Below are 89152 nucleotides of genomic sequence, written 5' to 3' on the forward strand. Positions count from 1 at the left end.
ACGACATCCCGCAGCGAGTCCGCTTTTGGCCCGGCACCCTGCCTACGCCGCGCTGAAAGCCCTTCCACTCACCCAACTGGCACCGCGCTTTGCGGCGGGTCCGCTTCCGGTCCGGCGCCCGCCGATGCCCGCTCACCCAGCCGGCACGACACCCGCAGCGGATCCGCTTGCGGTTCGGTGCCCTGCAGTCGCCGCACTGAGAGCCCACCCACCCAGCCGGCACGACGCCCCGCAGCGAGTCCGCTTCCGGTCCGGCGCCCTGCCGACCGCGGGTAGCGACCGCTCAACGCTGGTCGTCTTTCGATGGAAGCTCCGGTTTCCGCCTGGAGCCGCCACAAGTCACACAACCTAAAGCATCCTAGGAACCTAGTTTGTCGGTGAGCGGCCGATAGTTGCACGGATATGAGCGGTCACTGAGCGAACGCGCATGAACGTGCACTTTCGAGCAGTCGGCGTTCAACGCTTGCCCTTGCCCCTGGGGTTAGGGTCCGACGATCGACGGCATGTACGACATCGAGCACATCAGCGAGCGGGCCGTCGAGTTCTGCGCGGAAGGCACAGGTTCCGTGGTTCGTGGCCGGCGTCTACTGCGCCGGGGAGAAGGCGGTGGCCGCCGACGGGCTGGCCAATGCGGGGACCGGTGCGCCCACCGGTTTCCTGTTCGGGTCCATCGCGAAGATCATGACCACCACGCTCGTTATGCGGCAGGTGAAGCGCGAGGTGCTCCACCTCGACGCGACGGTTGCCGACCATCTTGGCGACGCACCTTCGTGACCCCACCGATCCGGATCCACTTGCTAGCGTCGATCGGTGGTCACCTTCCGCACGCTCGTCCGAGGCTTCGGTCACAAGGTGTCCGGGGACGAACCGCAGCTTCTGGTCGTCCGCGGCCAGGCCGACTGGGAGCTGCTCTGGGCGCGGTTGAACAGCAACTCCAGCTCTTTCCCGGCCGCACCCGAGGTGCAGTGGAACTCTGAGCTGGTCCTGGCCCTGATTCTCGGGATGCGCTCCTCGACCGGCTACCAAGTGACCATCGTCCGGCTCGCGGTAAACGATGGCGGGCTGGTGGTCGAGGCCCGCGAGGACAAACCGACCGACTTCGCCCTGCAGATGATCACGGAACCTGTGCACGTGGTCGCGGCGCCGGCCGCCGACCTTCCCGACCACCTGACAGCAGGAGCATCGATCCTGATCTCTTGACGGCCGTAAACGGCTCGGGTAGACAGATCGTCAAATCGCCGAAACATGGACGTCATGCTTTGCCCGCCCGTGTCGAAGCGCTTCGACCAGGGCGGGATCGTGGGCACCGCCGGAGCGTTCCGACTGCGAACCGCCACGGATGTGAACCCCCATGAGCGACACACCCCTGTTCCGACGAGCCGGCGCGCCCCTCACCGAACGCGTCGAGGATCTGCTGGGCCGGCTCACCCTGCCCGAGAAGATCGCCATGCTGCACCAGCACCAGCCGGCGATCGACCGGCTGGGCATCGCCGCCTTCACCACCGGCACCGAGGCCCTGCACGGCGTCGCCTGGCTGGGCGAGGCCACCGTCTTCCCGCAGGCGATCGGGCTGGCCACCAGCTGGGATCTCGGCCTGGTGCGGCGGGTCGGCGCGGCCGTCGGGGACGAGGTGCGCGGCCTGCACAGCGAGGGCAAGTGCGGCCTCAACGTGTGGGCGCCCGTCGTCAACCCGTTGCGCGACCCGCGGTGGGGCCGCAACGAGGAGGGCTACGCCGAGGATCCCCTGCTGACCGGGCTCATGGGTGACGCGTACGCGCGGGGCCTGGCCGGCGACGACCCGCGCGTTCTGCGTACGGCGCCGACCCTCAAGCACTTTCTGGGCTACAACAACGAGACCGACCGGTGCCTCACCTCGAGCAACCTCGGCCCGCGCGTCCTGCGCGAATACGAGCTGCCGGCCTTCCGCACGGCGATCGAGCGTGGCTCGGCGGTGGCCGTGATGGCCGCGTACAACCTGGTCAACGGCCGCCCGGCGCACGTCTCGCCGTACCTCGAGGACGAGCTGCGCGGCTGGGCCGGCGACGAGATCTTCGTGGTGTCGGACGCGTACGCGCCCACGAACCTGGCCGACCCGATGCAGCAGGCCTTCTTCACCGACCACGCGGAGAGTCACGCGGCGGCGCTGCGGGCGGGCATCGACAGCTTCACCGACGCCGACAAGCGCAGCGAGGTCACCGTCGAGCGGATCACCGAGGCGATGCGGCGTGAGCTGATCAAGGAGGAGGACGTCGACCGGGCGGTGCGCCGTGCCCTGACGGTTCGGGTTCGGCTCGGGGAGTTCGATGCGGCCGGCGAGAACCCGTACGGGAAGATCGGCGCCGACGTCGTGAACTCGCCGGCCCACCGCGAGCTCGCGCGGGAGGCCGCGCGCGAGTCGATCACGCTGCTCAAGTCGGAGTGCTGCCTGCTCCCCCTCGACCCGGCCCGGCACCGAACCGTGGCCGTCGTCGGCACGCACGCCGACCGTGTGTTCACCGATTGGTACAGCGGTTCCCTCGCGTACGCCGTGACCGCCCGCGACGCTTTCCGTGAGACCTTCGAGAATGTCCTGTACGCCGAGGGAGCCGACCGGATCGCGCTGCGGCTCGGTGGGTTGTATCTGGCCGCCGACGCCGACGGGGTCCGGCTGACCGTCGAGCCCGCCTCGTTCGACGTGTTCGACTGGGGCAACGGCGTCGTCACGCTCCGGTCGACGCTCAACGGCCAGTTCCTGCGCGCGGCCGAGGGCCGGATAGCCGCCGACTCTCCCGGCCCGTCCGAGTGGGTCGTCACCGAGATGTTCACTTTGGGACAGCGCCCGGACGGCTCGACGACCGTCCACACGCACCCCGGCAAGGAGGCGATCACCGCGCAGCTCGGCCTGGGCCCCCGAGCCGCCCGTTTCGCGCTTGAGACTTTGGTCGACGGGGCCGCCGACGCCGCCGATCTGGCCGCCACGGCCGACGCGGTCGTCGTCGTGATCGGCAACCACCCGCTGGTCAACGGCCGAGAGACCGAGGACCGCACCGACCTGCAGCTGCCGCCGGCCCAGGAACGATTGCTGCGGGAGGTGCACGCGGCCAACCGGGAGACCGCGCTGGTGCTGGTTTCCAGTTACCCGTACGCCATTGGTTGGGCCGACGCCCACCTGCCGGCCGTCCTCTGGATGTCCCACGCCGGGCAAGAATTGGGACACGCGCTGACCGATGTGCTGACCGGGAAGGCCGACCCGGGCGGGCGGCTCACGCAGACCTGGTACCGCAGCGCGTGCGAACTGCCCGACATCCTCGACTACGACATCATCACGAACGACGCGACGTACCAGTACTACCGCGGCACTCCGCTCTACCCCTTCGGCCACGGGCTGTCGTACACGTCGTTCGACTACTCGAACCTCGACATCTCGCAGCCCACCGCGGCCACCGGCGACGAGGTGACGATCACCGTGTGGGTGACCAACATCGGGCGGCGGCCCGGCACCGAGGTCGTGCAGCTCTACACCCATCAGCAGGTGTCGCGGGTGAAGCAGCCGCTGCGGCGGTTGCGCGCCTTCGACAAGCTGCATCTCAATCCCGGCGAATCGAAGCTGGTCAGCTTCACGCTGAAGGTCGACGAGCTGAGCTTCTGGGACGTCACCTCGAGCCGGTTCGTGGTCGAGACGGCCCGCCACAAGATTCTGGTCGGGCGGTCGGCCAGCGACATCCGGCTCACCGGCACGCTGGCCGTGCGCGGCAGCCGGATCGGGGCGCAGCGGGTGCTCGACCGGACGGTCCGGGCCGCCGACCACGACGAGTACAGCGGGATCACGCTGGTCGCCACGGCAGACCCGGTGCGGGGCGAGGCGGTGCGCGCGACCGAGGACGGCGCCTGGTGCTGCTTCAACGGCGCGGACCTGACCGGCGTACGCGAAATAGTCGTCGACGGCGACGGCCCGGCAGTGCGACTGCGCCTGGACGACCCGTACGCGGGACCGCAGTTCGACGAAACGGCGCCGGTGGACGGCGTTCACGACCTGTATCTGGCCATGGACGCCGGCAGCCGGGTCAGCGCGATCACGTTCCGATCGTGAGAATGGGCGGATGTCGGATCACCGGGTGACCATGGCGGAGATCGCGCAGGCGGCCGGGGTGTCCGTCCCGACCGTGTCGCGCGTGCTCAACGGGCAGGGGCACGTCTCGCCGCGAAAACGGGAGCTCATCGAAGACCTGTTGCGGGAACACGCGTACCAGCCGCGAATCTCGCGGAAGCGCCCCTCGGCCCGGCTGATCCACGTGGTCTTTCCCGAAATCGACTGCGCGTGGGAACTCGAGCACATCCGCGGGATGGAGCCGGTGGCCCGGGACGCCGGCGTCGGGCTCGTGGTCACGGCCGCGGCGCGGATCGTCCCGGGTCCGACCGACGGAGTCGTGCTCGCCGCCACCAGCGGCAGCCGGCGCCTGACCGACGAACTCGACCGGCGAGGAATCCCCGTGGTGGCACTCGATCCGGCCGCTCGCGAACTGACCTCTCCCACCGTGGGCGCGGCCAACTGGTCGGGTGCTCGGATCGCGACCACCCACCTGCTCGGGCTGGGTCACCGGCGCATCGCGATGATCGCCGGATCGATGGAGTTGCTGAGCAGCCGCCTGCGATGTGACGGCTTCCAGTCGCTGATGGGCGACTCCGCGTGGGTGGAGCACGGCGAATTCACGTACGAGTCGGGCCTGACCCTGGGGTTGAAGGTGCTCGGCGGCGCCGGCCGGCCGACCGCGATCTTCGCCGCCAGTGACAACGTCGCCCTGGGCGTCTACGAGGCGGCCCGCCGCCTGGGACTGCGGATCCCGGACGACGTCAGCGTGGTCGGCTTCGACGACGTGCCCGGCACCCAATGGGTCTCTCCCCCGCTCACCACCGTCCGCCAGCCGCTGCGGGACATGGGCCGGCTGGCCGCCGACACGGTGCTGCGCCTGGCCAACGGGGATTCTCTGGCCGACCATGTGGAACTGGGCACCCGTCTGGTCGTCCGGGCCAGCACCGCCGAGCCGAACGGCTGATTCGGGCCTCTTTCCCGCGGATCGAGCCGGCCGCGGCCGATAGGCACCCCCATGCCCGCTGTTGACTTTGAAGACCTTGCCCCTTCGATTCTGCGCCAGCGCCTCGTCGTCGAGGGCTACCCGAGCTTCGTGATCACCGCCGACCACATCAAGGAGTACCTGAGCAAGCTCTCCGTGGTCACCGACATGGTCACGCTGATCGAGCCGGTCACCCACTGCAGCGACCTCTACGGCTGGGCCGGCTGGATCCACTGGGAGACCTCGGGCGCCCACTTCTATTCGTGGGAACGCCCGGTCCAGTTCTTCAGCGTCGACGTCTACACCTGCAAGGCCTTCGACCCCGAGCAGGTCGTCGCGTTCACCGAGGAGTTCTTCCGCACCACGAAAATCGTGGCCAAGGAATGCTGACTTCTTTCCCGTACGACCTGAGCCCCGCGCAGACGAAAGCGGTCATCGCTGAATTTCTGAGCACCGTGCGCCGTCGCGGCCGCTTCCTCACCGTCGTGGCCGGCTCCGACCACCCCCTCGCGGCAGTGGCCCGTACGGTGGAATGCCAGGTTTTCAACGACGCCTTCGGCAACACCCCCGAGGTGATGGCCGCGGAATACGGCCCGTACGAGTCGAGCAGCATCTTCTATCTGGTCATCGACACGAGGACCGCACAACCGGCCGGCGCCGCCCGGGTCATCATCGGCGACCGCCTGAAAACACTGGACGACGCCCCCGCCCACATCGGCCGCACCGCCGACGAAATTCTGGACGCCCACAACCTGCGCGGCGAGCCCGTCTGGGACTTCGCCACCGCCGCCGTCCTTCCCGCCTACCGTGGCCGGCTGACGGTCAGCTCGATGCTCTACCGAACCTTCGCCGTGGCGTGCCTGCGGGCCGGCGTCAACCACGCCGTCACCCTGCTCGACAAGCGCGCCTACCGCAACATGACCCTGGTCGGCGCCCGCCAGGAGCCGCTGGCCGGCTCGGCCCCGTTCGCATACCTGGGCTCCCCCGAGACGTACGCGCTCTACAGCCGCCCGTTCAGCTACCTGCCCGACATCCGCCGCCAGTCCCGCAACCTGCTGCGCCCCGGCCACCGCTACACAGGCCACATCCGCGCCCGCGGCCTGAAGGCCCTCCTGGTCCGCCTGGCCGCCGCCCGCGTGTCTCATCAAGTCGGCACCGGCCGCGGCCTCGACAGGAACATCGTCTTCACCGTGTAACGCTCAAGTTGCCCGACGGCCGGCCGATCTGACTCCGCGCTCGAACGGAGGCACCAAGTGACTGTGCATCGCATCGTCTCGGAGGACGAGGCCCGCGCTTTGGCCGTACGGCTGCAGAAGCCCGGCCGGGAACGGCCGACAGTGGTCCTGACCATCGCGGGTGGCCAGACCGAGCCGTTCGGCGACCCGGAAGAGATCAAGAAGGCGGTCGGCGACCTCGCCGACGTGGTCGTCATGCCGACCAGCGACGTGTCGTGGGCGTTCTCGCGCGCGATGCCGCCCGACACCCAGGTCTACGGCGGGGCGAGCCGCGTCTATCCCCTCGACATCGAGTGGGCCATCCGGCCCTACCGCAGCAAGCTGCGCTTCGCCTACTCGACGGCCGATCGGGCGCGGATCACCGAGCATCTCACCAACGACGCCCTCGCCGCGGCGATGTCCGGAGACCTGCTCACGCGGCGCGGCACCACGTCCTACCGGGAGCGTTCGGGCGTCGTTGCCCTGGTGGTCGAATCGCGCGCTGTCGTCAAGCTGGACGACGGCGCCCTCGCGTCCGTATGGGAAGAGCTCACCGAGCCGGGTGTTCCGCTCGACCGGCTGCTGACCCGGGGACAGCAGGTCACGGGCGTGTACGACCCGGGTTCGGGCCGGCTCGACCTGCGCGGTGGGCTGCGCCGGACCGGTCGGCTCGACTACCGCGCCGGTGACGTCGTACTGGCCGATGTCGCCGCCGTCGAAGCGGACTCGGTGAGCCTGCGGCTGCTGCCGGGAGCGAGCATCTGTGTCGGCCGGGCCGCGGTCACCTCCAACGAGGACGACCTGTTGACCGGGCTGTTCACCCCCGGCGAGGTGGTCGCCTGCCGGATCGCCTCGGTCTCACCCCTCGCCCTGCGGCTGGACGACATCGACGACGACGAGGCGCCCCTCGACGCGCCGAGTCTGCTGTCCGGCGGTCCGCCCTGGCTGCGCCTGCCGGACCTGGTCACGCCGATCGAGCCGCCAACGGTCGTGGACGAGGTGCCCGAAACTCCGGTGCCGTCGCCGGCGCCGGTCACTCCCGCCCGGCCGCCGACCCCGCTGGAGGCCATGAGCCGGGTAGTGCCCGCCGCCGCTCAGGTCGGAGAGTTGCTGGCCGAGCGGGACCGGGTCACCGCACTGGCCACCGAGCTGGACGCGCTTCGCCGGCATGCCGCCGGCCTGGAACGGGAACGGGACCAGGCCAGGCGCAAGGTCGAGCAGTTGCAGAGCCGCTACCGCAACGCCGAACGGGCCCGGCAGAAGTCGGCCCGAGACCTCGAAGCGGCGCCGGCCTTCACGGATCCGGCGGAGCAGTTCCGGTGGGATGTCCACTGCGAGTGGGTCCGGCGGATCCCGGCCGCCGAGAAGCCCTTCCGGCAACTCAAGGAATTCGACATCGGGCCGGAGTTCCTGGCCTCGATCGAGCGTATCGAGGGCGTTCTCCGCGGCAAGATCGCGTCTGTCGTCGTCGAGGTGCTGACCGGACACGCCGAGCACTCGGCCGGCCGCGTCCCGCACCAGTTGCGGGCCGGCTCGGCCGGGTCGCCCTACGTGACGCGGCCCGGCGGCGGCACCTGCTGGCGGGTTGCCCTGCACACCAACACTCCCGCGGCGAGACGGCTGCACTATTGGCGCACCGGAGACCGCTTCGAACTGTCCCGCGTGGTGCTGCACGACGACTTCCGGCCCTGACCGCTCCTGTCCGCCCTCATCCTGGTCGCCGCACCCGGATCGCAACCAGGCGAGGCTCACCCGGCGCGGCCGCGGTGCCGATGCTGGCGGCGACATCCTCGTGAATCCTGGAGCCGCGCCGTGACCTACCCCGACCACAACCCGGGCCCTTCGATGTGGGCCGGTCCGGCCGCCCCCGGTCCCGCCGCTTATCCGTACGTCACCGTGGCCGAGCCGGTTCCGGCTCCCGCGGCGTCGCCGAGCCGCTGGACCAAGCCGCAGCTGTGGGTCCCGGCGGTTCTGGCCGGCGCGGCGCTGGTCTTCTCGAGCGGTTGGTTCGGCGGTGTCTCGTACGCCAACAACACGCCGGCCACGGTCGGCAACACCGGCGTGGTCAACGCCGTCACCAACGTGGTGAACGGCAAGTCGGGCGACATCGCGCTGCTCCAACAGGCGCAGGACACGTGTGACAGCACCCGCTCGGGCACCGAGATCGCCGACGGCGGATACACGTTGACGGTCGACAGCCGCGGCGAAGACGACTACACCGGCCTCGGCTACTACGACCTGGACTGCGTGTGGACCGCTCTGCAGATGCCGGAGGCGGTCAAGGCACACATCGGTCAGACCCGAGCCCTCGACGGCCGCCAGGAGGACTCGTGGGGCTCGTTCACCGCGTCCTGGACCTACCACCCGGACGCCGGCGTCAGCATGGTCGTGCGAGTCGTCTGACGATCGATCGAACCTAGCCCGCCGCCAACCGGTACAGCGTGAGCGCGGCCAGCGACGGCGCGTCGACAATCTGCCCCGACCGGATCATCGCTGCGATCTCCTGGTCACCGAAGGCGCGATGCACCATGTCCTGCTCGCTCGCCTCCCGGTCGGGTGCGCCCTCCTGCAGGTCTGTCGCCAAGTAGACGTCGAAGCCCTGCGTCGAGTAGCCGTACGCCTCGAAGAGGTGCCCGAGATGCGTGAGCGACCCGGCGCGCAGACCCGTCTCTTCGGCCAGCTCCTGCCGGGCGAGGGCGGCCTGGTCACCGGAGGCGCCGGCGCCCCAGCTGCCCTGCGGGAACTCCCATGCCCGCCGGCCCACGGGATACCGGAACTGCTCGACCATCCAGAAGCCGCCCGGGCAGCGCGGCAGGACCAGGGCGAAGTCCGGCTTCTCGACCACGCCGAAGATGCCGGGGCTGCCGTCGGGCCGCCTGACCTCGTCCTCCCGCACGGTCATCCACGGATTCCGGTAAACGACACGACTACTGACCTGTTCCACGGCTCGATGATCGCAGGCGTAATTGCGGCGACGCCGGGCGCGGGGTCGGCCAGGATGGGCGGCGTGGACAAGGTCCAAGTTGTCATCGCGCACGAGGAACGGGCGACCCTGCGCGTCGGGGACACGTTCCTCAAGGTCGACGGCGACCAGGGGCGCCTCGACGTCGAAGTCGAGGTCATGCGCCTGGCGCCGGTGCCGACGCCGGAAGTGTTGTGGCGCAGGCCCCGGGTGCTGGCCCTGGCCGCGGTCAAGGGCAAGGCGCTCGGGCGCACCGGTCAGCCGTCGGAGGCGTCGCCGACGGCTTGGGCGGCGGCGGGGGCGGCCGTCCGGCGGTTGCACGACGCGCCGATGCCGCCTTGGACCGGGCCGGGGCCCGAACAGTACGCCGCCGAACTCGATCACGAGTGCGGATGGCTGGTGACGAACGGCATCCTGCCCGCGGATCTCGTCGACCAGAACCGGCGGGCGGCCGAGAAGGCGCTGCGGCCCTGGACGCCCGTCTTCGTGCACGGCGACCTGCACGCCAGCCACGTCTTCGTTGCCGGGGACGAGGTCACCGGTGTGATCGACTGGTCCGAGGGCGCCCAGGGGGACGCGCTGCGCGACCTGGCCAGTCTGACCCTCGCCCATCCCGAACATCTCGGGAACGTGCTGGCGGGGTACGGCGGCGACGTGGATGTCGAGGTGATCTGGGCCTGGTGGTCGTTGCGCAGCCTGCTGGCGGCGCGCTGGCTCGTCGAGCACGGCTTCGACCCGGACTCGCCCGGATGTGAGCTCGACGTGCTCCGGGCCGTGGGGACCCGGAGCACGCCGGACCTCACTCGCCGGAGGGGGCGGTGAGGGTTACGCCCAGGCCGACCGGGGCGCCGAAGTTGGGGGTGCCGTCGGCGTTCCAGGTGAATTTCTGGGCTCGGGTGGAGCGGTTCAGGTCGCAGTTTCCGTTGGGGTTCGTGGTGGCGTGATAGACGATCCAGTCCTCCGTGCCGTCGGGGGACTTGAAGAAGCCGTTGTGGCCCGGGCCGTAGACGCCGGCGGCGTTGTTGCGTTGGAAGACCGGGGTGGACGACTTCACCCACGAGGACGAGTTGAGTGGGTCGCCGCCGTTGTAGGTGAGCATTCCCAGCTTGTAGTCGGGGGTCGAGCAGTGTGAGGCGGAGAAGATGATGAACGTCTTCCCGTTGCGCTGCAGCACTTCGGCGCCCTCGTTCACGGCTCCGCCGACCGTTTCCCAGTTGTACGAGGGAGTGGACAGCACACGCCGGCTGCCGGCCGCCGTCCACGGGTTGGACAGCTCCCGGATGAAGTTGGGCTGTGAGCCGTTGTAGTACGTCCCCAGCAGGTACAGCTTGCCGTTGAGCTGCAGGATGCTGGGGTCGAGTTCCCACGTGTTGTCGGCCGTGGGATCGAGCAGATCGGCCTTGAACGCGTACGGGCCCATCGGGTCGGCGCCGGACGACTCGAGCACGTGGATGCGTTGCGTGCCCAGGTTGTACGGCTCCTGGCCGGCTGTGTAGTAGAAGTACCAGCGGCCGTTGATCAGGTGGAACTCCGGCGCCCACATGGTGCCGGCGCCGTTGGGCCGGGTCAGGTTGAAGATGACCTGGTCGGTGGCGGTGGCCAGGCCGGCCAGGGTGGTCGCCTTCCGCATGGTGATGGTGCGGTTCCACGTGGTCGTGGCCAGGTAGTAGTTGCCGTTGTGGTAGGTCAGCCAGGGGTCGGGGCCCTGCGCCTTCAGCGGGTTCGTGAAGGTCTTGCCGCCGGGCGTGCCGGGGTAGCCGGCCAGCCGCCACACCCGGGCCGCCGCCGTGGCGCACGGCAGCTGGATCAGCCCGGCCGCCGTGCCGTTGGCCGCGATGCACTTGCCCGAATGGACGGCGGCCAGCTGGAACGTGTTGGTGCCCACCGCACGCAGCTGGAACCGCTGGTTGTTCTGGTTGTTGCACGGCCACTGGATGATCTGCGCGTTGTCGGCCGTGCTCGCGCCGTACACATCGACGCAGTTGCCGGTCGGCGTGTTGACGGCATACAAATCGCCGACGGCGCTGAAAGAGAAGGACTGCCCGCAGGCGGCCTGGGTGAGCTGAAGCCCGGCCGTCGAGGCGCCCCCGGGAACGGAAACACAGTTGTTCGTGCCGGTGTTGGCGATGGTGCTGGTGAACGAGACGGCGGCCGCCGCGGCCGAGCCCGGTACGACGCCCGCAGCCAGCAACACCATCACCACGACAATGCGAAAGAAGCGCATGAGATCTCCCTATGAGCCGCTGGTGTAGAGCGAACTGACCTCGGCCGCCGACAACGCCCGGCTGTAGAGCCGCACATTGTCGAGCGCCCCGTCGAGGTACGGATCGGCGTACTGCGACCGCCCGAGCCAGTTGCGCGTCGTGTTGCCGAGCGCGGCCGGCCCGAGCGTCAGCGCCGCATTGCTGCCGGCCGCAACACCGTTCACGCAAAGCGTTCCGGTGTTCCCATTGCGGGTGACCGCCACATGCGTCCAGACGCCCGCGGCGACGGCCGGCCCCTCGATCCGTTGCTCCGAGCCGGATCCGCCCGTCGTGATGGCGAACCGCAGCGTGCCCGCACTGGATCGGGGCGTCAGGAACATGTACGCCGAGGTGCCCGTGCCGAAGTCGAGCATGCGGCTCCACGTGGTCACGGCGTCGAGCCGCACCCACAGCGCCACCGTGAAGTTGCTCGCCCCGGCCAGAATGCCCGGCGGCAAGGCGGCGTACCCGGCCGTCCCGTCGAGATTCAAAGCGTTCCCGGTACGCCCGGCGACGTACCCGGCGATGTAGACCGTCGCCGTCCGCCCGTTCCCGCTCGCGTCCGCGGGCGACCCGTCGAACGGATAGTGCGCCACGAACGGCGATCCGGTGACCGACCAGTAGACGCTGTAGCGCTGCCCGTGCACCTTGTAGAACGGTTGCAGCGCAACACTTCCGGCCGACGTGGAGGTCAGCGTCGCCGCATCCAGCGCCGGCAACGCGCTCAGATTCTGGTTGCCGAACAGCCCGGCCAGCACGATCGGCCCCAGCTTCACCGCCTGGACGGTGCTGTTGTCGTTCGTCGCCTCCCGGCTCAACGCCATGGGCAGCGTCACGTCGACGACGTCACCCGAGGCCCACGTGCGGTTCACCGACGCGTACGCCCCGGCCGCCGGCGACGATAGAACAGTGCCGTTGACGCGGATCTGCGCGCCCGAGGCCCACGCCGGAATGCGGATCCGCATCGTGAAGGCGCCCGAGCCGGTGACGGTCAGCCTCGTCGACCCCGCCTCCGGGAACGAGGTCTCCTGGCGTACGGAAAACGCACCCCACGACAGGACGGACGGGATGAACAGGTTGACGAACAGCGTGCTTCCGCCGTCGTGGAAATAGATCGTGTCGCCGTACTTCGTATTGCTCTCCATGCCTGTGCCGTGGCAGCACACAAAGCTGTTGTAGTCGTTGCTGTACGTCTTGATGCCGCCCGCCCGCAACGGCACGTAATAGCACTGGAAGCCGTGCGCCGAGTTCGGGTCCTGCGAGGCCAGGATGTGGTTGTAGAGCGCCTTCTCGTAGTAGTCGATGTAGTCGGCCCGCGCCGGGTTGGTGAAGAAAAATTGCCGGGTCAGCTTGAGCATGTTGTAGCTGTTGCAGCACTCGGCCGTCGTGTCGGAAAGCTCGCTCGCGATCCGGTCCGGCGCCTTGAAGTACTCGCCGTTCGAATTACCCCCGATCGCGTACGTGTGATGCCGCGTCACGATGTCCCAGAAGTTCACGGCGATGTCGCGATAGCGGGTGGTTCCCGTCGCGTGGTACTCGCGGATCGCGCCCAGCGCCTTCGGGATCTGCGTGTTGGCGTGATAGTTGTTCAGGTTGTCCTGGCCGGCCGCCAGCGGGTCGAACACCTCGGCGTGGTCGAAGTGCTGGGCCGCCGCCAGGTGCGCGGGGTCGCCTGTCACCTGGTAGAGGTTGGTCAGCACCTCGTTCATGCCGCCGAACTCGGTGTCGAGCATGTTCTGCCGCTGCGCCTGGGTCAGCCGGTCGTTGCGGAACTTCACCCACGACGCCATGCCGAGCAGCACAGTCAGCGCCTGCGCGTTGCCCGCCACCAGATGCATGTCGAGCAGCCCGGCCATGATCTTGTGCAGCGTGTAGTACGGCGCCCACACGCTCTGCCGGGCCTCGACCCGGTCGATGAAGCTCTCCGGGAAGGCGCTGAGGTAACCGGTGTTGTAGCCGGCCGCCGCGGTGCGCGCCTGACACTGGGCCAGGACGGCGACGATCTGATCGCCCTTCGTCTTGTACGCGCTGTCACCCGTACTGGCATAGGCCTGGGCCAGCGCCGTGAGCAGGTGACCGGTGGAGTGCCCCCGCAGTTCGGTGGTCGGCGACTCCCAGCCACCGCAGGCGGTGGCCGAGGACGACAGGCCCACATTGAGACGGAACGTGTGCAGCAAGCGGTCGTTGTTGAGGAACAACAGGTACGACTGGGTGCGGGCCGCGTTGGCGGTGAACGGGCTGGGCAACAGCCGTACGGCGGAAAGCGGGAACGCGTAGGCCGATACACCGGCGTCCGGGCGCGCCGCAGCGGATGCCTTGGCGCCGACGGAAAGAACGGTGGCCGCGGCGGCCGAGCCCGCCAGCAGGGTACGTCGGGTCAGGTTCATGCGAACGCCTTGATCTCGAGGAGGCCGACCGAACCGGCGCCGCTGGTGAGCGCGACCCGCAGCCGGGTCGTGCGCGCCGGCGTGAACGTCACGTGGTTGTACTGGTTGGTGGCAACGGGATAGCCCGAGGCGCCGCCCACGTCCACGTACGCGGATCCGTTCCAGGCCTGCAGCTTCCACGAGGCCGGGACGCGTACGCCGCCGTTGTCGTCGAAGAAGTAGACGTCCGCGCCGGACAGCGTCTGAGCGCTCGGCCACGTCAGTTCGGCCCACTGCTGCCCGGTCTGCGGCCACGTGCCCCAGCGCCGGTTCACGGTGTCGTTGGAGGAAGGCGGATCGACGCCGTCGTTCAGCGCGGCGACGCTCTCCCACGACGACGTGTAGCTCGCCGTGGGAGTGGCCGACAGGGCCAGGTTGCCGGTGGGCGGCTGCACGACCCCGCCCCGGTTGTAGACCTTCACCTCGGTCAGGCCGGTCTTGAACCCGGAGGCGTGGATGACCTGGACCCGCAGCCGGGTGGCGTTCACCGCCGGGAAGCGGACCGCGTTGTAGTTGGCCTGTGGCGAGGTGGCCGTGGCGACCGTCGTCCAGGTGCTGCCGTTCAGATACTGGACCTGGTAGGACGCGGGCTGGCGGTAGCGGTTGGTGGCCCGGTCGTTGCGGAACCACACCCGCACCTCGTCGACCGTCCGGGCTTGGCCCAGGTTGAGCTCCAGCCAGTCGGTGGCGTTGGGTGACCCGTACGTGCCCCACAGGGGTTCGTTGATCGGGAAGCCGTCGACCGCGTTGGCGCCGGCCGTGCCGCTCGCCGTGTACGACGCCGTCGTGCTCGCGCCCTGCGCGTAGTTGGTCAGGTTGGCCGTCAGGTCGACGCCGGCCTTGTTGAACATGTCGACCATCTGCGCGCTGTTCTGCGTAACCGCCGAGGGCGTCTGCATTCCGGCGTACGCCTGGTTGTAGAGCACGGTCGCCCCGCCACCGGCCGGGAAGGTGACCGCACCGGTGTCCGGGTTCCACACGAAGCGCACCAGCCTGTCCACAGTGGCCACGCGGGTGCCGTTAACGAAGATGGAGTAGCCCTGCGGAATGCCGCTGTAGCGGGTCACTCCGTCGGCCGGGTCGTCCCACACGATGCTCAGGTCGGCGTTGCGGTAGCGCAGATTGTTGGCCGCGAAATGGGTCCAGCCGATGCCGATCGGGCTCAGCTCGACCTGCTTGTCGGTGCGCGGCCGCAGGCCCATCACGTCCTCGATGACGGTCCAGTTGCTGCTGCCCAGAATGTTGTGGTGGATCCAGGACCGGTAGTCGATGGTCGACGTGCCGGCGTTCCAGTCGGCCCAGAACTCGTTGGCGTCCGGCCATTGCGTGTTGCCGCCGACGTACTGCGCCCAGGTGTTCCAGTACAGCAGCTTCTTGTAGTCCTCGGCGCTCATCCACTGGTTCGGATAGTTGCGCAGCACCGAGGAGTAGAGCCGGAACTGCACGGTCGAGTTGATGGTCGAGAAGTTGTTGCTGCCCGGCTGGCCCGCCGCGGCGGCGGCCGCCTTGTCCTTCTGGTTCGCGGTGAAGAACGGGAAGACCGGGTATTCGGCGGGGTCGGCGAACAACCGCAGCGCCTGACGGTATTCGTCCGTGTTCGGCATCGCCCCGACGGCGTACGGGTAATAGTTGTTGATTTCCTTCCAGGGCACCAGGGCGTTGGTCGCCACATGCCGGTGCTTGATCAGCTTGTTCGTCGAATCCCACAGGTACGTCGTGATGGCGCCCCTGATGCGGTCGGCGATCTGCTGCATCTCGGTGGCCTTGGCCGTGTTGCCGATCGACGCGTAGGCCTGCGACGCCGCCAAGGCACCGCTGTAGACGTACGCCGATTCGGCCCGGTCGAGGTTGCCGGCCCGCCAGTGGAACGACACGGCGTCGGCGTCGTTGCCGGTGAGCGCGCCCCAGTCGTACTCGATCAGGCCGTTGTTGTCGTGGTCGTAGTACGACAACTGACCCTTCACATCACCCTCGGCGTACTTGGCCAGGTTGCCCGCGATGCTCGGCTGGCCGCCGTGAATCTGGTAGCTGCGCCAGGCCGCCTCGGCGATGTACTGGGTGTAGCTGTTCGACCAGTTCTCCGGGTCACCCGGGTTGTCCATGAACCGGCCACCCTTGGACGACTGCCCCACGGACAGCCACGGCCCGTACGACCAGGCCGGGTTGCGCAGGTACTTCAGGTCGTCGATGTGCATCGGCTGGGTCAGCGCGATCGCGTTGTTGTAGCCGAGCGCGCCCTCGACGCTGACCGGGAACTGGAAGTCCTGCCCCGGGATGTTGGCGTCGAGGTAGTTGAACCGCATGAGCCACCAGCGGTAGTAGATCTCTTTCTTGATGGCCGGCTCGGGCACGTCGAGATAGGGCACATTGACGGCCCACCAGCGGTTGTACTCGCGAACGTGACTGGCGAAAGCCGCAGCCGCGGTGGCCGCTCGAACAGTGTTGTACTCGGTCACCGACTCGGGGATCTCGGTGGCCGTGAACCCCATCTGCACCTTCACGGTGGTCGTGGCCCCGGCCGCAACCGTGACGCTGCGGGTCAGGGCGCCACTGGCTGCCGCGAAGCTGTCGCCGGAGAGCCGCAACCCGAGCGTGGTCAGGTTGTTCTTGACCGCCCGCGAGCCGGTCAGCTCGCTACCGCTGACCGTTGTGGCGTAGGGCGAAGTGACCCGCAGGGCGACCGTCTGCGACGCCGTGCCCGTGTTCGTGATGGCCAGGTTGTCGACGGCCACGTTGTTCTGGGTGATGAACTTCGTCTGGTTGATGCGCAGCGAGCCGTTGGTGTGCACGCTCTTCCAGTGGCTGGGCGCCTGCCAGCGTTGCGAGACCTGTTCGGACCAGGTGCCCGAGCCGGCCGTGACGGTGAACGCGGCCTGGTCGCTGATGCTCTCCCAGTAGGCGACGGAGCCGCCGAAGCCCAGCGTGGCCGGGATGTGCGTCTTCATGAAGACGGCCCGGCCGCGGCTCATCAGCCAGGTGCCGGCCGGATCGTTGCCGGGGCGGGCCAGCAGCCGGTCCATCCAGAAGTCGGTGCCGCCGGCCTCGGCGTCGTAGATGGCCTGCATGGTGTTGCCGGTGGTCATCGCGACCGGCGGCGCGGGGATCGAGGGCCCCGAGAAACTCGGGTAGCCGATGGTCTGCGCGGCCTGCGCGGGCGAGGCCGCCACGACTAGTAGGGAGCCGGTCAGGACTGCGACTGTCGCGATGGCCAGTGGGGGACGTGGCACCGCGGCACCTCCTTAGGTCATTCGGGCGGAGGAGGCGCAACACCGCACGGCCAGGCACGGCCGGCGGCGCAGGGGGAGAAACGCCGAAAACCTTTTCGGGAATGCTTCCATCGGGTTACTTCGATGTCAACGACTGGTTGTCCGAGGCCGGAAGGGCCGCCTGGCCGAAACAATTTTCGGCACTCGGACGCGTGGTTCGGGCGGGGTCACGAACGACCCGTTGATCAACTACGATGCGGCGATGTTTTACGCACGCCTCCTCATCAGGCGGATCTTCGGGGGCCCGCTGCCCCCTGTTCCCGAGTTCGACGCGGACCGGGCGAACCCCGATCAAGGGCTGCAGGCGGCCAAGCCGCAGATTCGCGGCGGTGACTGGCAGGCCGCCAAGAAAGTGATGGCGGACGCCGGTGACGACCACGAGCTGCGCGGGCGCCGGCTGCAGGCGCTCAGCGGGCTGGCCATCAAGGACGACGGCTGGCTGCGGGTCTGGCTCCACACCGACCCGTCCGACGCGACGGCGTTGATGATCCAGGCGGCCGTGCTCCAGTCGGAGGCAAGCGAAGCCCGCGGCGCCGCCTCGGCCAAGAACACCACGCCGGAGCAGTTCGCCGCCTTCCACGAGCTCTCCCAGGCCGCCGGGCAGGTCGGGCGGCGCGCGATGCAGCTGGCCGCCCCGGGCGACCCGTTGCCGTGGGTGGACCTGCTGAACTCCATGTTCGGCGACCGCCAGGCGCGGGCCCACTTCGACGAGGTGTTCGCCGAGGGCCGGCGGCGCGACCCGTACAACTTCGACCTGCACCTGGCCGCGGTGAGCCTGCGCTGCCAGAAGTGGTTCGGCTCGCACGAGCAGATGTTCGGCATCGCCCGCCAGGTGGCCGCGGCCGCCCCGCCCGGCGCCAACGTGCTGCTGATGCCGTTGTTCGCGCACATCGAGTACGCGATGCGCGAGTTCGGCTGGGACGAACGCTCCGACGACCAGCTGAACCGCTGCCGGGCGTACTTCCAGCGCCCCGACGTCCAGCAGGAGGTCGACCAGGCGATCGCCCGCTGGCGGGCCGGCACCCCCAACCCGGCGCGCGGAATCACGTGCCGCAACTGGGTGGCTTTGTACTACAGCCTCGCCCGCCGACGGCCAGAGGCCAAGGCCGTCTTCGACGAACTAGGCCAGTACGTCGTAGCGGCCGCAGCCTGGGCCTACTTCTACTCCGACGAGGAGTACGGCTACCTGACCAACTGGTGGTGGGCGAACGGCGTCCACTAGACGCCGTCCCGTCAGAGCCGGGCGATCGCCGAGGCCGGGTTCTCGATGGCATCGGCGACGGCTCGCATGAAGCCGGCGGCGGTGGCGCCGTCGGCCACGCGGTGGTCGAAGACGAAGCTCATCTGGCAGATCTTGCGGACGCAGATCTGCCCGTCGACGACCCACGGGCGGTCGAGGATGCGGCCGAAGCCGAGGATGGCCGCCTGCGGGTGGTTGATGATGGCGGCGCTGCCGTCGACGTTGAAGCTGCCGTAGTTGTTCAGCGTGAAGGTGCCGTTGCCGGTTACCGTGCCGGTGCGGGCGGCCTCGGTGATGCGGCGGATCTGCTCGTCCAGGCCGGTGGTGGTGAGCGAGCCGGCGTCGGTGACGGCGGGGACGACGAGGCCGCGGGAGCCCTGGACGGCTACGCCCAGGTCGATCCGATCGAGCTCGACGATCTCCTGGCGCTCGGTGTCCACGCGGGAGTTGAAGACGGGGTACTCGCGCAGCGCGGCCACGGTGAAGCGGGCAATGTAGGCCAGCAGGCCCGGGCCGGGGCGGGTGGCCTCGCGCAGCTCCCACAGGCGGGTGGCATCCAGGTCGACCCATACCGTGGCCTCGGGGATCTCGGCGCGGCTGCGGGACAGGGCGGCCGACGTCGCCTTCCGGAAGCCACTGAGCGGCACGCGCCGCTCCCCCGGCGCGGAAGCCGACGCGGAAGCCGACGCGGGAGCCGACGCGGAAGCCGACGCGGGAGCCGACGCGGAGGCCGGCGCGGAAGCCGACACGTGAGATGGCGCGGAAGCCGGCGACGGCGCCGGAGTCGAGGCCGGCGGCGGGGTGGACGGAATGGCCAGCGCCCGAGTCACGTCGGAGCGCACGATCAGACCGCCGGGCCCGGAGCCGTCGAGCGAGCGCAGATCAAGCCCACCCTCGCGAGCCAGCTTGCGCACCAGCGGCGAGACGACAAGGGGCACGCGACGCGACGGCGCCGCAGTCACGTGGGCGACCGCCGTGCGCGGCCGGCGGCGGCGTCCCGACGCGGCCGCCGCGCCCGTGGTGCCGTACCCGATGAGGACGTTGCCCGAACCGGCGCGCTCCTCCTCGCGGTAGGTGTCGGCCGGGGCCGGGGCGACGGCCGCGACCGTCAGCAGCGGCTTGCCCACCTCGAGCACACCACCCTCGGGCGCGTGCCGGGTGGCGACCTGTCCCGCGTACGGCGAAGGGACCTCGACCAGCGACTTGGCCGTCTCGACCTCGACCACCGGCTGGTCCACCTCGACGATGTCGCCCTCGGCGACGAGCCAGCGGACCACCTCGGCCTCGGTCAGGCCCTCACCGAGGTCGGGCAGGCGGAAGACCTGCTCGCTCACGAGTCCTCCCACTGCAGGTCGTCCACCGCGTCCAGCACCCGGTCGACCCCGGGCAGGTGCAGGTGCTCGTACTTCGGCGGCGGGTACGGGATGTCGAAGCCGGTGACGCGGCGGATCGGCGCGGCCAGCGAGTGGAAGCAGCGCTCGGTCACCCGGGCCACGATCTCGGACGACACGCTCGCGAAGCCGGCGGCCTCGGCCACCACGACGGCCCGGCCGGTGGAGCGGACGGCCGCGGCCACCGTCTCGTCGTCGAACGGCACGATCGAGCGCAGGTCGACCACCTGGAGGCTGCGACCCTCGCGGTCGGCCACCTCGGCCGCCTCCAGCGCGATCGGCACGCTGGGCCCGTACGCGATGAGCGTGGCGTCAGTGCCCTCGCGCCGCACCACCGCCCGGCCGATGGACGGCGGCTTCACGCCCAGCTCGACCTCTTCCTTGGTCCAGTAAAGCTTCTTCGGTTCGAGGAACACGACCGGGTCGTCCGAGGCGATCGACTCGCGCAGCAGGGTGTACGCGTCGGCCGGCGTCGACGGAGTCACGACGTGCAGGCCCGGCGTGTGCACGTAGTACGCCTCGGACGAGTCGCAGTGGTGCTCCACGCCGCCGATCCCGCCCGCGTACGGGATCCGGATGACCATCGGCAGCGCGACCTTGCCCCGCGTCCGGTTCCGCATCTTGGCCACGTGGCTGACGATCTGCTCGAACGCGGGGTAGGCGAACGCGTCGAACTGCATCTCGACGACCGGCCGCATCCCGTTCATGGCCATGCCGACGGCCACCCCGACGATGCCCGACTCCGCGAGGGGCGTGTCGAAGCAGCGGTCCTCGCCGAACTCGGCGGTGAGCCCGTCGGTGACACGGAAGACGCCGCCCAGCGGGCCGACGTCCTCGCCGAAAACGACGACTGTCGGATCGTCGGACAATGAGTCGCGCAACGCCCGGTTCAGGGCCTGGGCCATGGACAGCTTCTCGTGCGCGGTCATCGCGACGCCACCTCCCGCTCGATCTCGTCGGCCAGTTGGGCCGCCTGTTCCCGCAGCTGCGGGGTCGGCCGTGCGTAGACGTGCTCGAACAGCAGGGCGGGCTCGGGTTCCACGTCGCGGTTGAGGCCGTCCCGCACATGCTCGGCGACCCGTTCCGCCTCGGCCCGGAAGGCACTCTCGTCGATCGACAGGTAGGCCGACAGCCGCGTGATGGGGTCGCGCCCCACCCAAGCGTCGACGTCGGCGGCGTCCCGGTAGCGGGTGGCGTCGTCGGCGTTCGTGTGCGCCTGCATCCGGTACGTGTGTGCCTCGACCAACTGCGGTCCCTCACCGGCGCGAGCCTTGGCCACGGCTGAGTCCAGCACCGAGAGCAGCGCGGCCACGTCGTTGCCGTCGACCCGCTCGCCGGGGATGCCGTAGCCGACGCCCTTGTGGGCCAGCGACGGCGCGGCGGTCTGCCGGGCCAGGGGCACGCTGATCGCGTACTCGTTGTTCTGGATCAGGAAGACGACCGGGGCCTTGAGCACGGCGGCGAAGTTCATCGCCTCGTGGAAGTCGCCCTCGCTGGTGCCGCCGTCGCCGCAGAGCGCCATCACCACGGTCGGCTCGCCACGCAGGCGGGCCGCGTGGGCGACCCCGACCGCGTGCGGCAGCTGCGTGGCCAGGGGCGTGGCGTGCGGGGCGACGCGGTGCTCGTACGGGTCCCAGCCGCAGTGCCAGTCGCCCTTGAGCAGGGTCAGCGCCTCGACCGGGTCGACCCCGCGCTCGACGGCGGCCACCGTGTCGCGGTAGGTCGGGAACAGCCAGTCGCCCTCGTCCAGCACCTGGGCCGCCGCGACCTGGCACGCCTCCTGCCCGTGCGACGACGGGTAGACGGCCAGGCGACCCTGCCGGACCAGCGCGTACGCCTGGTCGTTGAGCCGGCGCGCGGTGATCAGGGAGGCCAGGGCGCGGCGGAGCGCGGCCTCGTCGGGCAGGGCGCGACCGGCATCGGCGACGGGGTGGCCGTTCGCATCGATGAGGGTCACCGGGGAGTCGGAGGGCAGAAGGTGGTCTGCGTCACCTGTCATGGGCCCATGCTGGTCGCGTTGCCATCTGGATTCCACTGCCGGCCCGTAACCGAGAAGATGTACGTTCGGAGTGGCATTTTCGGAGCCAATCGTCCGGCTGAGGCGACCGAAGCCACGGAAGGGTGAGACAACTGGCAGGCCCCCTCGACGACGTCGACCGGCTGATCCTGGGCGAGCTGACCCGCGACGGCCGGCTGTCGATGCGCACCCTGGCCGAGCGCCTGCACATCTCGCGGGCCAACGCCTACGCCCGGGTCGATCGCCTGCGCACGACCGGGGTGATCAGGGGTTTCCGGGCCGACGTGGACCCGGTCGCGGCGGGGCTGGGCACCACGGCGTACGTGACGGTGAATCTCAACCAGGCCGAGTGGCGGGACGTGGCCGAGCGGCTGCGGTCGCTGCCCGGGGTGGTGCACATCGCGCTGGTCGGCGGCGAGTTCGACGTGATCATGCTGGTGCGGGCCGAGGACAATGCCGCGCTGGGCCGCCTGGTGCTCGACGCCATCCAGGGCATGCCGGGCGTAGTAAATACAAGGACGCTCCTCGTCTTCGAAGAGGCTGAACCGGGGTAAGGGGTACCGATGAAATCGATCGCGCGAGCGCTGGTGGCCGGTGGCCTCCTCCTCGGGGCCGTGGCGTGCTCCTCCGACAGCTCGGCCGAGCCCGCCCGGCAGACCGTGACCCCGTCCTCGGCGGTCGAGGTGCCGGAGCTGGTCTCCACCGAGGTCCAGGGCAGCGACGGGCAAAAGGTGCAAGCCCCGCCCGGCTGGAAGGTCAGCGTCTGGGCGAAGGTCCCCGGCGCCCGCCTGCTCGCGTGGACTCCCGACAACAAGCTGCTGGTCTCGCGCCCCGAGTCGGGCGACGTCCTGGCCCTGACCGACGGCCAGCAGGAGACCCTGGTCGAGGGCCTCAACCAGCCCCATGGCCTGGCCTTCGACGGCGACACCCTCTACGTGGCCGAGAGCAACCAGGTCGACTCCTTCGCGTACGCCGCCGGCAAGGTGAGCGGCAAGCGCGTCGTCGTCGACGGCCTGCCCGACGACAAGAGCGCCGAGCTGGGCGGCAAGTACGCCCACGCGCTCAAGAGCGTCGCCGTCGGCCCCGACAAGTCGCTCTACATCTCGATCGGCTCGACCGGCAACATCTCGGCCGAGGACCGCGACGCCGACCCCGAGCGCGCCGCCATCCTGCGCTTCCGCGACGGCCGGCTCGAGACTTTCGCCCACGGCGTCCGCAATGGCACAGGCCTAGCCGTCGCGCCCAACGGCGACGTGTGGACGGCCGTCAACAACCGGGACAACACCCCCATCCCGTACGAGGGTGACGACCAGGGCAAGGTCGAGACCTCGTACGTCAACGACCACCCGCTCGAGCCCCTGGCCAAGCTGACCGAGGGCCGCGACCTGGGCTGGCCTTACTGCAATCCCGACCCCGACGTGCAGCCGGGTCAGGAGGACTCGCCGCTCAGCTACACCGACCGGCCGTTCGTGCGCGACTACGACACCAACCGGGACGGCTCGAAGCTCGACTGCTCGAAGCTGCCCAAGGTCGAGCAGGGCATGGGCGCGCACTCGGCGCCGCTGGGCCTCAGCTTCGCCGCTCAGGTTCCCGGCGCGTACGGTGCGGGAGCGCTCGTCGGCATTCATGGCTCCTGGAACCGCAAGCCTCCGCGCCCGCCCGAGGTGTCGTTCTTCGCCTGGCGGAACAACAAGCTGGGCCCGCAACAGACGCTGCTGTCCGGTTTCCAGCGTGAGGACGGCTCCCGCTGGGGGCGGCCGGTCATGGCCGTCCAGGGTCCGGACCAGGCTCTGTACGTGAGCGACGACTACGCGGGCGCGATCTACCGGGTGACCGCGTCCTGAGGCGGTAACGTCCGGTACGTGGCGTTCCTGTTCAGCCCGGGGCAGCGGGTCGTCGCCGCCGGGCTGTCCGCCGCTCTGGCCGCGGGCTGGCCGTCGCGGGTGGGGCACGAGACGTGGTCGCCTCCCCCGCCTCCCAGCCGGCTCTACGTCGAGCGCACCGGCCCGGCCGTCGAGCAAGTGACGACGTACGAGAAAGAGGGCCGGACAGCCGAGGCGGCGCTCATCCGGAAGATCGCGACGCGCCCGGTGGCGTCGTGGTTCGCCGACAGCGACACGGCCCGGGTCGACCGCGTGGTGAGGGCGGCCCGGGGCTACATCCCCGTGCTGGTCCTGTACTTCATCCCGCATCGCGACTGCGCCAGCCACTCCGCCGGAGGCGCGCGCACCGCCACCGCGTACGACGCCTGGATCCAAGCCGTCGCCGCCGCGCTGACCGGCCGCCGCGCCATCGTCATCCTCGAGCCCGACGCGGTGGCCCAGTCCCTGCAGGGCTGTCTCACGTCCGCCCAGCGCGCCGAGCGCTACCGCCTGCTGACCCGCGCGGTCGCCAAGCTGGCCGCGAACCCGGCCCTGACCGTCTATCTCGACGGCGGGAACCCGGCCTGGATCACCGACACCGCCACGATGGCCAAGGCGCTCAGGAAGGCCGGCGTCGCCCGGGCCGACGGTTTCTCGTTGAACGTGGCCAACTTCGAGACCACCGCCTCGAACATCCGGTACGGCACAAGGCTTTCCGACCGGCTCGGCGGCGCACATTTCGTCATCGATACCAGCCGCAACGGCAACGGCCCGGCCCGCCGGTCCTCGGGCGACCGCCACTGGTGCAATCCGCCCGGCCGCGCCCTCGGCAACGTCCCCACCTTGCGGACCGGCCAGGACCGGGTCGACGCCTACCTCTGGATCAAACGCCCCGGCGAGTCCGACGGCGCCTGCGGCCGCGGGGCCCCGGCGGCCGGGCGCTGGTGGCCCGAGTACGCCTTGGAGCTGGCCTCCGGCTAGACCAAGGGGACGACCCGCTCAACGGCATCGAGGATCAGCCCGGCCTCCACGACGGCCCGGGTCTCGGCGATGCCGTAGGCCGGCCACTCGCACACGAAGGTCACCGGCCCCGGCGGCGGCAGCGGCCACACCCAGTAGCTCATTTCGTACTTGCGCCCTCCCCCGCCCCCGCTGTCCTGCACCAGCAGCGGCGGGTCGGGCTGGGCGTCGGGCGGCAGCATGGGATAGCCGAGGTTGGTGGCCGCCGCGCCGTCCGCAAACTGCACGCCGAGCCGGAAGAACCCCTCGGAGGGCGGCTCCTCGTCGAAGAAGTCGTGATGGAAGCCCAGCCGGAAGGCCCGCCCGTGGCGGTCCTCGTGCCGCAGCACGGCCGTGATCGAGAAACTGAAACCGTTCGGGTACGCGGTGATCCCGCTCAGCCCGACGACGGCCTCGTCGCCGCGCCCCAGCACGAATTCGGCGGGCACCGCAGCCCCCAGCATCGCCTCCGGCTTGGCCCACGAGGGCGGCGGCGGCTGCTCGTCCGGCTCGGGCTCCTCACGGTCCGGCGGCGGGAACTGCTCGAAGAACCTCACACCGCGCAGACTATGCCTCAGGGCATAGACCGGACTCCGGCTCGCGCCCGATTCCCCCGGCCGCGTCCGCTGACACACTCTCCGGCATGAACAAGCGTCTCTGGCTCCGCCGCGTAGTGCTCGGTCTGGCCTGCCTGCCCCTCGCCGCCGTCAGCGTCCTGCACACGATGGGCCGCACCGACGACTTCGGCGTGCTCGGCGAGTGGTACGTGATGCTGCCGCTCACCCTGGCCGGGGTGCTCGCCTGGACGCTGGTCGAGAAGGCCTGGACCAAAGTCGACGAGGCGCAGCACCCGTCCTGACCTGCTCAAACGGTGCGGGCGGCGGCGACCCGTTCGAGGTCGCCGACGGTGAGGGGCCGCCCGCGGGCGATGACGACGACGTGGTCGAGACCGTAGGACTTCAGCTCGGCGCACCGGCCGGCGAACTGCTCCGCCGGTTCGCCGTTGCCGATCGCGGTGCTCACGGTCTTGATGATGCCGGCGTCGTCGCGGCCCACGGCCGCGCAGTGCTCGCGCAGCACGGCCAGCTTGTGCCGGATCGTGGCGCCGCCGTCCGGGATGTCGAACAGGTTGCACGCGTCGGCGTGCTCGGCGACCAGGCGCAGAGTCCGGCGCTCCCCCGTCCCGCCGATGAGGATCGGCGGATGCGGCCGGGTCACCGGTTGAGGGCTGCTCAGCGGGCGTTCGAGCCGCGCGTGGAAGCCGTGGAAAGGCGCTGTGTCACCCCGCCACATCTGCGCCGCGAGCCGGACGGTGTCGTCCAGGTGCTCGAACCGTTCCCGGGGCGCCGGCAAGGGCACACCCATGGCGCGGGCCTCGTCCTGCTGATAGCCGGCGCCGACACCGAGCCACGCCCGACCCGCCGAGAGCACGTCCAAAGTGGTCACTGACTTGATCAGCAACGCCGGCGGGCGGAAGGACACCGGGCTCACCATCGCGCCGAGCCGCACCCGGCGGGTCGTCGCGGCCAGGAACGCCAGCACGGCGTACGCCTCGAGCATCGGATCCGTGACGGCCGCAGCCGGGTCGGCCTGGATGAGGTGGTCAGTGACCCAGACGGTGTGCAGACCGAGCTCGTCGGCCGCCTGACCGAGATCGGTGACGGCGGCCGCCGAGCCGTCGGCCGGATACGAGGTGAGGCTGACGCTCACGTCCATGGCTCAGGCCGCCGTCGTGTACTGCACCGAGGCCAGCTGCCACCGGCCGCCGTCGCGCGCCCAGACCTGGCTGACCCGGAACCGGCCCTTGATCACCTCGCCGTGGTACCGGCACTCCGACTCGACCAGGTCGAAGCGGATGCCGGCGCCCTCGTAGGCGTGCGCCACCGACTCCGTCACGTCCAGGCGCACCTGCTCGTACGCGTCGTCGCGGTGGGCCTGGATCCACTCGTCCCGGCTGATCACATACCCGCGCGGGCCGGTGATGACCGCCCGCGGCGACACCAGGCCGCTCAGCATCTGCCAGTCCCCGCCGAGCAGGGCCTCGTTCACCCGATCCCGCAGACTGTCGATCGTGACATCCCTCTCTCCATTCATGTAGTTACTCTAAAATTAGTGTCACTCTAATTTCAAGCCCTCATCGGGAGGCTCGGTGGGTCTGCGCGAGCAGAAGAAGGAGCGCACCCGGCGCCACATCGCCGACACGGCGTGGGAATTGATCGCCGACAACGGTTTCGCCCGGGTGACCGTGGCCGAGATCGCGCGCGCGGCCCAGGTGGCCGAGGCGACGGTGTTCAACTACTTCGCGACCAAGGAGGACCTGTTCTTCTTCCGCCTCGACGAGTACGGCGAGAGCCTGGTCCGGGGCGTGGCCGGCCGTCCGCCCGGCGAGGCGGCGCCGGCCGCGTTCCACCGCCTCCTGCTCGCCGAAGGCGGCCTGGTCGGCCAGCTCGACAGCGGCGACTCCCAGGCGTTGGACCGGCTCCGCACGGTCAACCGCGTGGTGGCGGAGAGCCCCGCCCTTCAGGCACGCGAGCAGGTCTCATTCACCCGCACGGCCGAGTTGCTGGCCGCTACCCTGGGCGGCGACACACTCCAGGAGCAGGTCGCCGCTCGGGTGGTGGCGCACGGCCTGATCGCCGTGCAACGGGCCCTGGTCCTGCAGGTCCGCGAGGCCGTGCTGGCCGACGAGATCCCACCCGGCTTCGCCAGCCAGCTGGCCGAGTCCGCGGCCCACGCCTTCGCGCTCCTCGAGAACGGCCTCGCCGGCTACGGCACCCGCGACTCTTGACCCGGCGCGGCCCGCGGCATGATGCGGCGCTCGCCGGAGGCCGCCATAGCGTGCAGCGCGCCGCCCGCGAGCGGGATCAGGCGGGCCAGGCCGGGCCGGCCGTTGCGGCGGGCCAGCTCGGGACCGAGCCGGTTCATCAGCTTGGTGATCGCGGGCAACGGCCGGATGAACAGGGTGATCTCGGTGATCAGCCCGTCGTCGCCCAGGCGGAGCCGTTGCGCCTCGTGCAGGCGGGTTCCACCCACAGTGGCCTCGTAGAACAGCGCGACCGTGCGGCCCTCGGCGACCTGATCGGTGTAGGTGATGTCGTCGATCGCCTCCAGCGCCACCTCGAGCAGGTCGCACAGCTGCCGGTGGCCGTGGAACGTGAACTGGTCGGTGATCGGCGAGATCAGCGTGACGTCCGGGCTGAGGGCGGCGATGGCGGCGGCCGCGTCACCGGCTTCCCCGGCGGCCCGCCAGGCGGCGACGGCTTCATACGGCATGCCCCCGACCGTACGTGTCGTTCGCCACTCCGCACGTCTCCCAGCTGGCATGCTTGCCCGGCGGCAAGCGATCGATCTGACGTTTTCGGTTGATCGATGATCTCCTGGGTAGGGCCAGACCTGATCCTGAAACGCGAAAGAGGGGTACGACGTGCCGGCCCAAACTCACGACATCGAGGACCTTCGGGTCAACAGCCGGATGTACGACGCCGTCATCGAGGAGATCGACGGGCGCCGGATCCGCATCGGCCAGGACTGGCTGGTGGACTGGGCGTCCTGCAACTATCTGGGCTTCGACCTCGACGAGGAGGTCATCGAGGCGGTCGAGCCGCAGCTGCGCAAGTGGGGCACGCACCCCAGCTGGTCGCGCATGCTCGGCAGCCCGCAGCTCTACCCGCAGCTCGAGGAGCGCCTGAGCGAGCTGCTGGGCACCGAGGACGTGCTGCTGCTGCCGACGATCTCGCAGATCCACCTGGGCGTGATCCCGGCGCTCATCGGCAAGGGCACGCTCATCATGGAGAGCCGCGCCCACCGCACCATCTACGACGGTTGTGTGTTCGCCCGCGGCCAGGGCGCGACCATGAAGCGGTTCCGCAGCGGCGACCTGGACGAGCTGGAGCGCCTGCTCAACGAGGCCACCGAGCGCCCAATCATGGTCTGCATGGACGGCGTCAACAGCATGACCGGCGACATCCCGGACCTGACGAAGTACGCCAAGCTGTGCCGTGAGCACGATGCCCTGCTGTACGTCGACGACGCGCACGGCATGGGCGTCATCGGCGAACGCAGCGAGCTCGAGACCTCGCCGTACGGCATGCGCGGCAACGCGATCGTCAAGCACGCCGGCGAGACGTACGACAACATCATCCTGGTCGGCGGGTTCTCCAAGGCGTACTCGTCGCTGCTGGCCTTCCTGGCCCTGCCGACCGCCGTGAAGAACCAGCTCAAGGTGGCCGCCCCGACCTACCTCTACTCCGGACCGTCGCCGGTGGCCTCCCTGGCGACCGTGATGGCCGGCCTCGACGTGAACGAGAAGCGCGGCGACGAGCTGCGCGGTCACCTCTACCGGCTGACGGCGAAACTGCTTTCCCACGTACGCGGAATGGGGGTGCACACGCTGAATGTGCACGACACTCCCGTGGTCGAGATCCCCATCTCCCCCGAGCACGACCTGATCGCGGTCTCCGAGCGTCTGTGGGCCGCCGGCCAGTACGTGACGCTCGCCCCCTACCCGGGCGTGCCGCGCGACGAGATCGGATTCCGCATCCAGCTCACCGCCGCGCACACCGACGAGCAGGTGGACGCCCTCAACGCCGTACTGACCGAACTGGCCCAGGACGGCGCCCTGCGTCCCGCCCTGCCGCAGCAGCGCCGCCCGATCGCTTAGTCCGCTATCGGACGCCCGGCGACTGCCGGTCGCCCTTGTGGTTACCGTCAGTTCATGCCTCGATCGGAGTTCACCGATCTCCCCGACCCGGCCCACGCCGACAGTGTGGACAGCCTGATCGAACGGCTGCGCCTGCTGAAGGTGTGGGCCGGCAACCCCTCGTACGAGGCCATCAAGGACAGGGTCAACACGGCCTGGGCCGCCGCCGGCCGCCCGGCCCGCGAGATGACCCACAAACCCACCGTCGCCAACTGCTTCCGGCCCGGCCGCCGCTGGCTCAACACCGATCTCGTGCTCGCGGTGGTCGAGTCGCTGCACCCGGACGTCGGCTACGTGACCCAGTGGCGCCAGGCCCTGCGCGCGGTGGCCGGCGAGATCGAGGCCATTTCCCAGGTCCGGGTGCAGGATTCCTTGCCGCTGGACCAGGCCGGGTTCACCGGTCGCACGGGCGAAATGGCTCAGCTCCGCCGGGCCGCCCAGGCCTGCGGCACGGTTGTGATCTCGGCGATCGAGGGGATGGCCGGCGTCGGCAAGACACAGTTCGCCGTCCACGCCGGGCACCTGCTGCTGCGCGAGCGGGCCGCCGACCGGGTGCTCTTCGTCAACCTGCGGGGTTTCCATCCCGATCCGGCTCAGCCCCCGGCCGATCCGGCGGCTGTGCTGGACGGCTTCCTGCGGCTGGTCGGCGTGCCCGGGCATCACATCCCGCACGACCTGCCCGGCCGCACCGCGGCCTACCGCCGGCGGCTCGCCGGCACGCGCACACTGGTGGTTCTGGACAACGCCGCCTCGGCCGAGCAGGTCGCCCCGCTCCTGCCGATGACGCCCGGCTGCGTGACGCTGGTCACCAGCCGCCGCAGCCTGGCCGATCTGGACCCGGCCGTCCGGCTCACCGTCGACGTCTTCACCCTTCCCGAGGCGGTCGCCTTCGTGACCGGCGCCCTGCCCGGCGTGCCGGTCGGCCCCGATCCGGCCGCCGCGGCCCGCATCGCCCGGCGCTGCGGCTGCCTGCCGCTGGCTCTGGGCCTGGTCGCCGGGCACATCCGGAACACCCCGGGCTGGACGCTGACCGACCACGCCGACCGGCTGGACGAACGGCACGACGCCCGGCGCCTCGACGACGCCGTCGAACTCGCCCTGGACCTGTCGTACCAGCACCTGCCCGACACCCTGCGGCGGCTGCTGCGACTGCTCGCCCTGCACCCGGGCCTGGAGTTCGACGTCGACGCGGCCGCTGCCCTCGCCGGCACCGACGTTCCCACGGCGCGAACCGGGCTCGACCAGCTGCGCGCCGACCACCTGGTGCAGCCGTCCACACCGGGCCGCTTCACCCTGCACGACCTGGTCCGCGTCTACGCCACCACCCGCGCCCACGACAAGGACGCGCCCGCGGTGCGCCGGGCCGCGCTGACCCGCCTGTTCGACCACTACATGGCCCGGGCGGCCGACAAGCGAACCACTCCGGCCTGGCTCGACACTGAGCGGTCGAACCTGATCGCCGTGGCCGTGCACGCCGCCACCAACGGCTGGCCGGCCCACACCACCCGGCTGGCCCGCACGCTGAACCGCTACCTGCGGGGCGGCTACCACACCGAGGCGCTCACGCTGCACGGTCACGCCCTGGTTGCGGCCCGCCACACCGGCGACCGGACCGCTCAGGCGCACGCGCTGATGAGCGTCGGCGTCGCCCACCTGCGTCAGGCTCGCGCCGAGGCCGCGGCCGATCACCTGCACCGCGCGCTCAGCCTGTTCCGGCAGCTGGGCGACCGGTCCGGGGAGGCCCGGGCCCGTACCAACCTCGGTTTCATGGACGAGCAGTCCGGCCGCCTGGCCCGGGCCGGCGCCCAGTACCGGCAGGCGCTGACCCTGGCCCGGCTGACCGGGCACCGCCGGGCCGAGGTCTTCGCGCTGTACGGGCTCGGGCGGGTCGATCTGCGGTCGGGCCGGTTCGAACCGGCCGCCGAGCATCTGGGTCAGGCGCTGGAGCTGTGCCGGCAGCTGGGCCACCGCATCGGCGAGGCCAGCGTGCTCGACAGCATCGGATCGCTCAACGTCCAGCTGGGCCGGGTGGCGCTGGCCGCCGACTGCCACCGCCGGTCGGTGACGATCGCCCGCGAGATCGGCGACCAGGACGCCGAGGCCTGGATGCTCAACAGCCTGGGCGATGCCGCCCGGTCGGCCGGCGACGCCGTCGAGGCGCTCGCCCACCACGGCGCGGCCCGGGCCATCGCCGACCAGATCGGGTCGCCTCTGCAGGGCGCCCGGGCGCACGCCGGCCTCGGTCAGGTCCACCACAGTCTGGGCAACCTGGCCGAGGCCCGCGCGCATTACCGTGACGCCCTCACCCGGTACGCCGGACTGGGCCTGGCCGAGGCGGCGCAGATCGAGCGCCGCCTGGCCGAGCTCGAGCTCAGAACTTCCCGGCGACCAGCGCTGTCTGCCAGTGCTTGACGGTGTCCGGACCGAGCCGGCCGTCCACCGCCGCGCCCACACGCCGCTGGAGCGCCTTGACGGTGACCGGCCCCAGCTGTCCGTCGGCGGTGACGCCGAGGTACGACTGCAGGGCCTTGATCGTCAGCGGGCCCGGCCGTCCGTCCGGCTCGAGCCGGGCGCCCTTGCCGTTGAGCGCCCGCTGCACCGCCGCCCAGGTCAGACGGCCGAGCTGCCCGTCGACGGCCAGTGGCGCCTTGGGCCGGGGCTGAACCGGCCCCGGACGGCCGGTGAGGGCGCCCCGCAGCACGACCGCGGTGGCCGGCCCGTACTCGCCGTCCGGCTCCAGGTTGTGCTTGCGCTGGAACGTGATCAGGGCGGCCGCCGTCTTCTTCCCGAAGTCGCCGTCGACGTCGAGGCCGGCCTTCATGACCTTGTTCAGCGACTCCTGCAGGGTCCGCACCGCATTGCCCCGGGAGCCGAGGCGCAGGATGCCGTCGGTCGACGGCATGGGCGCCGCGTTCCCGTACGCGGGCCGGCCGTAGCCGACCACGCAGGCGCCGTTGCGCCGCATGCGGCGGCACTTGTCGCTGGTGTTCCCCTCGATCGTGATCACGGTGCCGTCGCTGTTCACGGCCTCGACCATCCCGACGTGGTCGATGTTGGCGATCTTGCCGGTGCCGGACCAGTCGAAGTAGACGATGTCGCCGGGCCGGATGCCGCCGAGCCCGTAGTGCCAGCGGCCCTTGTCCTTGAACACCTGGGCGTGCCGGACCGTGTAGGCGTACTTGCCGAACATCGCGTCGACGTTGTGCGACTCCCGGGCGGCGTACCAGACGGTCATCTCGCACCAGGCGTCGTCGAATCCGTAGGCCTGGGTGATGTGGTTGTGGTTGGAGCCCGGCGGGTGTTCCGTGGTGCCGAGGAGCTTGCGTGCTTCCTTGAGCAGGGCGGCTGCGGTCATGTCAGAACTCCCAGTCTTCTTCGAGGGCGTCGACGTCCCCGGTCATCTCCACGGCCGGGTCCTGGACCACGCCGGTCTGGTCGGGGTCGATGTCGAAGAGGCCGGCGTCGCCCAGCGGCGCGACCGTTTCCTCGCGGATCTCCACGATGAACTCCTTCTTCAGCGGCGATGTGTTCCGTACCACCAGGTTCGGGGCCGGCGGCGCGGCGTCGTCGAAGTCGAGACGAAGTGAGACGGTGGCCCGTGGCATGATCTGGCGGGTGCAGATCGGGGTGCTCGGGCCGTTCGAGATCCGCGCGGCCGACGGCGGCCTGGCCGACGTCCCGGGCGCGCGCCTGCGTGCGCTGCTCGTCGCCCTCGCGCTCGAGCCGGGCCGGGTCGTTCCCAAGGCCACCCTGGTCGACTGGATCTGGGGTGAGCAGCCGCCCGCCGACGCCACGAACTCGTTGCACCGGCTCGTGTCCCGGCTGCGCAAGGCCCTGCCCGACGGCGTGATCGAGGGGCATCCGGCCGGCTACCGGCTGGCCGTGGAGCCGGACGCTGTCGACGCCGTACGGTTCGAGCGCCTGATAGCCGAGGGCCGGGCGCAGGAGGCGGTCGCCCTGTGGCGGGGCAGCATCCCCCGCGAGGTCGGCAGCGCCGCCTTCGACGCGGCCGTCTCGCGTCTGGAGGAGCTGCGGCTGAGCGCCCTCGAGGACGGCGGCGCCGAGCAGATTCCGGAGCTGACCGACCTCGTGGCGGCTCATCCGCTGCGGGAGCGGCTGGCAGCGGCGTTGATGCGGGCGCTCGCGGCGGCGGGGCGCGGCAGCGAGGCGTTGCAGGTCTATCAACGTACGCGGGAAGCCTTGGCCGACGAGCTCGGAGCCGACCCCTCGTCGGAGCTCTCGAGCCTGCACGTCGCCCTGCTTCGAGGCGAGGGCGGCCCGTCGCCCGCGCCGGAACGCCGCACCAACCTGCGGGCCGAGCTCACCAGCTACGTCGGCAAGGGCGACGACGTCGAGGCGGTCCGCGGGCTGGTCGCCCGGCACCGACTGACCACGCTCATCGGGCCGGGCGGCACGGGCAAGACGCGGTTGGCCGGCGAGACGGCCCGCACGCTGGTGGACGAGCTGCCCGACGGGGCCTGGCTGGTCGAGCTGGCCCCGATCGGCGCCGACGGCGACGTGGCCCAGGCGACGATCGCCGCGCTCGGCCTGCGCGACGCCATGCTGGGCGGGACGCCCGCGGCCGACCTGACCGAACGGCTGATCACGGCGGTGCGCGACCGCGAGGCGCTGTTGATCCTGGACAACTGCGAGCACGTGATCGAGGCGGCCGCCACCTTCGCCCACCGGGTGCTCGGCGAGTGCCGCGGCCTGCGCATCCTGGCCACCAGCCGGGAGCCGCTGGGCATCACCGGCGAGGCCCTGTGGCAGGTGGAGCCGCTGCCGTCGGCGTCGGCGGTCGAGCTGCTGCGGGACAGGGCCAGCGCCGTCCGCCAGGACCTGCCGGACGACGAGGCCACCATGGCCCGGGTCTGCCAGGCGCTCGACGGCATGCCGCTGGCCATCGAGCTGGCCGCGGCCCGGCTGCGCACCATGACCCTCGACCAGCTCGCCCACCGCCTCGACGACCGGTTCCGCCTGCTCACCGGGGGCAGCCGCACCGCGTTGCCGCATCACCGGACGCTGCGCGCAGTGGTCGACTGGAGCTGGGAGCTGCTGACCGACGCCGAACGGACGGTGCTGCGCCGGCTGTCGGTGTTCTCGGGCGGGGCCACCCTGGAGGCGGCCGAACGCGTCTGCGAAGACCCGGACGTGTTCGAGCTGCTGACCTCGCTGACCGAGAAGTCGTTGCTGGTCACCACCGGCGACCAGGCGCCCCGCTACCGCATGCTGGGCACCATTTACGAGTACGCGGTGCAGCGCCTGGCCGAGGCCGGTGAAACAGAGTCGGCGCGTCAGGCCCATCTCGCCTGGTTCACCGAGCTGGCCGAGACCGCCGACCCGCATCTGCGCCGGGCCGAGCAGCTGGAATGGCTGGCCGTGCTGGCCGTCGAGCACGACAACCTCGCCGCCGCCATGCGCGGGGCCATCGCGGCCGGCGATGCGCAGGCGGCGATGCGGCTCGCGGCCGGGGCCGGCTGGTACTGGTGGCTGGCCGGGCACAAGGCCGAGGGCCTCGAACTGCTCATCGCGGCCACCGAGGTTCCCGGCGAGGTGACCGACGAGGTGCGGGCCGTCGCGTACGCGCTGGCGGTGCACTTCGTCAGCTCGGGCCGCAGCGTCGAGCACCGGCTGTCCGAGTGGGTCCACAAGGCGTACGAGTACTGCCTGCGCAGCCGGCCGAGCGGGCCCTGGCTGGGCATCGTGGGGGCGCTGGAACGCATGGAGCGGACGCCGCACGAGCTGCTGTCGGCGTGGGAGCCGCTGCTGGACGACGCCGACCCGTGGGTGCGGGCCCTGGCCCGGCTGCACCTCGGCAAGTCGCGCATCATCCTCGGCCACAGCGGGCGGGAGGCCGACGACTACCTCGAGGCGGCGCTGGCCGAGTACCGGGCGCTGGGCGAACGGTTCGGCATCTGGTTCGCCCTGACCGAACTGTCGGAGCGGACCGCCGTACGCGGGAATCTGGCCGGCGCGTGCGAGCTGGTGGAAGAGGCGATCGCGGCCGTCACCGAACTCGGCTCGGTCGAGGACGTCATCCGCATGCGCGGCCGGCAGGCCCAGATGTGGTGGATGCTGGGCGAGGAGGAGGCGAGCGCGGCTGCCCTGGCCGAGGCCGAACGGCAGGCGGGGCGGGTCACCTGGCAGGACGCGCTGGGCGAACTGGCCTGGTCCAAGGCGGAACTCGCCCGCTGGCGGGGTGATTCCGCGGGCGCCCGGGAGCACCTTGCCGTGGCCTTGGCCCTGTTAGGGGCGAACGCGCAGGCGATGGCCGACGACCAGCTCGCCTATCTGACCGAGGATGTCGGTGAGGCCCGCGCGCATCGGACGGCGGCGTACCGCGCGATGGCCGAGTCGGGGTACGCGCCGCTCGTCGCGCAGATGCTCGTCGGTGTGGCCGATCTGGCGCTGCGACAGGGCGATGCCGCGCGGGCGGCCCAGTTGCTGGCGGCCAGTTCGCGCGTACGGGGAATTGGTTATGCCTCTCATCCGGACGTCGCCCGCATCGAGCGGGAAACGCGCAACCGCCTCGGCGACAAGGGATTCGCCGAGGCGGTTGCGGAGGGTGAGCGGGCCGACTGGCGTCAGCCGGCCGAGGTCACGCTCGCTTCTTGAACGTGGCCGTTGACCACAGATATCCGACCAGCGCCAGGCCCACGCACCAGGCGATGGCGGCGATGGCGTTGCCCGCTGACGGGGTGCCGGCCAGCAGCCCGCGCATCGTCTCGATGATCGGGGTGAACGGCTGGTACTCGGCGAACTGCTTGATGCCGGGGCCCATCTTGTCGGCCGGCACGATCGCGCTGCTGAAGAACGGCAGCATGATCAGCGGCACGGTGGCCATGCCCGCGCCCTCGACGGTCTTGGCCGCCAGCCCCAGGGCGACCGCCAGCCAGGCGGTGGCGAAGCTGGTCAGCAGCACGAGGCCGAGCACACCGAGCCAGTCGAGGAAGCCGGCCGGCGAGCGGAACCCGAGGGCGAACGCCACGCCGACGATGGCAGCTACGGCGATCAGGTTGGTCGCGATGGTCGTACTGACGTGCCCCGACAGCACCGCCCCGCGCGAGACGTCCATCGCCTTGAACCGGTTGATGACCCCCTTGGTCATGTCCGAGGCGACGGCCGTCGAGGTGCCGGAGAGCCCGTAGCAGATGGCCAGCAGCATGAGCCCCGGCGTCGCGTAGTCCACATAGTTCTCGCCGACGTCGAACGCGTCCCCCAGCACGTAGACGAACATCAGCATGAGGACGACCGGGAACAGAACAGCGTTGAAGACGGTCGTCGGGTTGCGCACCACGTGCTTGACGTTGCGTCGCACCATGATCATCGAGTCGGTCATTTGGTCAGCTCCACGTTCGTACGGCCGGTCAGGGCGAGGAAGACGTCGTCGAGGTCCGGCGTGTGCACGCTGAAGTCCTCGACGGCGATGGCGTTGTCGTGCAACTGGTTGAGCAGCACCCGCAGCGACTCGGTGTCGCCATCGGTGGGCACCCGCAGGGTCAGCGACTCGACGTCCCGGGTCGAGCCGGCGAAAAGCCGCGCGGCCGCGTCCAGGTCGCCGGGCTTGGCGAACCGGAGCCGGACGTGACCGCCCGGAACGAGCCGCTTCAGCTCGTCCGGGGTGCCCTGGGCGACCAGGCGGCCTTGGTCGAGCACCGCGATCCGGTCGGCCAGCTGGTCCGCCTCCTCCAGGTACTGCGTGGTGAGGAAGATGGTGACGCCGTCGGCCAGCAGCTCGCGGATGATGTCCCACATCGTGCGGCGGCTGCGCGGGTCGAGCCCGGTCGTCGGCTCGTCCAGGAAGATGATGCTCGGGTCGCCGACCAGCGTCATGGCCAGGTCGAGCTTGCGGCGCATGCCGCCCGAGTAGGTGCTGACCAGCTTGGGCGCCGCCTCGGCCAGATCGAAGCGCTCGAGGAGGCGGTCGATGACCCGCCCGCCGTCGGCGACCCGGCGCAGGTCGGCCATGAGCTGCAGGTTCTCGCGCCCGGTGAGCAGTTCGTCGACCGCCGCGAACTGCCCGGTGACGCCGATCGTGGCCCGCACGGCCTTGGTCTCGCTGTTCACGTCGTGCCCGGCCACCCGTACGGTGCCGGCGTCGGCCCGCATCAGGGTGGTCAGCACGTTCACGGTGGTCGTCTTGCCGGCCCCGTTCGGCCCCAGCAGCGAGAAGACGGTGCCGGCCGCCACCTCCAGATCGATGCCGTCGAGGACCGTCTTGTCCCCGAAGGCCTTGCGTAGCCCCGAAACGTGAATCGCTGTCGTCATGCGTCACAGATTCGCGGCCCGCCCTGTCACGGCCCTGACACGCCTCTGACACCGCCCCTGTCAGCCGGCTTGCCCGGCGTCCGCCGCAGCCAGGGCACGGCGCAGGGCCTCACGCTCGTGCTCCTCCCACGGCCCGGAGGCGGCGGCGGGGATCTCGGTCATGAACCGCCGCTCGGGCTCGGGGATCAGCGCCGCGATGCGCCTGGGATCGGCCGCGTACAGGTTCGGCCCGTCGGCGTAGAACAGGTCGATGACGACCAGCCGCCCGTCCGCCGCCCGCATGACGTTGGCCGGGTTGGTGTCGAGCGGCCCGCACCACGGCAGCTCGGCCCGGGCTCGGGCATGCCACCGCCGTACGAGATCGGTCAGCTCAGCCACCTCCGGGGCCCGCCGCCCGATCGCGTCGTGGAACGCGGCGGCCTCGCCTTGCGCCACCGGGTGCAGCCATTCGAGTATCTGCAGGTCGCCCCCGCCGGCCAGCCGGCGGTGCTCGTGCAGTTCCGGCACCTGCCGGGTGGCCGCGGCGTCCCGGTACAGCCCCGCCGTGTACGGGCCGGTCGGGTCGAACGGGCTGATCCGCGCCGCTGTCCGGCCGTCGGGCGACCGCAGCGCGATGGCCCAGTCGCCCGCGCCGCACGGTGTCCATCCCGCCGCTCGCAGGGACCGCTCCACGTCCCGGTGGTCAGTCTGGGAATCGGTCACGCTTCGACGATCGCAGACCGGGCGCGCCACGGCAGCAAGGCGACGCCGGTGAGCAGGACGACGGCCAGGACGGCCAGAGCGGTCCGGGCGCTGGTGGCGGCGGCCAGGGCGCCGGCAGCAGCGATGCACAGCGGCTGCACGACCTTGTTGGTGATCGACCAGGCCATGACGACGCGGGACATGTGGGCGTCGTCGGTGGCGTTCATCCGGTACGTGGCGAAGGTCGGACTGAACATGCCGGCGAACAGGATCATCAGGAACTCGGCGGCGGCCACCATGGCCAGGCCCACCGTGGACGCCGGGGCCAGCGGGATCAAGCCGAGCCACAGGTTGCGCCCGGCCCCGCCCAGCAGGAGCAGCCGGTGCTCGCCCAGGCGCCTGCGGATCGGCCCGGCCAGCAGCGAGCCGAGAACGCCGGCCACGCCGGACACGCCGCTGATCAGCCCGTACTGCCAGGCCGGGAAGCCGAGGTCGCGCAGCACGAACACGGCCAGCAACGGAACCAGGGCCATGATGCAGCCGCCGAAGATCATGGAGTTCCAGAACAGCAGGGCCAGGCCGCTGTGGGCGAAGATGTAGCGCCAGCCGGCCGAGATCTCGCGCAGCCAGTGGTGCTCGGCGACCCGTGGCGGCGGCGCCGGTTCGGTCCGCAGACCGCGCAGGGTCAGCGCCGACACCAGGAAGCTGGCCGCGTCGATCAGCATCGCGGCGGTGGCGCCCAGCCACGAGATCAGCACTCCCCCGACGGGCGGCCCGACCGTGTTGGTGGTCCACAACGTCGTCTCGAACTTGCCGTTGGCCCCGGCGCGGTCGTGTGCGGGCACGAGCGTACGCAATTGGGCCACCCCGGCCGAGTCGAACGCCAGCCGGGCCGCCATCTGCACGACCGCGACCGCGCACAGGTGCCAGTACGTCAGCGCCCCGGCGAGGGCGGCCACCGGCACCGACACCACGGCCGCGAAGCGCACCAGATCGGCCGCCACCATCACCGGCAGCTTGCGGTGGTGCTCGATCCACGGTCCGAGCGGCAACGCCACCAAAGCGCTGACCACCCCGGCCAGCACGGTCAGCAGCGACACCTGGAAGTCGGAGACCCCCAGCACCAGAACGGCGACGATCGGCAGCGCCGAATAACCCACCGCGCTGCCGAACTCGCTCGCCGCGTAGGCCGCCCACCGGCGGCGGAAGTCCGCTTGCCAACCGACCTCCGCCACCGGGGCAGGCTACCTCCCGGTCAGCTCCCCGTGATCGACCAGTGCCACGGCTCGGACGGCAGGTTCACGAAGCCGTACGCCTTCGCGTGCAGCACCAGCCACTTGAAGGCCGGGGTCGTCCGGGTCAGGGTCCGGCCGCCGGAGGTGATGTCGACGGCCAGGCCGAGCTCGTGCAGCGAACGGCCGGGAATCGCCGTGGGCACCCGGCAGGACGAGGACGGCGCCGTGTACACGTCCGGGCAGCCGTTGATCTTCCGCAGCTCGATCTGGCGCTCCTTGGTGCGGAAGCCGCCGCCTGAGATGGCGATGCCGTTGGCCCGGGCGTCGTCGACCATGCGCTTGAAGGCGTACGCGACACTCTTGTTCACCGTCGTGCCGTAGACCGTGGTCGTGTCGGCCACGGCGAAGCCGGCCCGCGACTGGCTCACGACGTTCTGGCTGAGGGTGGCCGCCTTGTCGGCGTAGGCGCCGGCGGTGGGCAGGGTGGCGATCCGGTTCTGGGTGACGACCAGCGCGGCCGCCAGCGCCTCACGCTTGGTGGTCGCGGCGGTCAGCGTCGTCGTCGCCGTGCGGACGGTCGTCTGGGCGGTGACCAGCGCCGTGGCCGCCTTCTGGGTCTCGGTCTGGCGCACGGTCAGGATCTTGGTGGCCGCGGTGACCGCGTTCTTGGCCTTGGTCACGGCGGTCTTGCTGACGGGGCGCTTCTTCTGCGCCTTGACGAGGTTCTGCTTGGCGGTGGTCAGGGCGGTCTGCGCGGCGGCCTGCCGCGTGCGGGCGGTCGTGACCGCGGTGCCGGCGCCGGTGACGCGAGCCTGCGCGGTCGCGAGCGCCGTGGTGGCCGCGTTGACCTCGGTCGTACGGGTCACGGCCGCCGTCTGCTGCATGGTCAGGTTCGACTTGAGCGTGGCCAGGGTCTGCTGCCGCGTAAGGCTGCGGTACATCAGCGAGGTCCACTCGGCGGCCACCGCGGGCGGCGCGGCCTGAACCGGCGCCGGGTTCCCCATGGCCACCAGGCCGACGGCGAGCGCCGCGACGATGGGAGCGGTGATGGCCCGGCGGGCTCGGGCGCGAATCCGCGGATCCGGTCGGAGTTCCTGTCGTGTCGTCACCCGGAAGAGATTCCGGCCCGACGGGTGCGCCTTCCGGTTCCGGACGGTTGCTAGAGAAGTGCGCGCGTGGCCGCGGTGGCCCGGTCGGCGACGTCGTCGACGCTGTCCTTGCTGAAGAAGTCCTGCCGGATCAGGGAGGCGTAGCCGTGCGCGATGGCCAGGGTGGCCTCGAGCAGGCGCACGTCGGAGCCGGTCAGCTCGAGCATCGTGGTCATGAGTGCGCGAGTGTGTTCGCGTCGCTCATCATCGGGCACCGCGTACAGCTCCTTGGCGAAGATGACGTGGATGCCGGCCCCGGTGCGGACCACATACCGTACGTACGCTCCGGCCGCCGCCGCCAAGCCGTCATCAGGATTCCGGGCCACGGCTGCGAGCATCGCCTCGCGCAATTCGCGCGCGGCCGCCGCCGAGACGGCGCTGAGCAGGTGGTCGCGGTCGGGGAAATGACGGTACGGCGCGGCCGAGCTCACCCCGAGGCGGCGGGCCACGGCGGCCACCGAGAAACGCGACAGACCGCCCTCGGCCAGCACGTCGAAACTCGTCCGGATGAGGGCGGCGCGAAGATCACCATGGTGATAGCCCATACCGCCCCTCCCGCTTGCGTCCATGTGAGTAGGGTCTTACATTAGCGGAAGTGAGAGACCTCTTACATCGACAGGGGCAACAGTGACCATCCGGCTCGGCTACCAGATCCCGAACTTCACCTACTCCGGCGTTCCGAACGAGAACCTGTTCGAGACGGTCGCGGCCCAGGCTAAGGAGGCCGAGGCTTCCGGCTTCGACACCGTGCTGGTGATGGACCACTTCTATCAGCTGCCCGGCATCGGCGAGCCGTCCGACAACATGCTCGAGGCCTACACGACGCTGGGCGGGCTGGCCGCGGCCACGTCGACGGTGCAGCTGTCGACCCTGGTCACGGGCAACACGTACCGCAATCCCGCCCTGCTCGCCAAGACGGTGACCACCCTCGACGTGGTCTCGAAGGGCCGCGCCGTCCTGGGCATCGGCGCCGGCTGGTACGAGCGGGAGCACCACGACATGGGCTTCGAGTTCGGCACGTTCGGGCAGCGCTTCGAGCGGCTGGAGGAGGCGCTGACGATCATCACGCCGATGCTGCGCGGCGAGGAGGCGACGCTGGACGGCCAGTGGTATCAGGCCCGCGGCGCCATGAACAATCCCCGCGTACGCGAGAATCTGCCCATCATGCTGGGCGGTTCGGGCGAGCAGAAGACGTTCCGGCTGGCGGCCCGGTTCGCCGACCACATGAACATCATCTGCGATCTGGACGTGCTGCCCCACAAGGTTTCCGTGCTGCGCCAGCGGTGCGAGGAGATCGGGCGCGACCCGGCCACGCTGGCCACCAGCTTCCTCATCATGGGCATGGTCGGCGAGACCGAGCAGGAGGCCAAGGAACTCGGCACGACGATCCCCGAGGACCGCCGCAACCGCGCCTTCCTGGGCACCCCCGATCAGGTGGCCGAGCAGATCCAGGAGCGCGTGCTGGGCGCCGGCATCGACGGCGTCTGCATCAACCTGGTCCGCAACGGCCACCGCCCCGGTGTGGTGTCGGCGGTCGGCGCGGCCCTCAAGCCCCTGGTGGGGTGAACAGGAACTCGTTGCCCTCGGGGTCGGCGAGCATCCACCACCGCTGCTGCCGCCCGGGCCGGGTCAGCACGGTGGCGCCGGCCTCGAGCAGCGCCTCGGGTTCGTCCTCGCGGCCGACCAGGTGCCAGCGCACCCGGCCGCGGTACCGGTCGATCCCCGGCACCGGGTCGAAAACCATGTAGTCCCAGGGGAACTCGGGCGCCCCGACCACCGAGGCGGCCTCCCCCTCGTCCTCGACCCGCCCGCCCAGCACGGCGGCCCACCACCGGGCCAGCCTGTGTGCGTCGGAGCACTTCACGACGAGCTCGAACATGCCGGGCGGGCGGTCGTCGCCGCCCGGGAACGCGCAGAACTCGTTGCCCTCCGGATCGGCCAGCACGAACCACGGATCGGGCCCCGGGCGGCGGACCACCGTGGCCCCCGCCGCGATCAGGCCGTCCGGCTCCTCGCCGCTCAGCCGCACGTCCACGTGCACCCGCGCGTCATCGGCAGCCGGACTGTCCACCTTGCGCAGCCGCAGGATCTCGCGTGCGGGCCGCCCCTCCCCCGGAACCACGCGCAGCTGCCCTTCACCGTCGTCCACAACGCGCCCGCCGAGGGTCACCCGCCAGAACTCGGCCTGACTCTGGGGATCGCCGACATCGATGGCCAGACCGTCGAACTGGGCAACCGGATGGGTTATCCGCCGAACCTCTTCGGAAAGCATGGCACGCTGGTTACCAGGCCCGGCGGCGATCAAACTCCAATGATCTTTCTCTATCGAGGGACGGCCTTGAGCGCGATGTCGACTGTCGCGTGCAGACTCGCCCGATCGACGCCGGCCGCCGCATGAACGGCGTTGCCCTCGCTCACGGTCATTACGTAGCGCGCCAGTGCGGCCGGGTCGGTGCCGGCGGGCAGGTCGCCCGTTCTCACCGCGCTCGCCAGCCGGTCGGCCAAGGCCTGCTCGCCGGCGAGGCGGCGACCGGCCAGGAACTGCGAGATCTGCCCGTCGTCGTTGCCCGACGCGATGCCGCCCTGGATCGACAGGCAGCCGGCTGGCCGGTCGGCGCGGGTCAGGGCGTCCGCGTTCGTCCGAAGAAAGGTCTCAATCACTTCGTACGCGGTGGGCTGCGCGAGGGCCGCGCGGGCGTACGCCATGTCGATCTCGGCATACCGGGTGACCGCCCGCCGGAACAGCTCTTCCTTGTTGCCGTAGGCGGCGTACAGGCTCGGCCGGTTGATCCCCATGGCCGCCGTGAGCTCCCCCAGCGACGCGCCCTCGTAGCCGTTGCGCCAGAACACCTCGATGGCCCGGTCAAGCGCCGCGTCCGCGTCGAACTCCCGCGGCCGGCCCCGCTCCCGCGTCTTCTGAGTCATCACAGCCTCCGATTGACGCCGCAACTTTAACCGACCGGTACAGAACTGCCAGTTCCCCGCCGTACGCATACCCTCCGACCCATGACCGGCCAGATCATCCCGCTCAACGGCCCGTCGAGCTCAGGCCCATGACCAGCCGGATCATCATGCTCAACGGCACGCCGAGCTCAGGCCCATGACCAGCCAGATCAACTCGCTTTAACGCCACGCCGAGCTCAAGCCCATGACCGGCCAGATCATCTCGCTTTAACGGCACGTCGAGCTCAGGCCCATGACCCGCCAGATCATCTCGCTTTAACGGCACGTCGAACTCAGGCCCATGACCGGCCAGATCCTCCTGCTCAACGGCGCGTCAAGCGCAGGCAGGACCAACCAGTTCCCCGCCGCACGCGTACCCTCCGGCCCATGACCGGCCGGATCATCCTGCTCAACGGCGCGTCGAGCTCAGGCAAGACCAGCATCGGCCACGCACTGCTTCCTCTGCTGCCCGACCCCTGGTTCTTCATCCCCGCCGACGCGATCGGGGCGATGCGCTCAACAGTTCACACGCGCGTGCTCGACGACGCCGAGATAGCCGACATGCTCGTGCGAACCCGCCGCGGCTACCACCGGGCGGTGGCCGCCCTGGCCTCGGCCGGCAACGACGTCATCATGGACTATCCGCTCAGCGAGCAGTGGCGCCTGACCGACCTGCTGACGACGCTGACCGGCTACGACGTCACCTTGGTCGAGGTCCGCTGCTCAGCTGCCGAACTCGAACGCCGCGAACGGGCCCGCGGCGACCGCCCACCCGGCCTGGCCCGCTCGCAGTCTCTCGTCTACGCCCACGGCACCCCCGACATAGCCGTCGACACCACCGACACCAGCCCGGCCGACTGCGCCCGCCAGATCGCCGTCCTCTTACCCACAGTCACGCCGCCCAAGGCCTTCGACCGCCTCCGCGACCGCCTGCTCCCCCGCCCCCACCCCTGATCGTGCTGCCACCACCCTGTTCCACGCTCCGGTTGCACAACCTCGGTTTCACTCCTGATCGCGCAGCCACCACCCTGTTCCACGCCCGGGTTGCACAACCCCGGTTTCACTCCTGATCGCGCAGCCACCACCCTGTTTCGCGCCCCGGTTGCACAACCCCGGTTCCAGAACTGAGTTCCACAACTCAGATTCACAACCCAGTTCGACAACGCTCGTTGTGCAACCCATTTCCACAACTCTGGTTGTGCAACTCAGCTTCACAACGCAGGTTGTGCAATCCAGCTTCACAACGCTGGTTGTGCAACGACGATCCCGGCGCGCGGGATTGGCGAGGCGTCGGCGATGCTGGGGACGTGGAGTACGTGTCCCGAGTGCCGCGACCACCGCTGGACGGGCTGATCGACGACCTCTACTACCTGGAGGGCACGCCGCCCTATGCCCGGCTGATGCTGCCGCCGGTGCCGGCAGCCCTGCTCATCGTCAATCTCGGCCCGCCGTTCCACATCCGCGCCGGCGTCGACCTCGAGGCGACCGAGTACGCCGACGGCTGCGTCGTGACCGTGCCCACCCGCGCGTGGGAGTTCAGCTACCCGCCCCGAACCCGGTCCGTCGGCGTGCATTTCAAAGCGTGGGGCACAGCGCCGTTCCTGCCGATGCCAGCGGCCGAGCTGTGCGACCACCCGGTCACTATCGAACAGGCGTGGGGCCGGCCCGCCGCGGTCGAACTGCAGGACCGCCTGGCCACCGCGGACGGCCCCCACGCGATGTTGAGGCTGCTGGAGGACGAACTCAGGCGACGACTGTGCGAGACCCCCGGCCTGGGACTGGTCCGCCACACGACCAGCGTCATCGAGGCGACCGGCGGTGCGGTACCGATCGGCGACCTGAGCGCCGCCGCCGGCGTCAGCAACACGCACCTGGCCCAGCGGTTCAAGGAGCTCGTCGGCGTCACCCCGAAGCGCCTGGCCCGCATCCAGCGCTTCGCCACCACACTGCTGGCCCTCGACTTCGCCGGACCGGTCGACTGGGCCGAGGTCGCCGGTGCCGCCGGCTATTTCGACCAAGCCCACTTCGGCCACGAACTGCGGGCCTTCACCGGCCTCACCCCGACCCGCTACGCCGAGGTCCGCCGCCAGTTCCTGCGCGAACATCCCGGCAACGTGCTGGACAGCTGGCCCCTGCCCGCCGATTGATTTCTTACAAGACCCACGGCCCGCAACCCGCTAACTTGAGGCCACCACAACGCAGAGGAGAGCCCCGTGGGCAAGGTGGTCCTGTACAGCTCGGTGTCGGTCGACGGTTTCATCGCCGACGAGAACGACCAGCCCGGCCCCCTGTTCGACTGGCTGACCAGCGGCGACGTCCCCTTGGACGACAGCGGCTTCCTCAAGGTGTCGCAACCTTCCCACGACTACACCCGCACATACTGGAACCAGATAGGCGTCACCATCGCCGGCCGCCACGTCTTCGACCTCACGGACGGCTGGGACGGCAAGCCTCCCAGCAACGTCGACCACGTAGTCGTGGTGACCCATCGCCCCCCACCCGACAACTGGAACCCCGAAGCCCCCTTCCACTTCGTCAACGGCGTAGAAGCAGCCGTAGCCAAAGCACAAACCCTGGCCGGCGACCGCATCGTAGAAATAGCCGCCGGCAACGTAGGCGGCCAGGCCCTGGCCGCCGGCCTGGTAGACGAGGTCCGCATGGACGTAGTCCCCGTAGTCCTAGGCGCCGGCAAACGCTTCTTCGGCCCCCTACAGTCCCAACACCTACTGGAAGACTCCGCCGAAGTAATCCACGGCAACCGCGTCCTACACCTGCGCTACCAAGTACGCCGCTGACCACCACACCGAATTACTGTCGCTGAACTGACCCCTGCCGACCCGAGCTGTGGCAGCCGCCCGGGGTGACGTCACTGGGTTATGGCCGCGGGATGCAGCGCGACTGTTGCTGCGTGACTGGGCTTCGTCGTGCAGTCGCCAGCCCAGCCACTTCCCTCGTAGATAGCTCGTCCACCCAGAAGCGCAACCGGCACGGTGCGAACGCGAAACCAGCCACCCAGGCCGGCCCGGGTGACAGACCCGCCCAGCTTCGTCCCCATCGCGGCAGCCAGACCACCAACCCGCACGGGCTCATCAAGCGAAACCATGCAACCAGAGAAGCGCCGACCACAACAAAGCCGCAGCCGAAAACCCGGCAAGGCCGGGGACGAGGGCGATCACGCAAAGCATAGAGACGGTTTCAAAGCTTGCGTGATCGCCCTCGTCCCCGGCCGTCAACCGCAAGAAATCCGCGGTTTTTACAACCCCCTCACCAAGGCTTGAACGCATTCTCCGGAACAGACGACAACTCAGGACAATGCCGCTGAATCAACGAACGGAAAGACGAAGAAGAAACCCAATCCAACCCGAACTGCGTATAAACCTCAGCCCGATAATCCACAGTCAAGAACCGGTCACTCTGCAACCGCCGCGAAGCCATGAGGATGAACACCCTGAACGCAGTATCAGAGAACGCGAACCCCTCCGGCGGCGTCTCCGAGAACAACCCGACCATTGTGTCAACTTCATCAACACTTCGATAAACGGCTCGAAGCCGCCTCACCGTCTCGGGATCATCGCTCATCTCTTCCCAGCGCTTGACCCGAGGCATATGCAACGCCGCCCGGAAGTCGTTGTAGCGCGGCACTCCCCGGCGCCGCGTACGCACCAGGTCCACCACCGACAGGTCAATCATCTCCCCTTCACGCTCCAGGTTCAGCAACGCCCGCGGGTAGTTGTGGAGTGTGATCGCCCCCGGATGAGCCCGGCCGAACGAGTGGAGGACGCTGCTCAACCCCATCGCCCGGAGTTCGTCATCCGCCCGATCCCCCTGCAGATCAGCGAAACTCCGGTCGCCCAACACCTCGCCACCAACGCTGCTGAACGTGTAGTCGTCCGGGATGAGCGGGTGCATCCGGTACACCGTCACGAAGTCCTCGGTCAGCGAGAACGGCGTCCCATGGTGGTCCGGTGTCGTATGCGGAATGCCTCGTAACGCGTTCGCATCGGTCAGCCACAACCCGGCCCGGCTCAGCCAGTCTTTCGCCGGCACCCCGTTCCAATTCACATTCATGGCCCGCTCGAGCACGTTCGTGGCAAGCATCGCCGGCGTCCACTCGACGGTGTGAATCTTCGCTATCAGCGCCGCCACAATCAGCCGGGCCGTCTGATACAGCCGCTCGTCATCCCAATCCGGGTTGCGTTCTTTCAATTCGTCACACAGCAGATTGTGTTCCCGGGCGAACAGCGTGTGCATCCCGCTCAGCCCCAGCCACCAGGCCTCGCTGAACCCCGTGACTTCCGCGCCTCGCACATCGACCGGCAGATAGCCCGACGGCGTAAGCCTGATCTTCGCGCCCTCCCGCAGCGAATCGGCCTTCTCTTTGTTCGTGCCGTAAACTTCCGACCCGTCCCACCAATGCGACGCCACATTGCCGAACAGCCCCACATTGCCGCCGATGCGCATTTCTGCTTCGAGCGGCCCGTCCGGCGTATTCGCCCAGCCCGGCACATCCGCCGGCAACGGCACGCGCACATCGTCGACGCCGAGCGGGTGCCGTGCGTGCACCACCCAGTCGTGCACCTGGAACTGAATCCACGCCGCGGCCAGTACATTCAATGAAGTCGCAGGCTTGAATTCTTCGCGGTGCAGCAGTTCCCGGCTGACTGTTATCGGGTTGGGTTCGTTGTCAAGGTCGGCCCGGCGGTCGGCGGGCACGTTACGCCCGAACGCCGATCCGACCGCCCCCATGGCCGGCTCCGACAAGTCGTTGAACCGGCCTTCATGCGTACGGAATTCTCTTAGCTCTTCCGATATCGGCGCCGGCACTTTCCGTACGCGTGGGGGCGCCTCTCTCGTCTCGGTGTCGATGAGATTCTGCCTCCGCAACACATCCCGGAGCGCCGCCAAATTCAACAGCGCCAGCGCATCAGGCAGCCGGTGCCACGGCCGGATCCGGTTGACGGCCCCGAAAATCGTCCGCATGGCTGCCCCCGCCACGCGATTCCGCGCCGGCACTTCGGTCAGCCAGCGCTCCCGATCCCGATGGGCCGCACTGGCGTCGTACGCGGCCTTGCGCGCCCGATTCAGGTTCCCCAGCGGCCGGAATTCCTCGGTCGTGTTCCACGGGTTGAAGCGCAGCCCATGCACGTACGGGTTGTCGCACGAACCGGCCCGGATGGTGAGCACCGCTATCGGCTCGGGCGGGGCTCCCGCCGTGCGCCAATCGACCGCCGCGTCCTCGATCGGGGTCGTTTCCGCATCGCGGAAACGCTGCACGCACAACTCGAACCGCACGTCACCACGGGCGAGCCGGTCCTCCATCTCGGACGTGAGGAAGTCGGGCCCGTCCCGCTCGCCGCCTTCCGGCGCTTCCGGCTCCGGCCGCAGCAGATACTGCACGGCCTGGGCGCCGCCCCACGTGATCGGGGTGCGGCTCCAGTACGTCTCGGTGGCCACGCTGGTGATGCGGCGCCGAGCGGCGACCACGTTCCGCACGATGCGCGCCGTCTCGCCCGGCCCCAGCGTGAACGCCAGCTTGACCAGCCCGGTGTACCGGCCCACTCCGCCGCCCGCCGTGGCCACCGCGAACTCGGCGAACTGGCGCGCGTCGCGGGCGTGGGACACCGGCGCGTTGGTCATCAACAGGTCGTGCTGCTCGTCCTCGGACACCGTGATCCGCAGGGCCGCGCCGCGCAGGTCGGGTTCACGGTCGTCGAGCAGGCGCCCCTCGGCGTTGCTGAAGCGGACCGACGTGCGGTACACCGCGCCCGGCTGCGCGAACCCGGCGCGCAGGTCGGCCGGCAGATCGTCGGAGAAGCGCAGCAGGGCGTCGTCCACCGCGTACGTGCCCTTGGCCTGGAAGCCCGCGACGACCGGCGAGCCCGGGCCGGGGCGGTTCTTCAGCTGGGTCAGCATGATCTGCCGGGCCACCCGCTCGAAGACCCGCCGCTCCGCCTCGGGCGACCCGCCCAGATACGCCTCGCGCCACCGCGGCTTGATCACCGTTGTCATCCGCGCGCCTCCACTTCGGAGTGCCGCACGGCGGGCTGCTCCCGATCGCGCGGGCCACCAGAAACCCTAGTGGCGCCGCGCAACGGAGAACTGTCGCTTTACTTACCCGTCAGCTTTTCGAGGTCGACGACGTCCTTGGCGGCCGGCGCCACGATGTCCGCGAACTCCGCCCCGAACTCGGTGAAGTCGAGACCGCCCTCGGCCGCGTCCTTGCTCTCGATGCGCAGCGGGTAGGGCTCGCCGGTGGTGGCGATGTAGAGGGTGCCGCCGTCCTTCGAGTTGTCGACCAGGCCGATCGCCGGCTTGCCGTTGACGTCCTTGGCCTTGCCCTTCGTGACCTTGCCGTCGGCGTCGAGCATCGAGTCGATGTCGGAGAAGCCGAACATGTCGGCGGTGTCCTTGTCGCCCGCCTTGACGATCACCCAGCGGTCGCCGATCAGCTGGGCCATCTGCTCGCCCTGGCCCTTGCCGCCGCCGCTCATGGCCCAGAAAGCGGCGTCGGGCCGGATGTAGCGCTTGCCGCCGACCTCGAGCAGTTCGACGCTGGGGCCGCCCATCGACAGCTTGCCCTTGACCTTGGTGCCGTCGGTCTTGAAGTCGAGACCCATCTTGTCGCCGTCGGTGACGATGTCACCCTTCATGCGGAACGAGCCGGCCTTCTTGAGCGCGGCCTTCGCCTTGTCCAGGATCGCCTCCGCCTCGAGCGCCTCGACGCCGTTGCCGGCGGGCGCGGCCGACGTGGCCGGCGCGGCGGTGGTGGCCTGCGCGGCGGGCGCGGCCGGGTCGGCGTCGTCGTTCTGACCGGCGCAGCCGCCGGCCAGCAGGGCCGCCGACGCCAGCGCGACCACCGCGCCGCTGTACTTGACCTTCATGATGCTTTCCCCCGAATGACTCGCCCCGATCGACTCGTGCCTATCGGTGGCGGCGACGAAGGTATCAGCGCGGCTCAAGCGGGTTCCGGCACCCCTCCCGGTTCCGGCGAGGGCTCGACGTCGGGCTCCACGATCGGCTCGACCGGCGCCGGCGGCAGCGGGTCCGGGCTGCCCGGCTCCAGCTCACCCGGGTCGTCCGGGATGGGCGCGCCCGGGTCGAGGGGCGGGTACTTGTCCGGGTCGGTGGGCAGGTTCTGTACCGGCATGGCGTCTCCTTTGTCGCTTTCCGCCGACCTACCCTCAAGATCGCCGGCCGAAACCCAGTCCCAGTTCCGCCGTACGAGGTCACGCCCCCCGCGGTGTGGCGCGGCGAGCAATCGACGGAGCCTCCGGCTATGGTGTACGCATGGTGATGGCGGCAGTGCTGACGGCGATCTTGATGATCGTCGCTGCCGTTGCCGTCGTTGCCCGCCGCCCCGTGCCGCCCGCGCCGACGCTGCTCGCCTCCAAGGCCCAGCCGCCCGCCGCCGACCGCACAGCCGGCCTCATCCCGCAGTTCGTCGCGGGCCCCCGCGGTTCCCGCGCGCCGCCGGCCGCGACAGTCTGACCGTCACCTTCCCGACGGTCGCAGCCCCACCGGCCCGACCGCCGATCCCTGGCGCTCGCAGCGTGGCCCGGCCGCCTCTTCCGACGGCCCCCACCCACCCGGCCTGACCGTCATCCACCGGTCACGACCCTCCCGATCGACCGTCACCCCCTCCGCAGTCGCCAGGTTCCCTGTCCGACCACCGGAGGACCAACGGTCGCACCTCCTGCCCTATCCGACCGCCGCAGCACAGCGGTCGCCAGCCTCCCGGCCCGGCCGTCGGATCAACGACGGCCACCGCCAGACCCGCACCCGCATCGCGAAGGAACGGACGGACGGACTCGACATGAACGTGGTCGCTGAAATGCTGCTGAGCGAGCCGGCTCCCATGGCCATCTGGGCGACGCTGATGCTGCTCACCTTCCCGGCCCTGCTCGTTCTGGGCAGCCCCGAGACGATGCGCCGCCCCCGCCGCGCGGCCCGGGAGTTCGTCGCCGCCCTGCGCGGCCGCAGCGCCGAGTTGCAGCGCCGGACCGAGGAGGCCGCCGAGTCGGCCCGCTTCGCCGACGAGATCCAGGTTGCCGCCGACCGGGCCGACACCGGCGCCCGGCGCTGGCAGGAGGCCTGGGAGCGGTCCGAGCAGGAGCTGAACGACGCCTACACGGCCTGGCTGGAGGCCGACGCCCGCCTGCGCACCGCCACCTCGGCCGCCGCCTGGGGCACGCCGTGGTCGGTGCGCACCTGCGAGGAGTACGCGGCCCGCCAGCGCTACCTGCACCGCGAGGTCACCGCCGCCGCCGAGCGGGGCGAACTCCCGGCCGACGCGGTCGCCGACGCCCTGGCCGAGCGGGCCGGCTGGGACGCCCGCCTGCACCCGGTCGAGCAGCACCTGGTCATCACCCGCGCCTCGGTGGCCTGGCTGCGCGAGCGCTACGAGCGCGCGGTCGTCGCCGAGCGCCAGGCCTGGCACGACGCCGACGCGGCCCGCCGCGCCGCCGGCAGCCTCCGCCACGAGGCCATCGTCGCCGCCACGCTCGTTATCCCCGCACCCCAGGGCCGCACCCTCACCCCGGCCCGCCGCCGCGCCGTCGCCGTGCCCGCCATGTGATCCCAGCCCGGCGGCGCAGAAGTGCCGCCAACAACCACGGTGTGAGCACCTAGGCCGGCGGCGCGGTAGTGCCGCGGACGACCAAGTGCGGCGGGACGATGATCTCGCGGCGGGTGATCGGCTCGTTCTGCACGCGGGCGATGGCCCGGGTCAAGGCGGAGCGGGTCATCGTGGTGACGTCCTGGGCGACTGTGGTCAGGTTGATGTGGGCCAGGCGGGCCAGGCTGCTGTCGTCGTAGCCGACCATGCTGAGCTCGTCCGGCACAGCGATTCCGTTGCGGGACAACACGTCCAGGACGCCGGTGGCGCAGCGGTCATTGAACACTGTCACCGCGGTCGGCGGGTCGGCGAGCAGGGCCCGGGCCGCCGCGGCGCCCTCGGATTCGGTGAGGCCGCCGGGGAGGATGCGGCCGGTCAGGCCGTGGCGATCCATCGCGGCCCGGTAGCCGCGTCGGCGTTCGGCGGCGCCGGGGGCGCGGCCGCCGTCGATGTGGGCGATAGCAGTGTGGCCGAGGCCGGCCAGGTGGTCGACGGCCAGCCCGGAGCCCTCGGCGTCGGCGCTCCGGACGACGTCGACGCCGGTGTGCCGTACGGGACGCGCCAAGGACACCACCGGCATGCGGCCCGACAGCCGCGCCAGGCTCGCCGCCGACGAGTGCGGGCCCAGCAGGATCAGCGCCTCGCAGCGGTCCTGCAGCAGGCCGGCGATCGCCTCGGCCTCGTCGCGGTCGGCGGTCACCGCGCTCAGCGCCAGCTCGTAGCCGGTTTCCCGGGCGGCCGTGTAGAGGCCGGTGACCAGGTCGGCGTGGAACGGGTGCTGGATGCCGAAGACGACGCCGAGCAGCCGGCTGCGACCGCTGCGCAGCAGGCGGGCCCGACTGTCCGGCTGGTAGCCGAGCTGGCCGGCCGCCTCGAGCACCCGCCGGCGGGTCTCGGCGCCGGCCCCGGGCTCGTCCCGCATGACCAGCGAGACCAGGGACTTCGAGACCCCGGCCCGCTCGGCCACGTCGGTCAGCGTGGGCCTGCGTTCGTCGCGCACCCCGACAGCGTAATCGCATCATCTGGAACGTTCCAGCTCGAGTCTTGACCGGCCGTGCTGCTGCCTGGAACGTTCCAGGGCAAGGAGGCGACGACATGGTGGGTGTAGCGCTGATCGGGTCCGGGCGGATGGGCCTGTTCCACGGTGAGACCTTGAGCCGGCGGCTGCCCGGCGTGCGGCTGGTCGCGGTGGCCGATCCGGTCCCGGGAGCAGCCGCGAAGCTGGGCGCGGAACGCGAATACACGGACCCCGAACAGGTCTGGACCGATTCCGATGTGGACGCTGTGGTCATCGCCGCGCCGGCCCGCTTCCATGCCGGCCTGGCGGTGGCGGCGGCCCGGGCCGGCAAGCACATCTTCTGCGAGAAGCCGATGGCCACCACGCTGGCCGACGCCGACCGGGTCATCGACGCCACCCGCGCGGCCGGGGTCGTGCTGCAGGTGGGCTTCAACCGGCGGTTCGCGCCCGACTGGGCGGCCGCCCGCGCTCTGATCGACAGCGGGCAGGTCGGCACGCCGCGGCTGCTGCGCTCGCTCACCCGCGACCCCGGCGGCTTCGACCCGGCGCGGGTCGCGCCCGGCACCATCTTCCTCGAGACGCTGATCCACGACTTCGACACGCTGCGGTTCCTCAACCCCGGCTCCGAGGCCGTCCAGGTGCACGCCTTCGCCGACGCGCTGGTCGAACCGGAATGGCGCGACCGCGGGCTGCTCGACACCGCCGTGGTCACGGTGCGGTTCGGCAACGGCGCGGTCGGCACGGCTGAGGCCTGCTTCGAGGCGAGCTACGGCTACGACGTACGCGGGGAAGTTCTTGGTTCGGGTGGCATGCTCGCCATGGGCGACGGCCGGCGCACCGGGATGACCTTCTCCGGCCCGGACGGCCGGGTCGTCGAGACCGCGCGCGGCGACCAGGAGCTGTTCGCCGGGGCGTACATCGCCGAACTGGCCGCTTTCACCGACGCCGTGCGCGCGGGCACGCCGCCCCGGGTGACCGGCGAGGACGCCCGCGCCGCACTGGCCATCGCCTTGGCCGCGGGCGAGTCCGCGCGTACGGGAAAAGTGACTGAGGTGGCGAAGTGAGGCTGGCCGTCTGCGCGGAGATGGTATTTCTGGACCGGCCGATCGAGGAGCGGATCCGGCGGATCGACGAGCTCGGCTTCGAGGCGGAGATCTGGGGCTGGGCCACGAAGGATCTGGACGCGCTGGCCAAGACGGGCGCGACCATCTCGTCGATGACCGGGTATCTGACCGGCACGCTGGCCGACCCGGACGGCGCCCGGGAGTTGCTGCGCACGGCACGGCTGTCGCTCGAGGCGGCCGAACGACTGGACTGCGCCCGGCTCAACCTGCACGGCACCGGCCTCGACGAGCGCGGCCTGCCCGTGGTGCCCGCCGCCGAGGTGACCCCGGCCATGTGGCTGACTGCCGCCCGCACGCTCGAACGCCTGGCCGACCTCGGTGAGCAGGCCGGCCGGGTCTTCACGCTGGAGAACCTCAACACCGCGGTCGACCACCCGGGCGTGCCGTTCGCCCGCGCCTCGGACACGATCGCCCTGGTCGAGGCGGTCGGCCGCCCGCATCTGCGGCTCAACCTCGACCTGTACCACGCGCAGATCGGCGAGGGGAACCTGATCGAGCTGGTCGAACGGGCCCTCCCCCTGATCGGCGAGATCCAGGTCGCCGACGTGCCCGGCCGGCGCGAGCCGGGCACCGGCGAGATCCACTACCCGGCCGTCGCGGCGGCCCTGCGGCGGCTCGGCTACCAGGGTGTCGTCGGCCTCGAGGCGTGGGCTTCAGGGTCGCCGGACGAGGCGCTGGCCCGGTTCCGGGACGCCTTCACCCAAGATTGACCTGGACCGGGGTGAAGCAGCAGTCCGTGCAGATTCGCGGCTCGGGCAGGGTGAAAGCCAGGCAACAGGTGCGCCGGCGCACCGTGACCAGGCCGGTCGGGTCGGCGCTCCACTCGACCAGGCTCTCCAGACCGAGCGCGCCCAGCAACGTCCCGACCTCCCGCGCCGAGGCGCCCGGGACGGCCCGGACGGCGTGGCGGGCGGCGTGTGCGATGCCGGCAGCCAGCGAGCCGAGCATCGGCCGCCGGCCCACCCGCACCTCTCGCTGCAGGGCCGCCAGCAGCGGCTGGACGTGTTCGCCGACCAACACCCGGCGTACCTCGCCCAGCAAGGCGGTCTCGTCGGGCACGACGGAGATCCCGGGCCCGGCCAGCGGGTCGGAGGCCAGCACCGCGGCCGGGGTGGCGGTGCGCAGGCCGAGCCGGACCGGGCCGCTGTCGAGCCGGATCAGGACGTCGGCGGCGGCCACCCGCGGCACGCGACGGGCGGCCACCCAGCTGAACGCGACCGGCAGGGACAGCCAGTACGAGTAGGCCTTCCACATCAGAGCGGCCGCGACGTGCGGCGGCGCCGGCCAGTGCCGTTTCGCGGCCTCCAGCAGCAGCCCGACGTCGCCGTCGGCCGGCTGCCAGCCCGCCGGGTCGGTGACCACCAGGCCGGGGGCCAGGCCGGCCAGCCGCGTGGTGCCGAAGGCGCCCCTGATCGCGGCCAGCACCGGCCCGGCGTTCTCGTCCACCCCTGACCTATACCCGCCCGGCGCATCCCGACGCTACGAAGCCGACCACTCCTCGAACGTCGTCCGGCCGATCCGGGCCTCCCCCAGCGGGACCAGCGAGTCGCGCACGATGGGCACGCCGAAGTAGCCGGCTGCGGGATCCTCTTTGACGGGACGCTCGTCGCCCTGGGCGGCCAGCACCGGCCCGACGAACCGGGCGAAGGACGCCCGCTCGGGTCCCGCGATCTCGGCCACTCCGCCGGCCGGCTCGCCGGTGACCACGTCGGCCAGGGCGCCGGCGACGTCGGCGGCGGCGATCGGCTGCAGGTCGGCGGCGGGCAGGACGATGACCCCGCCCTGGGCCATGCCGGCGCCGATGGTGGTCAGATTCTCGAAGAACTGCGTGGCCCGTACGATCGTGTAGGGCCGTCCCGACTCGGCGACCAGCCGTTCCTGCGCCGCCTTGGCGTTCAGGTAGCCGGGGTGCGAGAGCCGGTCCACCCCGACGATCGACAGCACGATGTGGTGCCTCACCCCGGCCGCCCGTCCCGCCTCCAGCAGCGTGCGGGTCGAAGTGGTGAAAAAGTTCATGATCACATCCGGCTCGAACGTCATGCGGTTGGTCACGTCGACCACCGCGTCGGCCCCTTCCAGCGCCTCGGCCACGCCCTGCCCGGTGATCGTGTCGACCCCCGTCTCAAGCGCGGCCGGCACCACGTCATGCCCCTTCGGGCGCAGCAACTCGACGACCTTCGACCCGATGAGGCCGGTCCCCCCGGCAACGACGATGCGCACTGAACTCAACTCCCAACTCGGACAACTAATATCCGCGAACGTATCGAGCCGGGGCGGCGACATAATCCGTCGTCCTACTGCATCTGTCACATCCGGCGCGTGCCGGCGGTCCTTGGTGTCATGAGTGACAAGCGGATGAGCGTGCGGCACGTCACGACCGACGTGCTCGATGTCGCGTACCACGAGGCGGGGCCGGTCGACGGGCCGCCCGTGCTGTTGCTGCACGGTTTCCCGTACGACATCCACAGCTACGCCGAGGTCGCGCCCGCACTGGCCGGCTCCGGCCACCGGGTGATCGTGCCCTACCTGCGCGGGCACGGGCCGACCCGGTTCCTCAGCCCGGACACCCCACGCTCGGGTCAGCAGGCCGCGCTGGGGGCCGACGCGCTGGCCCTGATGGACGCGCTCGGCATCGAGCGGGCCGTCCTGGCCGGGTACGACTGGGGTGGCCGGGCGGCGTGCGTCGCGGCGGCCCTGCACCCGGAGCGGGTGGCCGGGATCGTGTCGGTCAACAGCTACCTGATCCAGGACATCGCGCTCGCCGATCAGCCGCTGCGGCCCGATCTGGAGGCCGGCTTCTGGTACTTCTTCTACTTCCTGACCGAGCGCGGGCGGGCCGGCCTCACCGCCGACGCCCGGGGCATCGCCGAGGTGATCTGGCGCCGCAACTCACCGAAGTGGACGTTCGGCCCGGCCGAGCTCGACCGGGCGGCCGAGGCCTTCCTGAACCCCGACTACGTCGATGTGGTCCTGCATTCGTACCGGCATCGCTTAGGACACGCCCCGGGCGCCCCCGCCTACGCGCGAGACGAGGCCGCGCTGGCCGCCACTCCGCCGATCACCGTGCCCGCCGTGACGCTGGACGGCACGGCCGACGGCAACTTCCCGGCCACCGACGGCAGCCCGAGCGCCCTTCACTTCACCGGCCCGCGCGTGCATCATCAGGTGGCGGACGCCGGTCACAACCTGCCCCAGGAAGCGCCGGCCGCCTTCGCCGGCGCCGTCCGCGAGGTGACTGTCATGCGACTGTCATGAGTTCGCGGGTCCTTTGCCACTCCGCCCGCCGACGGTGGAGTGAAGGGCCTGATGAGAGAGGGTGATGACATGCCGGCGGAAGAGGCCGTGGGATCGCGGGTGGCTCGCCGGCTGAGCCACGACATCGTCCTCACGCCGAGCGCGTTCGTGCTGCTCGGCGGCATCTGGCTGGTGATCACGCCGGTCGTCATCGACCACGGCGTCTACCCGTGGTGGAACGACGTCATCGCCGGGGCGCTGCTGATCGGGCTCAGCGTGGCCCAGGTGGTCCGGCCCGGCCGGTCCCGGCGGCTGAGCGCGCTGGCCGCGTTGACCGGGGTGTGGATGATCGCGGCGCCCTTCCTGTTCGGCTATCACGAGCAGCACGGGGTGGCGTGGAGCGGCATGCTCGTCGGAGCCCTGGTGGCTTTCCTGTCGATCGTGAACGCGGTGACGGCGCGCCCGCCCCGGCGCTGAGCGTCCGGCTTATGCGGTTGCGCCTCTGAGCCATTCACCGTCTCATCGTGCGCCGCTGTACTGGGGGCATGACACTTCTGATCGGCGGAACCGGCAAGACCGGACGGCGGGTCGCCGACCGCCTCCTCCAGCGCAACATCGACGTACGGGTGGCCTCGCGCCGCAGCAAGACCCGGTTCGACTGGGACGACGAGTCGAGCTGGGCGCCCGCGCTCGACGGGCAGAAGGCCGCCTACATCACCTTCTATCCCGACCTCGGCCTGCCCGGCGCGGCCGACAAGGTCGGCGCCTTCGCCGATCTGGCCGCCAAGAACGGCGTCGAGCAGCTGGTGCTGCTGTCCGGGCGCGGCGAACCGCTGGCTCAGGAGGCCGAGCAGCGGGTGAAGGACGCCGGCACGGGCTGGACGATCGTCACGTGCAGCTGGTTCGCCCAGAACTTCAGCGAGGACTTCCTGGTCGACGCCGTGGTGAGCGGCGACATCCGGCTGCCCGCGGGTGACGTGGCCGAGCCGTTCGTCGACGCCGAGGACATCGCCGACGTGGTGGCCGACGCCCTGACCGACCCGGATCATCAGGGCGCGCACTACGAGCTGACCGGGCCCCGGGCGCTGACCTTCACCGAGGTCGCGGCCGAGCTGAGCAGGGCCAGCGGCCGCGAGATCCGCTACACGGCGATCAGCCACGAGGAGTACGAGGACGTGCTGCGCGCGGCCGGCCTGCCGGTCGAGCTGGGCGACATGTTCCGCGGCATCCTGGACGGCCGCAACGCCCAGCCGGCCGACGGCGTGCGGCAGGCGCTGGGCCGTCCGGCGCGCGATTTCTCCGAGTACGCGGCGCGCGCCGCCGCCACCGGAGTCTGGAGCGTGCCCCAAGTACGGTAGGCCGCATGGACGCGCTGACCGGCCTGCTCGACGGGCCTCGCGCCCGCGGGGCGTTCCTGCTGCGCTCGGTCCTGGATCCGCCGTGGTCGCTGCGGATCCAGGACGGCTCGCCCCTGTCGCTCATCACCCTGGTGCGCGGCGAGGCGTACATCCTCAAGCAGGACGCCACCCCGGTCCGCATCGAGCCCGGCGACGTGGCCGTCGTCAACGGCGTCGAGCCCTACAACGTGGCCGACTCCCCCGGCACCGCGCCGCAGATCATCATCCATCCCGGTCAGCGCTGCGAATCGGTCGACGGCATCGAGATGACGATGACCGGCCAGGGCGTACGCACGTGGGGCGCCGCCGCCGACGGCGCAACAGTGATGATCAGCGGCACCTACCAGATGCACAGCGAGGTCAGCCGCCGCCTGCTCGACGCCCTGCCCGGCCTGCTGATCCGCCCGGCCGAGGCGGGCGACCGGGCCCTGATCGACCTGCTCGTGCGCGAGATGACCGGCACCGAGCCGGCCCAGGACCTGGTGCTCGACCGCCTGCTCGACCTGGTGCTGGTCTCGGTGCTGCGCTCGTGGCTGGCCGCCCCCGCCGACGATGCGCCGGGCTGGCAGAAGGCGCAGGCCGACGCCGTGGTCGGGCCCGCGCTGCGTCTCATCCATGACGATCCCTCGTACGCATGGACGGTCGCCTCTCTCGCCGCCCGCACGGGTGTCTCGCGCGCGTCGCTGGCCCGCCGCTTCACCGACGTGGTGGGCGAGTCGCCGATGGCCTATCTCACCGGCTGGCGGCTCACCCTGGCCGCCGACCTGCTGCGCCAGGACGACGCGACGCTGGAGGCCGTGGCCCGGCGCGTCGGCTACGGCAGCGCCTTCGCCCTCAGCACGGCGTTCAAGCGCGAGCGCGGCGTCAGCCCGCAGGAGTACCGCCGCCGCCCGGCCCTGGCGCCTCACCCGTCACCCCTGCCCCGCGTGGTGCGCCTCACGTAGGCGGATGGGGGCTGGACCCGATGGCAGGGCCCCTCCCGGCCAGGCAGGGTAGGTGGGAAAGACGCTCCCCCCTGTCCCGGATCGGGTGATCTCGCGTGTCGCTGTTCTGGCGGATCTTCTCGCTGAACGCGGCGGTCCTGACCGTCGCGGCCCTCGTGCTGCTCTTCGCACCGGTCACCGTCTCGACCACGGCGCGCCTGGCCGAGGCGCTGATCATCCTGGCCGGCACGGTGCTCACGCTGATCGCCAACGCGGCGATGCTGCGCGTCGGCCTGGCCCCGCTGGCCCGCCTGACCCGGGTGATGACCACCATCGACCTGCTGCGCCCGGGCACCCGGCTGGCCGCCCGCGGCCACGGTGAGATCGCCCAGCTGATCACCACCTTCAACGCGATGCTGGACCGGCTCGAGACGGAACGGGCGTCCAGCGCCGGGCGCGCGCTGTCGGCGCAGGAGGCCGAGCGGCACCGGATCGCCCAGGAGCTGCACGACGAGATCGGCCAGACCCTGACCGCGGTGCTGCTCGACCTCAAGCGGGTCGCGAAGGCGTCGCCCGAGCCGGTGCGCGACCAGCTGCTGCAGGTGCAAGAGAGCACGCGCAACAGCCTCGACGAGATCCGTCGCATCGCCCGCCGGCTGCGTCCCGGCGTCCTCGAGGAACTTGGCCTGCCCAGTGCCCTGCGCGCGCTGGCCGGCGAGTTCACCACGGCCGGCATGGCGGTCCGCCGCCAGGTCGCCTCCGATCTGCCCGTCCTGCCCAAGGAGGTCGAACTGGTGGTCTACCGGGTCGCCCAGGAAAGCCTGACCAACGCGGCCCGGCACTCGGCCGCCCAGCACGTCGACCTCGTGCTCGCCCGCAAGGACGACGGGGTGCAGCTGTGCGTGCGCGACGACGGCCGAGGCCTGCGCGGGGCGCCCGAGGGAGCCGGCATCCGCGGGATGCGCGAGCGGGCCCTGCTGGTCGGGGCCGACCTGACCGTCGAGTCGGGCGCCACCGGCGGCACGGCGGTTCAGCTGGTGGTGGCGGCATGACCGCCTGCACCGAGCGGCACCCGGCTGGACCGGTCGACGGCCTCGCAGGCGAGGGCCAGAAGGGCATGCCATGGAGAACAGTGTGATCCGCATCCTGCTGGCCGACGACCACGCCCTCGTCCGCCGCGGCGTCCGTCTCATTCTGGACGGCGAGCCCGACCTCGAGGTGATCGGCGAGGCGGCCGACGGCGCCGAGGCGCTGGCGCTGGCCGCGGCCGACCCGCCCGACCTGGCCGTGCTGGACATCGCCATGCCCCGGATGACCGGCCTGCAGGCCGCCCGTGAGCTCAGCCGCAGCCACCCGGACCTGCGGATCCTCATCCTGACCATGTACGACAACGAGCAGTTCTTCTTCGAGGCGCTGCGCGTGGGCGCGGCCGGCTACGTGCTCAAGTCGGCCGCCGACCGCGACCTCGTCGAGGCCTGCCACGCGGCCATGCGCGACGAGCCGTTCCTGTATCCCGGGGCGGAGACCGCGCTGATCCGCGAATACCTGGAACGCGCCCGCACCGGCGCCGAGATCCCCGCCCGGGCCGTCACCGAACGCGAGGAGGAAGTGCTGAAGCTGGTCGCCGAGGGTCACTCGACGAAGGACATCGCCGAGCTGCTCTACATCAGCGTCAAGACCGTCGAGCGCCACCGCTCCAACATCCTGGCCAAGCTCGGTCTCAAGGACCGGCAGGAACTGACCCGGTACGCGATCCGGGCCGGGCTGATCGAACCGTGATGATGCTGCTCGTCCTGATCCTGCACGCCGCGGCCGCCGTTCTGGCCCCGGTGGCGATCCGGTACGCCGGCAACCGCGCACTGTACGGCCTGGCTCTCGTGCCGGCCGGAACCTTTGTGTGGGCCGCCGTCCAGAGGCCGCCGCTGGCCGAGACGTACCCGTGGGTGCCGCGCCTCGGCATGGACCTGGCCCTGCGGATGGGCACGCTGTCGTGGCTGATGCTGCTGATCGTCAGCGGCATCGGAGCAGTCGTGCTGGCCTACTGCGCCAGATACTTCGGAGAGGGCGACCCCGGTCTGGGCCGGTTCGCCGGCATCTTCCTGGGCTTCGCCACCGCCATGACCGGCCTGGTGGTCGCCGACGACCTGCTTCTGCTGTACGTGTTCTGGGAGCTCACCACCGTCTTCTCGTACCTGCTGATCGGGCACAAGGGCGAGCAGTCGGCCGGGCGCCGGGCGGCCATGCAGGCGCTGGTGGTGACCACGGCGGGCGGCCTGGCCATGCTGGTCGGGTTCGTCATGCTCGGCCACGGCGCCGGCACGTACCGCTGGTCCGAGATCGCCGAAGGCCCGCTGCCCGCGAACAGCGCGGTGGCGGCGGTGCTGATCCTGGCCGGGGCGCTGAGCAAGTCGGCCATCTTCCCGTTCAGCTTCTGGCTGCCGGCCGCGATGGCCGCGCCCACGCCCGCTTCGGCCTATCTGCACGCGGCGTCGATGGTGAAGGCCGGCGTGTTCCTGCTCGGCCTGCTCGGTCCGTTGCTGGTCCAGGCCGAGCCGTGGCGGCCGGTGGCGCTGGCCGCCGGCGTCATCACGTTGCTGCTCGGCGGCTGGAACGCCATGCGCCAGCACGATCTGAAACTGCTTCTGGCGTACGGAACGGTGAGCCAGCTGGGTCTGCTGACGATCGCCCTGGGAGCGGGCGGACAGGCGGCCGCGCTGGCCGGGGCGGCGCTGCTGCTCGCCCACGCGTTGTTCAAGGCCGCGCTGTTCCTCGTCGTCGGCATCGTCGACCACCTGGCCGGTACCCGGGATCTGCGCGAGCTGAGCGGGCTGGGCCAGCGGATGCCGCTGCTGGCCGTCATTGCCGCGCTGGCCGTGGCCTCGATGGCCGGAGTGCCGCCGCTGGCCGGGTTCGTGGGCAAGGAAACGCTGTTCGCGGCGTTCGAGCACGGCGGCACTACCGACCGGCTCGTGCTTCTGGCGCTCGTGGCCGGGTCGGCGCTGACCGTGGCGTACGGGCTGCGGTTCTTGTGGGGCGCGTTCGCGACCAAGCCGGGCGTGGCTCCGCTCGAGACGCCGCGGCCCGGATTCGCTTTCGCGGCGCCGGCGGGGCTGTTGTCGGTGGCCGGGCTCGCCGTCGGTGTGAGCGCCGGGTGGTTCGACGGGCTGCTCGGCCCGTACGCGTCGCAATTCCCCGGCCAGACGGAACACCTGGCGCTGTGGCACGGTTTCGGGCTGCCGCTGCTGCTGTCGGCGGCCGTCCTGGCGATCGGCGGCACGCTGTTCGCGATGCAACTGCGGGGCCGTCCCTGGCCGGGCCGCCGTTTGCCGTACGCGGAAACCGTCTACAAGTGGCTGATGTCCGCAGTGGACAGGGCGGCCGTCGAGGTCACCGGAGCCACCCAGCGCGGTTCGCTGCCGTTCTCGCTCGGCATCATCCTGGTCGTCCTGGTGCTGTTCGGCGCGGGCACGCTCGTCTTCGTGGCGCCCTGGCCCACCGATATCCGGCTGTGGGACTCGCCTCTGCAGCTCGTGGCGGGTGCGGTCGTCGTCAGCTCGGCGCTGATCGCGGCCCGCTCGCGGCGGCGGATGACCGCGATGATCCTGCTCGGCGTGTCCGGCTACGGCGTGGCCGTCATGTTCGTGCTGCACGGCGCGCCCGACCTGGCGCTGACCCAGTTCCTGGTCGAGACGGTCACGATCGTCATGTTCGTGCTGGTGCTGCGGCGTTTGCCGGTACGGTTCTCGGCCCGGCCGCTGCGGGTCACCCGCATCATGCGCGCGGTCCTGGCCGTGGCGACGGGGCTGGTGGCCGCGGGCATGGCCTACGTGGCGGTGGGCGGCCGGATCGCCACCCCGATCTCGGTCGACTTCGCGGAACCGGCGGTGTCGTACGGCGGCGGGCACAACATCGTGAACGTGGCCCTGGTCGACATCCGGGCCTGGGACACCATGGGCGAGATCTCGGTGCTCGTGGTGGCCGCGACCGGTGTGGCCTCGCTCATCTTCCGCCGGTCCGGTGCGCTGCAACGCCGCCGGGCCGAGCAGGGGACGCCGTCCGCGCCGCCCGGGCCGTGGCTGCGGGCGGGCGACAACCCCGAGGCCCGCCGCCAGTCGATCATCCTGCAGGTGGTGGCCCGGCTGCTGTTCCACACGATCGTGTTGTTCTCGATCTACCTGCTCTTCAGCGGGCACAACGATCCCGGTGGCGGCTTCGCCGGCGGTCTGGTGGCCGGGCTGGCCCTGACCACCCGCTACCTGGCCGGCGGGCGTCGCGAGCTGAACGCGGCGGCGCCGGTCGACGCCGGGCTCTTGCTCGGGGCGGGCCTGCTGACCGCGGTCGGCACCGGGGTGGTGGCGCTGATCTCGGGCGGCGCGGTGCTGCAGAGCGCCCTGCTCGACTTCCACCTGCCCCTGCTGGGCCACATCCACTTCGCCACGTCGGTCTTCTTCGACATCGGCGTCTACCTGATCGTGGTGGCGCTGGTGCTCGAGATCCTGCGCAGCCTCGGCGCCGAGCTGGACCGCCAGCACGAGGTCGCCACTCGTAGGGAACGACGGGCCATCGAACGACAGAAGGAGCCAGTGTGACTCCGAACTTGGTGTACGTGGTCGTGATCGGCGTGCTCTTCGCGGCCGGGGTCTCCATGGTGCTCGAGCGCAGCCTGACCCGCGTCCTGATGGGGATGATCCTGCTCGGCAACGGCGTGAACCTGTTGATCCTGCTCGGCGGCAAGGCCGGCACCCCACCCATCGTGGGCCTCGGCCCGGACGAGGAGATGGCCGACCCGCTCCCCCAGATCATGATCTTGACCGCGATCGTCATCACGCTCGGCATGACCGCCTTCCTGCTCGCCCTGGCCTACCGCAGCTGGGCCATGTCCGGCCACGACGAGGTGCAGGACGACGTCGAGGACCAGCGGATCATGCAGCTCGCCGAGCGGGACGAAGGTTCCGGCACGGACGACAAGGACCACCACGAGGCCGTGCGATGAATTTCCTGGTACCCCTGCCCGTGGTGATGCCCCTGTTCGGGGCGGCCCTCACGCTGATGATGGCGGGCAAGCCGCGCGCCCAGCGGACGGTCAGCCTCACCGTGCTCACCGCCACCCTGCTCGTGTCATGTGCCCTGCTCTACTTCTCGACCACCGACGCGCCGCTGGTCGTTGCCGTCGGCGGCTGGTCGGCCCCGCTGGGCATCGTGCTCATCGCCGACCAGCTGGCCGCCCTGATGCTGGTGGTCTCGTCGGCCGTGACGTTGTGCGTGCTCGTGTACTCGATCGGGCAGGGCATGGCCGACGGGCACGAGGAGACGCCGCTGTCGGTCTACCACCCGACCTATCTGGTGCTGACGGCCGGTGTGACCAACGCGTTCCTGGCCGGCGACCTGTTCAACCTGTACGTCGGATTCGAGATCCTGCTCGTGGCCAGCTACGTGCTGCTGACCATCGGGGGCACCGAGAACAGGATCCGGGCCGGTTCGACGTACGTCGTGGTTTCGCTCTTGTCCTCGGTGATCTTCCTGACCGCGATCGGCCTGATCTACGGGGCGACCGGCACGCTCAACCTGGCCCAGCTGGTCGAGCGGCTGGACGCGCTGCCCGACGGCCTGCGCCTGATCCTGCAGGGCATGCTGCTGCTCGCCTTCGGCATCAAGGCGGCCGTGTTCCCGCTGTCGTCGTGGCTGCCGGACAGCTATCCCACCGCGCCGGCCCCGGTGACGGCGGTGTTCGCCGGGTTGCTGACCAAGGTCGGCGTGTACGCGATCATCCGTACCGAGACGCTGCTGTTCCCCGGCGGACGAGCCGCCGCCGTCCTTCTCATTCTGGGACTGCTCACGATGGTGATCGGGATCCTGGGCGCGGTGGCGCAGTCGGACATCAAGCGGTTGCTGTCGTTCACCCTGGTCAGCCACATCGGCTACCTGCTCTTCGGGGTGGGGCTGACGACCCAGCTCGGGTTGTCCAGCGCCATCTTCTACGTGGTCCACCACATCACCATTCAGACCACGCTGTTCCTGGCGGCCGGCCTGATCGAGAAGCGCGGCGGCAGCACTGCCCTGGACAAGCTCGGCGGCCTGGCCAAGCTGTCGCCCGTGCTGGCCATTCTGTTCCTGATACCGGCATTGAACTTGGCCGGAATCCCGCCCTTCAGCGGGTTCATCGGCAAGCTGGGCCTCGTGCAGGCGGGCGTGGCCGACGGCGGCGTGCTGCCCTGGCTGCTGGTGGCCGGCGGCATCCTGACCAGCCTGCTCACGCTGTACGCGGTGGCCCGCGTGTGGAATCTGGCCTTCTGGCGTACGCCGCCGAAGTCCGTGCCGTCGGGCTCGAGCTCGCTGCTGCCGCCGCTCATGGTGGCCCCGACCATGGCGCTGGTGCTGCTCGGTGTGGGACTGACGGTCGTGGCCGGCCCGCTGTTCGAGGTGGGCGACCAGGCGGCGTCGTCGCTGATGGAACGGTCCTACTACGTCCAGGCCGTGTTCGGCGGAGGTGCGCCGTGACGGGCGGGCGCTGGCGCGACCGGGGCATCGCCGCGCTGGGGCTGACCGTGATCTGGGTGCTGCTGTGGGGGTCGTTCACGCCGCTGACGTTCGTGGGCGGGCTGGTCATCGCGGTCGTCGTGCTCATCGTGTTCCCGCTTCCGGCCGTCACGTACTCGGGGCGGATCCACCCGCTGGGCACGCTGCGGTTCGCCGGGCGGTTCGTGCTCGACATGGTGGTGGCCAGCTTCCAGGTGGTGGCGCTGGCCTTCCGGTTCGGGCACGTGCCGAGGAGCGCGATCGTGGCCGTCACGCTGCGGGCGCCCTCCGATCTGGGCCTGACCATGACGGCCGAGGCGCTGTCGCTGGTGCCGGGCAGCCTGATCGTCGACGTCGACCGCCGGAAGGGTGTGCTCTACGTCCACGTGCTAGGCGTCGAGTCGCCCGCGGAGGCCGACAAATTCAAGGAAGACGTGCTCGAGCTGGAACGCCGGATCGTCCGGGCGTTCGGGTCGCCGGCCGAGCGCCGCGCCATCGAGGAGGTTCCCGCATGACCGTCGTCGCCGTCGTGGTCACCACCCTGCTGGCCGGGGGCGCCGTCCTCGCCCTGGTCCGGATCGTGCGCGGGCCGTCGATCCTGGACCGGATCGTCGCCACCGACGTGCTGCTGGCCACGATTGTCATGGCCATCGCCGCCGAGGCCGCGTTCTCGCGCGACGCGACCGCGCTGCCGGTGCTGGCCGTGCTGTCGATCCTCGGCTTCACCGGTGCGGTCAGCGTGGCCCGCTTCGCCATCCGCCGGCAGTCGGTGGCCGACCCGGCCAGCGGGCGCGACGCCGACCGGCCGAGCTCGCAGTACCAGGCCGATTCGGTCGACCTGCCGGACTCGCTGGGCCTGCCGGCCGCCCTGGACCGCCGCGCCCCCGAGCCGCCGGACCGCGGCGACTCGCTGAGCCCGCCGGCCGTCGCCGACCGGCCGACGGAGGAAGTGCGATGAGCGCCGTGCTCGATGTGACCGCGTGGGTGTGCCTGGTGATCGGCGGCTTGCTGAGCCTGTCGGCCGGGGTAGCTCTGATGCGCTTCCCGGACCTGCTGTCCCGGATGCACGCGGCCACCAAGCCACAGGTCCTCGGCCTGCTGCTGGTGTTGATCGGCTGCGCGTTGCGCCTGCGCGACGCCGTCGACATCACCACCCTGCTGCTGGTCGCCGTCTTCTCGATGGCGACGGCCCCGGTGGCCGCCCACATGATCGGCCGGGCCGCCTACCGCGCCGGTCAGGCCCGATCCGACCTGCTGGTGGTGGACGACCTGGCCGGCGCCGACGACAAACGCTGAGGGGGTTGCCATGGAGCTCGACGACGCCGACCGGGACCTCGCGCGCCGGATAGCCGAGGCACTGGCCGCCGACGAGCGCTACCGCCGGCAGCCGCTCGCCGTCCAGGTGCAGAACCGGGTGGTCATCCTGACCGGCACGGTCGAGAGCCCCGAGATCTACGACGCGGTCACCTCGTCCGTCCGTGCGACCACCGGCGTCCGCGACCTGTGCGACGGCATCCTCGTGCAGGACGGCGAATCCCGGATGCGCGAGGCCCGCCAGTTCGGCGAGCTGGCCGCCCGCCTGGCCGTGCAGCCCGCGAGCGGCACCCGCCGGGGCCGCCCGGCCGCCGTCGTGGCGCGCGTGGTCATGCTGGCCGTGACCGCGATCATCGTCGTCATCGAGGTGGCCGGCTGGCTGGCCGCCGTCTTCGGCGTGGGCCTGCTGGCCTGGACGGCCGACGTCCTGTTGCGCCGCCGCCGGCCCTGATCCGCGGTCAGGACCAGACGCCGGCCTGGAGCCGCCGGGTGTTGCCGAGGTCCATCCTCGACGGCAGGGTGACGAGCTGGCGCATCTCCCCCTTGGAGACGGCCACCGCGAGCGACACCCCGAAGTCCGCCCCGCCGCCGGTGTCCGTGACGGTGTTGCGCCAGGACAACACGGCCCGCGCCCCTTCGCCCGGCTTCAGCACGAGACGCCCCGGCCCCGCTGTGTAGTGCACGCTGGGCACGACGGAAACCTTCAGCGGACGCCCGTCCTCATCGAGCACGACGATGTCCGGCCGTCCCCGCACCTCGTACGGCTTGGAACCGCAGTTCTTGACGTTCAGCCCCATCTCGCGATACCCCGCCGCCGCGTCTCCCCGTTCCGCAGTGATGAGCACGCCGAGCAGCGAGCACGCGGACACCGACTCGATCGCCTCCGGAGCGACCGGGCCGGTCGTGGTGGGAGCAACCACTGACGGGACCGGGTCGCTGGACGGCGCCACGGGCATCAGTCCGCCGTCCTCCCACGGCTCCGTGCACGAGGTGAGCAGAGGGACCACCAACAGCAGCAACGACAACCGGCGCAGTCCCCTCACGCGGTTGATCATGCCGTGCCCGCACAAGCGCGCTCACGGCGAGGCGGCAAGCCGGGCCCAGTTGGTCGTGAGCGTCGTCCAGTCCAGCGGATACGCGTGCTCGGTCGACATCTCGCCGCGCAGCAGGGGCTCGGCGTCGGCGACCCACCGGGACACGTACAGGCGGCTCGTGTCCTTCGCGGTGTAGCCGAACATGGCCAGGCCCTTCTGCGTCCCGGCCGCGTACCGGCAGACGACGGCGACGGTGACCGACGATCGCTCGCCCGAACCGTCGTCGGCGCCGGGGGCGGCGGGCGGGCACTCGTCGCCGGCCGGTGCCATCGGCTGCCCGTTGACGACATCCGCCTCGGCTTCGGCGGCCGTGTCGAACAGCCGGTAGAAGACGACGGTGCGGTCGGCCAGGTGGCAGGTGGCCGACTTGTCCTCGGCCGTGCACGTCGCTCGCAGGTCGCCCGGCAGGTGAGCCACGATGGCCGGCTCGTCCGGGCGCGACGACAGCAGATACACGAGCAGGATCACGATGCCGGTGACGGCGGCCGCCGCGCCGGCCACGACGCGATGGCGCACCGTCCGGCTCTCGGTGACCGCCTCAGGCACCGACAACTCGATCACGGGACTCTCGACTTCGTCCGCCTCCTGATCGCCCGCGGACTCCTCGGTCTCGTTCTCTTCCGCCGCCTGGTGATCTGCGGGCTCCTCGATCTCCGCCTCCTCCGCCGCCTGATCGCCCACGGGCTCCTCGGTCTCGGCCTCTTCCGCGGGCGCGGGCACGGGCGGAGGCGGGGCCGACCCGCGTACGGCCGACTCCGTGATCGCCCGCAGCAACCGGTCGACGTCGTAGTCCCACCTCGAGTCCGAGACCTCGGCCGCGTTGAACTCGAGGATGTCGACGATGGACGGCACGAGGTCGCTCTCGGTCGGCATGGGCGCGCCCTCGACCCGTACCGGAATGATCGGCAGCCCGAGACGCAGGGCCGCCTCGACCTCGAGCCGCACGGGGTCGCGTGGCTGCTCCAGCCGGCGTCGGCCCCGGTCGTCCTGGTACGAGGCCCACGCCCGGCCGATGAGCAGCAGGAAGACGTCCGACTCGGAGATCTTGCGCTCGACGTACTTGCGGAACTTGGCCCCCGGCGGGATCGCGTCGAGGTCGCGGAACACGTTCTCGCGGCCGTACCGGTCGACCAGCCGGTCGTAGATACCGCGGGCGGCCCACTGCGTGTCGCCGCGGCGGTAGCTCAGGAAGATGACCACCGGCCGCTGTCCGGTATCGCTCGCCGTCTCCGCGTTCGCCACGGTTCCGCTCATCTCATGAGAAGGACAGCGCGTCGACGGTGGGGACGGAGGCGGTGTGCCCGGGCCGGGCCGAGCCGCCGACGGCGTACACGGTGGTGCCGATCGCGGCCACGGCCAGGCCGTGCCGTCCCTGAGCGAGCGAGGGCAGCTTCTTCCACGCCGCGCGGGGATCGGTCAGGTCGTACGCGCGGACGGTGGCCGAGACGGCCGGTTGGGTCGTCTCGCCGCTGACCACGAGCAGTTGCCCGGCCAGGATCGTCACGCCGGCGCCGCTGAGCGGTTCGGGCAGGGTGGTCAGCCTGATCCACCGGTCGGTGTCCGGCTCGTAGCGCTGCACCGCGTTGGTGTTCGTCCGAGGCACGAACTGGCGGCCGCCCACGGCGTACAGATAGGCCCGGTCCGAAGTAGCGGCAAGGTGGTCGCCCGGCACCGGAATGGCCGCGCCGTCGCGCCACACCTTGCCGTCGAACACCTCGGTCTCGGCGACCAGCTTCTGCGGCGTGCCGGTGCGGCCGCCGACCACGATGATCTTGTCCCCGACCACCGCGGCAGCGCCGGCCGCCCGGGCGTGATGCAACGACGGCCCCTTCACCCAGTGCCCGATGCTGTCGTCGAAGAACAGAACCTGGTCGGACGCGACCGGATCACCGCCGTGCCCCAGAAACCCGCCGATCAGCGCCAGCCGGCCGCGGTAGGTCACCAGCATCGCGTGATCCACCGGGTGCGGCAGCGACGGGCCCGGCACCCAGGCGTCCTGGGCCGGATCGTAGCTCTGGGTCGACGCGGTCGCCTTGGTCGAGGCGGTCAGACCGCCGGCCACCCAGATCCGGCCGTTCAGCACGGCCGCATTCATCTGCTGCACCGCCGCCGAGGCGACATGCCGGGGCTTCCACGCCACGGCCGGGTCGGTCCGCCTCTCCGGCACCTTCAGCGCGTCGACGGTGCTCGTGGACGCGGTGTGCCCGGGCCGGACTGAACCGTCGATGGCGTACAGGGTGGTGCCGATGGCTGCCACCGCCAGGCCGTGCCGTCCCTGGGCCAGCGACGGCCACTTCTTCCAGGTGGCGCCGGGATCGGTCAGGTCGTAGGAGCGGACCGCGGCCGACACCGCGGGCTTGGTGGTCTCGCCGCTGACGACGAACAGCTGCCCGCCGATGATCGTCACGCCGGCCCCGCTGAGCGGTTCGGGCAGGGTGGTCGGCCTGGTCCACCGGTCGGTGGCGGGCTCGTAGCGCTGCACCGCATTGGTGTTCTTGCCCGGCACGAACTCGCGGCCGCCCACGGCGTACAGGAAATCCCGGTCGGAAGCGGCAGCGAGATGGTCACCGGGCACCGGGATGGCCGCGCCGTCGCGCCACACCTGGCCGTCGAACACCTCGGTCTCGGGCACCAGCTTCTGCGGCGTGCCGGTGCGGCCACCGACGACGACGATCTTGTCGCCGACCACCGCAGCGGCGCCGGCCGCCCGGGCGTGGTGCAACGACGGGCCCTTCACCCAGTGCCCGGCGCTGTCGTCGAAGAACAAGACCTGATCGGACGCGACCGGGTCACCGCCGTGCCCCAGGAACCCGCCGATCAGCGCCAGCCGGCCGCGGTAGGTCACCAGCATCGCGTGATCCACCGGATGCGGCAGCGACGGGCCCGGCGACCACGTGTTCTTAGCCGGGTCATAGGTCTGGGTCGAAGCGGTCGCCTTGGTGGAGGCGGTCAGGCCACCGGCCACCCAGATCTGGCCGTTCAGCACGGCCGCGTTCACCTGCTGCACCGCCGCCGGGGACGCGTGCCGCGGCTGCCAGGCCTGGGCCGGAGCGGGGGTCGCCGGGCCGGGGGCGGGTGACGACGCCGTGTCGTGGTCGGGGCAGGTGTTGAGCGGCGGCATGCCGTACTTCTGGGCGGCCGCGTCGGCGCTGCCCAGCTGCTGGTTCGCCTGCTTCAGCGCCTCTTGCATCGAAATCTGGTCGCCGGCCGCCAGAGCCGCCTGAGCCTCCCGGAAATGCCGGGCGGCGCCACCCATCTCGGTCAGCAGCGCATCGAAATGCGCGCGGCCGGTGTCCGGCGGCGGCTGACGCCGGGCCTGATCGAGAAATTGCTCGAACTGATCGGCATAGACGTCCGGCTGCTTCTTCGCGTCGACATGCGCCAGATGGCGGTCGACTTCGGCACAAAAACCGATGAGCTGCCGGATGAAGGCCTGCTTGATCTCATTCTGATCGGGCGCCGATCGGTCGCTGCATCCCGCGACCCCGCCGGCGAGAAGAATGAGCACCGCGCACATTGCCCGCATTCGCCGCATGGCTCCTCCTTCCGGTTTCGCAACCGGTGAATTACTCACACTATGGAGCGTCCCGGAAGGCGGTCAACAAAGGTGCGGCTCGACGACTTGTCGCTTTCCCGACTGCCCTGTGATGTATCCAGAAAGGAAAGCCATTCACGCGAATAAGATCTGCGTGTCGTGCCCGGAGTCACGCGTGCCATCTCTCACCCTTCGGTCCACACCGAAGGCTCGGCGGCGCACGATAGCGGAATGACCGATCCGATCGTCACCGCCCGGCTCGCCGTCCTGGCCACGGCCGCGCTCATCGTCCTGATCGGCGCGCTCGGCTGGCCGGCGCTCCTGCTCGGCCTGGCCGCCCTGGCCTGGTACGCCGACGCCCGCCGCCGCTGATCACCCGACGGCGCCTCGACCGTGGCGCCCGGCCGCGGACGGAAAGCAATCCGGCTGGCCCTACCAATTGTGCGGGGGTCAGCCTCATCTGGACGGCGAGGGCTACCGTCCGGGCGGTCCATCGAAAGCCGGACCGGAACGAGGCCCTCATGACGAAGCTCAAAATGACCATTGCCGCGGTGGGACTTGTCGCAGCATTCGTATTCGCTCCGCCCTTACTGGCGGCGCTGTGGACGGGAAACCAATTCGACGGCGAGCGCGGCCTGGCCGAGGCGTCCCGCACCGCCCTGGCCGGCTTCCTGAGTTCGGGCGGCCGCCAGATCCCGCCCGAACTGCAGCGGATCCTCGACTACTGGTTCGCCTTCCACGTCGTGAAGGGGGCGGCCGCCGCGGCGCTGGTGGTGGTGTTCGGATTCGCGCTGTACAAGACCCGGAACAAGCTCGCCGCGGTCGGGTTGGGTGCGCTCGGGCTGTTCTCGCTGGCCGCGCTGATGGCCAACATCCAGGGTGCAGTGGCGCCGTTGTCGTCGCTTCTGTCGCTGGCGGCGACCGGCGCCCCGGGGCAGCCGGACTGGGAGCCGGCCCGGCAGCAGCTGACCGACGGCCGGACCACGCCCACCGTCGACCTGCTGGTCGGCGACTTCGCGCTGTTCCACGCGGCCATGGTCGTGATCGCCGGGGTTCTGGCTGTCGCGGCCGGGGCGGCCGGGGTCGCGCTGTGGCGGCGGTTCGCGCGGTCCAGCCGTGAGGCCCGGTTGTGGCAGGCCGTCTCCGCGTCGTTCGCGGTCGTGCTGACGCTGGTCTTCGGCACACTGACGGTGGCCAACGCGACCACCGTGGCCGACCCCGCCCCCGCCCTGCTGGCGTTCTTCAACGGCGGCTGGTGAAGCAAGGCGCCGCCGCCCTCGACCGGCGGCGGCAGGTGAAGCAAGGCGCTGCCCGCCTCGACCGGCGGCGGCTGGTGACGCGAGCCGCCGGTGGCCGAGGCCGGCGGCGGCTGGTCAGTCCGGGCGCCGCCGGCTGAGGCCGGGGGCGCCCGGAGCTTCTACGAGACCCGGATGGTCACCCGGTCGTAGCGGGTCAGCGGGAATCCGCCGTCGTCGGTCGCCTGCGCGATCACGGAGACGGTCTGGCCCGGCTTCGCGTCGGCCGGAACCGTGACGCGGGAACCGTTGACGGTCACGGTTCCGGGGTAGGTGCCCTCCTCGCGGTACTGCCACCAGGTCGTCGTCACCCGGTCGCGGTCAGGGTCGGACGTGCGCGCGGACAGCTTCACCGTCGAACCCGGACGGGCCCGTACGACTTCGCCGTTGTTGATGCGGACCGACGGCGGGTGGTTGCCGACCGACCAGCGCGGCGTCAGCGTCCACCGGATGCGGGCGGCGAAGTCGTTCTGCGCGGCCGCCGCCCAGCGCAGGGTAGTCAGGTTGGCCACGTCGGCCCCGGTCGCGTCCTTCTCGGTGGGCACCAGCTTCCACAGGTTGGGTGAGGCCGTCACCTGGTACGCCCGTCCGCCCCAGCCGCCCGTGGCCGGGTCGGACGGGTTCTGCAGACCCGTACGCAGCAATTGGTTGAAGACGACGTTGTCGCCCTCGGACAGGAAGTCGTACTGGCCCATCGGCTTGCACCAGCCGCCGGGCGCCTTCGCCGGATCGCCGAACACGTCGAGCGGGTCACCCGCCGTCGTCTGCCCGTCGAGCCAGGAACGGTAGTGCGACCCCCACGGCCCGATCTGAATGTTGCGCCGGATCCAGTCGCCGGTGAAGTAGACCCGGTCGGCGGGCAGACCGCGAACATTGCCCTGCCCGTTGTTGTTGCAGTTGAAGCCCCATGTGGCATATCCGGCCGACAGCTCCTCGACCTTGACGGCCGGCCATTTCACGGAGATGTAATTCGCGTACGTCTCATCCTGGAACCCACTGGCCAGAATGACCGCCTTCTTGGACACCGCCGCTTTCACCGAGGCCCACTTGGGCGAGGCCGAATACCGTTCCTCAATGGACTTCAACGCCCGCGCGATGGTGCTCGTGCCGCCCCAAGCCTGCAGATACAGCGGCCGCCGATCCTTGTCCAGCAACAGATCCCGGATCAGATTCGACCCCGGCGTGTCCGAGGCCATCTCCCCCTCGAAGGAAATGTTGCCCAGTTTCACCAGTGACTTGAGCTTGGCGGGGCTCGGATAGTTCGAGTCGTGCCGGCGCAGGTTCGGATAGACCTTGGCGTACGACGGGATCAGTTGATCCTCGATCGTCGTGTTTCCGGTCCACCGCCACGACGTCTGCGGCGTCTTGTACTCCCGGTTCGGCAGGAAGAACTCCGTGCCCTTGCCGTCGCCGGCCCAGTGGAACTTGCTGCTCGTGTAGACGATGCCCTTCGTGTCCAGCTCGTTGGTGTAGAGCAGATACCGCACCAGCGAGGCGATGTCGTCCGACTCCATGTCGGTGGTGACCACCGTGCGCGGCTTGTCGGAGTGCCCACCGGCCGAAGCCGGCGCCGAAACTGACAGAACCCCAGCGGCAACAGCGACCGCGGTAGCCAGCGACCGGAAGAACATCACAGTTCCCCGAACAGCGCCGACTGCACGATCCGCTGCGCCGCCATGGCGTCCTGCCGCTCCTGCGCCTCGGCCAGCGCCGCCGTGTCGAGCCGGTCCAGGGCGCGGTAGATGCGCTTGAGCGTCCCGATCGCCGTGTTGGCCGCGTCCACGCTGTCCTCGCGGAACGGGAACTGATCGAGCTGCCACACCCCGTCCCAGTTGTTCTTGCGCAGCGTGTGGAAGAACTCGAAGATCTCGGTGAGGTGGACCGTGCCCACCACCAGGTCGTCGTCCCAGCCGCGCAGGTTGTCGTTGACGTCCATGCCGTAGAGCCGGCCGTGGTCGATGATGAGCTGGGCCGCGTCCGAGGGCGACTCGCCGCCGTACAGGCTGTGCCCGAAGTCGAGCAGGATGCCGACGTTGTCGAGCCCGATCTCTTGAATGCCCAGCAGCGAGCGGGCGGCCGAGTCCCACGTCATCTTCACGCGGGGCTCGCGCGGCTTGTACTCGATGGCGAACTTCAGGTCGGGATGCGCGCCCGCCAGTTCGCGCATGCCGTCCACGGCCAGCTTCCACAGCGTGCGGTGGTCGACCTGGAACGGGTAGTCCCAGCCGTCCTGGCCGGGCCAGATCTTCACGTAGTCAGCGCCCAGCTCGCGGACGATGCCGGCCGCCTCGTGCATGAGGTCGAGGGCGGCCTTGCGCACGCCGGGGTCGGGGTTGGTGAACGAGCCGCGGCTGAACTTGCGCAGGTAGATCTCGGGGGTGATGCCGATGGCGGACAGCCCCTGGGCGGCCAGCGCGTCCTTGACCTCGGACAGGCCGACGCCCGGCGTGAACGGGTAGTTGAGGTCGACCACGGACAGGTCGTCGACCTGCCCGGCCAGTTCGATCGCGTCGAGCGTGGTGCGGGCCGGGCCGTAGCCGTCGGACGCGTACCGGTCGACGTAGGTGGCGAAGTGCCAGAGGCCGGCGCCGAAGCGGGGGTACTCGGTCATGCTGTTCAGCTCCCGAAGTGAGGGGTGCGGGCCCGGGCGACGGCCGCGCGCCAGGCGGAGCGCTGCGCGGCGGCGTCCCCCGGATGGGGACGGAACTCGTCGTAGGAGATGGGCGGGGTGAAGCCCCCGGCGAGGAAAGCGGCGCCGAGGGCGGACAGGTTGGCGGTGCGGGCGCGCAGGACCGGCACGCCCGTGAGGTCGGCTTGAATTTGCATGAGTACGTCGTTCCCGGTGGCGCCGCCGTCGGCCAGCAGCGCGTCGGCCGCTCCCATCGCGTCCACGACATCCGCCACCTGGTGGGCGATCGACTCGACGGCGGCCCGGGCCAGCTGGGCCGGCCGGGTGCCCAGCGTCAGCCCGCTGATCAGGCCGACCGCGGTGTCGTCCCACCAGGGCGCGGCCAGCCCGCCGAAGCCCGGCACCAGATGCACGCCGTCGCTCGACGCGCCGGCGGCCAGCTCACCGATCCGGTCCACGGAAACATCGAGAAAGGAAGCCAGCCAGGCGACGGTCGACCCGGACGACCGGATGTTGCCTTCGGCTGCCAGTTCGTCATTCCATGCGACCGTCATACAAACGCCGTCGTTGGCCACGGCGCCCAGCCGCATCACCGACGAGCCGGTCCCGTAGGTGACCTTGACCCCACCGGAGACGCGATCGCCGTGCGCGTACAGAGCCGCGTGCGAGTCGCCCAGCACCGCGGTGATCGGCAGCCCCTCGAGGACTCCCCCGCGCGAGCCGATCACCCCGAGCGGGCCGGCCGACGGCGTGACTTCGGGCAGCGCGGTCGACGGGATGCCGAACAGGTCGAGCAGTTCCGGGCTCCACGCGCCCGCGCGCACGTCGAACAACTGGGTGCGCGAAGCGTTGCCCGACTCGATCTGGTGGCGGCCGGTCAGCGCGAACAGCAGCCACGAGTCGATCGTGCCGACCGCCGCGTCCGCCGTCTCGTCGAGCAGCCACCGGAGCTTGGCCGCGCTGAACATCGGGTCGAGGGGCAGACCACTGATATCCCGTACGCGGGACCCGTGGCCCTTCTCGCGCAGGGCGTCACAGATCGGCTGGGCCCGCTGATCCTGCCAGCCCAGCACCGGCCCGACCGGCTGCCCGGTCCGCTTGTCCCACACGACGGCCGACTCGCGCTGCGTGCTGAACCCGACCGCCCGCACCCGCTCCCGAGGCACATCGGCCAGGCACTGAGCGGCCGCGGCGAGCACGCTGTCCAGAATCTCCACCGCATCCTGCTCGACCCAGCCCGGCCGCGGGTACCGGATCGGCACCGGGGCCGACCCGGTCGCGACCACCGCGCCCGCGGCATCGACCAGCAGGCACTTGGTGGAGCTGGTGCCCTGATCGATCGCCAGCACAAGCTCGCCCGCTGCCCGCGCCGAGACCCCGCCGCCGGCCCGGCCACCACCGGCCTGGCCACCGGCGTCGCCCGACGACCGGCCGGTCGCTGCGCGGCCGGCCCGGCCACCACCGGCCTGGCCACCGGCGTCGCCCGACGACCGGCCGGTGGCCGCGCGGCCGGCGGCGTGCGACCGGTCGGTGGCCGGCGACCGGTCATCCACCGGCGACCGGTCATCCACCGGCGCGCGGTCGTCCGCCGGCGCGCGGTCGTCAGGCATCGGCGCGGGCCAGCCCGATCGCCGCCTGCCGGATGTCGCCGGCGGTCAGCCCGAAGTGCTCGAGCAGGAAGGCGGTGGTGCCGGTGGGCGCGAACTCCCGGTGGATGCCGAGCATCCGCATCGGCACCGGGGCCCGCTCGGTGACGACGACGGCCGCCACCGCCGCGCCCAGGCCGCCGGTCGTGGTGGCCTCCTCGGCGGTCACGATGCCCCGGGTCTCGGTCATCGCCCGCCGGATCGCGTCCTCGTCGAGCGGCGCGATCGTCGACATGTTCAGCACTCGCACGGATACTCCCTGCTCGGCGGCCTCCTCGGCCGCCTCGAGAGCGCGGGAGACCATGGTTCCGGCCGCCACCACCGTGACATCCGTGCCGTCGCGCAGGGTGGTCGCCGCGCCGAAGCTGAACTCCCGGTCACCCGTCACCGCGGGCACTTTGAACCGCCCCACCCGTAGGAACACCGGCCGCGCGGCGCCGGCCGCCCACCGTACGGCGGACCGGGTCTCGGCCGGGTCGGCCGGCACGACCACGTCCAGGCCGGCGATCGCGCGCAGCCACGACAGGTCCTCGATCGAGTGGTGGGTCGGGCCCAGTTCCCCGTACGCCATGCCCGGGCTCATCCCGCACAGGACGACCGGCGACTGGCTGTACGCGACGTCGGCCTTGATCTGCTCGAGCGCCCGCCCGGTGAGGAACGGCGAGGCCCCGCACACGAACGGCACGTAGCCGCTCAGCGCCAGCCCGGCTCCCACGCCGACCATGTCCTGCTCGGCGATGCCGACGTTGATCAGCCGGTCGGGGAACTCCTTCTGGAACTGCACGAGGTTGCTCGATCCGACCGAGTCGTTGCACACGGCGACGATTCGCTCATCCTCGCGCGCCAATTCGCTCAACTCCTGAGCGAAAGCGACACGGCAGTCGAACGTCTCGCTCGCCGAAGCGACAGGCGCGCTCATCGGGCCAGCTCCGCTTCCGCGGTGACGATCTGCTCGGCCGACGGCACCTTGTGGTGCCACTCCACGCGGTCTTCCATGAAGGAGACGCCTCTTCCCTTGACTGTGTTGGCGATGACGCAGGTCGGCCGGTCGCCGCGGGGCGCGGTGAACGCCTCGTGCAGCGCGAGGTGGTCGTGCCCGTCCACTTCGAGCACGTCCCAGCCGAAGGCGCGGAACTTGTCGTCGAGCGGGTCGAGCGTGTTCGTCTCCTCGGTGCGCGCGCCCTGCTGCAGGCGGTTGCGGTCGACGACGGCGGTGAGGTTCGACAGGCGGCGGTGCCCGGCGGTCATCGCCGCTTCCCAGTTGCTGCCCTCCTGCAGCTCCCCGTCGCCCAGGACGACGTACACGTGCCGCGACGACGAGGAGAGCCGGGCCGCGACCGCCATGCCGACCGAGACCGGCAGTCCGTGGCCGAGCGGCCCGGTGTTGGTCTCGACGCCGGGCACCTTGACCCGGTTCGGGTGGCCGTTGAGCGCCGACAGCGGGCCGGCAAACGTCTGCAGCTCGGCCTCCGGGAAGAAGCCGGCCGCGGCCAGCGTCGCGTACAGGGCGCCGGCGGTGTGCCCCTTGCTCAGCACGAACCGGTCCCGGTCGTCCCATTCCGGCTTCTCGGGGTCGACCCGCAGGACGCTGAAGAACAGGGTGGTGAGGATGTCGAGGACGGACATGTCGCCGCCCACGTGTCCCAGGCCGGCCCGGCCGATCATGTGCAGGTCCGCGGTGCGGGACTGGTTGGCCCGCTCGCGCAGCATCTCGCGGCGGCGCTCGGGGCCGGCATCGGTGAACTCCTGCCGGAACCGGCGCCAGTCGGCGGCGGTACCAGGGTCGGCGACCAGCATGGTGTGCCTTTCTTTACGGTGGTGAGGGGCGGGCCGGCGGGGACCCGCCCCGGAAGAAGAAGGTCAGGAGCCGGCGACGGCGAAGTCCTTGACCGTGGCGGCGTTGTCGGCGTTGACAAGCACGCAGTCGATCGACTGCTTCTCGGCCTGGTCGGTCTTGCCGCCGGCCTTGATGTAGGCGTCGGCCTGGTCGACCGCCATCTGCGCGATCTTGCTGGCGGGCTGCAGGACGGTGGCCTTGATGGCCTTCTTCTGGATCGACGAGACGACGTCGGGGCTGCCGTCGAAGCCGACGACGATGATGTCCTTCTTGGCCGCCTGCACCGCGGCGTACGCGCCCAGGGCCATCGTGTCGTTGCCGGCGATGATGCCCTTGATGTTCGGGTGGGCCTGCAGGATCGTCTGGGTCTTCTGCAGCGCCTCGGCCTGATCCCAGTTGGCGCTCTGCTGGGCCACCATCTTCAGGTCCGGGTACTGGTCGAGGATGCCGTGGTAGCCCTTCGAGCGGACGCCGGCGTTGGTGTCGGTCGGCTTGCCGGTCAGCTCGGCGTACTCGCCCTTGTTGCCCATCAGCTTGGCGAACTCCTGGCCGCCGAGGCCGGCGCCCTGAGCGTTGTTGCTGACGATCTGCGCGACCGCGACGCCGGTCTTGTTGATCTCACGGTCGATCAGGAAGGTCGGGATGTTGGCGTCCTTGGCCCGCTGGATCGCGGTCACCGACGCGTCCGCGCCGGCGTTGTCGAGGATGATCGCGGCCGCCTTGCGCGAGATCGCCGTGTCGAACTGCTGGCTCTGCTTGGTCGGGTCGTCGTCGTGGCTGAGCACCAGCGTCTCGTAGCCGAGGCCCTTGGCCTGGGCGGCCGCGGCGTCCTGTTCGGCCTTGAAGAAGACGTTGTCGGGCGACGGCGTGATGATCACGACGAGCTTGGAGGCGGCCGGGGCCGACTCGCCGCCGCCGGACGAGGATGCCTCGTCGTCACCGCCGCCACAGGCGGACAAGGCCAGCACCGAGGCGGCGCCGACGGCCAGCAGAGCTCTCCGGGAGGGGACGAATTTCATGGTGGTTCCCTTCACTTGCGACAGGGGTGAGAGAGGGTTACGCGGTACGCCGGTTGAGGCTCGACTGCAGGCGCTGCTGGGCCTGCTCGGTGATGACGGCGAAGATGATGACGGCGCCCTTGACCACGGACTGCCAGAAGGTGGAGACGCCGACCAGCACCAGGCCGTCGCTGAGGAAGCCGATGACGAAGGCGCCCATGACGGTGCCGATGATCGTGCCGCGGCCACCGGCCAGCGCGGTGCCACCGAGCACGGCGGCGGCGATGGCGTTCAGCTCGTACGTCGTGGCAGTGTCCGGATAGGCGGCGCCCAGCTCCGACGTGAGCAGCAGGCCGGCCAGCGCGGCACACGCGCCCGAGATGACGTACACGGCGATCTTGACGCGGTTGACCCGGATGCCGGACAGCACGGCCGCCCGCTCGTTGCCGCCGACGGCGAAGATGTGCTTGCCGAACGGGGTCTTGGTGGTGACCACGATGGCCGCCGCCGCGACCACGACCATGATCCAGACGGCGACCGGGATGCCCAGCAGGCTGTCGACGCCGATGAACCCGAACCCGGTGTTGCCGCGCGCTTCCGTGCCGGCCAGATCGGGGTACGTGCCGCCGTTGCTGTGCAGCTGGGCGGCGCCGCGGGCGACGTAGAGCATGCCCAGCGTGGCGATGAACGGCGCCACCTTGAACCGCGTGATCAGCAGGCCGTTGACCGCGCCGACCAGCGCCCCGACCACGATGCCGATGAGGATGACCACGGCGACCGAGAAGAACACCGTACCGCCGGGGAAGTTCAGCCCCTTGAACAGCAACCCGCCGGCGACCATGCTGGCCAGGCCCGCGATCGAGCCCACCGACAGGTCGATGCCGCCGGTCAGGATCACGAAGGTGACGCCGATGGCCAGGATCGCGTTGATGGCCACGTGCTTGGTCATCAGGATCAGGTTGCTCTGCGTCAGGTACTCCGACGAGATCGAGCTGAAGATGATGATCAGCACCACCAGCACGACCAGCGTCCGCCCGCGCAGGAGCAGCAGCGCGGCCCGGGCCAGAGCGGTGTTGCGCGGCTCCTCCGGTGGCGGCGCCGCCGCCGTGGGGGCCGGCGCGGCGACGTGGGTGTCGGTCATGATTCCCAGCCCTCCCGGAAGCTTTCGAATGCATCTGTCATGACTGGGCCTCCAGGACGCTTTCGGATGCGGAAGCGGTGACGAGCGCTTCCTCGGTGACGTTCTCGGCGGTGAATTCGGCGGTGATGCGGCCGCGGGCCATCACCAGCACCCGGTCGGCCATGGCCATGACCTCGGCCAGCTCGCTGCTGATGAACAGCACCCCGAAGCCCTGCGCGGCCAGGTCGGCCATCAGCCCGGCGATCTGCGACTTGGCGCCGACGTCGATGCCACGGGTGGGCTCGTCCAGCAGCAGCACGACCGGCTCGGTGAGCAGGGCCCGGGCCAGCACGACCTTCTGCTGGTTGCCGCCGCTGAGCGCGGTGACCAGGGCGCCCAGGCCGGGAATCTTGATGGCCAGCTCGCCGACCTTGTCCTTGGCCGTGCGCTGCTCGGCGCCGGCGTTCAACAGTCCACTTCTGGTCATTCGCGCAAGAGTGGACAACAAAATGTTTTCCCGTACGGACATGGTCTGCACGAGCCCGTCGCGCTGACGGTCCTCCGGCACCAGCGCCAGGCCGGCCGCCATGCGGGCCCGGACAGTGCCCTTCGGCTCCTCGACCCCGCGCACTGACACCTGGCCACTGCTCGCTTGGCGCATACCCATGAGCGTTTCGACCAGTTCCGTGCGGCCGGCGCCCATCAGCCCGTAGATGCCGACGACCTCGCCCGCGCGCACGGTCAGCGACACGTCGTCGACCTTGACCGTGCCGGGGACGCTCAGACCGCGCACGTCGAGCAGCACGTCGCCCACCGGTGAGCTGTTCCGCACGTACAGGGAGTCGGGGTCGCGCCCGACCATCTGACGCACGATCCAGCCGGTGTCGGTCTTGCTCATCGACTCGTGGGCGACCAGGCTGCCGTCGCGGAAGACGGTGACCCAGTCGCCGATGCGGCGGAACTCGTCCAGCTTGTGCGAGATGTAGATGACGGTGACGTCCTGCTTCCGCAGGTCGGCCATCACTTCGAACAAGACGTCCACTTCGTGGTTGGACAGCGCCGAGGTGGGCTCGTCCATGATCAGCACGCGGACGTCCTCGAGCAGGGCCCGGCCGATCTCGACGAGCTGCTGCTGGCCGATCGGCAGGTCGCCGACCAGCGTGTCCGGGTCGAGCTTGTCCTGGCCGAGCCGCTTGAGCACGTCGCGGGCGCGCTGCCGCTGACCGCCGGCGTCGACGAAACGGCCACCTTTGCGCAACTCGCGGCCGGCGAACAGGTTCTCGGCGATCGTCATGTTCGGGAAGAGGCTGAGCTCCTGGTGGATGATCCCGATCCCCAGGGCCTGGGCCGTCCGCGGGCTGTCGAGCTGCACGGCCTCGCCGTCGAGCCGGATCTCGCCGCTGGTCGGCTGCTCGGAACCGCTCAGGATCTTCATGAGCGTCGACTTGCCGGCGCCGTTCTCGCCCACCAGCACGTTGACCTGACCGCGGTAGGCCGTGAACGTGACGTCCTTCAACGCGCGCACGCCGCCGTAGTTCTTGCTGATGTTATGAGCTTCTACGATTTCGCTCATTACTTGACCGCCAGCTCGGTCGGCACCAGGAAGATCGTGCCCGGGGCGAGCGCCGAGAACGCGCCGTAGAAGTCGACCGTCCTGCCCTTGAGCGCCGCCTTGTCGCCGGCCTTGGCGATCACGTCGGTCTTGACCTTGTCGTTGATCTGGTTGGCGGCCTCGGCGTAGTCGATCTGGTTGGTGAAGTCGCCGAACGAGATGAACTTGACGGCGTCGCGGATGGCCGTGCCGGCGATGACCGGGCCGGTCGCGATGGTCACCTTGACCGGCTTGCCGCCCGGGGACGGAACCTCGACGGTGACCGGGCCGGTGGGCACCGAGGTGTCCACGTCGGTGACCTTGCCGGAACCCTTGACCATGAAGGCGAACGGGCTACCCGTTCCGGCCTGGTTGCCGTACTGCTTGCCGGCCGCCGCGGGGTCGTCCGCGATGGCCTTGGCCACCGTGGTCACATCGACGGCGTTGTCGTGCACGGTGGGCACGATCTTCTGCGTCCAGTTGTTCTCGACGTACGTCTTGGGGTCGGTCGCCGATGCCGCCGCGGCCGTCGATCCGTCCTTCTCGTAGACGTAGACGCCGGGAATCTTGGAGCAGGCCGCCACCGCCGAGGCCAGCGCGGCCGCGGTCGCCGCGGCGAGCAGTCGGCGTGTGATCACCGTCATGTTGAATATCCATTCATAGGCGATTGGGCATGCCCTCACTGTGAATGGTTGATGTCGCCGTTGTCAACGGGTCGTTCCGTTCATGATTCGAACCGCGCATCCCGCCCGGCATCGACATCCTTGACGGCCCGCTACCGCCCCGCTTACGGTGCGGAAGCGATACCGATGCGCTCCTGAATTTCCATTCACCGCTACGACACAGCGCTACCTCCGCCTGTCCATGTCATGCCTGATTTGGAAGGAAATGTGATGCGCCGACTCCGCCGCTGCCTGCTCGCCACCGCGCTCGCAGTGACCCTCCCCCTCGGACTCTCCGCCCCCGCCCAAGCCCACGGCCGCTCGTCGGACAAGCCCAGAATCATCGTCACGCAGGACGGCGAGGTGGACGACATGGACTCGTTCATCCGGCTGCTCTACTACGCCAACGAGTTCGACCTGGCCGGCATCGTCTACTCCAGCTCGCGCTACCACTGGGCCGGCGACGGCGGAACCGTGGCGCCGTACCGCTGGACCGGCACCGCCTGGGTCAACCAGTACATCGACCTGTACGCGAAGCTCTACCCGAACCTGCGCAAGCACGCCGACGGCTACCCCACGCCGGCCAAGCTGCGCTCGCTCTACAAGATCGGCAACGTCTCGAACGTCAGCGAGATGACCCAGGTGACCGAGGGCTCCGAGTGGATCAGGAAAAAGATCCTCGACGACGACCCCGGCCCCCTCTACGTCCAGGCCTGGGGCGGCCTCAACACCACCGCCCGCGCGCTGAAGTCGATCCAGGAGCAGTACGAGGGCACGGCCTCATGGCCGCGACTGCAACGCCGGATCAGCCAGAAGGTCGTCATCTACAACATCCTCAACCAGGACGCCACGCTGGACGGCTACATCAAACCGAACTGGCCCGACCTCAAGATCATCGACAACCAGAGCCAGTTCTGGAGCTTCGCCTACCTGTGGACGCGGCAAGTGCCGGCCGACTATCAGTACGCGCTCAAGGCCCCGTACATGGAAAAGAACTTCCTCACCGGCCACGGGAAGCTCCTCGAGCAGTACCGCACCTACCGCGACGGCAAGCCCACCCCCGGCGACGAAGAGAACAACCGCTGGCGGCCCGACGAGAACACGGCGTACGCGGTGCACGACTTCATCTCCGAGGGCGACTCCCCCGCCTACATGTACCTGTTCGACTTCAACGGCCTGCGGTCGTCCGAGAATCCGACGTACGGCGGGTGGGGCGGCCGGTTCGCGCCCAACGCCACCGGCTGGATCGACACGACCGACGTCAACACCTTCACCGGCGTGGCCGACCGGGCCTTCCCGCAGACACGCTGGGTGGCCGACCTGCAGAACGACTTCGCGGCCCGGGCCGACTGGGGCGTGACACCGCGTTACCGCGACGCCAACCACAACCCCCGTGCCTCCGTACGCGAGGGACTTGACCTTTCAGCCCGGCCCGGCCAGGTCGTCAAGCTGCACGGACGCGGCACCGACCCCGACGGCGACAAGCTGTCCTACCGCTGGTGGCAGTACACGGACGCCGACACCTACCCCGGCGCGGTGACCTTGTCCGACGGGGCCACGGCATCCTTCACGGTGCCGGCCGACGCCGTACGCGGGCAGACGATTCACCTCGTCTTCGAGGTGACCGACGGCGGCACCCCGGCCCTCAAGCACTACCAGCGGGTCATCGTCACGGTGAAGTAGAGCCGTTCGCTCGGTCACTCCGACCGAACGGGCCCAGCCTGAATGGATATTCTCCTGCGCAGGAGGATCTTCTCCTGCGCAGGAGACACACGGGAGGACCGGAGTGGTAGAGCGCTACCCGGCGGCGCGCACAGCCGCCCTGGACGAGGTCGCCACCGACCAGATCCGGCTGCTGACCAAGGTGGCCCGCATGTACCACGAGCGGGGCATGCGGCAGCCGCAGATCGCCGCGCAGCTGCACATCTCGCAGCCGCGCGTCTCCCGCCTGCTCAAACGGGCGGTGGAACTCGGCATCGTGCGGACCACGGTCATCGCCCCGCGCGGCGTGTACGCCGAACTCGAGGAACAGATCGAGCAGGCGTACGGCGTCACCGAGGTGATCGTGGCCGACACGGACGACCACGCCGACGAGAGCCACGTGATGCGCGCGCTCGGCGCCGCCGCGGCCGTCTACCTCGAGACGACCCTGATGGGCGGCGAGCGTATCGGCGTCTCATCGTGGAGCTCGACCATCCTGGCCACGGTCGAAGCCATGCACCCCCGCCCGACCCAGGTCGCCGACCAGGTCGTCCAGATGCTCGGCGGCGTCGGCAACGTGACCGCCCAGACCCAGGCCACCCGCATCACCGGCCGGCTGTCCGCGCTGACCGGGGCCCAGGCGGTCTACCTGCCGGCCCCCGGCCTGCTCGCGTCGGGCGACATGCGGCAGATGTTCGTCACCGACCCCAACATCGAACCGGTGCTGCGCGCCTGCGAAGACCTGACGATGGCCCTGGTCGGCGTGGGCAGCATCGAACCCAGCCCGCTTCTGAGGGAAAGCGGGAACGCGTTCGCCGAGAGCGAGCTGCCCGGCCTGCGCAAGGCCGGCGCGGTCGGCGACGTGTGCATGCGCTTCTTCGACTCGGCCGGCGAACACATCGAATCGTCCTTCGACGACCGAGTCCTCGGCATCGGCGCGGAAACCCTCCGCAAGATCCCGCGCCGGGTCGCCGTGGCCGGGGGCCTGCGCAAAAGCAACGCCATCAAGGCGGCCCTGCGCGGCGGCTGGGTCAACGTGCTGATCACCGACCTGCAGGTCGCCCGCAGCCTGCTGCCCGATCAGGGCAGGTAAAGCACCTCGGGGAAGGCCCGGCTCGGCCCCTCGAGAAGCCGCTGCCGCCGCCGGCGCAGATGCAGATCGAAGAACGCCAACGGGTACGCCTGCTGAATGCGCACAGCACGCCCGCGATCCAAGGTGCCGCACCAGTCCCGCAGCACGTCGTCGCCCAACCCGGTCAGCCGCACGATGTCCGGGACGAACCACTGCTGATCGTTGTACGAGCCATGGGCCGCCCCGACAGCCCGGACGTTCAGCCGCCACCCGCGCAGCTTCCGCCAGAACTCCTCGACGCTGGGCTCGACGTCACGGGGGAACTCGGCGCTCATAATCATGAAAGGACGGGAAAGCCCCTCAACCGGAGGCTGAGACTGCATCTCCCCGTCGAAGCCGAGCCCGGCCCGAACCCGCCGGTCAGTGTTCATGACCAAGGCGGCCGAGGTGGCGCCCTTCGACCACCCGAACATGCCGACGTTGCCCATGTCGAGCGCGTTGCCCAGCGCAGCGGGCAGAGGACGGCGTTCGGCATCGGGGTTGCCGCCGCTGGCCAGAAGTTCGAGCTTGTCGAGCAGGACCCGCATGTCGTGGGCGGAGTGCCAAGGGTTGAAGTCATCGTCGTCGGGGAGGCCGAGGCGACCGTCCGGAAAGAGGGTGTAGCCGTCGCCAGTGTGGTCCACAGTGGCCACGACGTAGCCGTGACTGACCAGCTCCTGCACGACAATCGTGGTCTCGGAGCGCACGCTGTCGTTGCCGTGCGAGTAGATGACAACCGGGCGGCGGCCCGGCTTGACCGGCGCGCCCAGCCGAGCGGCCGTCAGCGGAGCGGCCACTTCGCCGGCATCAAAGCCGACGGCGTCAATTACTACGCGCCACGAGGTGTCGGGCATCCACGGGACCAGGCGGTGGTTGCTCCGTTCGGCGGGGTACCAGACGGTGGCCATGAGTTCGCGGCCGCCGCCGATCAGGTGCAGGTCGATGTTGCCGATGGCGTGGGGGCCGGTCGGCTGGGGCAGGGTCAGCCTGGTCCTTCCGAGCGCTGCCGATGCTGGGCCGGCCAGGGGCACGGCTGCTGCTGCGGCGAGCGTTGTGGTCAATAGTTGACGACGGTTCACGACTCTTCTCCCTCTTCTTACGGCTTCGCCAATAGGTTTGCACAGCCAACCCATTGGCGCTAGAGCCATCGTTTGGCTTTCTTGCGGTGGGACGGCCGGGGACGAGGGCGATCACGCAAGCTTTGAAACCGTCTCTATGCTTTGCGTGATCGCCCTCGTCCCCGGCCTTGCCGGGGTTTCGGCTGCGGCTTTGGTTGTGGTTGGTGCTTCTCTGGTTGCATGGCTGGGCTGGGTCGGTCCGTGCGGGTTTGTGGTCTGGCTGCCGCGTTGGGGACGAAGCTGGGCGGGTCTGTCACTCGGGCGGACCTTTGTGGTGGGTCTCGCGTTCGCACCGCGCCGGTTGCGCTTCTGGGTGGTCGAGGTCAAAGCGATCGGCTGGGGCGCCGGCTGCCCTGCGGGCAGCGGCTGGCTGCCACCGCGGGCGAAATCACGCCACGGCAGCTACTCGGCGAAAGCGGCTTCAGCCGGCGACCGCCGTCGACAACGACGACGGCCCGAACACACGACCGCCGCGACAGCAGTCGCCCAGTGAGAAACACGGACGCCGCCCGCCGAACCGAGCTGTAATAACAGCCGGGCGGCATCGGGCTCGACAGACGATTGCCGTCAGCGAGCCGGTTCGCAGGAGCGCGGCAGACACGGCCGAGCGACCAGCGCGGGTAGAGATGGCCGTCGTGGAGTGGGTGAGCTGAGCCTTAGTGGCGCGCCACCAGCCTTTCCCTCACGATGGGCCGCCAGCGGAACTGACATGCAGACGAACGCCACCCGCAAAAGCTGGGCGCTTGAAGTAGCTGAACTGAGCCACGGCGCGCCCAACCAGCCCTTCCCCACGATGGGCCGCCAGACGGAACTTGACATGCAGACGAACGCCGCCCGTAAAAGCTGGGCGCTTGAAGTGGCTGAGCTGAGCCTTGGCGGCGGGCCACTGGCCATTCGCTCACGGTGGGACGCAGGGCGGATCTGGCACGTAGGCGACCGCCTCGGCGGGGGCTCGCTGGCCTTTTCCTCAGGGTGGGGGCCGGCTTGGTCGGTCTCCCCGGGGCGGCTGTCGTAGCTCATCGTGAGATGA

At 70.4% G+C, this 89152-nt stretch carries 84 protein-coding genes; 44 read left to right on the forward strand and 40 right to left on the reverse strand.

The window, feature by feature from the left end; all coding sequences use genetic code 11:
• The first annotated feature begins 573 nt into the window (after positions 1-573).
• The 8 genes from OWR29_RS45955 (at position 574) to OWR29_RS45990 (ending at position 8668) form a co-directional block, all read left to right on the forward strand.
• On the forward strand, positions 574-774 hold the full coding sequence (locus OWR29_RS45955) for a serine hydrolase (protein WP_267570013.1): 201 nt from the start codon (positions 574-576) through the stop codon (positions 772-774).
• Between the two features lie 36 nt (positions 775-810).
• The gene (locus OWR29_RS45960; RefSeq protein ID WP_267570014.1) at positions 811-1200 is read left to right on the forward strand and encodes a protease complex subunit PrcB family protein; all 390 of its coding nucleotides are present in this window, start codon (positions 811-813) and stop codon (positions 1198-1200) included.
• Between the two features lie 151 nt (positions 1201-1351).
• A complete protein-coding gene (locus OWR29_RS45965) occupies positions 1352-4069 on the forward strand; it encodes a glycoside hydrolase family 3 protein (RefSeq protein ID WP_267570015.1) in 2718 nt (905 codons plus the stop codon).
• A 10-nt stretch (positions 4070-4079) separates the two neighbouring features.
• Positions 4080-5033 carry a LacI family DNA-binding transcriptional regulator gene (locus OWR29_RS45970; protein WP_267570016.1) on the forward strand — a complete coding sequence of 318 codons (954 nt, stop codon included), beginning with the start codon at positions 4080-4082 and terminating at the stop codon, positions 5031-5033.
• A gap of 51 nt (positions 5034-5084) precedes the next feature.
• Complete coding sequence (locus OWR29_RS45975; protein ID WP_267570017.1) at positions 5085-5441, forward strand: S-adenosylmethionine decarboxylase; 357 nt, start codon at positions 5085-5087, stop codon at positions 5439-5441.
• Positions 5435-6247 (forward strand): hypothetical protein, encoded by an 813-nt coding sequence (locus OWR29_RS45980; protein ID WP_267570018.1) that lies wholly within the window; start codon positions 5435-5437, stop codon positions 6245-6247. The genes OWR29_RS45975 and OWR29_RS45980 overlap by 7 nt, the downstream gene beginning before the upstream one ends.
• A 57-nt stretch (positions 6248-6304) precedes the next feature.
• Entirely contained in the window at positions 6305-7957 is a 1653-nt protein-coding gene (locus OWR29_RS45985; RefSeq protein WP_267570019.1) for a hypothetical protein, read from the forward strand.
• 120 nt (positions 7958-8077) lie between these two features.
• Positions 8078-8668: a hypothetical protein gene (locus OWR29_RS45990; protein WP_267570020.1), complete on the forward strand. Its 591-nt coding sequence runs from the start codon at positions 8078-8080 to the stop codon at positions 8666-8668.
• Positions 8669-8681: 13 nt separating this feature from the next.
• On the opposite strand, the gene OWR29_RS45995 is transcribed toward OWR29_RS45990, so the two are convergent.
• Complete coding sequence (locus OWR29_RS45995; protein WP_498371642.1) at positions 8682-9209, reverse strand: NUDIX domain-containing protein; 528 nt, start codon at positions 9207-9209, stop codon at positions 8682-8684.
• Positions 9210-9263: 54 nt separating this feature from the next.
• Here OWR29_RS45995 and OWR29_RS46000 point away from each other — a divergent pair, with 54 nt between their 5' ends.
• Positions 9264-10049: a phosphotransferase family protein gene (locus OWR29_RS46000; protein ID WP_267570022.1), complete on the forward strand. Its 786-nt coding sequence runs from the start codon at positions 9264-9266 to the stop codon at positions 10047-10049.
• Here the strand turns inward: OWR29_RS46000 and OWR29_RS46005 are convergent.
• The 3 genes from OWR29_RS46005 to OWR29_RS46015 are packed head-to-tail and all read right to left on the reverse strand — an operon-like array spanning position 10027 to position 17123.
• Positions 10027-11451, reverse strand: coding sequence for a family 43 glycosylhydrolase (locus OWR29_RS46005; protein ID WP_267570023.1), 1425 nt, complete (start codon positions 11449-11451; stop codon positions 10027-10029). The two genes, OWR29_RS46000 and OWR29_RS46005, sit on opposite strands and share 23 nt — an antisense overlap.
• A 9-nt stretch (positions 11452-11460) precedes the next feature.
• Positions 11461-13857, reverse strand: a complete 2397-nt coding sequence (locus OWR29_RS46010) for a glycoside hydrolase family 127 protein (protein WP_267570024.1) — start codon at positions 13855-13857, stop codon at positions 11461-11463.
• Complete coding sequence (locus tag OWR29_RS46015; protein WP_267570025.1) at positions 13854-17123, reverse strand: galactose-binding domain-containing protein; 3270 nt, start codon at positions 17121-17123, stop codon at positions 13854-13856. Before OWR29_RS46015 ends, OWR29_RS46010 begins: the two co-directional genes overlap by 4 nt.
• A 241-nt stretch (positions 17124-17364) precedes the next feature.
• Between OWR29_RS46015 and OWR29_RS46020 the strand changes: the two genes are divergently transcribed.
• On the forward strand, positions 17365-18384 hold the full coding sequence (locus OWR29_RS46020) for a hypothetical protein (protein ID WP_267570026.1): 1020 nt from the start codon (positions 17365-17367) through the stop codon (positions 18382-18384).
• A gap of 11 nt (positions 18385-18395) precedes the next feature.
• Here OWR29_RS46020 and OWR29_RS46025 read toward each other — a convergent pair whose 3' ends face one another.
• The 3 genes from OWR29_RS46025 to OWR29_RS46035 are packed head-to-tail and all read right to left on the reverse strand — an operon-like array spanning position 18396 to position 21792.
• The gene (locus OWR29_RS46025) at positions 18396-19736 is read right to left on the reverse strand and encodes a dihydrolipoamide acetyltransferase family protein (protein WP_267570027.1); all 1341 of its coding nucleotides are present in this window, start codon (positions 19734-19736) and stop codon (positions 18396-18398) included.
• Positions 19733-20722: an alpha-ketoacid dehydrogenase subunit beta gene (locus OWR29_RS46030; protein WP_267570028.1), complete on the reverse strand. Its 990-nt coding sequence runs from the start codon at positions 20720-20722 to the stop codon at positions 19733-19735. The genes OWR29_RS46025 and OWR29_RS46030 overlap by 4 nt, the downstream gene beginning before the upstream one ends.
• Positions 20719-21792 (reverse strand): thiamine pyrophosphate-dependent enzyme, encoded by a 1074-nt coding sequence (locus OWR29_RS46035; protein ID WP_267570029.1) that lies wholly within the window; start codon positions 21790-21792, stop codon positions 20719-20721. Before OWR29_RS46035 ends, OWR29_RS46030 begins: the two co-directional genes overlap by 4 nt.
• A 131-nt stretch (positions 21793-21923) precedes the next feature.
• Here OWR29_RS46035 and OWR29_RS46040 point away from each other — a divergent pair, with 131 nt between their 5' ends.
• Genes OWR29_RS46040 through OWR29_RS46050 form a run of 3 tightly spaced genes read left to right on the forward strand, consistent with a single transcriptional unit; the run spans position 21924 to position 24653 of the window.
• Positions 21924-22364: an Lrp/AsnC family transcriptional regulator gene (locus OWR29_RS46040; protein WP_438872746.1), complete on the forward strand. Its 441-nt coding sequence runs from the start codon at positions 21924-21926 to the stop codon at positions 22362-22364.
• Between the two features lie 9 nt (positions 22365-22373).
• On the forward strand, positions 22374-23654 hold the full coding sequence (locus OWR29_RS46045) for a PQQ-dependent sugar dehydrogenase (RefSeq protein WP_267570031.1): 1281 nt from the start codon (positions 22374-22376) through the stop codon (positions 23652-23654).
• An 18-nt stretch (positions 23655-23672) separates the two neighbouring features.
• Complete coding sequence (locus OWR29_RS46050) at positions 23673-24653, forward strand: glycoside hydrolase family 6 protein (RefSeq protein WP_267570032.1); 981 nt, start codon at positions 23673-23675, stop codon at positions 24651-24653.
• Here OWR29_RS46050 and OWR29_RS46055 read toward each other — a convergent pair.
• Positions 24650-25228 carry a hypothetical protein gene (locus tag OWR29_RS46055; RefSeq protein WP_267570033.1) on the reverse strand — a complete coding sequence of 193 codons (579 nt, stop codon included), beginning with the start codon at positions 25226-25228 and terminating at the stop codon, positions 24650-24652. The genes OWR29_RS46050 and OWR29_RS46055 overlap by 4 nt on opposite strands.
• Before the next feature lie 86 nt (positions 25229-25314).
• Here OWR29_RS46055 and OWR29_RS46060 point away from each other — a divergent pair, with 86 nt between their 5' ends.
• Complete coding sequence (locus OWR29_RS46060) at positions 25315-25530, forward strand: hypothetical protein (protein ID WP_267570034.1); 216 nt, start codon at positions 25315-25317, stop codon at positions 25528-25530.
• Between the two features lie 5 nt (positions 25531-25535).
• Here OWR29_RS46060 and OWR29_RS46065 read toward each other — a convergent pair whose 3' ends face one another.
• Both OWR29_RS46065 and OWR29_RS46070 read right to left on the reverse strand, forming a co-directional pair.
• Positions 25536-26387: a TIGR03560 family F420-dependent LLM class oxidoreductase gene (locus OWR29_RS46065; RefSeq protein WP_267570035.1), complete on the reverse strand. Its 852-nt coding sequence runs from the start codon at positions 26385-26387 to the stop codon at positions 25536-25538.
• A 3-nt stretch (positions 26388-26390) separates the two neighbouring features.
• Positions 26391-26765, reverse strand: a complete 375-nt coding sequence (locus OWR29_RS46070) for a nuclear transport factor 2 family protein (RefSeq protein WP_267570036.1) — start codon at positions 26763-26765, stop codon at positions 26391-26393.
• Between the two features lie 55 nt (positions 26766-26820).
• Between OWR29_RS46070 and OWR29_RS46075 the strand changes: the two genes are divergently transcribed.
• Complete coding sequence (locus OWR29_RS46075) at positions 26821-27459, forward strand: TetR/AcrR family transcriptional regulator (protein ID WP_267570037.1); 639 nt, start codon at positions 26821-26823, stop codon at positions 27457-27459.
• On the opposite strand, the gene OWR29_RS46080 is transcribed toward OWR29_RS46075, so the two are convergent.
• A complete protein-coding gene (locus OWR29_RS46080) occupies positions 27438-27944 on the reverse strand; it encodes a nuclear transport factor 2 family protein (RefSeq protein WP_267570038.1) in 507 nt (168 codons plus the stop codon). The genes OWR29_RS46075 and OWR29_RS46080 overlap by 22 nt on opposite strands.
• 151 nt (positions 27945-28095) lie before the next feature.
• Here OWR29_RS46080 and OWR29_RS46085 point away from each other — a divergent pair, with 151 nt between their 5' ends.
• Both OWR29_RS46085 and OWR29_RS46090 read left to right on the forward strand, forming a co-directional pair.
• Entirely contained in the window at positions 28096-29331 is a 1236-nt protein-coding gene (locus OWR29_RS46085; protein ID WP_267570039.1) for an aminotransferase class I/II-fold pyridoxal phosphate-dependent enzyme, read from the forward strand.
• 54 nt (positions 29332-29385) lie between these two features.
• Positions 29386-31782 (forward strand): ATP-binding protein, encoded by a 2397-nt coding sequence (locus OWR29_RS46090; protein WP_267570040.1) that lies wholly within the window; start codon positions 29386-29388, stop codon positions 31780-31782.
• Here OWR29_RS46090 and OWR29_RS46095 read toward each other — a convergent pair.
• Together OWR29_RS46095 and OWR29_RS46100 are read right to left on the reverse strand one after the other, a co-directional pair.
• On the reverse strand, positions 31742-32725 hold the full coding sequence (locus tag OWR29_RS46095) for a peptidoglycan-binding protein (RefSeq protein WP_267570041.1): 984 nt from the start codon (positions 32723-32725) through the stop codon (positions 31742-31744). The two genes, OWR29_RS46090 and OWR29_RS46095, sit on opposite strands and share 41 nt — an antisense overlap.
• A gap of 1 nt (position 32726) precedes the next feature.
• Positions 32727-32975 (reverse strand): hypothetical protein, encoded by a 249-nt coding sequence (locus tag OWR29_RS46100; protein WP_267570042.1) that lies wholly within the window; start codon positions 32973-32975, stop codon positions 32727-32729.
• Positions 32976-32985: 10 nt separating this feature from the next.
• Here OWR29_RS46100 and OWR29_RS46105 point away from each other — a divergent pair, with 10 nt between their 5' ends.
• Positions 32986-35985, forward strand: a complete 3000-nt coding sequence (locus tag OWR29_RS46105; RefSeq protein ID WP_267570094.1) for an ATP-binding protein — start codon at positions 32986-32988, stop codon at positions 35983-35985.
• Here OWR29_RS46105 and OWR29_RS46110 read toward each other — a convergent pair.
• The 6 genes from OWR29_RS46110 to OWR29_RS46135 are packed head-to-tail and all read right to left on the reverse strand — an operon-like array spanning position 35969 to position 41247.
• A complete protein-coding gene (locus tag OWR29_RS46110) occupies positions 35969-36709 on the reverse strand; it encodes an ABC transporter permease (RefSeq protein ID WP_267570043.1) in 741 nt (246 codons plus the stop codon). The genes OWR29_RS46105 and OWR29_RS46110 overlap by 17 nt on opposite strands.
• The gene (locus tag OWR29_RS46115) at positions 36706-37638 is read right to left on the reverse strand and encodes an ATP-binding cassette domain-containing protein (RefSeq protein ID WP_267570044.1); all 933 of its coding nucleotides are present in this window, start codon (positions 37636-37638) and stop codon (positions 36706-36708) included. The genes OWR29_RS46110 and OWR29_RS46115 overlap by 4 nt, the downstream gene beginning before the upstream one ends.
• Positions 37639-37698: 60 nt before the next feature.
• A complete protein-coding gene (locus tag OWR29_RS46120) occupies positions 37699-38340 on the reverse strand; it encodes a hypothetical protein (RefSeq protein ID WP_267570045.1) in 642 nt (213 codons plus the stop codon).
• The gene (locus tag OWR29_RS46125; protein WP_267570046.1) at positions 38337-39554 is read right to left on the reverse strand and encodes an MFS transporter; all 1218 of its coding nucleotides are present in this window, start codon (positions 39552-39554) and stop codon (positions 38337-38339) included. Before OWR29_RS46125 ends, OWR29_RS46120 begins: the two co-directional genes overlap by 4 nt.
• Before the next feature lie 20 nt (positions 39555-39574).
• Positions 39575-40663, reverse strand: coding sequence for a M15 family metallopeptidase (locus tag OWR29_RS46130; RefSeq protein WP_267570047.1), 1089 nt, complete (start codon positions 40661-40663; stop codon positions 39575-39577).
• 50 nt (positions 40664-40713) lie between these two features.
• Positions 40714-41247: a TetR/AcrR family transcriptional regulator gene (locus tag OWR29_RS46135; protein ID WP_267570048.1), complete on the reverse strand. Its 534-nt coding sequence runs from the start codon at positions 41245-41247 to the stop codon at positions 40714-40716.
• Positions 41248-41329: 82 nt separating this feature from the next.
• Between OWR29_RS46135 and OWR29_RS46140 the strand changes: the two genes are divergently transcribed.
• Positions 41330-42268: an LLM class F420-dependent oxidoreductase gene (locus tag OWR29_RS46140; RefSeq protein WP_267570049.1), complete on the forward strand. Its 939-nt coding sequence runs from the start codon at positions 41330-41332 to the stop codon at positions 42266-42268.
• On the opposite strand, the gene OWR29_RS46145 is transcribed toward OWR29_RS46140, so the two are convergent.
• The gene (locus tag OWR29_RS46145; RefSeq protein ID WP_267570050.1) at positions 42249-42974 is read right to left on the reverse strand and encodes a VOC family protein; all 726 of its coding nucleotides are present in this window, start codon (positions 42972-42974) and stop codon (positions 42249-42251) included. The two genes, OWR29_RS46140 and OWR29_RS46145, sit on opposite strands and share 20 nt — an antisense overlap.
• A 50-nt stretch (positions 42975-43024) precedes the next feature.
• Positions 43025-43627, reverse strand: coding sequence for a TetR/AcrR family transcriptional regulator (locus OWR29_RS46150; RefSeq protein WP_267570051.1), 603 nt, complete (start codon positions 43625-43627; stop codon positions 43025-43027).
• A 405-nt stretch (positions 43628-44032) separates the two neighbouring features.
• Here OWR29_RS46150 and OWR29_RS46155 point away from each other — a divergent pair, with 405 nt between their 5' ends.
• The 3 genes from OWR29_RS46155 (at position 44033) to OWR29_RS46165 (ending at position 46440) form a co-directional block, all read left to right on the forward strand.
• Positions 44033-44599: a chloramphenicol phosphotransferase CPT family protein gene (locus OWR29_RS46155; RefSeq protein WP_267570052.1), complete on the forward strand. Its 567-nt coding sequence runs from the start codon at positions 44033-44035 to the stop codon at positions 44597-44599.
• 353 nt (positions 44600-44952) lie between these two features.
• On the forward strand, positions 44953-45792 hold the full coding sequence (locus tag OWR29_RS46160; protein ID WP_267570053.1) for a helix-turn-helix domain-containing protein: 840 nt from the start codon (positions 44953-44955) through the stop codon (positions 45790-45792).
• Positions 45793-45858: 66 nt separating this feature from the next.
• Positions 45859-46440 (forward strand): dihydrofolate reductase family protein, encoded by a 582-nt coding sequence (locus OWR29_RS46165; RefSeq protein ID WP_267570054.1) that lies wholly within the window; start codon positions 45859-45861, stop codon positions 46438-46440.
• A gap of 469 nt (positions 46441-46909) precedes the next feature.
• Here the strand turns inward: OWR29_RS46165 and OWR29_RS46170 are convergent, their stop codons facing one another.
• The 3 genes from OWR29_RS46170 to OWR29_RS46180 all read right to left on the reverse strand — a co-directional run bounded on the left by OWR29_RS46170 (position 46910) and on the right by OWR29_RS46180 (position 50792).
• Positions 46910-49654, reverse strand: coding sequence for a peroxidase family protein (locus OWR29_RS46170; RefSeq protein WP_267570055.1), 2745 nt, complete (start codon positions 49652-49654; stop codon positions 46910-46912).
• Between the two features lie 98 nt (positions 49655-49752).
• Positions 49753-50604, reverse strand: coding sequence for a hypothetical protein (locus OWR29_RS46175; protein WP_267570056.1), 852 nt, complete (start codon positions 50602-50604; stop codon positions 49753-49755).
• The gene (locus OWR29_RS46180) at positions 50601-50792 is read right to left on the reverse strand and encodes a hypothetical protein (RefSeq protein WP_267570057.1); all 192 of its coding nucleotides are present in this window, start codon (positions 50790-50792) and stop codon (positions 50601-50603) included. Before OWR29_RS46180 ends, OWR29_RS46175 begins: the two co-directional genes overlap by 4 nt.
• A 140-nt stretch (positions 50793-50932) precedes the next feature.
• Between OWR29_RS46180 and OWR29_RS46185 the strand changes: the two genes are divergently transcribed.
• Positions 50933-51133, forward strand: coding sequence for a hypothetical protein (locus tag OWR29_RS46185; RefSeq protein WP_267570058.1), 201 nt, complete (start codon positions 50933-50935; stop codon positions 51131-51133).
• 325 nt (positions 51134-51458) lie between these two features.
• Positions 51459-52220 carry a hypothetical protein gene (locus OWR29_RS46190; RefSeq protein ID WP_267570059.1) on the forward strand — a complete coding sequence of 254 codons (762 nt, stop codon included), beginning with the start codon at positions 51459-51461 and terminating at the stop codon, positions 52218-52220.
• Positions 52221-52269: 49 nt separating this feature from the next.
• On the opposite strand, the gene OWR29_RS46195 is transcribed toward OWR29_RS46190, so the two are convergent.
• Complete coding sequence (locus OWR29_RS46195) at positions 52270-53259, reverse strand: LacI family DNA-binding transcriptional regulator (protein ID WP_267570060.1); 990 nt, start codon at positions 53257-53259, stop codon at positions 52270-52272.
• A 95-nt stretch (positions 53260-53354) separates the two neighbouring features.
• On the opposite strand from OWR29_RS46195, the gene OWR29_RS46200 reads away from it, so the two are divergent.
• A complete protein-coding gene (locus OWR29_RS46200) occupies positions 53355-54341 on the forward strand; it encodes a Gfo/Idh/MocA family oxidoreductase (protein WP_267570061.1) in 987 nt (328 codons plus the stop codon).
• Positions 54338-55111, forward strand: coding sequence for a TIM barrel protein (locus OWR29_RS46205; RefSeq protein WP_267570062.1), 774 nt, complete (start codon positions 54338-54340; stop codon positions 55109-55111). The genes OWR29_RS46200 and OWR29_RS46205 overlap by 4 nt, the downstream gene beginning before the upstream one ends.
• Here OWR29_RS46205 and OWR29_RS46210 read toward each other — a convergent pair.
• Both OWR29_RS46210 and OWR29_RS46215 read right to left on the reverse strand, forming a co-directional pair.
• Complete coding sequence (locus tag OWR29_RS46210; protein ID WP_267570063.1) at positions 55098-55847, reverse strand: (2Fe-2S)-binding protein; 750 nt, start codon at positions 55845-55847, stop codon at positions 55098-55100. The genes OWR29_RS46205 and OWR29_RS46210 overlap by 14 nt on opposite strands.
• A 33-nt stretch (positions 55848-55880) precedes the next feature.
• On the reverse strand, positions 55881-56621 hold the full coding sequence (locus OWR29_RS46215; RefSeq protein WP_267570064.1) for an SDR family oxidoreductase: 741 nt from the start codon (positions 56619-56621) through the stop codon (positions 55881-55883).
• 120 nt (positions 56622-56741) lie between these two features.
• Here OWR29_RS46215 and OWR29_RS46220 point away from each other — a divergent pair, with 120 nt between their 5' ends.
• The 13 genes from OWR29_RS46220 to OWR29_RS46280 all read left to right on the forward strand — a co-directional run bounded on the left by OWR29_RS46220 (position 56742) and on the right by OWR29_RS46280 (position 68236).
• Complete coding sequence (locus OWR29_RS46220) at positions 56742-57656, forward strand: alpha/beta fold hydrolase (RefSeq protein ID WP_267570065.1); 915 nt, start codon at positions 56742-56744, stop codon at positions 57654-57656.
• 69 nt (positions 57657-57725) lie between these two features.
• Positions 57726-58112, forward strand: coding sequence for an SPW repeat domain-containing protein (locus OWR29_RS46225; protein WP_267570066.1), 387 nt, complete (start codon positions 57726-57728; stop codon positions 58110-58112).
• Between the two features lie 68 nt (positions 58113-58180).
• Complete coding sequence (locus OWR29_RS46230; protein ID WP_267570067.1) at positions 58181-58993, forward strand: NmrA family NAD(P)-binding protein; 813 nt, start codon at positions 58181-58183, stop codon at positions 58991-58993.
• A gap of 5 nt (positions 58994-58998) precedes the next feature.
• The gene (locus OWR29_RS46235; protein WP_267570068.1) at positions 58999-59976 is read left to right on the forward strand and encodes an AraC family transcriptional regulator; all 978 of its coding nucleotides are present in this window, start codon (positions 58999-59001) and stop codon (positions 59974-59976) included.
• 95 nt (positions 59977-60071) lie between these two features.
• Positions 60072-61007, forward strand: coding sequence for a sensor histidine kinase (locus OWR29_RS46240; RefSeq protein WP_267570069.1), 936 nt, complete (start codon positions 60072-60074; stop codon positions 61005-61007).
• Between the two features lie 70 nt (positions 61008-61077).
• Positions 61078-61734 carry a response regulator gene (locus tag OWR29_RS46245; RefSeq protein WP_267570070.1) on the forward strand — a complete coding sequence of 219 codons (657 nt, stop codon included), beginning with the start codon at positions 61078-61080 and terminating at the stop codon, positions 61732-61734.
• A gap of 2 nt (positions 61735-61736) precedes the next feature.
• The gene (locus OWR29_RS46250; protein ID WP_267570095.1) at positions 61737-64544 is read left to right on the forward strand and encodes a Na+/H+ antiporter subunit A; all 2808 of its coding nucleotides are present in this window, start codon (positions 61737-61739) and stop codon (positions 64542-64544) included.
• Positions 64541-64948, forward strand: coding sequence for a Na(+)/H(+) antiporter subunit C (locus OWR29_RS46255; RefSeq protein WP_267570071.1), 408 nt, complete (start codon positions 64541-64543; stop codon positions 64946-64948). Before OWR29_RS46250 ends, OWR29_RS46255 begins: the two co-directional genes overlap by 4 nt.
• Positions 64945-66453 (forward strand): Na+/H+ antiporter subunit D, encoded by a 1509-nt coding sequence (locus OWR29_RS46260; protein WP_267570072.1) that lies wholly within the window; start codon positions 64945-64947, stop codon positions 66451-66453. Before OWR29_RS46255 ends, OWR29_RS46260 begins: the two co-directional genes overlap by 4 nt.
• Entirely contained in the window at positions 66450-66986 is a 537-nt protein-coding gene (locus OWR29_RS46265) for a Na+/H+ antiporter subunit E (RefSeq protein WP_267570073.1), read from the forward strand. Before OWR29_RS46260 ends, OWR29_RS46265 begins: the two co-directional genes overlap by 4 nt.
• Positions 66983-67429, forward strand: a complete 447-nt coding sequence (locus OWR29_RS48105; protein WP_324291318.1) for an MrpF/PhaF family protein — start codon at positions 66983-66985, stop codon at positions 67427-67429. The genes OWR29_RS46265 and OWR29_RS48105 overlap by 4 nt, the downstream gene beginning before the upstream one ends.
• The gene (mnhG, locus tag OWR29_RS46275) at positions 67426-67767 is read left to right on the forward strand and encodes a monovalent cation/H(+) antiporter subunit G (protein WP_267570074.1); all 342 of its coding nucleotides are present in this window, start codon (positions 67426-67428) and stop codon (positions 67765-67767) included. The genes OWR29_RS48105 and mnhG overlap by 4 nt, the downstream gene beginning before the upstream one ends.
• 10 nt (positions 67768-67777) lie before the next feature.
• Entirely contained in the window at positions 67778-68236 is a 459-nt protein-coding gene (locus OWR29_RS46280) for a BON domain-containing protein (RefSeq protein WP_267570075.1), read from the forward strand.
• 7 nt (positions 68237-68243) lie between these two features.
• Here OWR29_RS46280 and OWR29_RS46285 read toward each other — a convergent pair whose 3' ends face one another.
• The 3 genes from OWR29_RS46285 to OWR29_RS46295 are packed head-to-tail and all read right to left on the reverse strand — an operon-like array spanning position 68244 to position 72069.
• On the reverse strand, positions 68244-68828 hold the full coding sequence (locus OWR29_RS46285) for a DUF4232 domain-containing protein (protein WP_267570076.1): 585 nt from the start codon (positions 68826-68828) through the stop codon (positions 68244-68246).
• Positions 68829-68861: 33 nt separating this feature from the next.
• Positions 68862-70133 carry a toll/interleukin-1 receptor domain-containing protein gene (locus OWR29_RS46290; RefSeq protein WP_267570077.1) on the reverse strand — a complete coding sequence of 424 codons (1272 nt, stop codon included), beginning with the start codon at positions 70131-70133 and terminating at the stop codon, positions 68862-68864.
• A gap of 1 nt (position 70134) precedes the next feature.
• Positions 70135-72069, reverse strand: a complete 1935-nt coding sequence (locus tag OWR29_RS46295) for a Kelch repeat-containing protein (RefSeq protein ID WP_267570078.1) — start codon at positions 72067-72069, stop codon at positions 70135-70137.
• Here OWR29_RS46295 and OWR29_RS46300 point away from each other — a divergent pair.
• The 3 genes from OWR29_RS46300 to OWR29_RS46310 all read left to right on the forward strand — a co-directional run bounded on the left by OWR29_RS46300 (position 72064) and on the right by OWR29_RS46310 (position 73673).
• Complete coding sequence (locus tag OWR29_RS46300; protein ID WP_267570079.1) at positions 72064-72444, forward strand: hypothetical protein; 381 nt, start codon at positions 72064-72066, stop codon at positions 72442-72444. The genes OWR29_RS46295 and OWR29_RS46300 overlap by 6 nt on opposite strands.
• Before the next feature lie 201 nt (positions 72445-72645).
• Positions 72646-72786 carry a hypothetical protein gene (locus tag OWR29_RS46305; protein ID WP_267570080.1) on the forward strand — a complete coding sequence of 47 codons (141 nt, stop codon included), beginning with the start codon at positions 72646-72648 and terminating at the stop codon, positions 72784-72786.
• 149 nt (positions 72787-72935) lie between these two features.
• Positions 72936-73673 carry a hypothetical protein gene (locus OWR29_RS46310; RefSeq protein ID WP_267570081.1) on the forward strand — a complete coding sequence of 246 codons (738 nt, stop codon included), beginning with the start codon at positions 72936-72938 and terminating at the stop codon, positions 73671-73673.
• A gap of 158 nt (positions 73674-73831) precedes the next feature.
• On the opposite strand, the gene OWR29_RS46315 is transcribed toward OWR29_RS46310, so the two are convergent.
• The 9 genes from OWR29_RS46315 to OWR29_RS46355 all read right to left on the reverse strand — a co-directional run bounded on the left by OWR29_RS46315 (position 73832) and on the right by OWR29_RS46355 (position 84174).
• Positions 73832-75340: a DUF1593 domain-containing protein gene (locus OWR29_RS46315; RefSeq protein WP_267570082.1), complete on the reverse strand. Its 1509-nt coding sequence runs from the start codon at positions 75338-75340 to the stop codon at positions 73832-73834.
• On the reverse strand, positions 75340-76320 hold the full coding sequence (locus tag OWR29_RS46320) for a TIM barrel protein (RefSeq protein WP_267570083.1): 981 nt from the start codon (positions 76318-76320) through the stop codon (positions 75340-75342). Before OWR29_RS46320 ends, OWR29_RS46315 begins: the two co-directional genes overlap by 1 nt.
• Before the next feature lie 5 nt (positions 76321-76325).
• Positions 76326-77948: an FGGY family carbohydrate kinase gene (locus OWR29_RS46325; protein WP_267570084.1), complete on the reverse strand. Its 1623-nt coding sequence runs from the start codon at positions 77946-77948 to the stop codon at positions 76326-76328.
• Positions 77941-78903, reverse strand: coding sequence for a transketolase family protein (locus OWR29_RS46330; protein ID WP_267570085.1), 963 nt, complete (start codon positions 78901-78903; stop codon positions 77941-77943). The genes OWR29_RS46325 and OWR29_RS46330 overlap by 8 nt, the downstream gene beginning before the upstream one ends.
• Positions 78900-79781 carry a transketolase gene (locus OWR29_RS46335; protein ID WP_267570086.1) on the reverse strand — a complete coding sequence of 294 codons (882 nt, stop codon included), beginning with the start codon at positions 79779-79781 and terminating at the stop codon, positions 78900-78902. The genes OWR29_RS46330 and OWR29_RS46335 overlap by 4 nt, the downstream gene beginning before the upstream one ends.
• A 63-nt stretch (positions 79782-79844) precedes the next feature.
• Positions 79845-80840, reverse strand: coding sequence for a D-ribose ABC transporter substrate-binding protein (locus tag OWR29_RS46340; protein ID WP_267570087.1), 996 nt, complete (start codon positions 80838-80840; stop codon positions 79845-79847).
• 37 nt (positions 80841-80877) lie between these two features.
• Positions 80878-81960 (reverse strand): ABC transporter permease, encoded by a 1083-nt coding sequence (locus tag OWR29_RS46345; RefSeq protein ID WP_267570088.1) that lies wholly within the window; start codon positions 81958-81960, stop codon positions 80878-80880.
• A 37-nt stretch (positions 81961-81997) separates the two neighbouring features.
• Positions 81998-83512, reverse strand: coding sequence for a sugar ABC transporter ATP-binding protein (locus tag OWR29_RS46350; RefSeq protein ID WP_267570089.1), 1515 nt, complete (start codon positions 83510-83512; stop codon positions 81998-82000).
• Positions 83512-84174 carry a DUF2291 family protein gene (locus OWR29_RS46355; RefSeq protein ID WP_267570090.1) on the reverse strand — a complete coding sequence of 221 codons (663 nt, stop codon included), beginning with the start codon at positions 84172-84174 and terminating at the stop codon, positions 83512-83514. The genes OWR29_RS46350 and OWR29_RS46355 overlap by 1 nt, the downstream gene beginning before the upstream one ends.
• Positions 84175-84423: 249 nt before the next feature.
• Here OWR29_RS46355 and OWR29_RS46360 point away from each other — a divergent pair, with 249 nt between their 5' ends.
• Both OWR29_RS46360 and OWR29_RS46365 read left to right on the forward strand, forming a co-directional pair.
• Positions 84424-85875 (forward strand): nucleoside hydrolase-like domain-containing protein, encoded by a 1452-nt coding sequence (locus OWR29_RS46360; RefSeq protein WP_267570091.1) that lies wholly within the window; start codon positions 84424-84426, stop codon positions 85873-85875.
• 103 nt (positions 85876-85978) lie between these two features.
• Positions 85979-86986, forward strand: coding sequence for a sugar-binding transcriptional regulator (locus OWR29_RS46365; protein WP_267570092.1), 1008 nt, complete (start codon positions 85979-85981; stop codon positions 86984-86986).
• Here the strand turns inward: OWR29_RS46365 and OWR29_RS46370 are convergent.
• Positions 86974-88083 carry an alpha/beta hydrolase family protein gene (locus OWR29_RS46370; RefSeq protein ID WP_267570093.1) on the reverse strand — a complete coding sequence of 370 codons (1110 nt, stop codon included), beginning with the start codon at positions 88081-88083 and terminating at the stop codon, positions 86974-86976. The two genes, OWR29_RS46365 and OWR29_RS46370, sit on opposite strands and share 13 nt — an antisense overlap.
• Between the last annotated feature and the right edge of the window lie 1069 nt (positions 88084-89152).

The sequence above is a fragment of the Paractinoplanes pyxinae genome (assembly GCF_026626335.1).
GTDB lineage: Bacteria > Actinomycetota > Actinomycetes > Mycobacteriales > Micromonosporaceae > Actinoplanes > Actinoplanes pyxinae.

Excerpts from the sequence above, each read along its gene's own strand:
- OWR29_RS45965 (WP_267570015.1), top strand. The coding sequence starts at position 1,352 with ATGAGCGACACACCCCTGTTCCGACGAGCCGGCGCGCCCCTCACCGAA.
- OWR29_RS45970 (WP_267570016.1), top strand. The coding sequence starts at position 4,080 with ATGTCGGATCACCGGGTGACCATGGCGGAGATCGCGCAGGCGGCCGGG.
- OWR29_RS45975 (WP_267570017.1), top strand. The coding sequence starts at position 5,085 with ATGCCCGCTGTTGACTTTGAAGACCTTGCCCCTTCGATTCTGCGCCAG.
- OWR29_RS45980 (WP_267570018.1), top strand. The coding sequence starts at position 5,435 with ATGCTGACTTCTTTCCCGTACGACCTGAGCCCCGCGCAGACGAAAGCG.
- OWR29_RS46000 (WP_267570022.1), top strand. The coding sequence starts at position 9,264 with ATGGGCGGCGTGGACAAGGTCCAAGTTGTCATCGCGCACGAGGAACGG.
- OWR29_RS46005 (WP_267570023.1), bottom strand. The coding sequence starts at position 11,451 with ATGCGCTTCTTTCGCATTGTCGTGGTGATGGTGTTGCTGGCTGCGGGC.
- OWR29_RS46010 (WP_267570024.1), bottom strand. The coding sequence starts at position 13,857 with ATGAACCTGACCCGACGTACCCTGCTGGCGGGCTCGGCCGCCGCGGCC.
- OWR29_RS46020 (WP_267570026.1), top strand. The coding sequence starts at position 17,365 with ATGTTTTACGCACGCCTCCTCATCAGGCGGATCTTCGGGGGCCCGCTG.
- OWR29_RS46030 (WP_267570028.1), bottom strand. The coding sequence starts at position 20,722 with ATGACCGCGCACGAGAAGCTGTCCATGGCCCAGGCCCTGAACCGGGCG.
- OWR29_RS46035 (WP_267570029.1), bottom strand. The coding sequence starts at position 21,792 with ATGACAGGTGACGCAGACCACCTTCTGCCCTCCGACTCCCCGGTGACC.
- OWR29_RS46045 (WP_267570031.1), top strand. The coding sequence starts at position 22,374 with ATGAAATCGATCGCGCGAGCGCTGGTGGCCGGTGGCCTCCTCCTCGGG.
- OWR29_RS46060 (WP_267570034.1), top strand. The coding sequence starts at position 25,315 with ATGAACAAGCGTCTCTGGCTCCGCCGCGTAGTGCTCGGTCTGGCCTGC.
- OWR29_RS46065 (WP_267570035.1), bottom strand. The coding sequence starts at position 26,387 with ATGGACGTGAGCGTCAGCCTCACCTCGTATCCGGCCGACGGCTCGGCG.
- OWR29_RS46070 (WP_267570036.1), bottom strand. The coding sequence starts at position 26,765 with ATGAATGGAGAGAGGGATGTCACGATCGACAGTCTGCGGGATCGGGTG.
- OWR29_RS46080 (WP_267570038.1), bottom strand. The coding sequence starts at position 27,944 with ATGCCGTATGAAGCCGTCGCCGCCTGGCGGGCCGCCGGGGAAGCCGGT.
- OWR29_RS46090 (WP_267570040.1), top strand. The coding sequence starts at position 29,386 with ATGCCTCGATCGGAGTTCACCGATCTCCCCGACCCGGCCCACGCCGAC.
- OWR29_RS46095 (WP_267570041.1), bottom strand. The coding sequence starts at position 32,725 with ATGACCGCAGCCGCCCTGCTCAAGGAAGCACGCAAGCTCCTCGGCACC.
- OWR29_RS46100 (WP_267570042.1), bottom strand. The coding sequence starts at position 32,975 with ATGCCACGGGCCACCGTCTCACTTCGTCTCGACTTCGACGACGCCGCG.
- OWR29_RS46110 (WP_267570043.1), bottom strand. The coding sequence starts at position 36,709 with ATGACCGACTCGATGATCATGGTGCGACGCAACGTCAAGCACGTGGTG.
- OWR29_RS46115 (WP_267570044.1), bottom strand. The coding sequence starts at position 37,638 with ATGACGACAGCGATTCACGTTTCGGGGCTACGCAAGGCCTTCGGGGAC.
- OWR29_RS46135 (WP_267570048.1), bottom strand. The coding sequence starts at position 41,247 with ATGGGCTATCACCATGGTGATCTTCGCGCCGCCCTCATCCGGACGAGT.
- OWR29_RS46145 (WP_267570050.1), bottom strand. The coding sequence starts at position 42,974 with ATGCTTTCCGAAGAGGTTCGGCGGATAACCCATCCGGTTGCCCAGTTC.
- OWR29_RS46150 (WP_267570051.1), bottom strand. The coding sequence starts at position 43,627 with ATGACTCAGAAGACGCGGGAGCGGGGCCGGCCGCGGGAGTTCGACGCG.
- OWR29_RS46155 (WP_267570052.1), top strand. The coding sequence starts at position 44,033 with ATGACCGGCCGGATCATCCTGCTCAACGGCGCGTCGAGCTCAGGCAAG.
- OWR29_RS46170 (WP_267570055.1), bottom strand. The coding sequence starts at position 49,654 with ATGACAACGGTGATCAAGCCGCGGTGGCGCGAGGCGTATCTGGGCGGG.
- OWR29_RS46180 (WP_267570057.1), bottom strand. The coding sequence starts at position 50,792 with ATGCCGGTACAGAACCTGCCCACCGACCCGGACAAGTACCCGCCCCTC.
- OWR29_RS46185 (WP_267570058.1), top strand. The coding sequence starts at position 50,933 with ATGGTGATGGCGGCAGTGCTGACGGCGATCTTGATGATCGTCGCTGCC.
- OWR29_RS46190 (WP_267570059.1), top strand. The coding sequence starts at position 51,459 with ATGAACGTGGTCGCTGAAATGCTGCTGAGCGAGCCGGCTCCCATGGCC.
- OWR29_RS46200 (WP_267570061.1), top strand. The coding sequence starts at position 53,355 with ATGGTGGGTGTAGCGCTGATCGGGTCCGGGCGGATGGGCCTGTTCCAC.
- OWR29_RS46220 (WP_267570065.1), top strand. The coding sequence starts at position 56,742 with ATGAGTGACAAGCGGATGAGCGTGCGGCACGTCACGACCGACGTGCTC.
- OWR29_RS46225 (WP_267570066.1), top strand. The coding sequence starts at position 57,726 with ATGCCGGCGGAAGAGGCCGTGGGATCGCGGGTGGCTCGCCGGCTGAGC.
- OWR29_RS46230 (WP_267570067.1), top strand. The coding sequence starts at position 58,181 with ATGACACTTCTGATCGGCGGAACCGGCAAGACCGGACGGCGGGTCGCC.
- OWR29_RS46235 (WP_267570068.1), top strand. The coding sequence starts at position 58,999 with ATGGACGCGCTGACCGGCCTGCTCGACGGGCCTCGCGCCCGCGGGGCG.
- OWR29_RS46245 (WP_267570070.1), top strand. The coding sequence starts at position 61,078 with ATGGAGAACAGTGTGATCCGCATCCTGCTGGCCGACGACCACGCCCTC.
- OWR29_RS46250 (WP_267570095.1), top strand. The coding sequence starts at position 61,737 with ATGCTGCTCGTCCTGATCCTGCACGCCGCGGCCGCCGTTCTGGCCCCG.
- OWR29_RS46260 (WP_267570072.1), top strand. The coding sequence starts at position 64,945 with ATGAATTTCCTGGTACCCCTGCCCGTGGTGATGCCCCTGTTCGGGGCG.
- OWR29_RS48105 (WP_324291318.1), top strand. The coding sequence starts at position 66,983 with ATGACCGTCGTCGCCGTCGTGGTCACCACCCTGCTGGCCGGGGGCGCC.
- mnhG (WP_267570074.1), top strand. The coding sequence starts at position 67,426 with ATGAGCGCCGTGCTCGATGTGACCGCGTGGGTGTGCCTGGTGATCGGC.
- OWR29_RS46280 (WP_267570075.1), top strand. The coding sequence starts at position 67,778 with ATGGAGCTCGACGACGCCGACCGGGACCTCGCGCGCCGGATAGCCGAG.
- OWR29_RS46290 (WP_267570077.1), bottom strand. The coding sequence starts at position 70,133 with ATGAGCGGAACCGTGGCGAACGCGGAGACGGCGAGCGATACCGGACAG.
- OWR29_RS46295 (WP_267570078.1), bottom strand. The coding sequence starts at position 72,069 with ATGCAAGAGGCGCTGAAGCAGGCGAACCAGCAGCTGGGCAGCGCCGAC.
- OWR29_RS46305 (WP_267570080.1), top strand. The coding sequence starts at position 72,646 with ATGACCGATCCGATCGTCACCGCCCGGCTCGCCGTCCTGGCCACGGCC.
- OWR29_RS46310 (WP_267570081.1), top strand. The coding sequence starts at position 72,936 with ATGACGAAGCTCAAAATGACCATTGCCGCGGTGGGACTTGTCGCAGCA.
- OWR29_RS46315 (WP_267570082.1), bottom strand. The coding sequence starts at position 75,340 with ATGTTCTTCCGGTCGCTGGCTACCGCGGTCGCTGTTGCCGCTGGGGTT.
- OWR29_RS46320 (WP_267570083.1), bottom strand. The coding sequence starts at position 76,320 with ATGACCGAGTACCCCCGCTTCGGCGCCGGCCTCTGGCACTTCGCCACC.
- OWR29_RS46325 (WP_267570084.1), bottom strand. The coding sequence starts at position 77,948 with ATGCCTGACGACCGCGCGCCGGCGGACGACCGCGCGCCGGTGGATGAC.
- OWR29_RS46330 (WP_267570085.1), bottom strand. The coding sequence starts at position 78,903 with ATGAGCGCGCCTGTCGCTTCGGCGAGCGAGACGTTCGACTGCCGTGTC.
- OWR29_RS46335 (WP_267570086.1), bottom strand. The coding sequence starts at position 79,781 with ATGCTGGTCGCCGACCCTGGTACCGCCGCCGACTGGCGCCGGTTCCGG.
- OWR29_RS46340 (WP_267570087.1), bottom strand. The coding sequence starts at position 80,840 with ATGAAATTCGTCCCCTCCCGGAGAGCTCTGCTGGCCGTCGGCGCCGCC.
- OWR29_RS46345 (WP_267570088.1), bottom strand. The coding sequence starts at position 81,960 with ATGACCGACACCCACGTCGCCGCGCCGGCCCCCACGGCGGCGGCGCCG.
- OWR29_RS46350 (WP_267570089.1), bottom strand. The coding sequence starts at position 83,512 with ATGAGCGAAATCGTAGAAGCTCATAACATCAGCAAGAACTACGGCGGC.
- OWR29_RS46355 (WP_267570090.1), bottom strand. The coding sequence starts at position 84,174 with ATGACGGTGATCACACGCCGACTGCTCGCCGCGGCGACCGCGGCCGCG.
- OWR29_RS46360 (WP_267570091.1), top strand. The coding sequence starts at position 84,424 with ATGCGCCGACTCCGCCGCTGCCTGCTCGCCACCGCGCTCGCAGTGACC.